This window comes from Rhodococcus indonesiensis, from assembly GCF_047782815.1.
Lineage (GTDB): Bacteria > Actinomycetota > Actinomycetes > Mycobacteriales > Mycobacteriaceae > Rhodococcus > Rhodococcus indonesiensis.
In genome coordinates, this window is the sequence record NZ_CP180630.1 from 3471855 (window position 1) to 3585895 (window position 114041).

The 114041-nt window shown below is 71.2% G+C and carries 113 protein-coding genes and 2 pseudogenes (2 of these 115 cut by a window edge); 49 read left to right on the forward strand and 66 right to left on the reverse strand.

Translation table 11 applies throughout. The features are described 5' to 3' along the window. On the reverse strand, positions 1–478 hold the start of the coding sequence (locus ACM26Y_RS16025) for an ATP-dependent DNA helicase UvrD2 (protein WP_416061356.1). Its footprint begins 1655 nt before the window's first position; the window shows 478 of its 2133 coding nt (coding positions 1–478); the start codon lies at positions 476–478; the stop codon falls past the left edge of the window. Positions 479–592: 114 nt separating this feature from the next. On the opposite strand from ACM26Y_RS16025, the gene ACM26Y_RS16030 reads away from it, so the two are divergent. Then, positions 593–847, forward strand: coding sequence for a mycoredoxin (locus ACM26Y_RS16030; protein ID WP_040782890.1), 255 nt, complete (start codon positions 593–595; stop codon positions 845–847). Positions 848–883: 36 nt separating this feature from the next. Here ACM26Y_RS16030 and ACM26Y_RS16035 read toward each other — a convergent pair whose 3' ends face one another. Next, positions 884–1726, reverse strand: a complete 843-nt coding sequence (locus ACM26Y_RS16035) for an SDR family NAD(P)-dependent oxidoreductase (RefSeq protein ID WP_371383626.1) — start codon at positions 1724–1726, stop codon at positions 884–886. 103 nt (positions 1727–1829) lie between these two features. Here ACM26Y_RS16035 and ACM26Y_RS16040 point away from each other — a divergent pair, with 103 nt between their 5' ends. Continuing rightward, entirely contained in the window at positions 1830–2441 is a 612-nt protein-coding gene (locus ACM26Y_RS16040) for a TetR/AcrR family transcriptional regulator (protein WP_416063691.1), read from the forward strand. Between the two features lie 5 nt (positions 2442–2446). Here the strand turns inward: ACM26Y_RS16040 and nudC are convergent, their stop codons facing one another. Then, positions 2447–3349, reverse strand: a complete 903-nt coding sequence (gene nudC, locus ACM26Y_RS16045; protein WP_416061357.1) for an NAD(+) diphosphatase — start codon at positions 3347–3349, stop codon at positions 2447–2449. A gap of 26 nt (positions 3350–3375) precedes the next feature. Further along, positions 3376–4443, reverse strand: a complete 1068-nt coding sequence (locus ACM26Y_RS16050; protein WP_040782879.1) for a potassium channel family protein — start codon at positions 4441–4443, stop codon at positions 3376–3378. A 103-nt stretch (positions 4444–4546) separates the two neighbouring features. Between ACM26Y_RS16050 and ACM26Y_RS16055 the strand changes: the two genes are divergently transcribed. Next, on the forward strand, positions 4547–4939 hold the full coding sequence (locus ACM26Y_RS16055; protein WP_003937340.1) for a MauE/DoxX family redox-associated membrane protein: 393 nt from the start codon (positions 4547–4549) through the stop codon (positions 4937–4939). A 9-nt stretch (positions 4940–4948) separates the two neighbouring features. Here ACM26Y_RS16055 and ACM26Y_RS16060 read toward each other — a convergent pair whose 3' ends face one another. From ACM26Y_RS16060 to ACM26Y_RS16070, 3 genes are all read right to left on the reverse strand, one after another. Then, on the reverse strand, positions 4949–8314 hold the full coding sequence (locus ACM26Y_RS16060) for an ATP-dependent helicase (RefSeq protein ID WP_416061358.1): 3366 nt from the start codon (positions 8312–8314) through the stop codon (positions 4949–4951). After that, positions 8311–11637: an ATP-dependent helicase gene (locus ACM26Y_RS16065; protein WP_416061359.1), complete on the reverse strand. Its 3327-nt coding sequence runs from the start codon at positions 11635–11637 to the stop codon at positions 8311–8313. Before ACM26Y_RS16065 ends, ACM26Y_RS16060 begins: the two co-directional genes overlap by 4 nt. Positions 11638–11730: 93 nt before the next feature. After that, positions 11731–12141, reverse strand: coding sequence for a PaaI family thioesterase (locus ACM26Y_RS16070; RefSeq protein WP_416061360.1), 411 nt, complete (start codon positions 12139–12141; stop codon positions 11731–11733). Between the two features lie 52 nt (positions 12142–12193). Between ACM26Y_RS16070 and ACM26Y_RS16075 the strand changes: the two genes are divergently transcribed. The 3 genes from ACM26Y_RS16075 to ACM26Y_RS16085 are packed head-to-tail and all read left to right on the forward strand — an operon-like array spanning position 12194 to position 13785. Further along, positions 12194–12745 carry a winged helix-turn-helix transcriptional regulator gene (locus ACM26Y_RS16075; RefSeq protein ID WP_289377647.1) on the forward strand — a complete coding sequence of 184 codons (552 nt, stop codon included), beginning with the start codon at positions 12194–12196 and terminating at the stop codon, positions 12743–12745. Next, a complete protein-coding gene (locus tag ACM26Y_RS16080) occupies positions 12742–13518 on the forward strand; it encodes an alpha/beta fold hydrolase (protein ID WP_416061361.1) in 777 nt (258 codons plus the stop codon). The genes ACM26Y_RS16075 and ACM26Y_RS16080 overlap by 4 nt, the downstream gene beginning before the upstream one ends. After that, positions 13519–13785 (forward strand): MGMT family protein, encoded by a 267-nt coding sequence (locus tag ACM26Y_RS16085; RefSeq protein ID WP_416061362.1) that lies wholly within the window; start codon positions 13519–13521, stop codon positions 13783–13785. Here ACM26Y_RS16085 and ACM26Y_RS16090 read toward each other — a convergent pair. After that, positions 13775–14644 carry an IS5 family transposase gene (locus ACM26Y_RS16090; protein WP_235431173.1) on the reverse strand — a complete coding sequence of 290 codons (870 nt, stop codon included), beginning with the start codon at positions 14642–14644 and terminating at the stop codon, positions 13775–13777. The two genes, ACM26Y_RS16085 and ACM26Y_RS16090, sit on opposite strands and share 11 nt — an antisense overlap. Before the next feature lie 88 nt (positions 14645–14732). Between ACM26Y_RS16090 and ACM26Y_RS16095 the strand changes: the two are divergent. After that, positions 14733–14801 (forward strand): annotated as a pseudogene (locus ACM26Y_RS16095) (DNA methyltransferase); the annotation flags it as partial. Positions 14802–14807: 6 nt separating this feature from the next. On the opposite strand, the gene ACM26Y_RS16100 reads toward ACM26Y_RS16095, so the two are convergent. Next, positions 14808–16244, reverse strand: coding sequence for a PLP-dependent aminotransferase family protein (locus tag ACM26Y_RS16100; protein ID WP_416061363.1), 1437 nt, complete (start codon positions 16242–16244; stop codon positions 14808–14810). Positions 16245–16305: 61 nt separating this feature from the next. Between ACM26Y_RS16100 and ACM26Y_RS16105 the strand changes: the two genes are divergently transcribed. After that, positions 16306–16434, forward strand: coding sequence for a hypothetical protein (locus ACM26Y_RS16105; protein ID WP_006942753.1), 129 nt, complete (start codon positions 16306–16308; stop codon positions 16432–16434). A 45-nt stretch (positions 16435–16479) separates the two neighbouring features. Next, positions 16480–18216 carry an NTP transferase domain-containing protein gene (locus ACM26Y_RS16110; RefSeq protein ID WP_416061364.1) on the forward strand — a complete coding sequence of 579 codons (1737 nt, stop codon included), beginning with the start codon at positions 16480–16482 and terminating at the stop codon, positions 18214–18216. Positions 18217–18226: 10 nt separating this feature from the next. Here the strand turns inward: ACM26Y_RS16110 and ACM26Y_RS16115 are convergent, their stop codons facing one another. The 7 genes from ACM26Y_RS16115 to ACM26Y_RS16145 all read right to left on the reverse strand — a co-directional run bounded on the left by ACM26Y_RS16115 (position 18227) and on the right by ACM26Y_RS16145 (position 27684). Then, positions 18227–19729: an FUSC family protein gene (locus ACM26Y_RS16115; RefSeq protein WP_416063692.1), complete on the reverse strand. Its 1503-nt coding sequence runs from the start codon at positions 19727–19729 to the stop codon at positions 18227–18229. 152 nt (positions 19730–19881) lie between these two features. Next, a complete protein-coding gene (locus ACM26Y_RS16120; RefSeq protein WP_416061365.1) occupies positions 19882–20586 on the reverse strand; it encodes a sirohydrochlorin chelatase in 705 nt (234 codons plus the stop codon). Between the two features lie 45 nt (positions 20587–20631). Beyond that, on the reverse strand, positions 20632–21789 hold the full coding sequence (locus tag ACM26Y_RS16125; protein ID WP_289377652.1) for a uroporphyrinogen-III synthase: 1158 nt from the start codon (positions 21787–21789) through the stop codon (positions 20632–20634). Further along, complete coding sequence (gene nirD / locus ACM26Y_RS16130) at positions 21786–22208, reverse strand: nitrite reductase small subunit NirD (RefSeq protein WP_289377653.1); 423 nt, start codon at positions 22206–22208, stop codon at positions 21786–21788. Before nirD ends, ACM26Y_RS16125 begins: the two co-directional genes overlap by 4 nt. 56 nt (positions 22209–22264) lie before the next feature. Further along, positions 22265–24778, reverse strand: a complete 2514-nt coding sequence (nirB, locus tag ACM26Y_RS16135; RefSeq protein WP_416061366.1) for a nitrite reductase large subunit NirB — start codon at positions 24776–24778, stop codon at positions 22265–22267. 44 nt (positions 24779–24822) lie between these two features. Beyond that, on the reverse strand, positions 24823–26286 hold the full coding sequence (locus ACM26Y_RS16140; RefSeq protein ID WP_416061367.1) for an MFS transporter: 1464 nt from the start codon (positions 26284–26286) through the stop codon (positions 24823–24825). A gap of 96 nt (positions 26287–26382) precedes the next feature. Continuing rightward, complete coding sequence (locus ACM26Y_RS16145; RefSeq protein ID WP_416061368.1) at positions 26383–27684, reverse strand: MFS transporter; 1302 nt, start codon at positions 27682–27684, stop codon at positions 26383–26385. A gap of 55 nt (positions 27685–27739) precedes the next feature. Here ACM26Y_RS16145 and ACM26Y_RS16150 point away from each other — a divergent pair, with 55 nt between their 5' ends. Further along, entirely contained in the window at positions 27740–28405 is a 666-nt protein-coding gene (locus ACM26Y_RS16150; RefSeq protein WP_416061369.1) for a FadR/GntR family transcriptional regulator, read from the forward strand. Between the two features lie 10 nt (positions 28406–28415). Here the strand turns inward: ACM26Y_RS16150 and ACM26Y_RS16155 are convergent, their stop codons facing one another. The 3 genes from ACM26Y_RS16155 to ACM26Y_RS16165 all read right to left on the reverse strand — a co-directional run bounded on the left by ACM26Y_RS16155 (position 28416) and on the right by ACM26Y_RS16165 (position 31661). After that, positions 28416–29270 (reverse strand): TIGR02569 family protein, encoded by an 855-nt coding sequence (locus ACM26Y_RS16155; protein WP_003939142.1) that lies wholly within the window; start codon positions 29268–29270, stop codon positions 28416–28418. Positions 29271–29363: 93 nt separating this feature from the next. Next, complete coding sequence (moeZ, locus tag ACM26Y_RS16160; protein WP_416063693.1) at positions 29364–30545, reverse strand: adenylyltransferase/sulfurtransferase MoeZ; 1182 nt, start codon at positions 30543–30545, stop codon at positions 29364–29366. 117 nt (positions 30546–30662) lie between these two features. Beyond that, positions 30663–31661 carry a DUF3152 domain-containing protein gene (locus ACM26Y_RS16165; protein WP_371383630.1) on the reverse strand — a complete coding sequence of 333 codons (999 nt, stop codon included), beginning with the start codon at positions 31659–31661 and terminating at the stop codon, positions 30663–30665. 273 nt (positions 31662–31934) lie between these two features. On the opposite strand from ACM26Y_RS16165, the gene ACM26Y_RS16170 reads away from it, so the two are divergent. Further along, a complete protein-coding gene (locus ACM26Y_RS16170) occupies positions 31935–32612 on the forward strand; it encodes a TetR/AcrR family transcriptional regulator (protein WP_003939139.1) in 678 nt (225 codons plus the stop codon). Between the two features lie 85 nt (positions 32613–32697). On the opposite strand, the gene ACM26Y_RS16175 is transcribed toward ACM26Y_RS16170, so the two are convergent. Together ACM26Y_RS16175 and ACM26Y_RS16180 are read right to left on the reverse strand one after the other, a co-directional pair. After that, the gene (locus ACM26Y_RS16175; RefSeq protein ID WP_003939138.1) at positions 32698–32928 is read right to left on the reverse strand and encodes a DUF3107 domain-containing protein; all 231 of its coding nucleotides are present in this window, start codon (positions 32926–32928) and stop codon (positions 32698–32700) included. A gap of 46 nt (positions 32929–32974) precedes the next feature. Next, positions 32975–33679, reverse strand: coding sequence for a ferritin-like fold-containing protein (locus ACM26Y_RS16180; RefSeq protein ID WP_416061370.1), 705 nt, complete (start codon positions 33677–33679; stop codon positions 32975–32977). A 213-nt stretch (positions 33680–33892) separates the two neighbouring features. On the opposite strand from ACM26Y_RS16180, the gene ACM26Y_RS16185 reads away from it, so the two are divergent. Continuing rightward, positions 33893–35509, forward strand: coding sequence for a DEAD/DEAH box helicase (locus tag ACM26Y_RS16185; RefSeq protein WP_289377658.1), 1617 nt, complete (start codon positions 33893–33895; stop codon positions 35507–35509). A gap of 9 nt (positions 35510–35518) precedes the next feature. Further along, entirely contained in the window at positions 35519–36736 is a 1218-nt protein-coding gene (locus tag ACM26Y_RS16190; protein ID WP_371383610.1) for a hypothetical protein, read from the forward strand. A gap of 15 nt (positions 36737–36751) precedes the next feature. Here the strand turns inward: ACM26Y_RS16190 and ACM26Y_RS16195 are convergent, their stop codons facing one another. Continuing rightward, positions 36752–37540 carry a ParA family protein gene (locus tag ACM26Y_RS16195; RefSeq protein ID WP_003939134.1) on the reverse strand — a complete coding sequence of 263 codons (789 nt, stop codon included), beginning with the start codon at positions 37538–37540 and terminating at the stop codon, positions 36752–36754. Between the two features lie 93 nt (positions 37541–37633). Between ACM26Y_RS16195 and ACM26Y_RS16200 the strand changes: the two genes are divergently transcribed. Further along, complete coding sequence (locus ACM26Y_RS16200; RefSeq protein ID WP_054374685.1) at positions 37634–38134, forward strand: GNAT family N-acetyltransferase; 501 nt, start codon at positions 37634–37636, stop codon at positions 38132–38134. On the opposite strand, the gene ACM26Y_RS16205 is transcribed toward ACM26Y_RS16200, so the two are convergent. Continuing rightward, a complete protein-coding gene (locus tag ACM26Y_RS16205; protein WP_289377661.1) occupies positions 38104–38532 on the reverse strand; it encodes a hypothetical protein in 429 nt (142 codons plus the stop codon). The two genes, ACM26Y_RS16200 and ACM26Y_RS16205, sit on opposite strands and share 31 nt — an antisense overlap. A 47-nt stretch (positions 38533–38579) precedes the next feature. Here ACM26Y_RS16205 and ACM26Y_RS16210 point away from each other — a divergent pair, with 47 nt between their 5' ends. Both ACM26Y_RS16210 and ACM26Y_RS16215 read left to right on the forward strand, forming a co-directional pair. After that, positions 38580–39530 carry a diacylglycerol/lipid kinase family protein gene (locus ACM26Y_RS16210; protein ID WP_371383608.1) on the forward strand — a complete coding sequence of 317 codons (951 nt, stop codon included), beginning with the start codon at positions 38580–38582 and terminating at the stop codon, positions 39528–39530. Between the two features lie 224 nt (positions 39531–39754). Further along, positions 39755–40009: a WhiB family transcriptional regulator gene (locus tag ACM26Y_RS16215; protein WP_003939130.1), complete on the forward strand. Its 255-nt coding sequence runs from the start codon at positions 39755–39757 to the stop codon at positions 40007–40009. Between the two features lie 103 nt (positions 40010–40112). Here the strand turns inward: ACM26Y_RS16215 and ACM26Y_RS16220 are convergent, their stop codons facing one another. Both ACM26Y_RS16220 and ACM26Y_RS16225 read right to left on the reverse strand, forming a co-directional pair. Further along, positions 40113–41591, reverse strand: a complete 1479-nt coding sequence (locus tag ACM26Y_RS16220) for a sensor histidine kinase (RefSeq protein WP_054374682.1) — start codon at positions 41589–41591, stop codon at positions 40113–40115. 17 nt (positions 41592–41608) lie between these two features. Next, complete coding sequence (locus tag ACM26Y_RS16225) at positions 41609–41824, reverse strand: biotin/lipoyl-binding carrier protein (protein WP_003939128.1); 216 nt, start codon at positions 41822–41824, stop codon at positions 41609–41611. 96 nt (positions 41825–41920) lie between these two features. Between ACM26Y_RS16225 and ACM26Y_RS16230 the strand changes: the two genes are divergently transcribed. Further along, positions 41921–41995 (forward strand): 50S ribosomal protein bL37, encoded by a 75-nt coding sequence (locus ACM26Y_RS16230; RefSeq protein WP_022597109.1) that lies wholly within the window; start codon positions 41921–41923, stop codon positions 41993–41995. 55 nt (positions 41996–42050) lie between these two features. Here ACM26Y_RS16230 and rsrA read toward each other — a convergent pair whose 3' ends face one another. Together rsrA and ACM26Y_RS16240 are read right to left on the reverse strand one after the other, a co-directional pair. Beyond that, positions 42051–42332, reverse strand: coding sequence for a mycothiol system anti-sigma-R factor (rsrA, locus tag ACM26Y_RS16235; RefSeq protein ID WP_003939127.1), 282 nt, complete (start codon positions 42330–42332; stop codon positions 42051–42053). Beyond that, a complete protein-coding gene (locus ACM26Y_RS16240; protein ID WP_003939126.1) occupies positions 42329–42958 on the reverse strand; it encodes a sigma-70 family RNA polymerase sigma factor in 630 nt (209 codons plus the stop codon). Before ACM26Y_RS16240 ends, rsrA begins: the two co-directional genes overlap by 4 nt. Before the next feature lie 160 nt (positions 42959–43118). On the opposite strand from ACM26Y_RS16240, the gene ybaK reads away from it, so the two are divergent. The 3 genes from ybaK to rsgA all read left to right on the forward strand — a co-directional run bounded on the left by ybaK (position 43119) and on the right by rsgA (position 45978). Beyond that, positions 43119–43616 (forward strand): Cys-tRNA(Pro) deacylase, encoded by a 498-nt coding sequence (gene ybaK, locus ACM26Y_RS16245; protein ID WP_416061371.1) that lies wholly within the window; start codon positions 43119–43121, stop codon positions 43614–43616. A gap of 107 nt (positions 43617–43723) precedes the next feature. Then, on the forward strand, positions 43724–44992 hold the full coding sequence (aroA, locus tag ACM26Y_RS16250) for a 3-phosphoshikimate 1-carboxyvinyltransferase (protein WP_416061372.1): 1269 nt from the start codon (positions 43724–43726) through the stop codon (positions 44990–44992). Further along, the gene (gene rsgA / locus ACM26Y_RS16255) at positions 44959–45978 is read left to right on the forward strand and encodes a ribosome small subunit-dependent GTPase A (RefSeq protein WP_416061373.1); all 1020 of its coding nucleotides are present in this window, start codon (positions 44959–44961) and stop codon (positions 45976–45978) included. Before aroA ends, rsgA begins: the two co-directional genes overlap by 34 nt. A 79-nt stretch (positions 45979–46057) precedes the next feature. On the opposite strand, the gene ACM26Y_RS16260 is transcribed toward rsgA, so the two are convergent. From ACM26Y_RS16260 to ACM26Y_RS16285, 6 genes are all read right to left on the reverse strand, one after another. Continuing rightward, positions 46058–47293 carry a fatty acid desaturase family protein gene (locus ACM26Y_RS16260; RefSeq protein WP_416061374.1) on the reverse strand — a complete coding sequence of 412 codons (1236 nt, stop codon included), beginning with the start codon at positions 47291–47293 and terminating at the stop codon, positions 46058–46060. A 61-nt stretch (positions 47294–47354) separates the two neighbouring features. Continuing rightward, positions 47355–48587: a fatty acid desaturase family protein gene (locus ACM26Y_RS16265; RefSeq protein ID WP_371383607.1), complete on the reverse strand. Its 1233-nt coding sequence runs from the start codon at positions 48585–48587 to the stop codon at positions 47355–47357. Positions 48588–48622: 35 nt separating this feature from the next. Then, positions 48623–49753, reverse strand: a complete 1131-nt coding sequence (locus tag ACM26Y_RS16270; protein ID WP_003939120.1) for a ferredoxin reductase — start codon at positions 49751–49753, stop codon at positions 48623–48625. A gap of 99 nt (positions 49754–49852) precedes the next feature. Beyond that, positions 49853–50365, reverse strand: coding sequence for a DUF6912 family protein (locus tag ACM26Y_RS16275; RefSeq protein ID WP_003939119.1), 513 nt, complete (start codon positions 50363–50365; stop codon positions 49853–49855). Positions 50366–50368: 3 nt separating this feature from the next. Beyond that, complete coding sequence (locus ACM26Y_RS16280) at positions 50369–51781, reverse strand: WS/DGAT/MGAT family O-acyltransferase (RefSeq protein ID WP_416061375.1); 1413 nt, start codon at positions 51779–51781, stop codon at positions 50369–50371. Continuing rightward, the gene (locus ACM26Y_RS16285) at positions 51778–52236 is read right to left on the reverse strand and encodes an HAD-IA family hydrolase (RefSeq protein WP_371383602.1); all 459 of its coding nucleotides are present in this window, start codon (positions 52234–52236) and stop codon (positions 51778–51780) included. Before ACM26Y_RS16285 ends, ACM26Y_RS16280 begins: the two co-directional genes overlap by 4 nt. A 171-nt stretch (positions 52237–52407) precedes the next feature. Here ACM26Y_RS16285 and ACM26Y_RS16290 point away from each other — a divergent pair, with 171 nt between their 5' ends. Further along, entirely contained in the window at positions 52408–52911 is a 504-nt protein-coding gene (locus tag ACM26Y_RS16290; RefSeq protein ID WP_289377666.1) for an Rv3235 family protein, read from the forward strand. A gap of 58 nt (positions 52912–52969) precedes the next feature. Here the strand turns inward: ACM26Y_RS16290 and secA are convergent, their stop codons facing one another. The 14 genes from secA to ACM26Y_RS16360 form a co-directional block, all read right to left on the reverse strand. Beyond that, complete coding sequence (gene secA, locus ACM26Y_RS16295) at positions 52970–55771, reverse strand: preprotein translocase subunit SecA (protein WP_416063694.1); 2802 nt, start codon at positions 55769–55771, stop codon at positions 52970–52972. A 209-nt stretch (positions 55772–55980) separates the two neighbouring features. Next, positions 55981–56655 carry a ribosome hibernation-promoting factor, HPF/YfiA family gene (hpf, locus tag ACM26Y_RS16300; protein ID WP_371383598.1) on the reverse strand — a complete coding sequence of 225 codons (675 nt, stop codon included), beginning with the start codon at positions 56653–56655 and terminating at the stop codon, positions 55981–55983. Positions 56656–56911: 256 nt separating this feature from the next. Further along, positions 56912–57556 (reverse strand): ComF family protein, encoded by a 645-nt coding sequence (locus tag ACM26Y_RS16305; RefSeq protein WP_416061376.1) that lies wholly within the window; start codon positions 57554–57556, stop codon positions 56912–56914. A 41-nt stretch (positions 57557–57597) separates the two neighbouring features. Further along, positions 57598–59364 carry an MtrAB system accessory lipoprotein LpqB gene (gene lpqB, locus ACM26Y_RS16310; protein ID WP_003939113.1) on the reverse strand — a complete coding sequence of 589 codons (1767 nt, stop codon included), beginning with the start codon at positions 59362–59364 and terminating at the stop codon, positions 57598–57600. Further along, the gene (mtrB, locus tag ACM26Y_RS16315) at positions 59361–61112 is read right to left on the reverse strand and encodes an MtrAB system histidine kinase MtrB (protein ID WP_081005307.1); all 1752 of its coding nucleotides are present in this window, start codon (positions 61110–61112) and stop codon (positions 59361–59363) included. Before mtrB ends, lpqB begins: the two co-directional genes overlap by 4 nt. Continuing rightward, positions 61109–61786: an MtrAB system response regulator MtrA gene (gene mtrA / locus ACM26Y_RS16320; RefSeq protein WP_003939111.1), complete on the reverse strand. Its 678-nt coding sequence runs from the start codon at positions 61784–61786 to the stop codon at positions 61109–61111. The genes mtrB and mtrA overlap by 4 nt, the downstream gene beginning before the upstream one ends. Before the next feature lie 5 nt (positions 61787–61791). Continuing rightward, positions 61792–62457, reverse strand: a complete 666-nt coding sequence (locus ACM26Y_RS16325) for a dTMP kinase (RefSeq protein WP_003939110.1) — start codon at positions 62455–62457, stop codon at positions 61792–61794. Positions 62458–62482: 25 nt separating this feature from the next. Beyond that, positions 62483–63970: an adenosylhomocysteinase gene (ahcY, locus tag ACM26Y_RS16330; RefSeq protein WP_003939109.1), complete on the reverse strand. Its 1488-nt coding sequence runs from the start codon at positions 63968–63970 to the stop codon at positions 62483–62485. A 58-nt stretch (positions 63971–64028) separates the two neighbouring features. Beyond that, a complete protein-coding gene (locus ACM26Y_RS16335) occupies positions 64029–64691 on the reverse strand; it encodes a TetR/AcrR family transcriptional regulator (protein ID WP_003939108.1) in 663 nt (220 codons plus the stop codon). 46 nt (positions 64692–64737) lie between these two features. After that, positions 64738–66222: an amino acid permease gene (locus ACM26Y_RS16340; protein ID WP_416061377.1), complete on the reverse strand. Its 1485-nt coding sequence runs from the start codon at positions 66220–66222 to the stop codon at positions 64738–64740. 230 nt (positions 66223–66452) lie between these two features. After that, positions 66453–67724, reverse strand: a complete 1272-nt coding sequence (manA, locus tag ACM26Y_RS16345; RefSeq protein ID WP_416061378.1) for a mannose-6-phosphate isomerase, class I — start codon at positions 67722–67724, stop codon at positions 66453–66455. Beyond that, on the reverse strand, positions 67724–68809 hold the full coding sequence (locus tag ACM26Y_RS16350; RefSeq protein WP_003939105.1) for an SIS domain-containing protein: 1086 nt from the start codon (positions 68807–68809) through the stop codon (positions 67724–67726). Before ACM26Y_RS16350 ends, manA begins: the two co-directional genes overlap by 1 nt. An 82-nt stretch (positions 68810–68891) precedes the next feature. Next, the gene (locus tag ACM26Y_RS16355) at positions 68892–70259 is read right to left on the reverse strand and encodes a phosphomannomutase/phosphoglucomutase (RefSeq protein ID WP_416061379.1); all 1368 of its coding nucleotides are present in this window, start codon (positions 70257–70259) and stop codon (positions 68892–68894) included. Between the two features lie 72 nt (positions 70260–70331). After that, positions 70332–70727 (reverse strand): DUF3499 domain-containing protein, encoded by a 396-nt coding sequence (locus ACM26Y_RS16360; RefSeq protein ID WP_193788811.1) that lies wholly within the window; start codon positions 70725–70727, stop codon positions 70332–70334. An 87-nt stretch (positions 70728–70814) separates the two neighbouring features. On the opposite strand from ACM26Y_RS16360, the gene ACM26Y_RS16365 reads away from it, so the two are divergent. Further along, positions 70815–71309, forward strand: coding sequence for a metallopeptidase family protein (locus ACM26Y_RS16365; RefSeq protein ID WP_040784265.1), 495 nt, complete (start codon positions 70815–70817; stop codon positions 71307–71309). A 4-nt stretch (positions 71310–71313) separates the two neighbouring features. Here ACM26Y_RS16365 and ACM26Y_RS16370 read toward each other — a convergent pair whose 3' ends face one another. Beyond that, positions 71314–71577, reverse strand: a complete 264-nt coding sequence (locus tag ACM26Y_RS16370) for a WhiB family transcriptional regulator (RefSeq protein ID WP_193788813.1) — start codon at positions 71575–71577, stop codon at positions 71314–71316. Positions 71578–71979: 402 nt separating this feature from the next. Here ACM26Y_RS16370 and cofD point away from each other — a divergent pair, with 402 nt between their 5' ends. The 3 genes from cofD to ACM26Y_RS16385 are packed head-to-tail and all read left to right on the forward strand — an operon-like array spanning position 71980 to position 74913. Further along, positions 71980–72969: a 2-phospho-L-lactate transferase gene (gene cofD, locus ACM26Y_RS16375; protein WP_054374213.1), complete on the forward strand. Its 990-nt coding sequence runs from the start codon at positions 71980–71982 to the stop codon at positions 72967–72969. Continuing rightward, a complete protein-coding gene (locus ACM26Y_RS16380) occupies positions 72966–74348 on the forward strand; it encodes a coenzyme F420-0:L-glutamate ligase (protein ID WP_289381649.1) in 1383 nt (460 codons plus the stop codon). The genes cofD and ACM26Y_RS16380 overlap by 4 nt, the downstream gene beginning before the upstream one ends. Before the next feature lies 1 nt (position 74349). Further along, positions 74350–74913, forward strand: coding sequence for an NUDIX hydrolase (locus ACM26Y_RS16385; protein WP_416061380.1), 564 nt, complete (start codon positions 74350–74352; stop codon positions 74911–74913). Here the strand turns inward: ACM26Y_RS16385 and ACM26Y_RS16390 are convergent. The 4 genes from ACM26Y_RS16390 to rfbD are packed head-to-tail and all read right to left on the reverse strand — an operon-like array spanning position 74910 to position 78566. After that, the gene (locus tag ACM26Y_RS16390; RefSeq protein WP_289381647.1) at positions 74910–75665 is read right to left on the reverse strand and encodes an SGNH/GDSL hydrolase family protein; all 756 of its coding nucleotides are present in this window, start codon (positions 75663–75665) and stop codon (positions 74910–74912) included. The two genes, ACM26Y_RS16385 and ACM26Y_RS16390, sit on opposite strands and share 4 nt — an antisense overlap. 16 nt (positions 75666–75681) lie before the next feature. Beyond that, positions 75682–76767 (reverse strand): sugar phosphate nucleotidyltransferase, encoded by a 1086-nt coding sequence (locus tag ACM26Y_RS16395; protein ID WP_010594761.1) that lies wholly within the window; start codon positions 76765–76767, stop codon positions 75682–75684. After that, entirely contained in the window at positions 76764–77669 is a 906-nt protein-coding gene (locus tag ACM26Y_RS16400) for a glycosyltransferase family 2 protein (protein ID WP_054374216.1), read from the reverse strand. The genes ACM26Y_RS16395 and ACM26Y_RS16400 overlap by 4 nt, the downstream gene beginning before the upstream one ends. A 36-nt stretch (positions 77670–77705) precedes the next feature. Then, positions 77706–78566 (reverse strand): dTDP-4-dehydrorhamnose reductase, encoded by an 861-nt coding sequence (gene rfbD / locus ACM26Y_RS16405; protein WP_416061381.1) that lies wholly within the window; start codon positions 78564–78566, stop codon positions 77706–77708. Positions 78567–78701: 135 nt separating this feature from the next. Between rfbD and ACM26Y_RS16410 the strand changes: the two genes are divergently transcribed. Together ACM26Y_RS16410 and ACM26Y_RS16415 are read left to right on the forward strand one after the other, a co-directional pair. Further along, the gene (locus ACM26Y_RS16410; RefSeq protein WP_416061382.1) at positions 78702–80231 is read left to right on the forward strand and encodes an LCP family protein; all 1530 of its coding nucleotides are present in this window, start codon (positions 78702–78704) and stop codon (positions 80229–80231) included. A 65-nt stretch (positions 80232–80296) separates the two neighbouring features. Beyond that, the gene (locus ACM26Y_RS16415) at positions 80297–81004 is read left to right on the forward strand and encodes a TIGR03089 family protein (RefSeq protein ID WP_416061383.1); all 708 of its coding nucleotides are present in this window, start codon (positions 80297–80299) and stop codon (positions 81002–81004) included. On the opposite strand, the gene ACM26Y_RS16420 is transcribed toward ACM26Y_RS16415, so the two are convergent. The 3 genes from ACM26Y_RS16420 to ACM26Y_RS16430 form a co-directional block, all read right to left on the reverse strand. After that, the gene (locus ACM26Y_RS16420) at positions 80982–81311 is read right to left on the reverse strand and encodes a hypothetical protein (protein WP_416063695.1); all 330 of its coding nucleotides are present in this window, start codon (positions 81309–81311) and stop codon (positions 80982–80984) included. The two genes, ACM26Y_RS16415 and ACM26Y_RS16420, sit on opposite strands and share 23 nt — an antisense overlap. Before the next feature lie 98 nt (positions 81312–81409). Continuing rightward, a complete protein-coding gene (gene purE, locus ACM26Y_RS16425; protein WP_274521200.1) occupies positions 81410–81913 on the reverse strand; it encodes a 5-(carboxyamino)imidazole ribonucleotide mutase in 504 nt (167 codons plus the stop codon). Further along, complete coding sequence (locus ACM26Y_RS16430) at positions 81906–83201, reverse strand: 5-(carboxyamino)imidazole ribonucleotide synthase (protein ID WP_416061384.1); 1296 nt, start codon at positions 83199–83201, stop codon at positions 81906–81908. The genes purE and ACM26Y_RS16430 overlap by 8 nt, the downstream gene beginning before the upstream one ends. A gap of 135 nt (positions 83202–83336) precedes the next feature. On the opposite strand from ACM26Y_RS16430, the gene ACM26Y_RS16435 reads away from it, so the two are divergent. Continuing rightward, the gene (locus ACM26Y_RS16435) at positions 83337–83885 is read left to right on the forward strand and encodes a GtrA family protein (RefSeq protein ID WP_054372189.1); all 549 of its coding nucleotides are present in this window, start codon (positions 83337–83339) and stop codon (positions 83883–83885) included. 46 nt (positions 83886–83931) lie between these two features. On the opposite strand, the gene ACM26Y_RS16440 is transcribed toward ACM26Y_RS16435, so the two are convergent. The 4 genes from ACM26Y_RS16440 to ACM26Y_RS16455 are packed head-to-tail and all read right to left on the reverse strand — an operon-like array spanning position 83932 to position 87427. Next, a complete protein-coding gene (locus ACM26Y_RS16440) occupies positions 83932–85236 on the reverse strand; it encodes a sensor histidine kinase (RefSeq protein WP_054372188.1) in 1305 nt (434 codons plus the stop codon). Positions 85237–85246: 10 nt separating this feature from the next. Next, positions 85247–85930, reverse strand: coding sequence for a response regulator transcription factor (locus ACM26Y_RS16445; protein ID WP_054372187.1), 684 nt, complete (start codon positions 85928–85930; stop codon positions 85247–85249). Between the two features lie 38 nt (positions 85931–85968). Further along, the gene (locus tag ACM26Y_RS16450; RefSeq protein ID WP_416061385.1) at positions 85969–86514 is read right to left on the reverse strand and encodes a PH domain-containing protein; all 546 of its coding nucleotides are present in this window, start codon (positions 86512–86514) and stop codon (positions 85969–85971) included. A 46-nt stretch (positions 86515–86560) separates the two neighbouring features. Next, positions 86561–87427, reverse strand: coding sequence for a biotin--[acetyl-CoA-carboxylase] ligase (locus ACM26Y_RS16455; RefSeq protein WP_054372185.1), 867 nt, complete (start codon positions 87425–87427; stop codon positions 86561–86563). A 117-nt stretch (positions 87428–87544) separates the two neighbouring features. Here ACM26Y_RS16455 and ACM26Y_RS16460 point away from each other — a divergent pair, with 117 nt between their 5' ends. The 5 genes from ACM26Y_RS16460 (at position 87545) to ACM26Y_RS16480 (ending at position 91589) form a co-directional block, all read left to right on the forward strand. Continuing rightward, positions 87545–89185: an acyl-CoA carboxylase subunit beta gene (locus tag ACM26Y_RS16460; RefSeq protein ID WP_054372184.1), complete on the forward strand. Its 1641-nt coding sequence runs from the start codon at positions 87545–87547 to the stop codon at positions 89183–89185. 151 nt (positions 89186–89336) lie between these two features. After that, the gene (locus tag ACM26Y_RS16465) at positions 89337–89654 is read left to right on the forward strand and encodes an acyl-CoA carboxylase subunit epsilon (protein ID WP_289382215.1); all 318 of its coding nucleotides are present in this window, start codon (positions 89337–89339) and stop codon (positions 89652–89654) included. Between the two features lie 2 nt (positions 89655–89656). Next, positions 89657–90313, forward strand: a complete 657-nt coding sequence (locus ACM26Y_RS16470; RefSeq protein WP_416061386.1) for a Maf family protein — start codon at positions 89657–89659, stop codon at positions 90311–90313. 25 nt (positions 90314–90338) lie between these two features. Then, the gene (locus tag ACM26Y_RS16475) at positions 90339–91136 is read left to right on the forward strand and encodes a methyltransferase domain-containing protein (protein ID WP_416061387.1); all 798 of its coding nucleotides are present in this window, start codon (positions 90339–90341) and stop codon (positions 91134–91136) included. Positions 91137–91229: 93 nt separating this feature from the next. Then, positions 91230–91589: a cupin domain-containing protein gene (locus tag ACM26Y_RS16480; RefSeq protein ID WP_054372180.1), complete on the forward strand. Its 360-nt coding sequence runs from the start codon at positions 91230–91232 to the stop codon at positions 91587–91589. Here the strand turns inward: ACM26Y_RS16480 and ACM26Y_RS16485 are convergent. Next, complete coding sequence (locus tag ACM26Y_RS16485; protein ID WP_289378720.1) at positions 91555–91956, reverse strand: group III truncated hemoglobin; 402 nt, start codon at positions 91954–91956, stop codon at positions 91555–91557. The genes ACM26Y_RS16480 and ACM26Y_RS16485 overlap by 35 nt on opposite strands. Before the next feature lie 90 nt (positions 91957–92046). On the opposite strand from ACM26Y_RS16485, the gene ACM26Y_RS16490 reads away from it, so the two are divergent. The 9 genes from ACM26Y_RS16490 to ACM26Y_RS16530 all read left to right on the forward strand — a co-directional run bounded on the left by ACM26Y_RS16490 (position 92047) and on the right by ACM26Y_RS16530 (position 98870). Beyond that, positions 92047–92940 (forward strand): sulfurtransferase, encoded by an 894-nt coding sequence (locus ACM26Y_RS16490; RefSeq protein ID WP_054372178.1) that lies wholly within the window; start codon positions 92047–92049, stop codon positions 92938–92940. After that, on the forward strand, positions 92937–93350 hold the full coding sequence (locus ACM26Y_RS16495) for a SufE family protein (protein WP_289378718.1): 414 nt from the start codon (positions 92937–92939) through the stop codon (positions 93348–93350). The genes ACM26Y_RS16490 and ACM26Y_RS16495 overlap by 4 nt, the downstream gene beginning before the upstream one ends. Positions 93351–93356: 6 nt before the next feature. Then, complete coding sequence (locus tag ACM26Y_RS16500; RefSeq protein ID WP_416061388.1) at positions 93357–94793, forward strand: condensation domain-containing protein; 1437 nt, start codon at positions 93357–93359, stop codon at positions 94791–94793. Between the two features lie 120 nt (positions 94794–94913). Further along, positions 94914–96710 carry an acetyl/propionyl/methylcrotonyl-CoA carboxylase subunit alpha gene (locus ACM26Y_RS16505; protein ID WP_371383581.1) on the forward strand — a complete coding sequence of 599 codons (1797 nt, stop codon included), beginning with the start codon at positions 94914–94916 and terminating at the stop codon, positions 96708–96710. A gap of 80 nt (positions 96711–96790) precedes the next feature. Beyond that, positions 96791–97381, forward strand: coding sequence for a DUF1707 SHOCT-like domain-containing protein (locus tag ACM26Y_RS16510; protein ID WP_416061389.1), 591 nt, complete (start codon positions 96791–96793; stop codon positions 97379–97381). Between the two features lie 20 nt (positions 97382–97401). Then, complete coding sequence (locus ACM26Y_RS16515; protein ID WP_416061390.1) at positions 97402–97782, forward strand: DUF1707 SHOCT-like domain-containing protein; 381 nt, start codon at positions 97402–97404, stop codon at positions 97780–97782. Further along, positions 97783–98043 carry a hypothetical protein gene (locus ACM26Y_RS16520; protein WP_289378713.1) on the forward strand — a complete coding sequence of 87 codons (261 nt, stop codon included), beginning with the start codon at positions 97783–97785 and terminating at the stop codon, positions 98041–98043. Continuing rightward, positions 98040–98381, forward strand: coding sequence for a VanZ family protein (locus tag ACM26Y_RS16525; RefSeq protein WP_416061391.1), 342 nt, complete (start codon positions 98040–98042; stop codon positions 98379–98381). Before ACM26Y_RS16520 ends, ACM26Y_RS16525 begins: the two co-directional genes overlap by 4 nt. A 93-nt stretch (positions 98382–98474) precedes the next feature. Beyond that, entirely contained in the window at positions 98475–98870 is a 396-nt protein-coding gene (locus ACM26Y_RS16530) for an MmcQ/YjbR family DNA-binding protein (RefSeq protein WP_416061392.1), read from the forward strand. A gap of 31 nt (positions 98871–98901) precedes the next feature. Here the strand turns inward: ACM26Y_RS16530 and ACM26Y_RS16535 are convergent, their stop codons facing one another. Beyond that, positions 98902–99726, reverse strand: coding sequence for a tyrosine-protein phosphatase (locus tag ACM26Y_RS16535; RefSeq protein ID WP_416061393.1), 825 nt, complete (start codon positions 99724–99726; stop codon positions 98902–98904). Positions 99727–100003: 277 nt separating this feature from the next. Here ACM26Y_RS16535 and ACM26Y_RS16540 point away from each other — a divergent pair, with 277 nt between their 5' ends. After that, complete coding sequence (locus ACM26Y_RS16540; protein ID WP_416061394.1) at positions 100004–101941, forward strand: sensor histidine kinase; 1938 nt, start codon at positions 100004–100006, stop codon at positions 101939–101941. A 71-nt stretch (positions 101942–102012) separates the two neighbouring features. On the opposite strand, the gene lat is transcribed toward ACM26Y_RS16540, so the two are convergent. Both lat and ACM26Y_RS16550 read right to left on the reverse strand, forming a co-directional pair. Then, positions 102013–103356, reverse strand: a complete 1344-nt coding sequence (gene lat, locus ACM26Y_RS16545; protein ID WP_416061395.1) for an L-lysine 6-transaminase — start codon at positions 103354–103356, stop codon at positions 102013–102015. A 66-nt stretch (positions 103357–103422) separates the two neighbouring features. Then, positions 103423–103872, reverse strand: coding sequence for an Lrp/AsnC family transcriptional regulator (locus ACM26Y_RS16550; protein WP_054372167.1), 450 nt, complete (start codon positions 103870–103872; stop codon positions 103423–103425). A 36-nt stretch (positions 103873–103908) separates the two neighbouring features. Here ACM26Y_RS16550 and ACM26Y_RS16555 point away from each other — a divergent pair, with 36 nt between their 5' ends. Beyond that, complete coding sequence (locus ACM26Y_RS16555; protein WP_054372166.1) at positions 103909–105414, forward strand: aldehyde dehydrogenase family protein; 1506 nt, start codon at positions 103909–103911, stop codon at positions 105412–105414. Beyond that, complete coding sequence (locus tag ACM26Y_RS16560; RefSeq protein ID WP_416061396.1) at positions 105411–106568, forward strand: hypothetical protein; 1158 nt, start codon at positions 105411–105413, stop codon at positions 106566–106568. The genes ACM26Y_RS16555 and ACM26Y_RS16560 overlap by 4 nt, the downstream gene beginning before the upstream one ends. Positions 106569–106694: 126 nt before the next feature. On the opposite strand, the gene ACM26Y_RS16565 is transcribed toward ACM26Y_RS16560, so the two are convergent. The 3 genes from ACM26Y_RS16565 to ACM26Y_RS16575 are packed head-to-tail and all read right to left on the reverse strand — an operon-like array spanning position 106695 to position 108494. After that, a complete protein-coding gene (locus ACM26Y_RS16565) occupies positions 106695–107129 on the reverse strand; it encodes a pyridoxamine 5'-phosphate oxidase family protein (RefSeq protein ID WP_003935692.1) in 435 nt (144 codons plus the stop codon). Further along, positions 107126–107503, reverse strand: coding sequence for a hypothetical protein (locus ACM26Y_RS16570; RefSeq protein WP_289378703.1), 378 nt, complete (start codon positions 107501–107503; stop codon positions 107126–107128). The genes ACM26Y_RS16565 and ACM26Y_RS16570 overlap by 4 nt, the downstream gene beginning before the upstream one ends. A 22-nt stretch (positions 107504–107525) precedes the next feature. Next, the gene (locus ACM26Y_RS16575; RefSeq protein WP_416061397.1) at positions 107526–108494 is read right to left on the reverse strand and encodes a hypothetical protein; all 969 of its coding nucleotides are present in this window, start codon (positions 108492–108494) and stop codon (positions 107526–107528) included. A gap of 133 nt (positions 108495–108627) precedes the next feature. Between ACM26Y_RS16575 and ACM26Y_RS16580 the strand changes: the two are divergent. The 4 genes and pseudogenes from ACM26Y_RS16580 to ACM26Y_RS16595 form a co-directional block, all read left to right on the forward strand. Continuing rightward, positions 108628–110171, forward strand: a pseudogene (locus ACM26Y_RS16580) (AMP-binding protein). Then, positions 110168–111538, forward strand: a complete 1371-nt coding sequence (locus ACM26Y_RS16585; RefSeq protein WP_416063696.1) for an FAD-binding oxidoreductase — start codon at positions 110168–110170, stop codon at positions 111536–111538. Before ACM26Y_RS16580 ends, ACM26Y_RS16585 begins: the two are co-directional and overlap by 4 nt. Before the next feature lie 44 nt (positions 111539–111582). After that, positions 111583–112146, forward strand: a complete 564-nt coding sequence (locus tag ACM26Y_RS16590) for a hypothetical protein (protein WP_289378700.1) — start codon at positions 111583–111585, stop codon at positions 112144–112146. A 68-nt stretch (positions 112147–112214) separates the two neighbouring features. Continuing rightward, positions 112215–114041, forward strand: partial view of an ATP-dependent helicase gene (locus ACM26Y_RS16595; protein WP_416061398.1) — the 5' end (the start) only. Its footprint extends 2691 nt past the window's final position; only the first 1827 of its 4518 coding nucleotides appear in the window; its start codon is at positions 112215–112217; the stop codon falls past the right edge of the window.

Sequence of the window (114041 nt, forward strand, 5' to 3'; positions counted from 1 at the left end):
CCGGATAGTCCTCCGGCGCGACGAGCGATCCTTTGGCCCACTCGATCTCCGAGAGCAGGTCGCGCACGGTGTCGGTGTCGGTGGCGAACCCGGCCCGGTGCGCGGCCTGGGAGACGACCGCGAACTTGCGGTCGAGCAGCTGCCACGGCGTGTCGCCGACCACCTGCGGCCAGAAGTAGCGCAGCTGCCGCAGAGCGGCGGCGTGGAAGGTGCGCGCCTGCACCTGCGGGCCCGTGCCGCCCACGCCGAGTTCGCGCAGACGACCGCGCATCTCTCCGGCGGCGCGCGCGGTGAACGTGACTGCGAGGACCTGGCCGGCCGCGACGTGCCCGTGGGACACCAGGTGCGCGATGCGGCGGGTGATCGTCCGGGTCTTCCCGGTACCTGCGCCTGCGAGGACACACACCGGGCCCCGCGGCGCGAGGACCGCCGCGGCCTGCTGGGGATCGAGCCCCTCCACCGATGTCTCTGCGCGCATGGGCTCCATCATGGCAGGACGTGGTGACAGGCATCCGGCCCACATCGCCTGTGGCGGAGAACACATTTCGCCGGGGGACGGAACAGCGCGCAGACGGTGGTTGTTGTGCGCACCGTGACTACGACCGACGCTCCTGCCCTGACGCTCTACACCACCGACTGGTGCGGCTACTGCCGTCGCCTCAAGCTCCAGCTCGACGAGCACGGCATCGGATACGCCGAGATCGACATCGAAGCCGACCCGGCGGCCGCCGAGTTCGTCGGCAGCGTCAACAACGGAAACCACGTCGTTCCCACCGTCCAGTACGCCGACGGCAGCACCGCGACCAATCCCCCGCTGTCCGCGGTCAAGCAGGCGCTCGGTCTCTAGCCGACGGCACCGCATCCGCCGGGAGCACCGAGGAGCTCAGGTGGTGTATCCCGGCGGGGCCGGCACGGCGTGTTCGGCTGCCCGGCTGACCTTCTCCCATGCCGCCCAGTCCCGGATGCGGTCCTGCGCGAGTCCGACCGCGGCGTCGTAGACGACGCTGCCGAGGATCAACCGTCTCGGCGGGGCGTCGCTGTCCACGGCTGCCCGGACCGCGGCCGCGGCGAGCGCCGGCTCGCTGTCGACGCCGCCGGCGGCCGACGTCGCTGCCATCTCGGCGCGCAGCGCCGCATAGTCGTCGAGCGGAGCAGTGGCGGGCATGTCCTTGTACAGGTCCGTCCAGTATCCGCCGGGTTCGACGATCGTCACGGCGACCCCGAAGTGTGCGGCCTCGGCAGCGACCGCCTCGCTCAGTCCTTCCAGTGCGAACTTGCTCGCGCTGTACAACCCGGTGGTGGGAAATGCCGCGATCCCCGCAATACTGGAGATCTGCAGCAGCCGGCCCCGGCGCCGGCGTAGCGCCGGCAACACCGCCTGCGTGACCCACAGCGCTCCGAAGAAGTTGGTCTCCATCTGAGCGCGTGCCTGCTCCTCGGTGAACTCCTCGACGAAGCCCGTCCACATCGTCCCGGCGTTGTTGACGACGACATCGAGGCGCCCGAAGTGGTCGACAACCCGATCGACCGCCGCGAACACCGCCGACCGGTCGGTCACGTCGACGTCGACGGTGAGCACCCGCTCGTCGTCCCGGAACTCGGGCACGGCGGTTGCGGTGCGAGCAAGGGCGGCCACCCGGTCTCCTGCGGTGAGCGCCTCCCGGGTGAACGCTCGGCCAAGCCCTCGGCTTGCCCCCGTGACCAGCCATATCCGCTGCTCGACCATGCCGGCGCCTCCTCAAATCTAGACGAGACGGATCGTCTCGTCATGTGAATATGCGACCCTCGTTCCCCCTAGTCAAGACGGTCCGTCTCGTCTCGTTATGGCTATGCTGTGTTCCATGCCGCCGAGAAGCACCCGCCGCAGCGACGCCGCCCGGACAGCGATCCTGACCGCCGCGGTGGAGTTGGTCGGTGAAGTGGGCTACAGCAAGTCGAGCATCGAGGCGATCGCTACCCGAGCCGGCGTCGGGAAACAGACCATCTACCGGTGGTGGTCGTCGAAAGGATCGGTGCTGCTCGACGCCTACCTCAACGCAAACGTGGGCGGCGAACCGGAGGACCCGCAGGGCCTACCGAACACGGGCGATCTCGTCGCCGACATGAGGGCGGTGCTGCGCGCCACCGTCGACGAACTGAACGATCCCCGGTTCGAACGGCCGTTGCGCGCGCTGACCGTCGCCGTACTCGAGGACGAGTCCCTGGCCGCCGAATACTCCCGTCGTCTCGACGAGCCGACGCGGCAGATGAAGAAGGAGCGGCTGCGCGCGGCGCAGCGACAGGGTCAGATGTCCCCCGATGTGGATCTCGACGCCGTCGTCGACACCCTCTTCGCCCCCGTCGCCCAGCGCTGGCTGCTGCGCTCCGGTCCGCTGACCTACGAATACACCGACCACCTCGTCGAGACCGTGCTCACCGGTCTGCCGAGGCCGGGGTCCTGACCGGTTCAGGTCCCCCGGACCCAACCCTCCAGCATGCCCCGGGCGATCGAGATCGATCCCGGCAGCAACAACGGGGCGTCGGCCGGGGAGGCCCAGTCGCCGAGCGCGAGCGCGGCCCCCACCTCGTCGCGGGTGAACCAGCGGGCCTCGGCGATCTCCCCGTCGAGGAAGGCCAGCGGATGCTCCGGATCGGCGACGGCGGAGAACCCGATCATCACCGACCGCGGGAACGGCCACGGCTGGCTGCCGAGGTATCGCACGTCTCGCACCTCGACGCCGACCTCCTCGCGGATCTCCCGCACGACGCAGGACTCGAGCGACTCCCCCGCCTCGACGAACCCGGCGAGCACGGAGAACCGCCGCTCCGGCCACACCGGCTGTCGCGCCAGCAGGACCCGGTCCACGCCGTCGTGCACGAGACAGATGATTGCCGGGTCGGTACGCGGGAACTCCTCGTGACCGGTGCTGGTGCTGATCCTCGACCAGCCGGACAGGGTCGGCTCGGTCGGCGCTCCGTCCAGTGAACTGAAGCCCGCGCTGTCGTGCCAGTTGAGCAGGGCCACCGCGGTCACCATCAGACCCGCGTCGGCGTCGTCGAGCCGCTCCCCGACCCGGCGCAGATCGGCGACCGTTCCGGTCTGCGCGAGCACCCGGACCGCCCACACGTGCCGGTCGCCGCGCACACCGAGGAACACCGCGCCGGGAACCGGCTCGGGTCCCAGCTCCACCGCCGCGGCGAACACCAAGGCGCCGCCGTCCACCGGCACCTGCCCGCGACGATCGACCCGAAGCAGTTGGGCCCGGGACCAACCGTCGTGCAGGGCCGCGGCGTCGCCCCGCAGCTCCTCGGCGCGGTCGACGACCGCACGGGAGAGCAAGGGGGTATCGGACAGCTGGAAACGGCTCACGACTGCACCCTAGCGGCGGCGCGGGCTCAGCCCGACACCCGCCGGATGTAGAGCAGCTTGTCGTCCGCCTCCACGGCGTCGACCTCGGGGGACCCCACGCGCAGCAGGCGGCCGTCGCGCACGACGCCGAGCACGATGTCGGACAGGTGGCGGGGCGAGCCGCCCACTTCGTTCGGTTCGACGTCGCGTTCGGCGATCGCGAATCCCGCCTCCGGGGTGAGCAGATCCTCGATCATCTCCACAACGCTCGGCGTCGTGGTGGCGATGCCGAGCAACCGGCCCGCAGTCTCCGACGAGATGACCACCGAGTCCGCGCCCGATTGACGCAGCAGATGCGTGTTCTCCGATTCGCGGATGGCCGCGACGATCTTCGCCCTCGGAGCGATCTCGCGCGCGCTGAGCGTGACGAGCACCGCGGTGTCGTCCCGGTTGGCGGCGACGATGATCGCTGCCGCATGCTGAACCCCGGCCAGGCGCAGCACATCCGACTTCGTCGCCGAACCCTGCACGGTCACCAGGCCTTGTCCCGCGGCGGTTTCGAGTACCACCGGATCCGTGTCGACGACGACGATCTCCGACGGCGGAACCCCGTCGCCCAACATCGCATCCACGGCGGTGCGGCCCTTGGTGCCGTATCCGACGACGACGGTGTGATTACGCACGCGGCGCCTCCAACGCTGAATCTTGAACGCCTGACGGGAACTCTCGGTCAGTGCCGAGAGCGTCGTACCGACCAGGACGATGAGGAAGAAAATCCGTAGCGGCGTGATGACCAGAACGTTGATCAGTCTCGCCTCGGGAGTGATCGGGGTGATGTCACCGTACCCGGTGGTCGACAGCGAGACGGTTGCATAGTAGATGCAGTCCAGCAGCGACAGCGCATCACCCTGGGCGTCGCGATAGCCGTCCCGGTCCAGATAGACCACCAGCACGGCGAACGCCAGTGCTGCCACCGCATATCCGACGCGGCGGGTGATGGCCCGGCTCGGACTCGTCTGCAACTGCGGCACCCGCAGGATGCCCACCAGTGCGAAGTCCGGGCGTTCGGTGAGCACGTCGGAACGGCTGAAGCGGCCCCGTAACCTACCCGGCATGGCGGCGCTCCCGCGGTGTTCTCGGCTCCGTCGATGCGGTCACCGACGTTCTCGTTGCTGACATCGGCTCGCAGCCTACGCGTCGGCCGCTAGTGTGGCGCGCATGTCCACACACCCGTCCCAGCGCGCGGCGCTGCGGCTGTCCGCGCTCCTCCTCGGCGCGGGCACCGCGCATTTCGCCTCCCCTCGACCCTTCGACCGGATCGTGCCGACAGCGCTGCCGGGTTCGCCGCGGACCTACACGTACGCATCCGGAGTCGCCGAGCTGACCGTGGGGACGGCACTTGCGATTCCGCGGACCCGCCGGCTCGGCGGGGCGTTGGCCGCGGCACTGCTGGTGGCGGTGTTCCCCGCCAACGTGCAGATGGCCGTGACATGGCTGCGGAGCGATCGGCTCTCCCCGGCCGCGAAGGCGATCGCGGTGGCCCGGCTGCCTCTGCAGCTGCCCCTGATCGCCCAGGCGTTCACGGCCCGGCGCAACGCGCCGCGCCGCTGACCCCGGCCGCTACCGTTCGCCGGCCGAGGGGCGGTCGGCACCGGCGCTGCGCACCAGCCGGTCCAGCCGCTCGGCTCCGGGCAGGTCCTCGGGTGCGATGGTCCGTCCCGAGCGCACGTAGTGGAAGGCGGCCCGGACCTTGCCGAGCGGCGGCTCGACCGCCCGGCCGGTCGCGCGGAACGTGCGGGCTGCCATCAGCTGCGCCCAGGCCAGGCGGTACGCGGCCAGCTGCATCGCCACCGCCTCGAGCCGGTCCTCGTCGGGTTCGGCGCCGGTCTTCCAGTCGATGACCGTCCAGCCGCCGTCCTGGTCCTCGAACACGGCGTCGATCCGGCCGCGGATCACCACCCCGGCCAGCGAGGTCTCGAACGGGACCTCCACCTCCACCGGGCTGCGCTGAGCCCACCGCGACCGCAGGAACGCCTCCTGGAGCCGGTCGAGTTCGGTTTCGTCGCCGCCGGCGTCGTCCGCGCCGGGCAGCTCGTCGAGATCGAGCAGGCGTGTGGCGCCGTACCGGCGTTCGAGCCAGGCATGGAAGGCGGTGCCGCGCCGCGCCAGCGGGTTCGGCCGGAACGGCAACGGGCGGCGCAGTCGCGCGGCCAGGGCGGCCGGGTCCGCAGCCAGATCCACCAACTGGCTGACCGACATCTGCGCGGGCAGCGTCACCTCGGCACGCTGCTCGGCACGCCGGGCCCGTTCGGCGAGCAGCGCGTCGACGTCCGCGGCCCAGTCGTCGGGGTCGTCGTCCGGGTTCGCCGGAGGCGCCGGTTCGGGCTCTTCGAGCGCCGCGAGGACCAGGGCCGCGCCCTGCTCGACGAAGGGACGCCGGAGCCCGAGAGGGTCGCGCGGCCACACGGCCGTGTGCGGATCCGCGGTCATCGGGTTCTCGGTGCCGGTTTCCGGCGTCGGAGCCCAGATCTCGATACTCCCGAGTCCGGTTCGCTCCGTTACCAGTTCGTGCAGTTCGGACAGGAACGGGGACGGTCCTTTCGGCTCCGTTCCGGACTCGGCCCAGTGGTGGCCGGAGACGAACAGGCTTCGTTCCGTGCGGGTGAGCGCGACGTAGAACAGACGCCGGTCCTCGTCCAGCTTCCGGTGCTTGAGGGCGTCCTTGTGGGTGTCGATGCGGTCCTCGAGCGACTTTCGGTCGTAGACGTCGTCGAGATCGAGGACGGGGACACCTTCGCTGTTCTCGTCCGGCAGTGCCCGGTCGCCGCGCAGCGACGGCGGCAGTTCGCCGAGGGCGCCGAGCCATGTGCTGCCCGCCGTCGACGACGGGAACACCCCCGCCGTCAGGTGCGGAACCGCCACCACCTCCCATTCGAGGCCCTTGGCCGAGTGCACGGTGAGCACCTGCACCCGCTCGGTGGCGACCTGCACCTCGCCCGGGGCGAGTCCGCCCTCGATCTCCTCCGCGGCGGAGAGATAGGCGAGCAGTCCGGTCAGCGTCGCCGAACCCCGGCTCGCGTACCCGGCGACCACGTCGGCGAAGGCATCGAGGTTCTCCCGGCCGACTCCGCCGTCGCTGCCGGCCCTGGCCTGCGCCTCGATGCCGATGCCCAGGACCCGTTCCACCTCCGCGACGAGTTCCGTCAACGGCTGGCCCAGCCGTTCCCGCAGGGACGCCAGTTCCTTGCCGAGCGCGACGATACGCGCGTATCCGAACTCCGAATAACGTTGCGGTGGTCCGGGATCGGAGAGTGCGTCGGCGATCCCGGCCTGCTCGGACTGCTCACCCGGCAGTGCGCTGTCGAGCGCCTCGGCGAGGGCGGCCGAGTCGGTGACCGAGCCGCCGACGCCGAAACGGCCACCGATGGCGAGTTCACCGGCCCGCCGCCAGAGCGCCTGCAGGTCGGCGGCGCCGAGCTGCCAGCGGGCCCCGGTCAACACCCGCACGGCCGCGCTGCCGGCCGCCGGGTCCGCGGCCAGCCGCAGCATCGCGATCACGTCGGCGACCTCGGGCGTGTGCAGCAGGCCGCCGAGACCGACGACCTCGACGGGCAGCCCGCGGGCGCGCAGCGCCTCGGCGATCGGCGCGGCGTCGGCGTTGCGGCGCACCAGTACCGCCGCGGTGGGCGGCGACGCCCCGGCCTCCCGGGCGGCCGCGTACTCGGCGGCGATCCGCTCCGCCACCCATTCCCGTTCCGCCTCGACGTCGGCGTGCAGGGCGAGCCGGACGTCACCGGTGACGGGTTCGGGCTTGGCCCGCAGCACGCTTACCTGGACTCCCTTGTGCCGCAACGGCTCCGATGCCAGGTTCGCCAGTTCCAGGGCCTCGGGAGGGTTGCGCCAGCTGGTGAGCAGCTCGAGGCGTGGTGCGGGGCTGCCGTCCGCCAGCGGGAAGTCCGTCGAGAACCGGGGCAGATTCGCCGCGGACGCGCCACGCCATCCGTAGATCGACTGCATCGGATCACCCACCGCGGTGACGGCGGGCATCGGATCCTCGACTCTGCCGGACGGCGAACCGCCGAACAGCGACGACAACAGGACGCGCTGGGCGTGGCCGGTGTCCTGGTACTCGTCGAGCAGCACCACGCGGAACCGGGCCCGTTCGGCACGGCCCACCTCCGGGTGGTCGCGCGCCATCCGGGCCGCGAGCGACATCTGGCTGCCGAAGTCCAGCGCGCCCTCGCGGCGCAGCGTCTGCGCCAATCGTTCGACCAGGGGCAGCAGTTCGATCCGCGACTGTTGCACCTCGAGGATGTTCAGCAGGGTCTTCGACGGCCCCCCGCGCTGCCTGGGACCGGCGGGCAGGGTGTGTACGAGCTTGTCCAGCTCGGTGTGCGCGACGCGCAGGTCGTCCGGCTCGACGAGGTGCTCGGCGAGCTGCCCCGCCAGCGCCAGCACGCACTCGGTGACCGAGGCGGGGTTGCGGTCGGTGTCGAGGTCGCCGTCCCAGGCGCTGACCACGCGGTACGCGAGTTGCCACAGTTCGGTCTCGGACAGCAGCGTCGCCGACGGTTCGATGGGCAAGAGCAGCCCGTGCTCACCGAGCAGTCGCCCGGCGTACGCGTGATAGGTGCCCACCTCCGGCTCGCCGGCGAGGATGCGGGCCCGTAGCCCGCCGGTGGGATCGAGATCGCGCACGAGCAGCGAACCGGCGAGCTTCGCCAGCCGCCGGCGGATCCGGGTGGTGAGCTGCTGGGCGGCCTTGCGGGTGAACGTCAGGCCCAACACCTGTTCCGGGTCGACGAAACCGTTCGCGACGAGCCAGACGACGCGCGCCGCCATCGTCTCGGTCTTGCCGGCCCCGGCACCGGCGACGACGAGCGTGGGCCGCAGCGGCGCCTCGATCACCGCGGCCTGCTCGTCGGTCGGCGGGAACTGCCCGAGCGCGGCGGCCAGCTCGGCCGCGGTCACCGTCGGTGCTGTCACTGTCCCGTCACCTGCCTGCCCTCGTCGTGCGCCGGGCAGCTCGACAGAACCGGGCAGTGCCGGCACCCGTCGTTGACCCGGGCCAGGAACTGCGGTCCCCGGGTGGCCGCGGCTGCTTCGTGGATCACGTCACGCCAACGGTCGAGTGTCTCGCCGTCCAGCGGAGGTTGCACCCGCTGGGTGGCGCCCTCCTTGTTGTGCGGTTTGGCGACGAACACCAGCCGTGCCCCGCCGGGGTCGGCGGCGGGCTGCCCGTCGATCGCGCCGGCCGCGGCGGCGACCTGGTAAGCCGCCAGCTGCGCGTGCTCCTGCGCCGCCTCCTTGGTGACGGGATGGCGCGCGGTCTTGACATCGATGATCACCGGCCGCCCGTCGGGGTCCCGCTCGAGCCGGTCGATCCGGCCGCGCAGCCGCACCCGCGGCTCGTCCTCGGTCCGGGGTTCGAGGATGCCGTCGACGGCGATCTCGACACCGACCTCGGTGAGCTCGCCACGGGTACCGCGCAGCCATGCCGAGAACGTGTCCAGCATGGCGCGGGTGCGCTCGAGTTCGCGGCGGGCGTACCACTGCGAGCCGAGATCGACCGAGTCCCAAGCCCGTTCGAGCGCCCGCTCCACCTGGTCGGGCGGGATCCGTCCGGCGAGTGCCTGCACCAGCGTGTGCACCAGGCTCCCCGCGACAGCGTGGGTGTTGTCGCCGTCGGAGCCGCCGTGCCGCTCGAACATCCATCGCAGCGGGCAGGTGGTGAGCTGTTCGACCGTCGACGGCGACAGCGGCACCGCGTCGGCTCCGGGGTCCCACAGTTCCTGCTGCGTGCTGGGCTCGGCGGTGCCGTACCACTGGTCCGGGTGCGCGCCCCGCACCCGGGCCCGGGCGAGCCGCGCGAGCTGCGCCGCCGCCCGGCGCTGCCGCTGCGGATCGTCGCGGGCCACCACGGGGTCGCACACGACGCTGCGCAGTTCGGCGACGAGGGTCGGCAGCGCGAGCACGCGGGTGCGGGTCTCCTCCGGCAGTACCGAGACGTCCTCCCCCGGCTCGTCGACCTCGTCGTCGGAGGCCGCACCCACCAGCTCGTCGACGAACCGGGACCGCACCATGTCGGTGTCGCCGCCGACCGATTCCACGGCGGTGACAAGGAGGGTGCGTCGCGCGCGGCTGCACGCCACGAGGAACAGACGGCGCTCGTCGGCCAGCAGCGGCGCGGTGCGCGAGAGCCGCGTCGCGCCGTCGCCGCCGTCGTCGGCCCCGGAGACCGCGTCGATCAGCGTCTCGATACCGAGCAGGGTGCCACGGGCCCGCAGGCTCGGCCAGAGTCCCTCCTGCACGCCCGCGACCGCCACGACGTCCCATTCCCGGCCGGCCGCCGAGTGCGCGCTGACGACGGTGACGGCCTCGGCCTGCGCGACGAGGCGGGCGCGGACGGAACCCGGGATCTCCTGCTCGGTGAGGTAGTCGACGAATCCGGCGAGCTGGGCGCGCGGCAGCCGGTCGACGTAGTCGGCGGCGGCGTCGAACAGTGCCACGATGCCGTCGAGGTCGCGGTCTGCCTGCGCGCCGACAGGCCCGCCGCGTTCGGATGCCGCGGACCACTTGCGTTCGAGACCGGTGGCCTGCCACGCCTCCCACAGCACGTCCTCGATCCCGCCGCCGCGGCGCGCGGCGTCCCGCGCCTTGCGCAGCACGGACTGCGCCTTCCTCAGCGGCGCCGCTTCGACATCGGTGAGGCCGCGCACCAGTCGTTCGGCGTCCTCGCTCTCGTCGTCGACGAGCAACAGCCGCAGCAGTTCGGCCGAGTCACGATCGCTGCCGGCGGCGAGTTCGACCCGGCGCAGGCCCCGGCGCAGGCGGCGCAGCGCGACCGGTTCCGCTCCGCCGACGGGACCGGACAGCAGGGCGAGCGCCTCCTCCCCGCCGAACGGCAGCCCGGACAGCGCCCGCAGCACGAGCAGCAGACCGGCGACTCCGTGCTGACGGGCCAGCGGCAGCTCGGATGCCGCTGTGGTCACCGGCACCCCGGCCGCCAGCAGGGCCCGCCGCAGCGGAGCGAGCGAACGCGGCACCGACCGCACCACGACGGCCATGCGGGACCACGGCACCCCGTCGACGAGATGGGCGCGGCGCAGCGTGTCTGCGACGAGCGCGGCCTCCTTCGCCGGCGTCGACAGCACCCGGACCCGCACGCTTCCCGGATCGTCCGTCGGGACGGCGGGTGCGCCGCGGTGGGGCGGCAGGCCGGAGAGCCGTCGGGTGATCCGCCCGACGAGTTCCGCCACTTCCGGGGCGGCGCGATGGTTGGTTCCCAGCACCACGCGGCGGCTCGGGTCGTCGTCGGCGAGCGAGGTGAGAAAGGCCGGGTCGGCACCGCGGAAGGTGAAGACGGCCTGGTCCGGGTCACCGGCAATGGTGGTGGTGCGGGTGCCGAGGCCCACGACGCGCACCAGCTGGGCGGCCTGCGGATCGAGGTGCTGCGCGTCGTCGACGAGCAGGTGCCGGATCCGGGCGCGTTCCCGCGCGAGCAGGTCCGGATCGGTGACGAATGCGGCGAGGGCGGCACCGACGAGTTCGGCAGCGTCGAGGGCGGGCGCGGTGGCCTCGGGTGCCTCGATGCCGACGGCACCGCGCAGCAGCATGATCTGCTCGTACCGGGCCGCGAACTCGCCGACGGCGACCCATTCCGGTCGGGACCGCTGCTGCCCGAGGTCGATCAGGTCCTCGGGGCCGAGACCGCGTTCGTTGGCGCGCAGCATCAGGTCCCGCAGTTCCACCGCGAAGCCGGTCATGCCGAGCGCGGGCCGCAGCCGCTCGGGCCACATTCCCGCGCCGTCGTCGAGGTCTCCGCGCAACAACTCGCGCAGGACCGCATCCTGCTCGGCGCCGGTGATCAGGCGCGGCGGCGGGTTGCCGTGTGTGGACGCCTGCAGCCGCAGCACCGCGAACGCGTACGAGTGGACGGTGCGCACCAGCGGTTCCCTCGTGGCACGGGGACCGCCGGCAGCCATCCCCGCGTGCAGCAACCCGGCGGTGATCGCTTCGCGGACCTCGGTCGCGGCGCGTCGCGAATGGGTGAGCACCAGCACCGATTCCGGGTCGGCGCCGGCGACGATGCGGGCCACGGCCAGGTCCACGAGCAGCGACGTCTTTCCCGTCCCGGGACCGCCCAGCACCTGCCACGGCCGCCACTGCGGCAGGGGCGGCGAGTCCGCGAACACCCGCTTCACGTCCTCGGGCCACTGTCGCTGCGGCGGCGCCTCGTCCGGCCTCGGCACCAAGCGCACTTCGACCTGCTGCGGCCGGGCGTCGGGACGGAGGTCGGCGTCGGTCATGTGGCCATTCCAGCAGACGGGACCGACACCGCCGCGGAGCGGCGACTCCTGCACCGCCGCGCAGCGGCGACTCCTGCACCGCCGCGCAGCGAGTCAGCCGGGCAACGGAACGTTCTGCAGCCGGACCTGACCGCGCGCCAGGGTCCTGCCGCTCTCGGTGGCGGTGACGGTGACGAGCCACAGCTGCTGGACGCGGCCCTGCTGGAGTGGCTCGGCGACGACGTCGACGCGCTCACCCGTGCTCGAGCGCAGGAAGTCGGTGCTGTTGTGCACCCCGACCGCGAACTGGCCGCGGTCCTGGACAGCGGCGCTGGCCCCGACGCTGGCCGCGGATTCGACGGCGGTGGTGTAGACACCGCCGTGCACGACGCCCCACGGAGTGTGATGGTCCCGGCTCAGATCGATGTGTCCGGTGACCCGGGTGCCGGAGACCTCGTCGAGCACGAGGCCCGCGGCCTGCAGGAAAGCGCTGCCGGTGGGGAGATCGGTAGAGGTGGTGTCCATCACGCCACGCTAACTTCTGAAATGACAGTCAGCAAGGGTCTAGCCTCGATGCATGCGCTGGTTGGAGACGGACACGGCGAACTGTTCCGTGCAGCGGACACTGGACGTGATCGGCGAGAAGTGGACCCTGCTCGTCCTGCGGGAGGCGTTCAACGGCGTGCGCCGGTTCGACGACATGCGGCGGCACGTCGGGATGTCCGAGCCGATCCTGGCCGACCGCCTGCGCAAACTGGTGGCTGCGGAAATCCTGCGTCCGGTGCCGTACCGAGAGGCCGGACACCGCACCCGCAACGAGTACCGGCTCACCGACAAGGGTATGGACCTCTTTCCCGTCCTTGTCGCCCTGCTCCAGTGGGGCGACCGCTACTGCGCCGACGAGGACGGACCCCCCGTGGTGGTTCGGGACCGGGTGAGCGGTCGGCCCGTCGCCGCGGTGGTCGTTCCCGCCGGCACGGCCGGACTGACCGCCCGCGAGACCGAATCGACCCCGGGTCCGGGAGCCCGGCCCGTCCCCGCCGACCGGCCGGCACGGCCGCACCGGTCCCGCGCGAGCGCATCGGCTGCCATCGGAACCGGCCGCGACCCTGACACAATCGACGGGTGAACGAACTGCACACCCACCTGTTCGGTCCGGTCGACGGTCCGCAGCTGCTCGCCCTGCACGGCCTCACCGGTCACGGCCGGCGCTGGGAGCACCTCGCGTCGGAGCACCTGCCCCAGGCCCGGGTCATCGCGCCGGACCTGCGGGGACACGGCCGCTCCCCGTGGACGCCGCCGTGGAACTTCGAGACGCACATGCGGGACCTGCTCGCCGTCCTCGATGCCCACGCCTCGGGTCCGGTGCTGGTGGTCGGGCATTCCTTCGGCGGTGCCCTCGCCGTGCATCTGGCGGCGGCTGCGCCCGAGCGGGTACGTGGACTGGTACTGCTGGATCCGGCGATCGGGCTGCCGCCGGAGCGCATGCTCGAGATCGCGGAGCTGACGGTGCAGCACCCCGACTACACCGACGCGGCCGAGGCCCGCGCCGACAAGACGAACGGTTCCTGGGGTGAGGTCGATCCCGCACGGCTCGACGCCGAACTCGCCGAGCACCTGATCACCCTCGATTCCGGCCGGGTCAACTGGCGGCTGTGCGTTCCCGCCCTCGTGGCGTCGTGGAGCGAGCTGGCCCGCGAGTTCGTCCTACCACCGGCGCACCTGCCCACGATCGTCGCGCGGGCCGCGAAGGTGCAGCCGCCGTATGTCACCGCCGAGTTCCGGGCCGCCCTCGCCGACCGGCTCGGCACGAACCTCACGACACTCGAGCTCGACTGCGACCACATGATCGAACAGGCGCGCCCGGAGGAGACCGCGACCCTCGTCCGGAAGCTCCTGTAGATGCCGGCGACGAGCGAGGCCGACGTCGAACGCGTCCGGGAGCTGGTGGCCTCCGTTCCCGAGGGCCGGGTGACCACCTACGGCGACGTCGCGGCGGCGGCCGGCCTGTCCAGCCCGCGCACCGTGGGCTGGATCATGCGGACCGACAGCGCGGACCTGCCGTGGCACCGGGTGGTCCCGGCGTCCGGGCGTCCGGCCGCGCACCTGGCCCGTCGGCAGCTCGCCCGGCTCAGAGAGTGTTGTGGAACCCGCGCTGTCAGTCGGTGAGGTCCTCTGCTAGCCGGCGTGCCGCTTCGGCTTCGATCGGACCGCGGGGCTCGATGTCTTCGCCGGCCAGGCGGGCCGCCATGAGCCTGATCATCGCGACCTGGATCATGGCCTCGGCATGTGCCGTCTTGCGTTCGTAGTCCCGTGCCAACCGTCTACACCTCGTCAACCATCCGAAGGTCCTCTCGACCACCCACCGCCGGGGCAGCACCTGGAAGCCTTTCACGTCCGCGTTGCGAGGTACCACCACGACCTCGAGATTCTCGGTGCGGGCCGCCCAGTCGACCAGGCCCGCATCGACCGAGTTGACGTACCCGCCGTCGACCCACACCAGCCCCAAGCCGGGGAACCGGGTCCGGGCCCCGGCCAGCACCAGCCGGGCCCCGGCCCGGTCCTGCACCGACGCCGAGTGCACCAGCCCGACCAACATCAACCCGAGGGTGTCGACCAGCAGATGACGCTTGCGGCCCCGGACGCGTTTGCCGGCGTCGTAGCCGATCTGCTCGCCGCCCTCGCTGCTGCGCACCGACTGCGAGTCCAGCACCGCCGCCGATGGCTGCGGATCACGTCCGTCGTTGGCACGCAACCGATCTCGCAGGGTGTCGTGGATGCGCGCCCAGGTGCCGTCCGCGCTCCAGGCGGCGAAGATCCGGTAGGCGGTGCTCCACGGGGCCAGATCGTGCGGGACCAGCCGCCAGGCGCAGCCGGTGGCCAGCACGTACAAGATCGTGTCGACGACCAGTCGGCGCGGGTGCACCGGCGGCCGGCCCCCGAGCCGCGGACTCGGTCGAGGCAGCAGCGGTTCGATCACCGCCCACTGCGCATCGGTCAGCGACGAGTCGTAGGCGGGCTTGCACACACACGGACACACGTACCGAGACGATCATCGATCACGTTCGGATACCACGGCCGACACGCCGCGTCCGCACAGGGTTCCACAACACTCTCTCAGCCGGGAGGGAGTGCCGATCCGCGACGGCCGGGTCGATCTCGCGGCGGCGCGACACCGCTTCTGAACCGGCTCACACCAGCGGTGGTGCCCCGCGCCGGGGCTCGAGGACGGCCGCGCCGAGCCCGGCCAGCATCTCGACCGCGGCGAGCAGTTCCGGGACCGGACGGGTGAACGGCAGGCGCTGATGGTCGTCGAATGCGTGGCCGGTGCCGAATCGGGTGCCCGGCAGCAGGACCAGTCCCTGCCGTTCCGCGGCGGCGACGAGGCGGGTGGAACCGATGCCGTCCGGCAGCCGGCACCACAGCGACAACCCACCCGTGGGCGGTACGAACCGCCACCCGGGCAGGCGTGCGGCGACGGCCGCGGCGAGCGCCTCCTGACGGGCGCGCAGCCCGGCGCGGCGCTCGTCGAGGATCCGTTCCCACCGCGCGAACAACTCCACGGCCGCAAGCTGATCGAGGATCGACACCCCGAGCTGGCGCCGCAGCAGCACTTCCCGCACGCGCGCGACGGTCGCCCGGTCGCCGCGCACCCAGCCGATCCGGATGCCGCCCCAGACCACCTTGCTCAACGAGCCGACGTGCACGGTGGCCGCGTCCGGGACCGGCGTCCCGAACGGCTCGATGTCATCGCCGGCGAACGACAGCTCCGCGGCGACCTCGTCGACGACGGTCAGGACGCGGTGCCGCCACAGGGTCGCGGAAAGGGACCGCCGCGCAGCGACACTCAGGCTCGCCCCGGTCGGATTGGCATGGTCGGGCATCAGGTACGCGACGGTGGGTGCGTGCTGACGCGCGGCGCGATCGGCTTCGACGACGATCATGTCGGGATCGTCGACGTCGACGGGCACGGCGACGGACTGGGCACCGGTCGCCGCGATCGTCTCGAGAGCGCCGGGGTGGCTGGGATGCTGGTGCAGCACCCGCCTGCCCGCGCCGACGACGGTGTGCAGGACGGCGTCCAGCCCGTCCGCCGCGGCGGCGGTGATCAGCACCTGCTCGGGGTCGGTGGGCAGTCCGCGGGCGTTGTACCGCGCCGCGACGGCGGCACGCAGCTCGGGCAGGCCGGTCGGTGCGTACCCGTGACCGGCCAGCAGGTCGGGCAGCCGACGCTGGGCGGCGGCGTAGGCCGCAGGCAGCAGGGACGACGCCTCCGGGGCGGCGTTGCCGAGGTCGAGTACGCCGGGCACAGGGGCCCCGAGCGCGGAGCCCCACGGCGTCCGGCCGTCGGGTGCGGCGACGAATGTCCCCGCCCCGTGCCGGGTGAGCGCCCAGCCGTCGTCGCGGAGGTCGCCGTAGGCGGCGGCCACCGTGACGCGGCTGACGCCGAGCGCGTCGGCCAGCGCCCGCTCGGCGGGCAGGCGCGTGCCGACCGGGAGCCGGCCGTCGGCGATGCGCCGGCGCAGCGCGGCGGCGACGGCCCGGTACAGCGGACCGCGGTCGGCTCCGAGCTCGCCGAGCAGCGCCGCGACCCGCGCCGCGGACGGGGTGGCGGACACGTCCTTCATGCAGTCCACTTTCGCACGGTGGACCGAACTTTCCGGTCCACCGAACCGAGAGAATAGGACCATGATCTTCCTGGTCGTTCTCCTCACCGCGCTCAGCCTGGCGGCGGCCACCTGGACAGTGCTGGACACCGCGCAGGGCGGCCGGTGCGGGATCGGCGGTCCGCCGCGCAGTCACCACACGCCCGACTGACCGCCCCGGCACATCGCGCCGACCGGCGTCGGGCAGCATGAGTTCATGAGTTCGCTGATCGACGTCGAGGCCGTCATCGTCGCGGGTGGGCGCGCGACCCGCATGGGCGGTGTCGACAAGCCCGCACTCGTCGTCGGGGGCCGGCGACTGCTCGACATCGCCCTGGCCGCGGTGGCCGGGTGCCGGCGGGTCACCGTCGTCGGACCACGACGCGACGATCTCGCCGACGCGGTGATCCAGGTGCAGGAGCGGCCCGCCGGTGCGGGGCCGGTTGCCGCGCTCGCCGCCGCGGGTGTCCACGAGTCGGTGGTGTTGACCCTCGCCGCCGACCTGCCGTTCCTCACCGCGGACACGGTCACCGCACTCGTCGAGGCCTTGCGCGGCAACACAGGATCCGACGCGGCGTTCGCGATCGACAACTCGGGGCGGATCCAGTTCCTGCTCGCCGCGTGGCGTGGTCCCGCGCTCGCCGGACACCTCGCCGCGCTGGGGTCGGATCCGGCCAATCAGCCGATGAAGGCCCTGCTGCCGGAGCGCTACGTCACGGTCCCGGTGGCGGGGACCGCGGACTGCGACACACCGCAGGAGCTCGCGCAGGCCCGCGCCGCCCGTTCCGGGCTGGTCGCGGCCGACCCCGACGCCGCGCGCGCGGAGATTCGGAAGTCGCTGCCGCGGTTGCCGGTCCGCACCCGCGCGCCGCAGGAGGCGGCGGGCGCGACCCTCGCCGCACCGCTCGTCGCCGCCGAGGCGCTGCCGCGCGCCGCGGTGTCGGCGATGGACGGATACGCCGTCGCCGGCGACGGACCGTGGCTGCTGCGCACCGAGGTCCATCGGGCCGGCGCGACGCAGCCGCTCGGTCTGCACGACGGCCAGGCCGCGCGGATCGCCACCGGCGCCTACCTGCCGCCCGGCGCGACGACGGTGGTGCGCGACGAACACGTCGAGGTGACCGACGGCACCGTCACCCGGATACCCGGTGCCCCGGTGCGCGACGACGCGCGCCGGCGCGGGGAGGACTGGGCGCCCGGCGTCGAACTCGCCGCGGCGGGTGTCGCTCTGGGCCCGGCGGTGATCTCCGCTGCGCTGAGCGGCGAGGTGACCGCCGTGCAGGTCCGCGGCCCGGTGCGGGTCCACGTGGTCGTCACCGGCGACGAGATCCGCCGCGACGGGCCGCTGCGCGAGGGTCAGACCCGAGATTCGCTCGGTCCCGTCCTGCCGGGGTTCGTGCAATGGTGCGGGGCTGCCGTCGCCGGGGAGGCCCACCTGCGCGACACCGGCGACGGGTTCGACCGGTTGCTCGGCGAGGCCACCGGCGTCGACGTGATCGTCGTGGCCGGGGCGACCGGCGGCGGGGCCGCGGATCAGTTGCGGTCTGCGCTGGCGCGGGCCGGCGCGTCGCTCGTCGTGGAGCGGGTCCGGTGCAAGCCGGGCGGCTCCCAGGTGACAGCCGTGCTGCCGGACGGCCGCGTGGTGCTCGGCCTGCCGGGCAATCCGGTCGCGGCCGTCGCGACGCTGCTGGTGATGCTGCCCGCCGTCGTCGACGGTCTGACCGGTCGCCGGCCGCAGCCACCGTGGACCGCGCCGCTGGCGAATGCCTCACAGGTGAGCGGCGACATCACCCGACTGCTCCCGGCGAGACAGACCGGCGACGGACTGTGGTTGTGCGACAACGCGATCCGCACCGCACACCTGGCGGGGCTGATCGGGCGGCGGGCTATCGCGCTTGTGCCACCCGGCGCGGCGGACGGCGATCCGGTGGAGCTGGTGCCGCTGCCGCAGTGACCGGCACCGGTCAGCCCGGATGTGTGAGGACCCGGTATCCGGTCTCGTGGAGCCGCCGGTGCTCCGGCCACCGGTCGCGGGTCCAGGCAGGTTCGGAGTGGGCCGCGACGATCGCCGCGGTCGTCGCGGCGTGCAGATCGAACTCCAGGTCGCGGCACAGTTCCGGCAGTGCCGTCCGCTCCCCCGCCGCGCGTGCGTGCACGATGGTGGCGACCGTCTCGGCGACCCGCGCGTCGGCGAAGCGAAGCACGCGGCGATGCGCGGACGGCAGCACGAACCACAGCACCGCGACAGCGACGAACACACCGATCACCGTCTCGAGCAACCGGTCGCGAGCCACCACGGTGAAGTTGTGCGGCACCCCACCGCTCCCGAGCAGCAGCGCGAGCGGCGTGATGAACACCATCGCCACGCCGTAGTTGCGGACGAGGTACTCCTCGGTTCCGGCCAGCAGCACCGCCACCACGACGACGACCCCCACGGCCGTCGGCGCGGCCCACACGACCGCGGCCAGCACGCCGAGGCCCACGACGGTGCCGGCGAACCGGTGCAGACCCCGGTAGCTGCCCAGCACCCGGTCGGGTCCCTGATGCAGCACCATCGCCGCCGTGATCACCGCCCAGTCCGGTCGTCCGACACCGCCGGCGAGCGCCAGTGCGCCCGCGACGGGACCGGCCACGGCAAGGCGCACGACGATGGTCCAGGATCGGCTGCCGGGCCGAGCTGCCCGCACGAGCCGGTATCGCACCGACGGGCGCGGCAGCGGCGGTTGCGGTCGCAGGTCGTCGGTCTCGGAGGCGGCGCCCTCGTCGGTGCCCGCGACGAGGGTCGCGAGCCGCAGGTGCGCCGCTCGGAGCGTCCGGGCCAGCGGATGGTCGCTCTCGCCGATCCGCCCGTCGTGCAGGCACATCCACGCGGCGTGCAGTGCCCGGACCGCTTCGTGCCGCGGGCCGAGCGCCGCCGGCGCGCGCAAGCAGGTGTCGACGGCCGACACCGCCGCCGCCACCGCGACACGCTCGGGCGTGCGGGGCCTGAGCACCACGCCGGACATCGACACGAGAACCGCGGTGCCCGCACCGACCGCGGTCCACGACACGACCGCGACGACCGGGACGCCGGCGCTCGGCAGCGCCGCCGCGATCTCCAGGGTGAGCAGCGGCAGGAACGCACCGGGGGCACCGAACCGCAACGCGTCGACCAGGAAGGCACCCACCGCGACGACGGCGGTCATGACCGCCACGAGCAGGAGCCACGTTTCCGGCGCACCCGTCTGCACGAGCACACCGACCCCGGCGCCCACACCGGCCAGCGCGACGAGTGCCGCCGCGACGAACAGCACCACCTTCCACCGCGCGCGGTAGGCGCGGCCCTCGCCGTACACGACGGCGAACGCCCCGAGGGCGACGGTCGCGGCGACGGGACCGTGCCCGAGAGCGAGACCCGCGAGGCCGGGTAGCGCCACCGCGGCGGCAGCGCGCAGGGCACCGGGCCACCGACGGCCCCGCCGCGGCACACCGAGGAGAAGGGTCCGGGCCGGTCCCGGCGCCGGGATCGGGGCACACACGGCACCCGTGCCGGACCCTGCTCCTGCCTCTGTCACTGCTTCGGACACGAGGATCGACGATACGGGGCGCAGCCCTCGTCGACGGCGCCGTGTCGGCAAGCTCACCCGCGCAGCGGCTCCTCGGAGAGCAATGCCGCGGCCGCGGACCGGTACCGCTGTACCACCAGGCGCACCACGGCCTCGTGTACCCCGAGCGGTGCCGCCACGCCGTCGGCACCCGCGTCGGCGAGGCGGGTATGGAACAGTCCGTCGGCGAGCAGGTACGACGCGACGAACACCCGCCGCGCACCCGCGGCGCGCAGTTCGGCGACGACGTCCGGCACACGCGGGGCTCCGGTGGCGACGTACCCGACGCGCACCGCGACGCCCGCGAGGGACGAGACCATCTCCGCGGCCCGGCGCACGTCCCGGCGGGCCCGGGGGTCGGAGGAGCCGGCCGCGGCGAGCACCACGGCGTCCCCGGGTCTCCAGCCGGCCGCGGCGAGCCGCTGCAGTTGCACGCGGGCGAGTACGGGGTCGGGTCCGAGTGCGCGGGTGACCGCCACGGCGGGATGTCCGCTCTCGGCGACCTCTCGGGGCACGTCGGCGTGCACGTGGTAGCCGGAGGCGAGGAAGGCGGGCACCAGCACGGTGGGTCGCCCCGAGCCGCGCAGCACCTCCGCGGGGGAAGGTCCGAGGACGTCGACGAAGGCGACGCGGGTGGTGCCCACCTCGCGGGAGACGGCGTCGGCGACGGCCGCGATCGTCTCGACGCCGCGCGGATTGCGTGTGCCGTGGGCGACGAGCAGCAGAGCCGGGTCGGTCATGGTCACAACTCCTGGTCGGGAACGGGTCGGCCGGAGACGAGGTCCCTAGCCGATCGGATATTCCTTGTCGGCGCAGCCGGCGGGATCCACCGCGAGCCGGTAGCCGCGCTTGACGACGGTCTGCACGATCGCGGGAGCGCCGAGCGCGGACCGCAGCCGCGCCACCGCGGTTTCCACCGCGTGGGTGTCGCCCCCGCCCCCGGGCAGCGCAGCGAGCAGTTCCTCGCGTGAGACGACCCGGCCGGGGCGGGCGGCCAGGGTCCGCATCAACGCCATCGCGGCGGGCGCCAGACAGCGGATCTCCCCGTCGACCACGACGCAGCGGCCGCGGACGCTGAGCACGTGCCCGCCCGCCTCGATGCGGTGGGCGCGCCGCGGCAACTCCTCGGCGAGGTGGCGGGCGAGGGATCCGAGCCGTGCCCGGCCCGGCGCCGAGACCGGTACCTCCAGCTCGACGAGGGGTGCGGCCGTCACGGGACCCACGCACACCGCGGTGACGCCGGTGCGCAGAGCGCGCAGCATGGCCTCGAGCATGCCGGTGGCCTTGGAACGCTGCAGCAACGATGCGACGGCAGGTGCGCTGGTGAAGCTCACCGCGTCGATGCTGTGGTCGGCGATCTGCTCGATGAGCCGGTCCATCGCCGTGGGATCGTCGGGCGGGGTCCACCGGTACACCGGCACCGCCACCACATCGGCACCGGCGTCGCGCAGCACCTCGCACAGATCCGCACCGGGCTCCCATTCGGTCCGGGCGCCGTGCAGCTGCACCGCGATCCGCACTCCCTCCACGCCCTCGGCCAGCAGGTGCTCAAGCACCTCGGCGGAGGACTCGGACGCCGGGGACCACTCCTCCCGCAGGTCGGCTGCGCGGATCGCGCCGGTGACCTTCGGACCGCGGGCGAGAATGCGGCTGCCGCCCAGGGCCTCGCCGAGCTCCTCGGCGAGGCCCCAGCCGTCCGCGGCCCCCATCCAGCCGCGGAAGCCGATCGCCGTGGTGGCCACGGTGATGTCCGGCGGGGTGCGAAGGATGTCGCGCGTCACCCGCTCGAGTTCGGTGTCGTCCGCCAGCGGGATGATGCGGATGGCGGGTGCATGGACGATCTCCGCCCCGCGCCGGGTGAGCAGGGTGGCGAACTCGTCGGCACGGCGGGCCGCGGTGATGCCGATTGTGAAGCCGTGCAGCGGCGCGGTGTCCTCGCTCACGAACGCTCGCCGTAACCGCGGTGCACGGGCACGAGGCTGTGGATCTGGACGACACCGGCCCACACCCGCACGTCGTACACGGGCAGGCGGACCGACGGGTCGTCGAGGCAGCGTCCGTCGTCCAGTGAGAAAACCTGCTTGAGCAGGGGCGAGGCGACGGTCGGCTCGCCGCTGCGGTCACCGACGATCCCGCGCGACATCACCGCGGCCCGGCCGAACGGGTCGAAATTGCCCACCGCCCGCAACGTGCCGTCGTCGAGCAGGAACAGCGCGACCTGCTCGCCGCCGCGCAGCAGCACGGCGACGCCGCGACCGGGGATGAGGTGACTGAGCGGGCAGGCCGACGTCCACTCCAGACGCCCGTCGTACACGGTGGCGCGCGACGCGCGTTCGGGGGTGTGCGTCTCGATGACGGTCATGAATGTCCTCCTTGGAACTACGGACGGAATTCTCCGGGGCCGGTGTTTCTCGGGGGTTAACCCGAGATTCCCTCGCGGTAAGAGGGCATTCCGACCAGTACCGGCACCTTCCGCTTGCCCGAGTCGTCGAACCGTACGGTCGGGTCGGCCACGTCCGGGGCGTTGACGAACGACACGAACCGGGACAGCTTCTCGGGGTCTTCCAGGACGCCGGCCCATTCGTCACGGTATCCGGCGACGTGCCTGGCCATCGCCGCCTCGAGCTCGTCCGCGATGCCGAGGCTGTCCTCGCACACCACCGCCTTCAGGTGCTCGAGACCGCCGTCGAGGGCCTCGAGCCAGGGCGCGGTGCGCTGCAGCCGGTCGGCGGTGCGCACGTAGAACATCAGGAACCGGTCGATGTACTTCACGAGCGTCTCGTCGTCGAGACCACCGGCGAGCAGCTGCGCATGCTTGGGCGACTGGCCACCGTTGCCGCACACGTACAGGTTCCAGCCACTCTCGGTCGCGATCACCCCGACGTCCTTGCCGCGGGCCTCGGCGCACTCGCGTGCACACCCGGAGACACCGAACTTGAGCTTGTGCGGGGAGCGCAAGCCGCGGTAGCGCAGCTCCAGGTCGACGGCCATGCCGACCGAGTCCTGCACGCCGTACCGGCACCACGTGGATCCCACACAGCTCTTCACGGTGCGCAACGACTTGCCGTAGGCCTGGCCGGACTCCATGCCGGCGTCGACGAGGCGCTTCCAGATGAGCGGCAACTGCTCGACCCGCGCGCCGAACAGGTCGATGCGCTGTCCTCCGGTCATCTTGACGTACAGCCCGAAGTCGCGGGCGACCTCGCCGATGACGATGAGCTGCTCGGGGGTGCACTCACCGCCGGGCATCCGCGGCACCACCGAGTAGGTGCCGTTCTTCTGGATGTTGGCCAGGAAGTGGTCGTTGGTGTCCTGCAGCGCCGCCTGCTGCCGGCCCAGGATGTGATCCGAATCGGTCGAGGCGAGGATCGAGGCGACGACGGGTTTGCAGATGTCGCAGCCGCTCCCCCGGCCGTACTTGGCGATCAGCGCCGAGAACGTGCGGGTGTCGGTGGCCTGCACGATCTGGAACAGCTCGGCCCGGGACTGATCGAAGTGCTCGCACAGTGCCTTCGACATGACCACACCGGACGCCGCGAGGAGCTGCTTGACGGTGGGCAGGCAGCCGCCACATGTGGTGCCGGCGCCCGTGCAGGCCTTGACCTGGGCGATGTCGCACGCGCCGTCCGCGATGGCGCCGCAGATCGCCCCCTTGGTGACTCCGTTGCACGAGCACACCTCGGCGTCGTCGGGCAGCGACCCGGCGCCCGGCTTCTCCCCCGCCGGCGAGATCAGCGCCGCCGGGTCGCCGGGCAGCTCCCGGCCGACGAGCGGCCGCAGCGACCCGTATGCGGAGGCGTCGCCGACGAGGATGCCGCCGAGCAGTGTCTTCGCGTCGTCCGAGACGACCAGCTTGGCGTAGGTGCCCTTGGCCGCGTCCGACAGCACGACCTCGAGGGCGCCCGGGGTTTCGGCGTGCGCGTCGCCGAAGCTCGCGACGTCGACCCCCAGCAGCTTCAGTTTGGTCGACAGGTCGGCTCCGGGGAACTCGGCGCCGCCGCCGAGGAGCCGGTCGGCCACCACCTCGGCCGTGCTGTAGCCGGGCGCGACGAGTCCGTAGCAGGTGCCGTCGACGGCGGCACACTCACCGACGGCGTAGATCGCGTCGTCGGTCGTGCTGCGGCAGCCGAGATCGGTGCGGACGCCGCCGCGGGGGCCCAGCTCGAGCCCCGCGTCGCGGGCCAGCTCGTCCCGGGGGCGCACTCCGGCGGAGAACACCAGCAGCGCGGCATCGATCACCGATCCGTCGGACAGTTCCACCCGCAACCCGTCGGGGCCCTCGGTGATCCCGGCGGTGCCGACGCCCGTGTGCACCGTCAGGCCGAGGTCGGTGACGAGGCGGGCGAGGAGCGCACCGCCGCCCTCGTCGACCTGCAGCGGCATGAGCCGTGGCGCGAACTCGACGACGTGCGGCGTCAGGCCGAGCATCCGCAGCGCGTTGGCCGCCTCGAGCCCGAGGAGCCCGCCCCCGACGACGACGCCGACCGCGCCCGGCGCGGCCCGGTGCGCGCCGGCCCGGATGCCGTCGAGGTCGTCGAGGGTGCGGTAGACGAAGCACCCGGCCAGGTCCTTGCCGGGAATCGGTGGGACGAAGGGGTACGAGCCGGTGGCCAGGACGAGTGCGTCGTACCCGATCACCTCGCCGGTGTCGGTGGTGACGGTGCGGCCGGCGCGGTCGACGGCCGCGGCCCGGGTGCCGATCCTCAGATCGACCAGGTCGTCGCCCTCGTACTCGTTGCCGGCGAGGGCGAGTTCCTTCGAATCCCACGAACCGACGTACGAGGACAGTCCCACACGGTCGTATGCGGGCAGCGGCTCCTCGCACAGGACCGTCACCGACCAGAGGTCGTCCTCGTCCCGGGTGCGCAGCGCCTCGACGAATCGGTGGCCCACCATGCCGTGCCCGACGACGACAACAGACTTGTGGCTCATACCGTTTCCTTCTTCCTTGGGGTGCAGGTGGGGCCGGGGCGCGCTCAGGCGCGGACGGCCACGGTGGTGACGTCGCGCTCGGCGGGCGTCGGCCCGGTGGGGGCACTGGGGCGGCGCAGGAACACGGCCCAGGTGACGACGATGCAGACCAGGTAGAAGGCGAGGAACACCCAGAACGCCATGGTCGCCGACTTGGCTTCGCTGCTGTAGGAGGCGCGAAGCACCAGGTTGATGCCGACACCACCGAGACCGCCGATGGCGCCGGCGAAACCGATCAGGGCACCGGACATGCTGCGCGCCCACGCAGCCTTCCCGGCCCTGTCGAGCGAGTCGAGGCTCTGTGCCTTGGCTTCGAAGACGGACGGGATCATCTTGTAGACGGAGCCGTTGCCGATGCCCGAGAGCAGGAACAGGGCGATGAATCCGAGGACGAAGGTCACCATGATGCCGCCGGTGGCGGCGCCGGCGGTGGCGTCGTCGAGGGTGCCGGCGGTGACGAGCAGTCCGGCCGCGAGGGCCATCGCCGCGAACGTGTACAGCGTGATCCGGCCTCCGCCGATGCGGTCGGCCAGCTTGCCGCCGAGCGGCCGGGCGATCGATCCGAGCAGCGGACCGACGAACGCGATCTGCGCTGCGTGCAGAGCGGCCTCGGCAGCGGTCGCGCCCCCGGCGAGGAAGTTGATCTGCAGCACCTGCCCGAACGCGAAGCTGAAACCGATGAAGGAGCCGAAGGTGCCGATGTAGAGGAAGCTCAGGATCCACGAGTCGCGGTACCGCAGGGATTCCCCCATCGCGCGCAGGTCGGCGCGCTGATCACCGAGGTTGTCCATGAACAGGGCCGCGCCGAGGGCGGCGAAGGCACACAGCACCAGGTAGACGGCGCACGCGATCCACGGTTCGGTGTTGCCCACGGTGGCGATGACGAGCAGTCCGACGAGCTGCACCACCGGCACGCCGATGTTGCCGCCGCCCGCGTTCAGGCCCAGCGCCCAGCCTTTGAGCCGTTGCGGATAGAAGGCGTTGATATTGGTCATCGACGACGCGAAGTTGCCGCCGCCGAGGCCGGCGATCGCGGCCACCACCAGGAAGGTGGTGTACGAGAAGCCGGGGTTGAGCATGAGGTACAGGGTCGCGACGGTGGGGATCAGCAGCACCAGCGCGCTGAACACCGTCCAGTTGCGACCGCCGAACCGGGCGGTGGCGACCGTGTAGGGGATGCGCAGCAGCGAACCGACCAGGGTCGGCACGGCGACGAGGAAGAACTTGCCGGCGGCATCGATGCCGTAGACGTCGGTCGGCATGAACAGCACCATCACGGACCAGATGGACCAGACGGAGAAGCCGACGTGCTCGGCCAGGACGGACCAGATCAGGTTCCGCTTCGCGATCTCCTTGCCGCCGGCGTCCCACGCCGCCGTGTCTTCGGCGTCCCAGTGTTCGATGCGGTGCTTGCGGGCGAACTTTGCACGCAGGCCTTCGGTCGGTGATATTCCGGTCGTTGCGGCCACCCCATGCCCCTTCCTCGGGTCGGTATCGATGGACCCAAGTTAGGAAACGGGTGTTGCCGCGGTGCTGCCCTCGGTGACTGCCGCGTCAAGAGATGCTCACCTGCGGCAGGAGGTCTCCGTGAGGTCGTCGCCACGGGTAGGCGCGGGGTACGGGTCGGCGCCGGAGCCGCCCCAGGAGTCCTCGACGTACCGGGGCCGGCAGGCCACCCGGCCGGCGATCAGGACCACGAGCGCGGCGCCGCCGAGGAACGCGAACGGAACCGTCCAGCCGCCGGTGGTCTCGCGCAGCACCCCCACCAGGACCGGTCCGGCGCAGGCGACGGTGTACCCGAGGCCCTGCGTGAACCCGGACAGCGCCGCCGACGCCGCATGGGTGCGGGTGCGCAGGTTGATCAGGGTCAGTGCCATGGGGAAGGTGGTCGGCCCGACGCCGATCGCCAGCACCCACAGGGCGGTGGCCGTGAGCGGTGCGAGCAGCAGACCGGTGAAACCCACCGCGTAGCTCACCACGCACACGAGGACCAGCGGGAACGGATCCCGCATGCGGGCGCATGCGGCGGGCGCGACGAACGAGGCCGCCAGACCGACGAAGGAGAACAGCGCGGTCATCGCGCCACCGAGTGCTTCACTGCCTCCGGCGTCGAGCAGTACGGCGGGAATCCAGGTGAACATCGAGTAGGTGATCAGCGAGGTCATGCCGAACATGCCGGCCATCCCCCACGCAACGGGCGAGCGCCACACCCGGCCGGGTGCAGGGTCGGAAGGGGCCGCATCGCGGGTGACCGGCTTCGGACCCCGGGCCCGGTGGAGGACGACGATCCACGGAACCGCCGCGGCGAACGCCCACACCGCCCACAGACCGATCGACCAGCGCCACCCCGCGGCTTCCGCGACGGGGACCGCGGCCAGGGCGGGTAGTGCGGTGCCGATCTGGACGCCCACGATGTAAACGGTGCTCACGACGGCGAGCCGATCGGAGAAGTACCGCTTGACCAGCGGCGGGATCACCACGTTGCCGACGCCCATCCCGGCGAGGGCGAGCGCGGAGAACGCGAGCAGTGTCCACGTCTCGTGGGTCAGCGCGCGGGCTGCCATGCCGACTCCGGCGGCCAGCATCGCGATCAGGGCCGTCGCCTCGAGTCCGACCCGCCGTGCGATGGCCGGGGTGAGGAGACCGAACGCCGCGAACATCGCGGTCGGCACCATGCCGAAGACGCCCACCACGGCGGGTGCGAAGCCGATTTCGGCGCGGATCTGTTCGGCGAGGGGACTGAACGAGGTCACGGCGAGGCGCAGCGTGAGCGCGGACATCACGATCGCGACGAAGACGAGGAGACGTCCCCGCAGCAGGGACGTTGACGAGGATCCGGCACCGGTGACAACCACGGGGCAAATCATAGGATGACCCGATGTATATCGTCGAAGGCGTTTTCCGGATGCAGGAAGGAGCCCCATGCGCACCGTGCGACGCACCGGTCTCGTCGCTCAGGTCACCGAGCAGCTACGCGACCACATCCGCACCGGCGCCTGGGCAGTTGGCTCCCGCATCCCGACCGAACCCACTCTGGCCGAGCTGACCGGCACGGGTCGCAACACCGTGCGCGAAGCCGTCCAGGCACTCGTGCATTCGGGCCTGCTCGAGCGACGGCAGGGGTCGGGTACCTACGTCGTCGCAACCTCGGAAGTGGGCAGCGCACTCGGCACCTACTTCGCCGACGCCCACGAACAGGACGTGCTCGAACTGCGGCAGGCGCTCGACGTCACCGCCGCGGCCCTCGCCGCGCAGCGCCGCTCCCAGGCGGACGCCGCGCACCTGACCGAACTGTTCGACGCGCGAATGCGCGCGTGGGCGGACCCGCGTTCGGCCGCCGCCCTCGCCGCCGACGTCGCCCTGCACCGCGCGATCGTCGCGGCCAGCCACAACGCCGTGTACCTGGAGTTCTACGACTCGCTGATACCCGTCATCGAGGAGACGATCCGCCGTCGCGTCGAAGAGACCGGTGCGGGCTTCCACGACGAGCACCGCGAACTGGTGCTCGCCGTCGTCGCAGGAGACCCGGGCCGCGCCACGGCCGCCGCCCTCGCGATGTTCGGGGAGTTGCGCGGCGGTGACGCCTAGGGAGGAAGGCTCAGAGGAGCAGGCGCACCAGATCCGACGTGTGCGCCAGTCCCGGGAACGCCTCCTCCGTCGAACGCGGATGCAGCGCGTGCACGGCGAGCCGGAACATCACCGCGCGTAGCAGCATCTGCGGCCACTCCGGCAGGTCCTCCCAGCGCCCGATGAGCTCGTCGTCGGCACCGCCCCACGACAGCGCATCGACGACGGCCACGCCGGCCGCCCAGGACGCGGGCCGCCAGTAGGGGGTGATGTCGGTCAGGCCGGGTGCGGCACTACCGGCGAAGAGCACGGTGCCGAACAGGTCGCCGTGCACGAGCTGATCGGGCAGGTGGACCGGCTTGCGCAACGTCGCGAGCTGGTTGATCAGATCGATGCTCTTGCGTCCGTCGGGGGTGACGGTTTCGGGGGCGCCGGCGGCGCGGGCGGTGCGCAGCGGTACCGCCTCCCATGCCGCACGGTCGGCGGCGACGAACACGTCCACGTCCTCCCACGGCGCCACGGGTGGCTGCATGAGGAAACGTGGTCGCTCGAGCTGCGCGGTGGCGGCGTGCAACCGGAGCGACAGCGCCACCACCTCGTCGTGCCGCGGTTCGGACGTGCCCACGATGTAGGTGTCGGCGCGCCAGCCGGAGACGACGTAGCGGCCGTCGGTGGAGCGGACGGGCCGCGCCAGTCGGACTCCGTCGACGTCGAGGTTCTCGCGCACCTTCGCCGACCACGCTGCCCGGGCGTGGTCGGCGACCGGCGAGAGCACGACGTCGCCACAGCGCCAGCCACCGTCCCAGTCCGCCCCGAGCGGGACCGGTTCGACGTCGCGGAGGCCGAAGGTCGAGCGCACGTGCTGCGGGGGTTCGAGGGGGCTCACGGGGCACACCGTACAGTCGGCGCCGCCGCGTTCAGGGAAGGCACTCCGTTACCTCGGGACAGCATTCCCGCATCGTTATCTCGCCGTGTTCCCTCAGTACACGGGCAGTGACGGGTCCACCTGCTGCGCCCACGCGAGCACGCCGCCCTGCAGGTGCGTGGCATCCGCGAAGCCGGCTTTCTTCAGCACGGCGAGCGCTTCGGCCGAGCGGATCCCGGTCTTGCAGTGCAGCACGATCGGCTTGTGCTGCGGCAGCTCCGCCAGCGCCTCGCCGGAGAGAATGCGGTCCTTCGGGATCAGCCGCGCCCCGTCGATGTGGACGATGTCCCACTCGACCGGCTCGCGCACGTCGATCAGTTCGATCTCCCGGTCCGACTCGAGCAGCCGGTGCAGTTCGGTCGGGGTGATCGTCGACTCGGCGACGGCATCGGCATCGTCCGGCACCACACCGCAGAAGGACTCGTAGTCGACCAACTCCGTCACCGGCACCCGTCCCGGATCGCGGCGCAACGTCACCGTCCGGTAACTCATCGCCAGCGCGTCGTAGATCATCAGACGTCCGAGCAGCGACTCGCCGATGCCGGTGATCAACTTGATCGCCTCGGTGGCCATGATCGAGCCGACGGACGCACAGAGCACCCCGAGGACGCCGCCCTCCGCACAGGAGGGGACCATTCCCGGCGGAGGCGCCTCCGGGTACAGGTCCCGGTAGTTCAGTCCCCGCCCGCCCGGCGCGGCCTCCCAGAACACCGACACCTGTCCCTCGAATCGGAAGATCGACCCCCATACGTACGGCTTGCCGGCGAGGATCGCCGCATCGTTGACGAGGTAGCGGGTCGCGAAGTTGTCGGTGCCGTCGAGAATCAGGTCGTACTGCTCGAACAGCTCGACGGCGTTGGTGCGGTCGAGCCGGACCGGGTGCAGCCGCACCGCCACGTTGTCGTTGATCCTCCGGATCGTGTCGCGGGCGCTCTCCCCTTTCGGCCGGCCCACGTCGGCGACCCCGTGGATCACCTGCCGCTGCAGGTTGGACGATTCGACGTCGTCGAACTCGACGATTCCGAGAGTGCCGACCCCGGCCGCGGCGAGGTAGAGCAGCACCGGCGAACCGAGGCCGCCGGCACCGATGCACAGCACCCTCGCGTTCTTCAGCCGCCGCTGCCCCGTGACGCCCACGTCGGGAATGATCAGGTGCCGGCTGTAGCGGGCCACCTCCTCGCGGGTGAGGTCCGCACCAGGTTCCACGAGAGGTGGCAGTGCAGCAGATTGCACCAGAGGTGGCAGTGCAGCAGATTCCACCAGAGGTGGCAGTGACGTCACGACAGCTCCTCGGCCGGCTCGATCGGGCGGTTCCCCGATTGTCCCATCCTCATGCTCACGGATGGCCCATCCTCACGCTCGCGGATACGGCCACGGATTGAACCTGCACGTCAGACCGTCGCGGGGGACGACGCCCTCGGGGTCGAGCCCGGCGATGTCGTCGTTGGCGGTGCCGAACGACTGCTGCATCATGATCGGTGCCAAGCCTCCGTCGCTACCGCACCCTTCGTGGGCGGCGAAGCCGATCGCATGCCCGATCTCGTGGTTGATCAGGTACTGCCGGTAGGAGCCGATGTCACCCTGGAAAGCGACGGCACCGCGCACCCAGCGGGGCTCGTTGAGCAGGACCCGGCCCAGACCGGGATTGAAGCACGAGACCTCCAGTTCGATGTCGTACCCGCAGCCCTGCCGGATCGTCATCTGGGAGGTCAGCGACACCCGGAAATCGGGTTCGCCCTGATCGACGCGCCGGAATGCGAACGCCGGGTCTTGGATCCAGCTCTTCGGGTTGGCCAGGGTCTCGTCGACCATCCGCGCGAATGCCGCGTCGCCGCCGTAGCCGGTGGTGTCGACGCCGTCCTCGATCTCCACCGTGTAGGTGTAGACGCGGCCGGTGCCGACCTGACCGCTGGTTCCCGGCACCACCCGCCAGGCGCCGGTTCCGGCCGCCGTGAACGGCCCCCCTTCCGGGAGCGCACCGGACGGCAGATCGGCGGGGAACGTGCCGTCGGCGACCGGTGCGGGCACGCCCACCACGGCGCCGGATTCGGCCACCGTGTCCCCGGTTGCCGCGGCCTCGGGCGGATCGCCGCCGGTGCGCAGGGCATCCACCACGACGATCACCGTGAGGATCGCGAGGACGGGAACGGCGTAGGCCCGCCACCCGTAGGTCGCGACGAATCGCCCGAGCCGGCTCTGCCGGCGCACCCCGCGATCCGGGCGCGGTGCGCGCGGGCGGGTGTCCTCCCCCGAGACGGGATCCCACTGGGCTCGCAGGGGCTGGTGGGAAGGGGCGCGGGTGCGGCGCCGGTCGGACGGCCGGTCCTCGGGTGTCCGGTGCGGCCTGCGCACCGGGCGGCGCGGTGTGTCCGCCACGTCGGCTCCTGCTCGCTCGGTCACGGGAGCCAGAATCTCACACGGCCGTCGCCGGGCGTGCCGAGTCGCGAAGCGCGGCGCACGACGCCGCCGCGCCGCTGTGACGCCGCGCACAATAGCGCCTCGGCTGGGATACTCGTGGGTAGGGGTGCGCGGCACCTCGGGGCCCCCCGGCCTGTAACGTGCAGAGACGATTGCACGTCGTAGTGGTAGGCATCACTTCGACGAATATCTCGGATTGGGAGCGACATGACCGAACTCGCAGCCCGGACATCGTCCGGCCGCGCCACCACCTCGGGCAACGGCACCGGCACTCGACGCGGCGCCCGGATGCCCCGAGACGAGCGCCGGGTCCAGCTCCTCGCTGCAGCCAGCGAAGTCTTCGTCACCCGCGGGTACCACGCGGCCGGCATGGACGAGATCGCCGAGTGTGCCGGGGTCAGCAAGCCGGTGCTGTATCAGCACTTCCCCGGCAAGCTCGAGCTGTACTGCGCGGTGCTGCAGAGCTATGTCGACAGCCTGATCTCCGGTGTCCGCCAGGCCCTCCGGTCGACCACCGACAACAGGCAGCGTGTCCGCGCTGCGGTGCAGGCGTTCTTCGACTTCGTCGACAACGACTCGCAGGGTTTCCGGCTCGTGTTCGAGTCGGACCTGATGGGCGAACCGCAGGTGGCGAACCGCGTGGAGCAGGCCACCGAGGCGTGCGTCGACGCGGTGTTCGACCTGGTGAGCCACGACTCCGGACTCGACCCGTACCGGGCGCGCATCCTGGCGGTCGGCCTCGTCGGCACCAGCCAGTTCACGGCCCGCTACTGGCTCGAGGCCGCCCGGCCGATCCCGAAGGAGGACGCCGTCGACACCACGGTCGCGCTCGCCTGGGGTGGTCTCTCACACGTGCCACTGCAGCCGGAGCTGCGCCGGCGATGATCGACGGCGCCGACCGAGGTCGCGCCCGCAGACGACGGAAGGGCCGGGGCAGTCGCCCCGGCCCTTCCGTCGTTGTGTCGTCGCTCTAGCTCGCCGCGAACCCGACCTTGCGGATGTCGGCGGGGCCGATCTCGACGTAGGTGACCCGCGATGCCTGCACGATGAGCTTGCGACCCTTCTCGTCGACGAGCGTCAGGACGCCGTCCTTGTCGCCGGCCAGGGCTTGCGTCACGAGCGACTCGACCTCGTCGGGCGTCTGCTCGCTGACCACGGTGAGCTCGCGGGGACTGTCCGCAACACCGATCTTGACCTCCACGGTCGACCTCCGAACTCTCAGGGCTCTACAGCTGTCCCCGCCCAGATTAGTGCAGTCCCAGCACTGCCATCCGGTCGGCGTGCGCGAGCTGCATCCGGTCGAACAACGCCGCGATGTCGGCGAGATCACCGGTAGCGGCAATCACCAGATCGGTGAGGTCCTCCCGCTGCGCCATCACGTACTGGGCCTGGGTGATGGCCTCACCCAGCAGCCGCCGCCCCCACAGCATCAGCCGGTCCTTGTCGGCGGCGCTGTGCCGTACCGCCTCGCGGACCTCGTGCACCACGAACTCCGAATGTCCGGTCTCGGCGAGCACCTCCCGTACGACTTCGGCGACTTCGGGCGCGAGGGTGCCGGCGATCTCCCGGTAGAAGTCGGCGGCGATGCCGTCGCCGACATACGCCTTGACCAGCGACTCGTGCCAGTTCGACGGGTTCGTGGACGCGTGGTAGGCGTCGAGGGCACGCCGGTAGGGCTCCATCGCCGCGTAGATTTCGACACCGCGCGCGGTCAGCGCGGCGTGCAGCGTCTCGAAGTGGCTCATCTCCGCGGCCGCCATGCTGGCGAACGCCACCCGCCCCTGCAGGCTCGGCGACATCCGCGCATCGTCGGCCAGGCGGTAGAAAGCCGAGATCTCGCCGTAGGCGAGCACCGCGAACAGCTCGGCGACGCCGGGATGGTCGGCCGGCACGCGCACCGGGGCGGCGGGTGGACGGGACTCTGCGGGTGACGGCGACGTTTCGGCTCCCATGACGACACAGCGTAGTACCCCGGCCGGCGACCGCGCGGCTCGCGGTACTCGCACCCGGTACAATGGTCCCGGAAGGCCGCGCCTCGAGGCGCCGACCACCGGCCCCGCGGACTTCACCGATGATGTGCGCGCACCCGATCGCAGATCGCTGCCGCGCCTCGCAGAGCCCTACCGGCCGCTGAGGCGCAGGCCCGGTCGCCTCTCCACTCGTGCGTGCGTGCCGAGACCAGGAAGGCCAGACCCCTGAGCAAGATCACTGTCGACCACGAAGACGACGCCACCGAAACCACGGTGTCGGCCCAACTCGACTCCACCCACACCCCGCCCACGTTCGCCGAACTGGGCGTTCGGGACGAGATCGTCCGCGCTCTCGCCGAGATCGGCATCGAGCGCACCTTCGCCATCCAGGAGCTGACGCTCCCCCTTGCTCTCGCCGGCGACGACCTGATCGGCCAGGCGCGCACCGGCATGGGCAAGACCTTCGGGTTCGGTGTCCCGCTGCTGCACCGCCTCACCACCGCCGAGTCCGGCACCACCGCCCTCGACGGCACGCCCCGCGCGCTGGTGATCGTGCCGACGCGTGAGCTGTGCCTGCAGGTCACGCAGGACCTGGAGAACGCCGCCAAGTACCTCCCCGGCTCCACGGGATCCCTGAAGATCCTGTCCGTCTACGGCGGACGCCCGTACGAAACGCAGGTCGACGTGCTGAAGAAGGGCGTCGACGTCGTCGTCGGCACCCCGGGCCGGCTGCTGGACCTCGCCAACCAGGGTCATCTGATCCTCGGCAAGATCGGCGTCCTGGTGATGGACGAGGCGGACGAGATGCTCGACCTCGGCTTCCTGCCCGACATCGAGCGCATTCTCGGCATGGTGCCCGACCGCCGCCAGACGATGCTGTTCTCGGCCACGATGCCCGGCCCGATCATCACGCTCGCCCGCACGTTCCTGAGCCGCCCGACGCACATCCGTGCCGAGGAACCCGAGTCCTCCGCGGTGCACGAGCGCACCAACCAGCTCGTCTACCGCGCACACGCGCTCGACAAGGCGGAACTGGTGGCGCGCGTGCTGCAGGCCGAGGGCCGTGGCGCCACCATGATCTTCACCCGTACCAAGCGCACCGCCCAGAAGGTCGCCGACGAACTCGCCGAGCGCGGCTTCGCCGTCGGCGCCGTGCACGGCGACCTGGGGCAGATCGCCCGGGAGAAGGCGCTCGACAAGTTCCGCAAGGGCAAGATCGACGTGCTGGTCGCCACGGACGTGGCCGCCCGCGGCATCGACATCGACGACGTCACGCACGTCGTGAACTACCAGTGCCCCGAGGACGAGAAGACCTACGTCCACCGCATCGGCCGCACCGGCCGGGCGGGGCGCACCGGCATCGCCGTCACCCTCGTCGACTGGGACGACATTCCGCGCTGGCAGCTCATCGACAAGGCTCTCGACCTGGGCATGCCCGATCCGGTCGAGACCTACTCGAGTTCGCCGCACCTGTTCGAGGAGCTGGGCATCCCCGAAGGCACGACCGGAACCGTCCGCAAGGCGCCGGCCGAGCGGCCCGCCCGCGAGGAGGGCTCCGAGGATGCGGCACGACCCAAGCGCACCCGGGTCCGCCGGCGCACGCGCGGCGGCCGGCCGGACACCGGCAGCTCCGAGAACTCGGGCACCGGCCCCGAGTCGACGGGCGGGAGTTCCGCATCGGCGCAGGCCGAGGAGTCCGGAAGCGGAACTGCGCCCGCACGGCGGCGCCGTCGCCGTCGCCGTGGCGGTTCCGCCGCGAACAGCGACACCGTCGCGAACAGCGAAACGGTCACGGCTTCGGCTGCCCAGTAGCCGCTCGCGATGATCGCACCGGAGCGCAGAACCCGGGCGGATCTGATCGCAGCCCTCGTGCTCGCCGTCGCGGTCGTCGCGGCGGCGAGCGTCGTCTGGCTGCGCTCGGATGCGCGCGGCACCGTGTCCGTCACGACCGACGCGGCGCCCGAGCCACCGCCGTCCGCGACCGTCGTCCCGTCGGCCCTGACGGAAGCGTGGCGCGCCCCCAGCGGCGCGACGTCCCGTCCGATCGCGGTCGGGGCCGTCGTGGTCACCGGGGACGGTGGCACCGTCACCGGCCGCGCCCTCGACTCGGGCGCCGAACTGTGGCGTTACGACCGCGACATGCCGTTGTGCGGCGTGGTCGAGGACTGGCGCACCGCCGTGGCGGTCTATCGCGACCAGCGGGGATGCAGCCAGGTCACCCAGCTCGTGCCCGACTCGGGAATGCGCGGCGCGCAACGATCGAGCGACGCCGACGACGCGGTGACCCTCACCGCTGCCGACACCCACGTGATCTCCCGGGGCGAGACCCGTCTCGAACTGTGGCGGTCCGATCTCGTGCGGACACTCGAGTACGGACGCGTGGACGCACCCGTCGTGCCGGGGGCGCAGCCCCGGAGCGGATGCACGCTGAATTCGGCCGCGGCGAGCAACAGCCGGCTTGCGGTCGTCGAGCGCTGCCCCGGTGAGGAGGCCGACCGCTTGACGCTGCTCGAGACGACCCCGGAGGCGGATTCGCAGCCGACGGAGATCGCCTCGTCGGTGCTACCGGAACTGGGCCCGGACGACGTCGGGACGCGGGTCGTCGCGGTGGCCGGTGAGCGCACGGTGCTGTATCTGCCCCCCACCGCGTCGTCCGGGCCCGTGCTCGCCGTGTACGACGCGGCCGGAACGGTCACCGCGCGACACCCGCTGGCGGCTGCGGCGACGCCGGAGGCGGTGTTCCCCGCGACGGTGCAGGGTTCGATCCTCACGTGGTGGTCGGGCACGCAGACCGTCGCCCTCGGCGGCGACGACCTGGTACCGCAGTGGACGGTGCCCGGAACGACGGGAACCGGCGGTGCCATGGCCGGAGCGCTGCTGCTTCCGGTGCGCGACGCCCTCGCCGTGGTCGATCCGGCCACCGGGACGGAGCGGCAGCGCATTCCGGTCGCGCGCGACGAGACCGGTGTCGTGAACGTCGCGGTCGCCGGGAGTGCGGTGCTCGAGCAGCGGGGGCCGCAGGTCGTGGTGCTGCGGTGAGCCCCGGCCGACACGTCACGACGTGAAGGTGGTCAATTCCTTGCCGTCGCGCCAGTGGGCGAGCAGGTTCTCGGCCAGCTCACGGTAGGCCTCGGCACCCTTGTTCTTCCGGCCGGCCAGCACCGAGGCCCCGGATGCCGACGCCTCCGCGAAGCGGACGGTGCGCGGGATCGGCGGCGCGAGTACCGGCATGTCGTACCGGTCGGCGACGTCGGCGAGCACGTCACGGCTGTGCGTCGTGCGGGCGTCGTAGAGGGTCGGTAGGGCACCGAGCAGCTCGAGGTCCGGGTTGGTGATCTGCTTGACCTCGGCGACGGTGCGCAGCAGCTGCCCGACGCCGCGGTGCGCGAGGGTCTCGCATTGCAGGGGCACGAGCACGGATTGCGCCGCGGTCAGGCCGTTGAGCGTGAGCACGCCCAGCGACGGCGGGCAGTCGATCACGACGACGTCGAAGCTGTCGAGGAGAGGCGCCAGCGCCCGGCGAAGGGTGAACTCGCGTCCCGGCCGCATCAGCAGCAGGGCCTCGGCGCCGGCGAGGTCGATCGTCGCGGGCAGCAACGTGAACCCCTCGTCGGTGTCGAGCAGGACCTCCTTGGCCTCCGCCGCCCCCACCAGCACGTCGTGCACCGACCGTTCGAGCCGGTCGGGATTGTGCCCGAGCGAGAACGTCAGGCATCCCTGTGGGTCCAGGTCGACGACGAGCACCCGTTGCCCCAGCCCGGCCAGGGCGGCTGCCAGAGACGCGACGGTGGTCGTCTTCGCGACGCCACCCTTCTGATTTGCCACCGCAAGTACCGTTGTCACGGGTCGATCCTCGCTGAAAACTCGCCCGAACGCGAGAATCGACCGCGACTTCCGCCCCTCGGCGGGTCGCCGAACCTCACGAAAGGCCCGATCGTGATCCGCCGCGCCCGTCCCGCCGACGTCGACGCCCTCACCGCCCTCGTCTACGAACTGGCCGAGTACGAGAAGGCCCGCCACGAGTGCACCGTCGTGCCCGAGCAGCTGCACACGGCGTTGTTCGGGGCCGATGCCGCCGCGTTCGCCCACGTGGCCGAGGACGCGCACGGAACGGTGGTGGGCATGGCGCTGTGGTTCCGCAACTTCTCGACCTGGGACGGGGTGCACGGCATCTATCTCGAGGACCTGTACGTCCGGCCCGAGCACCGGGGACAGGGACACGGCCGCGCCCTGCTCGCGGCGCTGGCCCGCGAGTGCGTCGACCGTGGCTACAGTCGCCTGAGCTGGTCGGTGCTGGACTGGAACACGCCGTCGATCGGGTTCTACCGTTCGCTCGGCGCGGTCCCGCAGGACGAGTGGACCACCTTCCGTCTCAGCGGGCCGGCACTCGCCGCGCTCGGCGGAGATCAGGCCGCGTCGTCGGCGTCCGGCGCGTAGTCCTGGGCCAGCCACCGCGTCGTCGGCGGGGCGAACAGCAGCACCAGCGCCGGCACCACGATCAGCGCCAGCAGAATGCCCAGCAGCACCTGGTGCGAGTCGGTCAGCAGCGACCAGACCACCGGTAGCAACAGCAGCTGCGCGACGATCGCCACGGCCCGTCCCCAGCGCTTTCCGCGCAGCAGCGCGATCCCGGCCGCGAGCACGGCACCGAACAGGATTCCCAGCCACAGCGCGAGGCCGTAGCCGTTTCCGACCGTCTGGTCGTGCCCGCCCGTCAGCGCCCGGACCACGGAGACCACAGCGAAACCGATGGCGATCACGCCTTCGAGGACGACGAGACCACCCGCCGCTCGAACGGTGGACGGAACGGTGCTGCGTGGCGACTCGGTGGACACCCGGCCAGCGTAGTGGACCCGTGCGAGACCACTTAGGCTGATGCTCCGTGCGCGCACTGTTGATCGTGAACCCCAACGCGACGACCACCACTCCGGCCGGTCGCGACCGATTGGCCCGCGCACTCGCCGACCGGGTCTCCCTCACCGTCGCCCACACCACTCATCGGGGGCACGCCGCCGAACTGGCCCGCTCGGCGCACGCCGACGGAATGGACGTCGTCGTCGCGCACGGCGGCGACGGCACCGTCAACGAGATCGTCAACGGCCTGCTCGGTACCCCGTCGGAGCGCGCGGCCGACCCCACGCTCCCGCTGCTCGCGGTGGTCCCCGGCGGATCGGCCAATGTTTTCGCCCGCTCACTGGGTGTGGACGCCGATCCGGTGAAGGCGACCGCGCAGTTGCTCGATCTGCTGACCCGGCGCACGACCCGCCGGATCGGTCTCGGCCACTGCGACGGCCGGTGGTTCGTCTTCAATGCGGGGCTCGGACTCGACGCACAGGTGTGCGAGGCCATCGACCTGAGCCGGCTGGGCGGGCGGAAGGTCACGACGGCGAGGTACGTCGTGCATTCGATCACGCAGTTCTTCAAGTCGAAGGGTGCCGAGCCCGCGCTGACGCTGACGCTGCCCGGCCGGCCGCCGATTCCGGGCGTGTACTACGCGTTCGTCTCCAACTCGAGCCCGTGGACCTATCTCGACAAGCGCCCGGTGCACACCAACCCGGGCACCTCGTTCGACACCGGGCTCGGTGTCTTCGCGATGACGACGACGGCAGTGTTCGCAAGCTTGCGGGTGGTCCGCCAGCTGCTCGCGCGCCACGGGAATCCGAATTCCCGCCGACTGGTGCGGGTCGACGACGTGACGCGCGTGCAGGCGGTGTCGAGCCGGCCGATCGGTCTGCAGGTGGACGGGGACTACCTCGGTCTTCGCACCGAGGTGGAGTTCGTGTCGGTCCCCGCCGTACTCGAGGTCGTGGCGCCCATCCCGTGCGTCGAGTGACTCGGGTTACATTTTCGTTTTCCGAGGTGTACAAAGGAAGTTCGAGTCCCGCAACGGGCCACAACCGGCGTGAGCTTCCCCACGGTCGTGTCGATTCCTATTGACTTCACGCTGGTTCGTGAAAGCATTCACAAGTAACCGCGCGGAAACACTTGCCGACGCACGCATGAACTTGCCACCACGATCAGCCGGTGCGACGAGCACTATCGAAGGAGAGTAGAAGCATGGACTGGCGCCACAAGGCCATCTGCCGCGACGAGGATCCCGAGCTGTTCTTCCCCGTCGGTAACAGCGGCCCGGCCCTCGCGCAGATCGCCGACGCCAAGCTCGTGTGCAACCGCTGCCCCGTCACCGCCGAGTGCCTCTCCTGGGCTCTCGAGTCCGGTCAGGACGCGGGTGTGTGGGGCGGCATGAGCGAGGACGAGCGTCGTGCCCTCAAGCGCCGCAACGCCCGCACCCGGGCGCGCTCCGCGGTCTGACGCGGCCGACCGCCACAGATCTCCGGGAAGGCCCGGCACCACTTCGGTGCCGGGCCTTCCTGCGTCCGGAGACCGGCTCCCCCGCCGTACACCTCACCGTGACTCAGCCGAGCGTCACCCGGCCCAGCGGAACCCGCAGCCGCGCATCCGTTCCCGTCGTCGCGCCCCGCTCGAGCCGCAACGTGCCGCCGAGTTCGGCGGCGACGAGCGTGCGGACGATCTGCAGACCCAACCGGTCCGAGCTCTCGAGGTCGAATCCCTCCGGCAGTCCCTTGCCCTCGTCGTGGACCACCACGTCGAGCCAGCGGGCCGACCGCTCGGCCCGCAGCGTCACGGTGCCGGCAGCACCCGGATCGAAGGCATGCTCCACGGAGTTCTGCACGAGTTCGGTGAGCACCATCACCAGCGGTGTCGCCCGCTCGGCGGGGAAGACACCGAGGCTGCCCTCCCGTCGCACCCGGACCTGGCTCCCCACGGCCGCGACGTCGACGACGATGGGGATCAGCCGGTCGACGACGTCGTCGAGATCGACCTCCTCGTCCACCGACATCGACAGCGCCTCGTGCACGAGCGCGATCGACGTCACCCGGCGTACCGCCTCGGCCAGTGCCTGCCGGGCCTCGGTGTTGCCCGTGCGCCGTGCCTGCAGCCGCAGCAGAGCCGCGACCGTCTGCAGGTTGTTCTTCACCCGGTGGTGGATCTCCCGGATCGTGGCGTCCTTGCTCAGCAGCGCCCGATCGCGCCGCTTGACCTCCGTGACGTCGCGGATGACCACCGCAGCACCCTCGAGCCGGCCGCCGGGCGCGAGCACCAGCGCACGCAGCAGCACGGTGGCCCCGCGTGCCTCGATCTCCATGGGCCGGCCCAGCTTGCCGCGCACCGCGCCCCGCAGGTAGCTCTCGACGTCCTCGCTCTCGAACGGATCGGTCACCAGCGCGCGTGTCGTCTCGATCAGGTTCTGGCCGAGCAGGTCGGAGTTCAGGCCCATCCGGTGGTAGGCGGACAGGGCATTCGGGCTCGCATACACCACCCGGCCGGACCGGTCGAGGCGGATGAAGCCGTCGCCCGCGCGGGGACTCGACTTGGTGTCCGAACGCGATTCCGTGGTCGGGAAGGCGCCCTCGCAGATCATCGTGAACAGGGCGTCCGCGCACTCGAGGTACGCGGTCTCGAGAGCGCTCTTGGTGCGCCTGGCCACGGTGGCCGCGTCGCGGCTCAGGACGGCGATGACCTGTCCGTCCCAGCGGACCGGCACCGCCTGCCGGCGCAGCGGTGCGACGTGGCTCGGCCGCGCGTCCGCAGAGACGACCACTCCGGTCTCGAGGGCCCGCAACACGTGTGGGTGCTCCCGCTCGGACACCACCGAACCCACCATGTCCTCGGGCAGCACGGTCGATGCTGTGGTGGGGCGGCACTGCGCCACGCACACCACCCCACCCGGCTCGGCGCTCACCCACAACAGGACGTCCGCGAAGGACAGGTCCGCGAGCAGCTGCCATTCCCCGACGACTCGCTGCAGGTGGTCGACCGCACCGCCCGGCAGGTCGGTGTGCTCGGCGAGAAGAGCGCTGAGGGTGGACACGGGCGGCACGTGCGGGCTCAGGAGATGACCGCGATGAGGTCGCCCTGCTGCACGACGTCGCCGACGACCACGTCCAGTGAGGTCACGGTGCCCGACGTCTCGGCGAGCACCGGAATCTCCATCTTCATGGACTCCAGGATCACCAGTGTGTCGCCCTCGGCGACGACGTCCCCTTCCTGCACCACCACCTCGAACACGGTGGAGACCATCTCGGCGCGCACGTCTTCGGCCATCGGGCACCTCATTCCACGAAGAAGACGGCGGCCCTGCTTTCAGGGCCACCGGACCACACGTGAAACACTGTAATGAACGAGAAAGGAGATCGGACCATGGGTAAGCGAGGCCGCAAGAAGCGCAGCCGCAAGGGTAACGCCGCCAACCACGGCAAGCGTCCCAACGCCTGAGGCGCGAACAGGGGGCCGGAAGCACTGCTTCCGGCCCCCTCGCGCGTCTCGGGGTTCAATCCCGGGCGTCGGTGCGCGTCACGACGACGGTCCGCCGGATCTCGACCAGCAGCCGCTCGCGCAGACCCTCCGGAGCGTGCTCGCCGCCGCACTTGCGACTGAGCAGGGACTTGAGCTGGGATTCGAGCCCATACGCCTCCAGGCAGGACCCGCAGTCGTCGAGATGGCGCTGCAGACGCTCACGCGACCGGTCGTCGCACTCGCTGTCGAGCAGCAGATAGACGTCCGCGATCACTGCGGAACAGTCGAGCTGATCGAAGTCGGCCGACTCGCTCACCTCGAGACCTCCTTCTCGTCCACACCGGGTCCGACAGCCGCGTCGACGGCCCCGCGCCGGTTGAATCCTCGTTCCCGCGCGACATCGGCCAGCAGGCCGCGCAGCTGCTTGCGGCCGCGGTGCAGCCGTGACATGACCGTGCCGATGGGGGTGCCCATGATCTCCGCGATCTCCTTGTACGGGAAACCCTCGACGTCGGCGTAGTACACCGCCATCCGGAACTCCTCGGGCAGCTCCTGCAGCGCGGCCTTGATGTCATCGTCGGGAAGCGCATCGAGCGCCTCGACCTCCGCCGACCGCAGACCGGTGGAGCTGTGCTCGGCCGTCGCCGCCAGCTGCCAGTCGGTGATCTCCTCGGTGGGGTACTGAGCGGGCTGGCGCTGCTTCTTGCGGTAGGAGTTGATGTAGGTGTTCGTCAGGATGCGGTACAGCCACGCCTTGAGGTTGGTCCCCTCCTTGAACGAGGAGAAGGCGGAGAACGCCTTGATATACGTCTCCTGAACCAGATCCTCGGCGTCCGCGGGGTTGCGGGTCATCCGCAGGGCCGCGCCGTAGAGCTGATCGAGCAAGGGCAGCGCATCCCGCTCGAACCGTTCGGCCAGTTCCGTACCAGACTCCTCGACCACACCGATCCCTTCACTTGCCGTATCCGTGAAGGCTACCGGCCGGGACGGGCACAGCACAGGCACGCGGTACTCCTCGCTCTCGGTCACCGGCCACGCCGATCGTGGCGGCCACCCGGAATCAACACGACAGGGTGGGTGCTTGTTCCCTACATTGACGCGCATGGCCTCGACCTCCACCCCCGCGACCACGCTGCTGACACGCGAGAAAGTCGCCCACCGCGTCCACGAGTACCCGCACGACCCGCGAGCCGGCTCGTTCGGTACCGAGGCCGTCGAGATCCTCGGGCAGCGGCTCGGGGTGGCCCCCGCCCAGATCTTCAAGACCCTCGTGATCAAGCTCTCCGACGGCAAGCTCGCGGTCGCCGTGATCCCGGTCCCGGCGACGCTGTCGCTCAAGGCGGCCGCGGCCGCCCTCGGAGGCGGCAAGGCGGTCATGGCCGAGCGTAGCGACGCCGAGCGCGCCACCGGGTACGTCCTCGGGGGCATCTCACCGCTGGGTCAGCGCAGCCGGCTGCGCACCGCCGTCGACGCCTCCGCGCACCAGTGGGATCGGGTCCTGTGCAGCGCCGGCCGCCGCGGTCTCGAGATCGAACTCGCCCCGGCGGACCTGGTGCGGCTCACAGAAGCAGTGGTTGCGCCGATCACCGCCGGGGCCTGATGCGGGGCCGCCCGGCAGGTGGCGTGCCGACCGTGCCCCGCGCGGACCCCACCCGGCTGCGGGGTGTGGCGGGTGGCCGCCGGCGCCGGATAGGCGAAGATGGACGGGTGAATCCGTGGAGTGCACCCCGAGCCGAGTCACCCGTCGACAGTTCAGTCGTGCTGCCCGGGTCCAAGTCGATCACCAACCGCGCCCTGATCCTCGCTGCCCTCGCGGACGGCCCTTCCACCGTGACCGGCGCGCTGCGCAGCCGCGACACCGACCTGATGATCGAGGCTCTGCGCGGACTGGGTGCGACGATCGACGAGCGGGACGACGGCACCACGCTGCACGTGACCCCTGGCCGGCTGCACGGCGCCCGGGTGGACTGCGGCCTGGCGGGAACGGTGATGCGATTCGTGCCGCCCCTCGCGGCGCTGGCCGACGGCGACGTCTTCTTCGACGGTGACGAGCAGGCGCGTACCCGCCCGATGGGCACCGTCCTCGAGGCCCTGCGCTCGCTCGGCGCCGACATCGACGGCGACACCCTGCCCTTCACCGTGCACGGGCGCGGCTCCCTGCGCGGCGGCACCGTCACCATCGACGCGTCGGGGTCGTCGCAGTTCGTCTCGGGTCTGCTGCTGTCCGCCGCCGCGTTCGACGAGGGCGTCACGGTGCGGCACGCCGGGGCGACGGTGCCGTCCATGCCGCACATCGACATGACCGTCGAGATGCTGCGTGAGGCCGGAGTGACGGTGGACACGTCCGTGCCCGACACCTGGCGGGTCGCACCGGGCCCGGTCCGCGCCGTGGACCGGATCGTCGAGCCCGACCTGTCCAACGCGACCCCGTTCCTGGCGGCCGCGGCCGTCACGGGAGGCACGGTGTCGGTGCCGCGGTGGCCGCAGCGCACCACCCAGGCCGGCGACGCGATCCGCGGCATCCTCGAACAGATGGGCGCCGACGTCGCGCTGTCCGACGGAACGCTCACCGTGCGAGGTCCGGAGCAGCTGCGCGGCCTCGACGTCGATCTGCACGACGTCGGCGAGCTCGCCCCCACGGTCGCCGCACTCGCAGCGCTGGCGACCACCCCGTCCACACTGCGGGGCATCGCCCATCTGCGCGGGCACGAGACGGACCGCCTGGCCGCCCTGGCCACGGAGCTCGGCAAGCTCGGCGGTTCCGCCACCGAACTCGCCGACGGCCTGCACATCGTGCCCGCGCCGCTGCACGGCGGACGCTGGCATTCGTATGCGGACCACCGGATGGCCACGGCGGGCGCGATCGTGGGGCTCGTGGTCGACGGCGTCGAGGTCGAGGACATCGGCACGACGGCCAAGACCCTGCCCGGCTTCCCCGAGCTGTGGGCCGGGATGCTGAGGGGAGCGCGCTCCTGAGCCGGCGGACCTACGACGAGTCAGACGTCCGGATCCGTCCGGGCAAGGGCTCGCGGCCGCGCACGAAGGACCGGCCGGCCCATCGGGACGCCGTCGAAGCGATGGTCGTCTCCGTCGACCGTGGTCGGTGGGGCTGCGTGCTGGAGGGTGATCCCGCGCGGCCGGTCGTCGCGATGCGGGCCCGGGAGCTCGGGCGTACCCCCGTCGTCGTCGGGGACCGGGTCGGCGTGGTCGGGGACCTGTCGGGGCGGCCCGACACGCTGGCGCGCATCGTGCGGGTACAGGAACGCACCACGGTGTTGCGCCGCACCGCCGACGACACCGACCCGTTCGAGCGGATCGTCGTGGCCAACGCGGAGCAGTTGCTGATCGTCGTCGCACTGGCCGATCCGCCGCCGCGGACCGGGCTGGTCGAACGGTCCATGGTCGCCGCGTACGCGGGCGGGCTGGAACCGGTGCTGTGCCTGACGAAGAGCGATCTGGCCGATCCCGGAGAGTTCACGGCGCAGTTCGCGGATCTGGACGTACCTGTGGTGCTGGCGGGCCGTGAGCAGGACCTGTCGGAGCTGAAGGCGATGCTGGCGGGCAGGTCGACCGCGCTGATCGGTCATTCCGGCGTGGGAAAGTCCACTCTGGTCAACCGGCTCGTCCCGGATGCCGACCGGGCCACCGGCGAGGTCTCGGGAGTCGGGAAGGGCCGGCACACCTCCACGCAGTCGGTGGCGCTCCCGCTGCCGGGCGGCGGGTGGGTGATCGACACGCCGGGGATCAGGTCGTTCGGACTCGCCCACATCGATGCCGACGACGTGATCGCCGCGTTCTCGGATCTCGCCGACGCGGTGGAGGACTGTCCCCGTGGCTGCACCCACCTGGGTCCGCCCGCGGACCCCGAGTGCGCACTCGACGCCCTCGAGGGCAAGTCCGGGCGCCGCGCGATGGCGGTGCGCACACTGTTGACCGCGATCGCCGGCAACGAAACCTGGTGACCCCCCGGGCGCCCGGTGTCACAGGGACGCCGAGCGCCCGGTGTCACAGGGACGCCGGGCGCTCGGTGCGGATTCGGGATCAGCGCATGCCGAGGAGCCGGCGCACGCCGCGGACCCGGCGGTTCTCGCGGATCGCCGTGGCCAGACCGCGTCGCCGCCCGGTCGCGGGGTCCACGACGGCGGTGCCGCCGAAGCCGCGCTCGGACGCGGTCTCCGGCGCGGCGTCCGGGGTGTCCGCGAGGTACTTGTTCGGCAGCGACAGTTTGGCGATGGTGCGCCAGGACTTGAAGTACTGCACGGCGAGCGGGCCGGTGGTGTACGGCAGGTCGTACTTGTCGCACAGCTCGCGCACCCGCACCGCGATCTCGGCGTACCGGTTCGACGGCAGGTCCGGGAACAGGTGGTGTTCGATCTGGTAGCTCAGGTTGCCCGTCATGAAGTCCATGACCGGGCCGCCGGAGATGTTGGCGCTGCCGAGCATCTGGCGCAGGTACCACTGCGCCTGCGTCTCGTTGTCGACGTCGGCCTTGGTGAACTTCTCGGCGCCGTCGGGGAAGTGTCCGCAGAAGATGACCGCGTTGGTCCACAGATTGCGGATTACATTGGCCGTCATGTTAGCGGTGAGCGTGGACTTCCATGCCTTGCCCGTCAGCGCCGGGTAGACCATGTAGTCCTTGGCGATCTGGCGACCGATCTTGTCCCCGACCTCGCGCAGCTTGCGCTTGGTCTCGGCGCGGTCGTCCCGGCCCTTGGCGACCTTGCCGAGTTCGAGGTGCTGGATCGCGACGCCGTACTGGAACAGCAGGGCAAGCAGGGCGTTGTAGACGATGTTGCCGTAGTTGAACGGCTGCCAGCGCTGGTCGCGCGTGACCCGCAGCAGGCCGTATCCCACGTCGTCGTCCATGCCGAGGATGTTGGTGTACTTGTGATGCAGGTAGTTGTGGGTCTGCTTCCAGTGCGCCGACGGGTCGGCGTTGTCCCACTCCCAGTGGACGGAGTGGACCTCGGGATCGTTCATCCAGTCCCACTGCCCGTGCATCACGTTGTGCCCGAGCTCCATGTTCTCGATGATCTTCGAGAGGCCGAGCAAGCCCGCACCGAGCAGCCACAGCGGCCGGCGGCGGCTGCCGAACAGCACCGCACGCCCGCTCAGCTCCAGGCCGCGCTGCAGCCGGATCGTGTTGCGGATGTAGCGGGCGTCGCGCTCGCCGCGGGAGTCCTCGATGTCCCGTCGGATGGCGTCGAGCTCCCGGCCGAGGGCCTCGACGTCTGCCTCGGTGAGGTGCGCGTACTCCTTGATGTCCGAAATGGCCATGCGCCTACCGTACCGTAAGTTACGAGTCCGTAGGTTACGGGAATATAGCTTGTGCGGCAGATCACTTCCGCCGGGCGGCGCGCTTGGTGGCACGCAAGGTCCGCAGCGCAGTCGCGAGCCCTTCGCGACGCTCACCCAACGACCGCGCCCGCGGCAGATCGGGACGCTGGAACTTTCGCTCGGAGGAGGTCTCCGGGGCATCGTCCGACGTCGCCCGCAGCCAGGAGTCCGGCAGTGCCAGCTTGTGGATCGTGCGCAGGGCGAGCAGGTACTGCTTACCGAGCGGACCGCTGGTGTACGGCAGGTCGTACTTCGCACACAGCACCCGTACCCGCTCCGCGATCTCCGGGTAGCGGTTGCTGGGCAGGTCCGGGAACAGGTGGTGCTCGATCTGGTAGCTCAGGTTGCCCGTCATGAAGGCCATCACCGGACCGGCATCGATGTTGGCACTACCGAGCAGCTGCCGCAGGTACCACTGCCCCTGCGTCTCGTTCTCGTACTGCGCCACGGTGAACTTCTCGGCGCCGTCGGGAAAGTGGCCGCAGAAGATGACCACGTACGCCCACAGGTTCCGCACCAGATTCGCCGTCAGGTTCGCGGTGATCGTGCTGCGCCACGCGCGACCGGTCATGGCCGGGAACAGCACCAGGTCCTTGCCCAGCTGGCGCGCAATCTTGCGAGCAAAATCCTTGGTGGGCTGGGAGTTCCACTGGCCGTCCGGCACGCCGGCAGCCTTCTTCTCGGCATCGAGGTCGTGCAGTGCGATACCCCACTCGAACGTGGCTGCGAGAATCAGGTTGGCCAGCGGCTGCAGCAGGTTGATCGGCCGCCACTTCTCGTCGCGCGTCATCCGCAGGATGCCGAATCCCACGTCTTCGTCCATCCCGACGATGTTCGTGTAGGTGTGGTGCGCGTAGTTGTGGGCGCGCTTCCAGTGCTGCGACGGCCCCGTCTGGTCCCATTCCCACGAGGTCGAGTGGATCTCCGGATCGTTCATCCAGTCCCACTGCCCGTGCATCACGTTGTGCCCGAGCTCCATGTTCTCGATGATCTTCGACAGCGAGAGCAGGCCCGTGCCGAGGAGCCACAGCGGACGTCGGCGGCTGCCGAACAGCGCCGCACGGCCGCCGATCTCGAGGACGCGTTGCAGACGAATGGTGTTGCGGATGTAGCGGGCGTCGCGCAGTCCTCGCGCGTCCTCGATATCGCGACGGATCGCATCGAACTCGCGGCCGAGCTCCTCGATGTCCGCGTCGGTGAGATGGGCGAACTCGGTGATGTCGGTGATTGCCACCGGGGTCCTTCCCCCTGGAACGGGTGGGTAGTGCGTCAGGCGCCGAGCGTGCAGTCTCCGGCAGCCGCGGAGATGCAGGTCTGCACCCGCTCCCCCTCGGCGTGTTCCTTGCCGGACCGAAGGTCGACGACATGCCCCTTCTCCAGGGGCACCACACAAGTCTGACAGATTCCCATCCGGCAGCCGAACGGCATCAGCGCGCCGGCGCTCTCACCGGCCTCGAGCAGGGTCGTCGCACCGTCGACGGTGACGACCTTTCCGGACTTGGCGAAGGTCACCGTGCCGCCGGCGCCGGAGGTGTCCGCGCGGGAGACGGCGAAGCGTTCCAGATGCAGCCGCTCCGGCAGGCCCGCGGAATCCCAGAACCGCTCGATGTCGTCGAGCATCGCCTGCGGTCCGCACGCCCACACCTGGCGGTCCCGCCAGTCGGGGCACACCGTGTCGAGCTCGGGGAGGGCGAACTTGCCCTGCTCCCGAGTCAGGCGCACGTACGGGTGGTACTGCTCGTGGTCCGCCCCGAATCGGGCGATCTCGTCGGCGAACATCACCTCGGGGGCGGTGGGTGCCGAGTGGATGTGCACCACGTCGGGCAGCTGGGCATGTGCCTGCTCGGAGCGGCGGTCGAGGGTGCGCAGCATCGAGATGATCGGGGTGATGCCGCTGCCCGCGGTGAGGAACAGGATCTTCGGCGGCGGGGGGTCGGACAGGACGAACTCGCCCTTGGGTTCGGCGAGCCGCACGATCGTGCCGGCGGGCACGCCGCTGACGAGGTGGGTCGAGAGGAACCCGTCCGTCATGGCCTTGACGGTGATCGAGATGAGCTTGCGGTCCCAGGTGGGCGAGGAGGTGAGCGAGTACGAACGCCAGTGCCAGCGGCCGTCGACGTGCAGTCCGATGCCGATGTACTGACCCGGTGCGTACCCGAAGTCGAAGCCCCAGCCGGGCTTGATGACGAGCGTCGCGGAGTCCGCGGTCTCGCGGCGGACCTCGACGATGCGTCCACGCAGCTCGCGCGCCGACCACAGCGGGTTGGCGAGATGCAGGTAGTCGTCGGGAAGGAGGGGTGTCGTCAGCCGCGCGGCCGCGCCACGCAGGATGTTCGACACGGATCGGTCCTTCGTCGCGACGTGCGCCGCCGGCCGCTCGATCCAGTCCTTCAGACCCATCCGATCACTTCTCCTCGTCCACGGGCTACGCCTCCGTAGGTTACCAGTTCCCTACGGAGGCGTAGGTTGAGTCGAGACGGCGATCACACTCGGAGCCGATCAGAGCAGCTCCAGTAGGAACTGCAGCTCCTGCGTGGCATACCAGGCGAGTTCGTGGTCCTCGGCGTCGCCCAGCACGAACTCCGCCTCCTCGTCGCCGAGATCGGCGGCATCGACGACCGGCAGGGCCCGGGCGATGTCCGGCTCCGCAGCGGCGAGGTCCACGTGCACCGACGCCACCGCGGACAGCGGCACCGGACCGGGCAGCCGGACCACCGCGTCGTCGAGGTCGGGACGCAGGGTCACTTCGTCGACGTCCGCGGCCACCACCACCCGGCGCAGACCGAACTCGGGCGGCGGGTCGTCGTCGGCCCGGCCGGCCAGCAGCCGCAGCGAGGCGCGAGCGGCCTCGGCCATCGCGACCTCGGCGAGTTCCTCGTCGTCGCCGGAGGTGTACGCCTCGCGCAGCGCCGGGGTGACAGCGAACGCGGTACGGCTCACCGCCTCGAACTCACCGTCGGCGACCAGCCGCTTCAACGTCTCGATGGTCGCCGGTACGTACACCCGCGTCACAACTCACCTACTGGCATCCAACAACTCCTCGAGCGACTCGTGCAGCAGCGACGTCAGCACCTCCACATCGGGCATGGCGTCGCGGTCCGCATTGAGACCGTAGTAGACGTTGCCGTCGTACGACGTCAACGCGACGCTCAGCGCCTGATTCTTCAGCAGGGGCGAGATCGGATACATCTCGAGGACCCGGGCCCCGGCGAGATAGAGGGGATGCTGCGGGCCCGGCGCGTTCGTGATCATCAGGTTGAACACGCGCTGGGAGAATCCGCTCGCGACCCGAGCCCCCACCGCATGCATGGTCGCGGGCGCGAATCCGGACAGTCGCATCATCGACCGCGCCGGTACCCGCCGGCCCTGCCGCGAGTAGGCCTCCCCGGCGTGCGAGATGTGGGACAGACGGACGACCGCGTTCGGTTCCCCGACCGGAAGGTCCACCAGGAACGTCGAGACCTCCCCGCGCGGACCCGTCTCGGACTCCTCCCGGCCCGCCTCCGGCGCGTCCGGGTCCTGTGCGTACACGGACATGGGCACCATCGCCCGGACCACCGTCGCCTCCGTCAGCGGCTCCCCGCGGGAGAGCAGCCAGTACCGCAGCGCCCCCGCGATCACCGCCAGCACGACATCGTTGACGGTGCAGCCGTACCGCGCCCGAATCTTGCGGTACAACTCTAGATCCGCCTTGACCACCGCGAACCGGCGGTTACGGGAGATCGGGGCGTTCAACGGGCTGTCGGGCGCGGACTGGGCGGCGGTGCGCGCCAACCGGCCCACCACGTCCAGCGCCTCCCCGGCCGTCGCGGCCAGATCGCCGACCGCCGCCCGCACTCCCGACACCGCCTCACCGGGCCGGGCCACCAGCTCGGCGAGCGCGCCGAGCAGCAGCGCCGAGTCGCTCGGCTCCGGCTCCGGCATCCACAACTCCTCCGGATCCACCCGGGGCGTCTCGGTGGGCTCGAAGAGGACCTGTCCGATCTCGAGTGCCTGATCGCCGTCCACCAGCGCCGAGTGGGTCTTGGTGAACAGGGCGCACCGGTCGCCGGCGAGGCCTTCGACGAGATACATCTCCCACAGCGGGCGGGAGCGGTCGAGGGGACGGGAGATCAACCGGGCCAACAGGTCGTGCAGCTGCGTTTCGGAGCCGGGCCGCGGAAGTGCCGATCGCCGCACGTGATAGGTGATGTCGAAGTCGCGGTCGTCGACCCACACCGGACGCGCCAGGCCGAGCGCGACCTCGCGCGCCTTCTGCCGGTACCGCGGCACCGCGGCCAGACGGCGCTCCACGAGCCGCAGCACGTCCTCGTAGTCGAGCCCGCCGCTCGGCTGCTCCAGGATGGCGAGCGACCCGATGTGCATGGGGGTGTTGCTCGTCTCCAGAAAGTAGAACGACGCGTCCTGAGCCGACATCCGGTGGGTCATCGCCCCGCATCCCTCTCGTCTTCGTCCCGTCGCGCCGCTCCGGCCTGCGACGGGACGTCGAGACCGAACAGCACCGTCAGTTCCGCCACCACCTCGGCGGCATCGGCGTGGTGCACGCCGACCATTCCCGCGGCGACCGCACCGTCCACGTTCACCCGCAGGTCGTCGACGAACACGCACACCGACGGCTCGAGCCCGAGACGCCGGGCCACCGCCAGGTAGCTACGCGGATCCGGTTTCGCGGTGCCCACGTCTGCGGACAGCACCACCTCGTCCACCAGCCGGCCCCGCCCCAGATCACGCAGGGGTGCGGCCGCGGCACCACCCGGATCGTTGCTGAGGATCGCGGTGCGCACGCCGCGCCGGCGCACCTCGGCGAGGATCCCGCCGAGCGCGGCCGCGTCCGTGCCGGGGCCCGCGAGCACCCCACCGAAATCGAGAACCAGTCCACGCATCGCCTCACCCTAGTTCGCGCGCACCGGTCAGGCGATGCAACGACCCGAACGACACGGCGACACCGTCGCGCGGATGTGGCACCATGACCGGCGACTCCGTCCTCTCCCGGGGTCTGTGCACCGCTGTCGGCTGTTCCGCGCCGACGTCGTCCCTCGGAACCGGGAGAATCGATGACCCCTCAGCACGACGCCCGCTACGTCCGGCGCATCGTTCCGTTCGAGCCGCCGGTGCAGCGTTGCTGCCCGGCCGGACCGCACCGCCGGCACGCGAAGCGGCGCCTCACCCCGCACGACGGCCGTTCGATGCGGGTGAAGGCCGTGCCGCCGACCGGGCGACCACTGCCGGAGGTGGATCCGGCGGCACGACGGTTCGCCGACCTCGCGGCCCGGTTGATCCTCGAAGTAGCCGACCGCCGCCGCCCGGAGCCCCAGCTCGCCGCCGTGCTCCATCCGTCGCTGCATGCGTCCGTAGCTGTCGGCGCGAGGACGAACGATGCGGGGACGGCGGTGCTCCTGCGGACCCGGCTGCGTGCGGTGGACGCCGACACCGCCGAGTTGTTCGGCTCCTACGGCCGCGGCCATCGCGTGTTCGCGCTGGCCGGCCGGATCTCGCGCCACCCCGTGTCACGCCGGACGCCGCACGGATGGCTGCTCACCACGGTGTGGCTGGGCTGACCATGCGTCCGGGCTGACCATGCGTCCGGACCGGCCACCTCCCGGCCCGGACGCACCGTCAGCGGCGGCGCTGCGCCTTGGCCTGTTTGCGTGCCGCCTCCCGGCGTTGCCGACGAGTGCCCGTCGTCCCGGGTGCGGACGCGGCCGGCGACGAGGTCGCGGAACTGCGCCGAACCTGGGCACTGCCGTCCTCGGCCGGCCCGGTGTAGGTGAGATTGCGATCGTCGTCCTCGTCGAGTCCCTTCGCGCGCAGCGTCGCCGGGGCGGGCGTGGGTGCCGGAGTCGGCGCGGGGGCGGCCGGGGTCGGAGCCGGCTTCGTCAGGGTGGGGGCGGCCTGCGCGGTGGCCGCGGCGGACGCGGCGGTGACACCGACCCCCGGGGCCGGCTGCGGCCGCGCGGCCTCGACCTGCAGGTTGAACAGGAATCCGACGGACTCCTCCTTCAGGCCCTCGAGCATCCCGACGAACATGTCGTAGCCCTCGCGCTGGTACTCCACGAGGGGATCGCGCTGGGCCATCGCCCGCAGGCCGATGCCCTCCTTGAGGTAGTCCATCTCGTAGAGGTGTTCGCGCCACTTGCGGTCGAGCACCGAGAGCAGGACCCGACGCTCGAGCTCGCGCATGCCGCCCTCCCCGGCGATGGCGTCGATCTCCGCCTCACGGCGGGCGTACGCGGCGTGCGCGTCCTTCAGCAACGCCTCGCGCAGTTCCTCCCGGCTGAGATCCGCGGGTTCGCCGTCCGGGGAGGTGGCGAGCTCCTTGTGATCGAGGCCCACCGGGTAGAGGGTCCGCAGGGCCGTCCACAGCTGCTCGAGGTCCCAGTCCTCGACGTAGCCGTCCGCGGTGGCGCCGTCGACGTAGGCGGTGACCACGTCCGTGATCATGTGCTCGACCTGGCCTTCGAGATCCTCCCCGCGCAGGATGCGGCGACGCTCGTCGTAGATGACGGTGCGCTGCTGGTTCATCACCTCGTCGTACTTCAGGACGTTCTTGCGGATCTCGAAGTTCTGCTGCTCGACCTGTGTCTGGGCGCTCTTGATGGCCTTCGAGACCATCTTCGCCTCGATCGGCACGTCGTCGGGCAGGTTCAAGCGGGTCATGATCGATTCGAGCGCCGCACCGTTGAACCGGCGCATCAACTCGTCACCGAGCGAGAGGTAGAAGCGCGACTCGCCCGGGTCTCCCTGCCGACCGGAGCGGCCGCGCAGCTGGTTGTCGATCCGGCGGGACTCGTGCCGCTCGGTGCCGAGGACGTACAGGCCGCCGGCGTCCCTGACCTTGTCGGCGTCGGCCTTGACCTCGGCGTTGATCCGATCGACCGCCTCGTCCCAGGCCGCCTCGTACTCCTCGGGCGTGTGGACCGGGTCGAGACCCCGCTTGCGCAGCTCCACGTCGGCGAGGATGTCGGGGTTGCCGCCGAGCACGATGTCGGTACCGCGGCCGGCCATGTTGGTCGCGACGGTCACCGCACCGGACCGCCCGGCCTCGGCGATGATGGTCGCCTCCTGCTCGTGGAACTTGGCGTTGAGCACGTTGTGCGGAATGCCGCGCTTGGTGAACTGCGCGGACAGGTACTCGGAGCGTTCGACGCTGGTGGTGCCGATCAGGACCGGCTGCCCCTTGGCATGCCGTTCGGCGACGTCGTCGACGACCGCCGCGAACTTCGCCGTCTCCGTCTTGTAGATCAGGTCGCCCTGGTCCACGCGGACCATCGGCTTGTTGGTCGGGATCGGGATCACCCCGAGCTCGTAGATCTGGTGCAGCTCCGCGGCCTCGGTCTCGGCGGTGCCCGTCATGCCGGAGAGCTTGTCGTAGAGGCGGAAGTAGTTCTGCAGCGTGATCGTGGCGAGCGTCTGGTTCTCCGCCTTGATCTCGACGCGTTCCTTGGCCTCGATGGCCTGGTGCATGCCCTCGTTGTAGCGACGTCCGACGAGGATGCGGCCGGTGAACTCGTCGACGATGATCACCTCGCCGTCCCGGACGATGTAGTCCTTGTCGCGCTGGTACAGCTCCTTGGCCTTGATCGCGTTGTTGAGGTAGCTCACCAGCGGCGAGTTCGCCGCCTCGTACAGGTTGTCGATGCCGAGCTGGTCCTCGACGAGCTCGACCCCCGCTTCGTGCACGCCGATGGTGCGCTTCTTGATGTCCACCTCGTAGTGGACGTCCTTCTTCAGCAGCGGCGCGATCCGCGCGAACTCGGCGTACCACTTGCTCGACGCGTCGGCCGGGCCGGAGATGATCAGCGGCGTCCGGGCCTCGTCGATGAGGATCGAGTCGACCTCGTCGACGATCGCGAAGTTGTGGCCGCGCTGCACGAGATCGTCGAGCGAGTGCGTCATGTTGTCGCGCAGGTAGTCGAAGCCGAACTCGTTGTTGGTGCCGTAGGTGATGTCGGCGGCGTATGCGGTGCGCCGCTCGGCGGGCGTCAGACCGGACAGGATCACCGCGGTCTCGAGACCGAGGGACCGGTGCACCCGGCCCATCCACTCGGAGTCGCGCTTGGCGAGGTAGTCGTTGACCGTCACCACGTGCACGCCCTCGTCGGCGATGGCATTGAGGTATGCGGGCAGCACACAGGTCAGGGTCTTGCCCTCACCGGTCTTCATCTCGGCGATGTTGCCGAAGTGCAGGGCCGCGCCGCCCATGATCTGAACCGGGTAGTGCTTCTGCCCCAGCACTCGCCACGACGCCTCGCGGGCCGTGGCGAACGCCTCGGGCAGCAACTCGTCGAGGGACTCACCCTCCTGGTAGCGACGACGGAACTCGTCCGTCTTGGCCCGCAACTGCTCGTCGGTGAGGGACTCGAACTCGGGTGAGAGGGAATCGACGTGGTCGGCGATGTGCTTGAGCCGCTTGACCATGCGACCTTCACCGACTCGGAGCAGCTTCGACAGCGACAGCACGGGCGTGTTCGTCCTCAATCTCGGGTACAGCACGGACAACGAAAATCCGGCCGAGGCCTGTATCGACCCCGGCCGGATTCCATGGTAGGCGGTCTATCGACGAGGTGACCACGGGCGACCGCTCGGCGGGGTGGCACGCACGGCGCCGCCGCTGGACGGCGCAGTGGTCACACGAGCCGGATCAACCCGTAGTCGAACGCATGCCGGCGGTAGACGACGGACGGACTGTCGGTCTCCTTGTCGTGGAACAGGTAGAAGTCGTGACCGACCAGCTCCATCTCGTACAGCGCGTCGTCGACGGTCATCGGCTCGGCTGTGTGTTCCTTCGTTCGCACGATCCGGCCGGGACCCGAGGGCTCGGGCTCGTACTGCTCCAGCGAGATCTCCGGTGAGATTCCGAGCGAGTCGTCCCGGGCGAGCTCGGCAGTGGCCTCGGCCACCGAGACGGGGGTCTTTTCCCCGTGGTGTACCTTGCGGCGGTCCTTCGTGCGGCGCAGCCGCGCCTCGAGCTTGTCCGTCACGGACTCGAAGGCAGCGTAGAAACTGTCCGCGGATGCCTCTGCGCGCACCACCGGCCCCTTGGCACGAGCGGTGATCTCGACGCGCTGGCAACTCTTCAGCTGCCGGCGATTGCGCTCGTGCTGCAACTCGACGTCGAACAGGAAGATCGTCGGGTCGAAACGTTCGAGCCGAGCGAGCTTCTCGGACACGTAGACCCGGAAGTGATCCGGGACCTCGACGTTGCGCCCCTTGACGACGACGTCGGCGCGGGGACCGTTGGACTCCGCAGTACCGGCTTCGGTCTCAGCAGCGGGAACCTTGGACTTCGAAGGGATCGTCACTCGTACCTCCCGAGTACGGCCGACGCAGCTCGCGCGCCGGCATGATCGACGAGCGCGAAATGCGCTCCGCCCGACACGACGGCTGAGGGGCGTTTTGCGCCCGCTACCTGTGTTTTCGGGTCTGAGGGCGACGGTAGTACGGAACGGCGGGGAGTGCCACCGTTCCGCTCAATTTCACGCCGTCGTCACCTGACGGTGGGACCGATGTCCCCGACGTGCCCGGCCCCTCGGCCTGCGGCTCGGGGTCCTCCGGCTCTCATGCGGCGGCGATCACCAGCACCCCGCACGGGCGATGTCCCGCTGCCCGCAGGACCCGCACCGATTCCGTAGCGGTGGCGCCGGTGGTGACGACGTCGTCGACGAGCAGCACGTCCGCTCCCGCCGGTGGCCCGGCCCTCCGCAGCCGCACCCGCCCGGCCAGATTGCGCTGCCGCTGCGCAGCCGACAATCCCACCGAATCCCGGACAGCACGTCCGGTGACGAGAAGGCCGCAGACGTCGAGACGCCGGTCGTAACCGGCGGCCGCCCGCACCGCACGCAGCACCGGATCGCCGCCGCGAGCGCGCGCCGCGTGGGCCCTCGTCGGGGCGGGCACCGCGACGAGAGGCCCGGCGGGCAGCTCCCCCCAGCGCCGCAGCCGTGACACCGCGGTCGCCAGCGCGAGGCCGAGCGGACCGGCCAGGTCGCGCCGGCCGTGTTCCTTGGCCGCGATCACCGCGCGGCGGCGCGCACCGCCGTACGGCCCCAGGGCCCACACCGGAACGCCGGGATCGACTCGGGGCCGGACCCGGGCCGGCACGTCCGCCAGGTCCCGGGCGCAGCGCCGGCACCAGCCGACGCCGGGGCGGCCGCAACCGCCGCACTCGACGGGCAGCACCAGATCCAGCAGCGACGTCAGCACCGCGACAGTGTGACCGCCGGCCCCGACATCTCCCCGAGCCGTCAGCCCGGCAGGACGGGGACAGCCTGCAGCCCGGTCAGGCCGGGCACCTCCCGCCAGTACCGATCGCCGGCCGGATCGGCGTTGTTCAGCTGGAACACCGCCCGCGAGTCGGCCACGAACTCCGAGGTCGTCGACGCCTCGACGGCGACGACCGGCGGGGTGAGGTTGCGGCTCGGCAGGGCGTCCATTCGTGAGCCGTCGACCGCGACCTGCACGACCGGGACGTCGGAGGCGGCCCGTGCCACGACCACGGTGTCCGGGGTGCTCCAGTCCAGGGACAAGGCCGGGCTGCCGAGACCGACGGCGATCTCACGGGGTGACGTGAGCGAGAATTCCCCGTTCGATCTCTGCACGACCACCGCGACGTAGACGCGTCCGTCCACGATCATCGCCGCGCGCACGCCGTCGCGGGAGAGGCGCAGATCGCTGATCGTGTTGCCCACCGCCCGCACAGCCCCGGCATCGACGGGCAGGACCGTGATCCGGCCGGTGCCCGGCTCACGCACCGCACGCACCACGTTCGTGCCGTTGACCACGGACCACACGGAATTGTCGTCGAGTGCCCACGTAGGCCGCGTGATCGAGTCGGCCTGGAGTGCGCGCGCCGCCGGGCCGTCGCGGTACGGGCCGATCAGCAACTCGGCGGTGGCTTCCGGACGTCCGGTGTCGGCGACGGCGGCCGCCAGTTCACCGTCGTGCGACAACGCCACCGAGCGCAGGTTCGTGGCGGTGCCGAAGGTCCCGGGCACCGGAGTGACCCCGGTCTCGGCGACGCTGACCAGCCCGCCACCGCGCAGCGCGTGGAGACCGATGGTGGCGCTCGAGGTGGCCAGCGGGTTCATCGATGCGACGTCCGCGGTGGTCCAGCCGTTCGGAAACCGCTCGTCGAGGGGCTGACCGTCCGCGAGCAGGACGTACGGGCCGGTGATCTCGGCGTTGGCCAGCGTCCAGATCACCTGGGCGGCGAGCAACTCGCGGCTCTCCTTGCTCAGGGGCCGCAACCCCAGGAAGTCGATCCGGACACCCCCGAGACCGACACCGACCTGAGTGGTGCGGCCGTCGGCCTTGGTGATCGGCCCCCGCACGGACACCCCCGAGCCGAGTTCCGTGCGCACGGCCGGTGCCAGGGCTGCTTTCGGGCCCTCGATGAGCAGGTCGATCAGCTGGGCCGCGGTCTGCTCCTGAGTAGCGGCGATCCAGCGGGGGTCGGGGACGACCGTGCGCCCGGACGGGTCGACGAAGTACAGCGAACGCCGCTGGTAGCCGTTGAGGAACTGCGGGCGGTCCATGACCACGCCCGGCCCCATCTCGTCGATGCGCCACTCGCCGCCGCTGAGCACGAGGGTGATCTTGGTTTCGAACGGTCCTTCGTCGGGGCGGTAGACCCCGCCCTCCTCCAGGTGGCCGACCCGGTTGGCGCGGATGACGTACGTCGCGCGGTCGGCGCTGCGCGACTCCGGGAGCACGTCGACCTTGTCGACGATCGTCGCGCTGGCGGCGTCGTCCCACTCGGCCGACATGTCGGCGGTGAGGAACTGCCGGGCGGCGAGGTGACGATTGGCCGGGTCCGTGCTGGCGCGCAGGAAGTCCCGCAGGAGCAGGTCCGGTTCCCGCCCCGGCGCCGGAGCCGGAACCGACGTGGTGGTGGGCTCGCGAGCGATGGTGCCCACCGCCTGGGGCGACGACGAGTCCGGCAGGCTGGCACAGCCGGACACGGCGACGGTCAGGCCCGTGAGCACCGCGAGCAGCGTCTTCGTGCCCCTCATGGGGTGGCCCCCTCGGGCGGGACCGGTACCGCCGCCGGGTTCGCAGCGGTCGCGGTGTCCTCGCCGGCCTCGGCGTCCACGGACGCGTCCTCGTCCGCCGCGGGCGCACCCGGCAGCGGACGGCCCTGGACCGCGCGGACCGTGCTGGGAACGAGTGGCAGCGGGCTGCGGCCGACCTTGCGTCCCCGTTGTCGCGGGAGGGTGAGCCGGAAGCAGGACCCCAGGCCGGGTTCACCCCAGGCCTCGAGCTTGCCGTTGTGGAGGTTGGCGTCCTCGACGCTGATCGCCAGCCCGAGCCCGGTTCCGCCGGAGCGCCGCACCCGGGACGGGTCCGACCGCCAGAACCGGTTGAAGACGAGTTTCTCCTCGCCGGGCCGCAGACCGACGCCCTGGTCCCGGACGATGAACGCGGCGGCGGTGTCGTCGGCGCGCAGGCGCAGCAGGATGGGTTTGCCCTCTCCGTGGTCGATGGCGTTGGCGAGCAGATTGCGCAGGATGCGCTCGACGCGGCGCGGATCGACCTCGGCGTCGACGGGTTCACCCGGCAGGTCGACGATCAGCTCGGTGCCGCTCTCGCGGGCGAGATGCCGGACGGTGGACACCGCGGCGCGGGCACACATGCGCAGGTCGAGTTGCTCGGCGGCGAGTTCGGCGACGCCGGCGTCGTGGCGGCTGATCTCGAGCAGGTCGCCCAGCAGACTCTCGAAGCGGTCGAGCTCGGTGACGAGCAGCTCCGAGGCGCGCTTGAGGGACGGGTCGAGTTCGTCGCTGCCGTCGTGGATGAGATCGGCGGCCATCCGCACCGTCGTCAGCGGGGTACGCAGCTCGTGGCTGACGTCCGAGGTGAACCGCTTCTGCAGGTTGCCGAACTCCTCGAGCTGGGTGATCTGCCGCGACAGGCTCTCGGCCATCTCGTTGAAGGACATGGCCAGGCGCGCCATGTCGTCCTCGCCGCGTACCGGCATGCGTTCCTTGAGCCGACCGTCGGCGAACCGGACCGCGATACGCGATGCCGAGCGGATCGGCAGGACCACCTGGCGGGCGACGATCATCGAGATCGCGGCGAGCAGCACGAGCAGCACCCCGGCACCGACGAGGAGCGTGCCCCGCACCAGCGACAGTGTGTTCTCCTCGCCCGCCAGCGGGAACACCAGGTACAGCTCGAGGGTGGAGATGTCCGATGCCGTCGGCGTGCCCACGATCAGCGCCGGACCGGAGTAGCCGTCGGGATCCGACACCGTCGCGAACTGGTAGGCGATCTGGCCCTTCTGCACGAAGGCACGCAGGTTCTCGGGGATCTGGTCGGCGGGCCCGCTCGACGTCGGTGCGCGCGGACCGTCGCCCGGCACGATCAGCACCGGGTCGAAGGTGCCCGCGACGCCGGTGTCCTCGCCCGCGTCGCTGCCGCGATTGGTCAGCGCCGCAACGGCTCCGTCGAGCCGGACCTGCAGCGAGCCGGAGTCGTCGGCGCCGGCGAGTTGACCCTCGACGAGGGCGCGGGACCGCTCGACCTCCTCGGTGGCGGCGTTGATCTTCACCTCGAGCAGTCGTTCGGTGATCTGGCTGGTGAGGACGACACCGAGGACGAGCATCACGATCAGCGACAACGACAGGGTCGAGACCACGACCCGCAGTTGCAGCGATCGCCGCCACGTGTGGGCGAGCCGGTTGCTCACCGCACGTGACCACCTCAGCAGCGGCAGAGTCCTCCGGGTGATCCGCCGCCGCAGTCGGTACCCACCGATCACGGCGGTCCGGCCTTGTAGCCGACGCCCCGCACCGTCAGCACCACCTCGGGGTTCTCGGGATCCTTCTCGACCTTCGCCCGCAGCCGCTGCACGTGGACGTTCACCAGACGGGTGTCGGCCGCGTGCCGGTAGCCCCACACCTGCTCGAGCAGCACCTCACGAGTGAACACCTGCCGCGGCTTGCGCGCGAGCGCCACCAGCAGGTCGAACTCGAGCGGGGTGAGGGAGATCAGTTCGTCCCCGCGGGTGACCTTGTGAGCGGGAACGTCGATGGCGATGTCGCCGATGGAGAGCACCTCGGCCGGTTCCTGCTCGGTGCGACGGAGCCGCGCGCGGACCCGGGCCACGAGTTCCTTCGGCTTGAACGGCTTGACGATGTAGTCGTCGGCGCCGGATTCGAGTCCGAGCACCACGTCGACGGTGTCCGACTTGGCGGTGAGCATGACGATCGGCACGCCCGAGTCGGCGCGCAGCACCCGGCAGACGTCGATACCGTTCATGCCCGGGAGCATGAGGTCGAGCAGGACGAGGTCGGGCCGGATCTCCCGGACCGCGTTCAGCGCCTGCGAACCGTCCCCCACCACGTAGGGCTCGAATCCCTCGCCCCGCAGGACGATCGTAAGCATCTCGGCGAGCGCGGTGTCGTCGTCGACAACCAGAATCCTCGGCTTCATGGCTTCTATCGTGTCACTCCTCGACCGTGGTGAAGCTGATTTGAGATCTCGGCGGCGAGTTGTCGCGGATCGGCATCGGGTCCGGCAACCCGCCACGGCGACATCCACTGTCGGCGTGCGAGGTCGTCGTACACCTGTCCGGTGCGGGCCTGCAGACCCGAGTCCCGTTCGTAGGCGTCCCGGTCGCGGGCCGTGTCGGACGCGGCGCGGCTGCGGGCCCGGCGAGCCGCCAGCTCGACCGGCACCCGCAGCAGCAGCTGCAGATCCGGCACGGGCAGCGCGAACCGCTCGAACTCGAGCTCACGCACCCACTCCACCGCCGGTCCCGAACCGCCCTCGTGGTGCCGGGCGGCGGTGTAGGCGGCATTGGACGCGACGTACCGATCGAGCAGGACGATGTCGTTGTCCGCCAGGAGCTTCCGCAACCCGTCGGCGGCGTCACGGCGATCGAGGGCCCACAGCAACGCCATCGCCTCGATGCTCGAGGCGGTGTCACCGTGCCGGCCCCGCAACGCCTCGGCACCGAGGTCGGCGTGCACCGACGTCCCGTACCGCGGGAACGCAAGCGTCGAGACGACGAATCCGGCTGCGCGCCAAGCCTCGACGAGGCCGGCGGAGAGTGTCCGCTTGCCGGCCCCGTCGAGCCCCTCCACGACGATCAACGCACCCATCGGTGGTGTCCTGCGATTCCCGCGCTCAGTACCGGTAGTGCTCGGGCTTGTACGGGCCTTCGACGTCGACCCCGATGTACTCGGCCTGATCCTTGGACAGCTTGGTCAGTTCACCGCCGAGCGCCTCGACGTGGATGCGGGCGACCTTCTCGTCCAGGTGCTTGGGCAGACGGTAGACCTCGTTGTCGTACTCGTCCGGCTTGGTCCACAGCTCGATCTGGGCGATCACCTGATTGGCGAACGAGTTGCTCATCACGAACGACGGGTGGCCCGTGGCGTTGCCGAGGTTCAGCAGCCGGCCCTCGGACAGCACGAGGATGGAATGCCCGTCTGCGAAACGGAACTCGTCGACCTGCGCCTTGATGTTGATCCGGGTGACATCCGTCGCCCGCTCGAGGCCGGCCATGTCGATCTCGTTGTCGAAGTGGCCGATGTTGCCCAGGATGGCCTGGTGCTTCATGCGACGCATGTGATCGAAGGTGATGATGTCCTTGTTGCCGGTCGCGGTGATCACGATGTCGGCCTGCTCGATGAAGCCCTCGACGGTGACGACGTCGAAGCCGTCCATCAGCGCCTGCAGCGCGTTGATGGGGTCGATCTCGGTGACCGACACCCGCGCGCCCTGCCCGCGCAGCGCCTCCGCGCAGCCCTTGCCGACGTCGCCGTAGCCGCACACCAGGGCGGCCTTGCCGCCGATGAGGACGTCAGTGCCGCGGTTGATCCCGTCGAGCAGCGAGTGCCGGGTGCCGTACTTGTTGTCGAACTTGCTCTTGGTGACCGAGTCGTTGACGTTGATCGCGGGGAACGCCAGATCGCCGCCGGCCGAGAGCTGGTACAACCGCAGCACGCCGGTGGTCGTCTCCTCGGTGACGCCGCGCACCGACTCGGCGACCGCGGTCCACTTCTTGGGGTCCTGTGCGAGGGATTCGCGCAGCAGCGCCAGGAAGACCCGGTACTCGGCGGAGTCCTGGTCCTCGTCCACCGGGGGCACCACGCCTGCCTTCTCGAACTGCGCGCCCTTGAGCACCAGCATGGTGGCGTCGCCGCCGTCGTCGAGGATCATGTTGGCCGGGCGCGGGGTGCCGTCGGAGGCGGCGGGCCAGGTCAGCATCTGCTCGGCCGCCCACCAGTACTCCTCGAGCGTCTCACCCTTCCACGCGAACACCGGCACGCCCTTGGGCTCCTCCGGGGTTCCGTGCGGGCCGACGACGACCGCCGCGGCGGCGTGGTCCTGGGTCGAGAAGATATTGCACGAGGCCCAGCGCACCTCGGCGCCGAGAGCGACGAGGGTCTCGATCAGCACGGCCGTCTGGACCGTCATGTGCAGCGAGCCGGAGATCCGCGCGCCCTTCAACGGCAGCACCTCCGCGTACTCGCGGCGCAGCGCCATCAGGCCGGGCATCTCATGCTCGGCCAGCCTGATCTCCTTGCGGCCGAATTCGGCGAGGGACAGATCGGCGACCTTGAAGTCGATGCCGTTGCGCTGGTCGGCCACGAGCTTGTTGTCGGACACGTGAGGATGCCTCTCCTGTTGGCAGTCGGTTCTGCCAACAGGCTATACAACTCGCTGTTCAGTCGCGCCGGGCGGAGCGATCGATGAACGGGCCGAGCAGCTCGGCCAGGTCCGCGGCGACGTCCCGGTCGGACTCGGGCGGCATCGAGATGTAGCTCATCGCGACGCGCACGATCGCCCGCCCCAGAATGCCCGCGTCCGCCGCGGACGCCTGTACCCAACTGCGCTGGAAGGTTTCCGAGAGCCGGGCGGAGGCTCGTTCGATGAGCGGCGCCGAGTCCGTGGTGATCAGGCGCAGCAGATCCGGCTTGGCGTCGCCGCGCAGCAGCGACTGGATCAGCGGGTCGGCACTGCTCTCGACGAAGAACGAGGTGAACCCCTCGACGAGGGCGGCGCGCGCCTGTCCCACGTGGGTGTAGATCGCGTCGTCGACGGCGTCGACGAACTGATCCACCAGGCGCAGCGCGTACGCCTGAGCGAGTCCCTGCCGCGACGAGAACTCGTTGTACAGGGTCTGTCTGCTCACACCCGCGCCCCGCGCGACGTCCGTCATGGTGACCGCGGACCAGTCACGGGCGGTGAGCAGGTCCCGCATGGCGTCGAGCACCGAATTGCGCAGCAGCATCCGGCTGGCCTCGTGGAACGGTACGCGCTGCCGGTCTCCGGGTTCCCCGGCTCGCGGAGGCTCCCCGGCGGTGGCGGATTCGTGCACGATCGACATGCCGCGACGGTTTCACGCGAGGCCGATCCCGTCAACACGAACAGAGCTACCGGCGCGGTACCGCCGGTTCGGCGAGCACGGAGTGCCTGCGGCTGTAGGAGAAGTAGACGACCACACCGATCACCATCCACACCACGAACCGCAACCACGTCTCCACCGACAGGTTGGCCATGAGCCACAGGCAGGACAGCACCGCGAGGACCGGCACCAGCGGCACCGCGGGCACCCGGAAGCCGCGCTCGAGGTCCGGCCGGGTGCGCCGCAGCACGACCACTCCGATCGACACCAGAACGAATGCGAACAGCGTCCCGATGTTGACCATCTCCTCCAGGGCACCGAGCGGGATGAACCCGGCGAGCGCCGCCACCACGACCGTCACCAGCACGGTCGTCCGCACCGGAGTGCCGTGACGGCCCGTGTGCGAGAGACGGCGCGGAACGAGGCCGTCGCGGGCCATCGCGAACAGCACGCGGGTCTGGCCGAGCATGAGGACCATCACCACCGTGGTCAGGCCGGCGAGGGCGCCGATCGAGATGAGATTCTTGGCCCAGTCCATCCCGTTGAGAGCGAACGCCGTCGCGAGTGTCGACTCGTCCCCGGCCAGCTCCCTGTAGTTCACCATCCCGGTGAGGACGAGGCTCACCGCCACGTAGAGCACGGTGACGATCGCGAGGGACCCCAGGATCCCGATGGGCACCGCCCGCTGGGGATGCCGTGTCTCCTCCGCCGTGGTGGCGACCACGTCGAACCCGATGAAGGCGAAGAACACCAGGCTCGCCGCGGCGAGCAATCCGTACCACCCGAATGTGCTGCCCCCGGCACCGGTGAGGAACGAGAACAGCGACTGATGCAGCCCCTCCCCGGTCGACGCGGACTCCGACGGCGGTACGTACGGGGTGTAATTGTCGGTGTCGATGAAGAAGACGCCGAGCGCGACCACGAACAGGACGACGGCGATCTTGACGGAGGTGATCACCAGCGACACGCGCGAGGACAGCTTCGTTCCGGTAGCGATGAGAATTCCGATCACCACGACGATCAAGATCGCGCCCCAGTCCACCTTCACGGGTCCGACGGTGGCCACCGGGGACAGCCCGCCGAGCACCTCACCCAGATACAGCGACCAGCCCTTGCCGACCACGGCCGCAGCGAGGGCGAACTCGAGGATGAGGTCCCAGCCGATGATCCACGCGACGAACTCGCCGAACGTCGCGAAGGAGAATGTGTAGGCGCTCCCGGCCACGGGCACCGTCGACGCGAACTCGGCGTAGCACAGTGCCGCGAGCGCGCAGGCCACGGCCGCCAGCACGAACGCGAGCGACACGGACGGGCCGGCGACGTTGCCGGCCGTCCGGGCCGTCAAGGTGAAGATGCCGGCGCCGATGACGACGGCCACGCCGAACACGATCAGGTCCCACGCCGTGAGATCCTTGCGCAGCCGGGAATCCGGTTCGTCGGTGTCGAGGATCGACCGCTCCACTGACTTGGTCCGGAACAACCCGCTGCGGGACACGCCCCTGTTGTCGGTCATCGGGCACTCCCCTCGGTTTCGAGGTCGGGAGTACCCCGCGCCGCGGCAATCCATGCCACGGCGTGCGGAACCGTTCGCGCCCGAGGTGGGTCAGCCGTACCGCAGCGCAGTCGTGTCCCGGTGTCCTCGATCGCGGCGGCGTACGCTCCCGGCGTCCCGTCGATGGCCTTCGTGCACCGCGAGCCGACACCGGCTGCCTGTCGTCCGCTCGGGAACCGAGCGGCGCCACGCTAGTCGATCCGGGCGTCGACGTCCGCCAACCGGGCGCGGAACAGCTGCGCCGGCTCGCCGGCGGCACACACGGTGACGGCCGGGTCGGATGCCGACAGCCAGACCGCCTGTCCGGCCGCCAGCTGCAGGGTCCGCCCCGCGCATTCCACGCCGGCGGACCCGGAGGTGCACAACAGGATCTGCGGACCGCACGGCGGCAGTGCGACGTCGTCCGGTGCCGCACCGGAGCCGGGGGCGAGATCGATCCGCGACAGGGCGAACTCCGGGGCCGGAGTCCGGTAGCGCACTTCCCCCGGACCGGCCGGCTCGGGTTCGAGGATCGGCACGTCCACGGGCCGGAAATCTAGCACCCGCAGCAACTCCGGCACGTCGACGTGTTTCGGCGTGAGTCCGCCGCGCAGCACGTTGTCCGAGTTGGCCATGATCTCCACAGCCATGCCGTGCAGGTACGCGTGCAGGTTTCCCGCTGCGAGGAACAGGCCCTGTCCCGGCTCGAGAGTGATCCGGTTGAGCAGTACGGCGGCGAGCACGCCCGCGTCGCCGGGGTAGAACTCGGCGAGCTGCAGCACCGTCCGGACCTCCTCGGCGAACGGGGCCGTGCCGTTGCCGTTGTGCGTCGCCAGGTAGGTCACGCAGCCGTCGAGTACCCGCGGCAACAGAGCCGACAGCACCGACTGCGGAAGGGTGATCCAGATGGTGAACAGCGCGCGCAGGCCGTCGGAGTCGGGTTGCCCGGCGAGCAGCCCGACGTAGGGATCGAGTTCGGGTACCTCGAGGGCGGCGAGCAGCTCGACGGTGCGATGCGGATCCCGGAAACCGGCGAGTGCCTCGAAGCGGGTGAGCGCGACGACGAGCTCGGGCTTGTGGCTCGCATCGCGATAGTTCCGCACCGGCGACTCCAGGGGCAGGCCCGCGGCCTCCTCGCGGGCGAAGCCCTCGGCAGCCTGTTCGGCACTCGGATGCGCTTGCAGCGACAGTGGTTCCTCGGCGGCCAGCAACTTGAGCAGGAACGGCAGCCGCGGCCCGAACCGGCTCAGTGTCGCCGGCCCGAGATGTCCGCCCGGATCGGCCTCGAGGACGTCGAGCAGGGAGGTGTCCTCACCCGGCCCGTCACCGTTGGTGCTCACCACCCGCGCCGGGTCCGCGGGGTGCGCACCCAGCCACAGTTCCGCTTCCGGATGCGCGGACGGCACCGTCCGGCCGCACAGCGCCGCGATCGCGGTGCGCGAACCCCAGGCATACGAACGCAGCGCACCTTCGAGTCGGAGCACTAGCGACCACCGACCAACCGCAGATAGGCAGCGGCCATCTCGAATCGCACGGCCAGCACCGCCACCTGCTCCGGCACCGACGGCACCGCCTTCGCCTCGAACTCCCCCACCACCGATACCAACTCCATGTCCGGCAGCGCTGCCGCGCGCCGCTCCGCCTGCCGCCGATCTTCCTCCACACTCAACACCAAGACCCGCACCGGGGGTGCGGGCACCGGCCCGTCGAGCTGTTCGTCGTGGAAGAACGGATCGTACGACTCCCCACCCGCCGGGGGTATCGCGACCAGTCGGTCCCGCGCGGCGAGAACGTCCGGCAGCGCCGACGCCGAGGCGATCACCCCGGCCACCTGCAGCAGGGACTCCCCCGCGTGCCGGGCGAGCGCAGCCGTCACCGCCGAGTCGCCCGCCAGGGCCACCCGTCGGGACTGGATCCGGGAGGCCAGCGCCTTCGCCGGATTCCGGAACACCTCGCTGCCCGGCTGGTCGCGGCCGGCTTCGCCGTCCGCCGAGTCGGCGAGATCGGCCAGCGGGGGAACCACGCCTGCCGTGCGGGTGGCCTCCATTGCCACCACCACCGCGAGGAACACCGCCAGGTGCCGCAGGAGGGAGTACGCCACCGGCACTCGGATCCGCGGGGGCAACAGCATCGCCCGGCCCGCCGCCGCCCCACGGATCGGTCCCTCGTCCGGGGCGTCGACAACCACCTCGGCGCCGCGCCGCAGGGCCGCGGCGACCGATTCGGCGAGCTGGGGGTCGCCGGCGTCGTCGCCCGCGACGACGACGACGTCGAGCGGGCCGACCCAGGGCGGGGTGACGGGGGCCGTGACCAGCGGCACGGCCGAACGCGCCGCGAGCATCGCGACGACGAGTTCGCCCGCGCGAGCAGCGCGCGCATCGCCACACACGAGCACCACGCTGCGCGGATGCAGGCCGTGCAGGCGGTCGAGGATCTGCTCGTCGACGGCCGCGGCGGTGGCGCGGATCTGTGCCCCGCCGAGCGCGGCGAACCGCAGAATCCCGTCGACGTCGGCGTCGATCAGGGCACCGGTGTCGTCCAAGTCGAGGATCGAAGAGGGAGCCGTCATGGCTGCGCCACCGTCCTTCCGACTCGCACCGTCCCGGGACCGAGCCCCGGGAACTCGATTATCCCCGCCACGGATACTTCCGTCACGCGCGCACGATCGCCAGGATTTCCCTCACCAGCGCGTCGACCTGCTCCGCCGTGCGGGCCTCGACGTTGAGTCGCAGCAGGGGCTCGGTGTTGGAGGCCCGCAGGTTGAACCAGGCACCGTCGGCGAGATCGACGGTGACGCCGTCGAGCCGGTCGACTGCTTCGGCGCGGTCGCCGAAGGCCTCGAGCACTGCGGCGGTGCGCTCCGTGGCGTCGTCGACGGTGGAGTTGATCTCCCCGGACGCGGCGTACCGGTCGTATTCGCGCATCAGCTCGGACAGGGGCCGGTCCTGGCCGGCGAGCGCGGCGAGCACGTGCAGGGCCGCGAGCATGCCCGAGTCCGCGCCCCAGAAGTCGCGGAAGTAGTAGTGCGCCGAATGCTCGCCGCCGAACACGGCCCCCGTCTCGGCCATCTGCTGCTTGATGAACGAGTGCCCGACGCGGGTGCGGACGGGCTTGCCCCCGAGTTCGGTGACGAGCTCGGGCACCGCGCGGGAGGTGATGAGGTTGTGGATGATCGTCGATCCGGGTTCCTTCGCGAGCTCGCGCGAGGCCACCAGCGCGGTGACCGCCGACGGCGTGACCGGCTCACCGCGCTCGTCGACGACGAAGCAGCGGTCGGCGTCACCGTCGAACGCGAGGCCGAGGTCGGCACCCGAGTCGCGCACCAGCTTCTGCAGGTCCACCAGGTTGGCGGGATCGAGCGGATTGGCCTCGTGGTTGGGGAAGGTTCCGTCGAGTTCGAAGTACAGCGGCACCAGGTCGATCGGGAGCGCACCGAACACCGCGGGCACCGTGTGCCCGCCCATACCGTTGCCGGCGTCGACGGCAACCCGGAGCGGGCGCATCGCGGACAGGTCCACCAGCGAGCGGACGAACGCGGCGTAGTCGGCGAGCACGTCCCGCTCGGTGACGGTGCCGGGGGCACCGTCGAAGTCCGGGACGCCGGCGACGAGTTCGGCCGCGACGGTGGCGAGCCCGGTCTCCTGTCCGACCGGCTTGGCCCCGGCCCGGCACAGCTTGATCCCGTTGTAGCGCGCCGGGTTGTGGCTCGCGGTGAACATGGCGCCGGGAGCCTCGAGGATCCCGGACGCGAAGTACAGCTGATCGGTGGAGGCCAAGCCGATGTGGACGACGTCGACTCCCTGGGCGGTGACGCCGGCGGCGAAGGCCTCGGCCAGCTCCGGGGACGATGCGCGCATGTCGTGGCCGATCACGACGCGGGTGGCGCCGGTGTCCCGCATCAGGCGAGCGAAGGAGGCACCGACGTCCCGGACGAATCCGGCGTCGAGCTGTTCTCCCACCAGGCCACGCACGTCGTACGCCTTGACCACGGCGGACACGGACTCGGCAGTTCTCGCCACTGTTGCTGCTCCTGATCGTCGACTGGCGCCGCCGCCTCCGCGGCGGGGCACGGTCAGCCTAGTGCGCGGCGATCAGGACGTGGGATCGGGCAACACGCGCAGATGGCCACGACGGCCGGTGCGGGCGGTGGGGGGTGCGGCCAGGGTGGTGGGGACACCGGAATCGGTGTCGTCGGAGTCGGTGCGGCCCCGCTCGCCGAGGCCGGCTTCGCGCACCGCCTCGGCCAGTGCGGTCAGGTCGTCCTCGTCCGGAGTCCCGGCGGTGAAGGCGCCCTCGTACCGGACCAGCTCCCACCCCTTCGGGGCGGTGATCCGCGAGCCGTGCGATTCGCACAGATCCCACGAGTGGGGCTCGGCGACCGTTGCCAGGGGACCGACGACCGCGGTGGAGTCCGAGTACACGTAGGTCAGCGTCGCAACAGCAGGGTTCTTGCACCCAGGCCGGCAGCATCGACGCAGTGATCTCACAGTCGGAGAGTAGCGCGCCGTGCGCTCCGGGACTATCCGGACACACCGGAGAAGCGGGTTCGGTTTTGCGTGTCGTACTGTCCAGGCATGCCCCGATCGCGCCGTCCCAGACCCGTGACGTCCCGCTCGGTCGCCCGTCGCGGCCGCGGTGTGCGCGGCCCGCTGTTCCCGCACGAGGTGCCGGCGTGGCGCTCGCGCGCGGAGAAGTTCGATCTGCTCGTGCTGGGGGCCTTCGCGCCGATCGACGCACAGTGGCACGACCGGCTGACCAAGCTCGACATCGCCGTCGACGAGGTGCCCAAGATCCGCGCCCTCGACCCGGACTCGGTGAACTGGCCGTCGGAGGTGGTCGCGGACGGCCCGGTGCCGCTGTCGCGGCTCGTCCCCGCAGGGATCGACCGGCGCGGCGCGGCGACGCGGGCCCGGATCGTGCTCTTCCGCCGCCCGCTGGAACTGCGGGCGAAGGATCCCGAGGATCTCACCGACCTGGTGCACGACGTGCTCGTACACCAGGTCGCGACGTACCTCGGCGTCGAGCCCGAGGTCGTCGACCCCGAACTCGGCGGTTTCGACGAGGACTGACGCCTCAGACGATGCCGCGCTTGAGGCGCCGGCGCTCCCGCTCCGACAGACCACCCCAGATGCCGAAGCGTTCGTCGTTGGCCAGCGCGTACTCGAGACATTCGTCCCGCACCTCGCACCCCAAGCAGATCCGCTTCGCCTCCCGGGTCGATCCCCCTTTCTCAGGGAAGAACGCCTCGGGATCCGTCTGCGCGCACAAGGCGCGTTCCTGCCACTGTTCGTCGGCACCGTCGGACGGGTCGCCGAAACCATCGATCAGACTGAGCACGGGCCGCGCAGGCGCGTCCCCCCCGATGCCGTCGATGTCGTCCCGGACGTCCTCGCCTGCAGTGTCGATGCCTGCAGTGTCGATCCGAGAGCTCTCGAACCATTCGCGCTCGTCGGCCATCGTTCGCCTCCTCACCTGCAGCGCTGCAACTCTCGTCGAAACCGGCCCACTCCGCGCCACCCCCATCGAACATGCGTTCGAATGCAGTTCGCCACAACCGATCTCGGTTCCGGTTCACTGGAAATGACACTTATGTGATTAGACACGTGGGGCGTGTCGCGGTCAAGCCGAGCGGCGCCGCTGTCTTACCATCCGGGGTTCTCCTCCGCGCCGCTGCGCACCTGCCGCCCGGGTGCGCAGGCACCCCGGCAGCCCTCGCGGCGCACCGCCTACGCTTGCCCTGTGAACGTGACTGTATTGGTCGGCGGCGTCGGAGGTGCGCGTTTTCTCACCGGCGTGCGCCGGCTCCTCGGCATCGAACCCGGCCGCGACCTCGACCCCGACGCCGCGCACCGGGTGACCGCGATCGTCAACATCGGCGACGACGTCTGGATGCACGGGCTGCGCATCTGCCCCGACCTGGACACGTGCATGTACACCCTCGGCGGCGGGATCGACACCGAACGCGGATGGGGCCGGGCCGACGAGACCTGGCACGCGAAGGAGGAGCTGGCGGCGTACGGAGCGACACCGGACTGGTTCGGCCTCGGGGACCGCGACATCGCGACCCACCTGCTGCGCACCCAGTTGCTGAACGCCGGGTACCCGCTCTCGGCCGTGACCGAGGCGCTGTGCGACCGCTGGAAACCCGGCGTCGCCCTCCTCCCGGTCTCCGACGACCGCAGCGAGACCCACGTCGTCATCACCGATCCGGCCGACGGCGAGCAACGCGCCGTGCACTTCGAGGAATGGTGGGTCCGGCACCGCGCCCAGGTGCCCACGCACAGCTTCGCGCACATCGGCGCCGAGAAGGCCGCCCCCGCACCGGGTGTGCTCGAGGCGATCGACTCGGCGGACGTGGTGATCCTCGCCCCCTCCAACCCGGTAGTGAGCATCGGCGCGATCCTCGCGATCCCCGGACTGCGCGGCGCGCTGCGCACCACGTCCGCGAGGATCGTCGGACTGTCGCCGGTGATCGACGGAAAACCGCTGCGCGGCATGGCCGACGCGTGCCTCGGCGTGATCGGCGTCGAGACCACCGCCCAGGGCGTGGGACGGCACTACGGCGCCCGCAGCGGCGCAGGCCTGCTCGACGGCTGGCTGATCCACTCCACCGACGCCGCCGACGTGCCCGGCGTCGAGGTGCGCAGCGTGCCGCTGCTCATGACCGATCCCGACGCGACAGCCGAAATGGCTCGCGCCGCACTCGAACTGGCAGGAGTGACGCTGTGACCACGCCCTCCGACACGGCCGTCGGTACCGCCGCCGGGGTGCGCGACCACTCCCCCGGACGGCCGATCGAGATCCTCCCGGTGCCCGGCCTGCCCGAGTTCCGACCCGGCGACGACCTCGCCACCGCGCTCGCCGCCGCGGCGCCCTGGCTCGCCGACGGAGACGTCCTCGTCGTCACGAGCAAGATCTTCTCCAAGGTCGAGGGCCGCATCGTGGACTCCCCCACCGACCCCGAGGCCCGCGATGCGCTCCGCCGCCGCCTGGTCGACCAGGAGGCGGTGCGCGTGCTCGCGCGCAAGGGACGCACGCTCATCACCGAGAACCGGCTCGGGATCGTGCAGGCCGCCTCCGGGATCGACGGCTCGAATGTCGCCGCCTCGGAACTCGCCCTGCTGCCCGAGGATCCCGATGCGAGCGCCGCGGCTCTGCGCGAGCGTCTGCAGGCGCTGCTCGGTGTGAGCGTCGCCGTGGTCGTCACCGACACGATGGGCCGGGCCTGGCGCGTCGGCCAGACCGATGCCGCGATCGGAGCGGCCGGAATTCCGGTCCTGCACGAGTACGCGGGATCCCGTGACGGACAGGGCAACGAACTGTTCGTCACCTCCGTCGCCGTCGCCGACGAGATCGCGGCCGCGGGCGACCTCGTCAAGGGGAAGCTGGGCGGTGTCCCGGTCGCGGTGATCCGTGGCCTCGACCTGCCCGACAACGGTTCCACCGCCCGGCAACTCGTCCGTCGCGGCGAGGACGACCTGTTCTGGCTCGGCACCGCCGAGGCACTCGAGCGAGGCCGCCGCGAGGCGCTGTTGCTGCGGCGGTCGGTGCGGGAATTCTCCTCGGAACCGGTCGATCCCGAAGATCTGCGCGACGCCGTCGCCGAGGCTCTCACCGCTCCCGCGCCGCACCACACCCACCCGGTGCGGTTCGTCTGGGTCCGCACCGAGCAGGTGCGCCGCCGGCTGCTCGACCGCATGCGCGAACGTTGGGCCGCCGACCTCGCCGGTGACGGGCTCGCACCGGCGGCGATCGACCGACGGGTGGGCCGCGGCGCGATCCTCTACGACGCGCCCGAAGTGGTGATCCCGTTCTGGGTTCCCGACGGCGCCCACCGTTACCCCGACGCCCGGCGTACCGCCGCCGAGGCCACGATGTTCACCGTCGCCGCCGGCGCCGCCGTCCAGGGGCTGCTGGTCTCGCTCGCCGTCCGCGGGCTCGGCAGCTGCTGGATCGGGTCGACGATCTTCGCCCCGGACGTCGTGCGGCGTGAACTCGACCTGCCGGCGGACTGGTCGCCGCTCGGCGCGATCGCGGTCGGACACCCCCTCGAGCCGGCGACGCCGCGCATCGCCCCCGCGGCCGGCGACCTGCTGCTGGAGCTGTGAGATGACCGCGTCCACGCTGCACGCCTCGGCCGTCGACCGGCTGCAGACCTGGCGGACCGATTCGGCGGACGCGGAGTCGCTGCGGCACACCATGCTCGCATTTCTCGACGCCGCCCCCGAGGGATGTCTGCGCCGGCACGTCCCGGGACACGTCACGGCGTCGTCGCTCGTGCTCGATGCCGACCGGCGGCACGTGCTGCTGACCCTGCATCCCCGGGTGGGACGATGGATCCAGCTCGGTGGGCACTGCGAGGAATCCGACGAGACGGTCGTCGACGCGGCGCTGCGGGAGGCGACCGAGGAGTCCGGAATCGCGGCTCTGACCATCGACCCGGAACTGCTCTCGGCGCACACCCACCCGATCACCTGCTCGCTCGGCCACCCGACCCGGCACCTCGACCTGCGGTTCCTCGTCGTCGCGCCACCGGGAGCCGTACCCGTCCGGAGCACGGAATCGACGGACCTGCGGTGGTGGCCCGTCGACGCGCTGCCGCCCGAGGCCGAGCACGACACCCTCGGGCACCTGCTCGCTCTCGCGGGCGCACGCTTCCGGGCGGCCGGTTAGACCGGTTGCAGCGTGGGGCGTTTCGGCGCGACACCGTCCCCGGAGGACGTGCCGCGCACGCGCCGCCCGAGCCAGGGAACCAGGAATTCCCGCGCCCACCGGCGGTCCTCGGCCCGTTTCGCCGCGGACACCACCGGCGCGGCCTCGAACTCGGCCGGAGTGAGCGTGTGTGCCGCACCGAGGAGATCGAGCACGCGGATCGCCATGTTCCGGTGCCCGGCCGACGACATGTGGAGCCGGTCGAAATCCCACATCCGCAAGTCGCGGTACTCCGCGAAACGCCAGAAGTCGACGATCGTCGCACCGTGCCGGTCGGCGATCTCGCGGACGAGCTCGTTGTAGACGGCCCAGCGCCCGCGCAGGATCCGGAACACCGGCGCCCAGCTGCCGTCGTAGGCCGTCCACACGAGCACCCGGGCACCCGTCGCAGCGAGCTTGCCGACCGCCTCGTCGTACTCGGCGGCCAGCGCGTCGAGATCGAGCTTCGGGCGCATCAGGTTGTTGCCGCCGGCATAGATCGTCACCAGGTCGGGCCGCATCGCCACGGCCGCGTCGAGCTGCTCGTCGAGGATCGGGCGCAGCAGTCGTCCGCGCACGGCGAGATTGGCGTATCCGAATCCCGGGTTGTCGCGGGCGAGTTCCTCGGCGACGAGATCCGCCCAGCCCCGCAACCCGTTGGGCCGGGCCGGATCCGGGTCCCCGACGCCTTCGGTGAACGAATCCCCCAGTGCCACATACCGTTCGAACTTCACTGTGGATCCCCCCGTGCTATACGTCGGTGCTGAAACGGATCCCGCCGTCGGGGATCTGCACCCCGGGCCAGACCCGGGCGCCACGCAGCAGCTCGCAGCGCGCCCCGATGTCGGCACCGTCGCCGATGACGCCGTCGCGGATCAGGGCGCGGGGGCCGACGCGGACCCCGAATCCGATGATGGACCGCTCGATCACTGCACCGGCCTCGACCCGCGCGCCGTCGAAGATCACCGCACCGTCCAGACGCGCGCCGGCACCGATCTCGGCACCGCGGCCGACGACCGTGCCACCGATCAGCAGGGCGCCGGGCGCGACGGAGGCACCGGGATGGACGAGGGATTCGCCCCGCTGCCCACCGAGGGCCGGCGACGGCGCGATACCCCGCACCAGATCGGCCGAGCCCCGCACGAAGTCCTCCGGTGTGCCCATATCCCGCCAGTAGGCCGCGTCGACGTGCCCGTACACCCGCCTGCCCTCCGCCAGCAGAGACGGAAAGACCTCACGTTCGACGGACACCGGACGACCCTCGGGGATCGACTCGATGATCTCGCGCTTGAAGACGTAGCAGCCTGCGTTGATCTGGTCCGTCGGCGGATCCTGCGTCTTCTCCAGGAACGCGGTGACCCGGCCTTCCTCGTCGGTGGGCACACACCCGAACGCGCGCGGGTCGCCCACGCGCACCAGATGCAGCGTCACGTCGGCGTCGGTGCGCAGGTGGGTGTCGAGCACCGCGCCGAGATCCGTTCCACCGAGAACGTCACCGTTGAAGACCATGACGTTGTCGGCCCGCAACCTGGGCAGGACATTGCGGATGCCGCCGCCGGTGCCCAGCGGCTCGGCCTCGGTGACGTACTCGATCTCGAGTCCCAGTTCCGAGCCGTCACCGAAGTAGTCCTCGAAGACCTCCGCCTTGAACGAGGTACCGAGCACCACGTGCTTGATGCCGGCCGCACGGATGCGGGTGAGCAGATGCGTCAGGAACGGCACGCCGGCGGTGGGCAGCATCGGCTTCGGCGCGGACAGCGTCAGCGGCCGCAGCCGGGTTCCCTGTCCGCCCACCAGGATCACCGCATCGGTGTGCGGCGCAGCATCGTTCGTCATCGTGTCCCCTGTTCCGTGGTGTTACCCGCCTCGGCTGTCCGCGCCCGTTCGCGCGCCGCCGCGGCCACCGACATCCTCGACCGGGCGGCGAGCCCGGCCCGCAGCGTCCATCGCAGCGGTGCCTGCCACCGATGCGGGTGCCGGTCCGCCTGGAACCGGTAGGCGCTCTCGTGGTGGGCCGGAAGCATGAGTTCGGGATGCCGGCCGGCGGCGTGCCCTTTCGCGTGCGTGACCTCCGCCGAGGGCACGTACACGTTGAGCCAGCCCGCCCGGCCGAACCGGTCGCCGAGATCGACGTCCTCCATGTACATGAAATAGCGCGAGTCGAAGCCGTCGACCGCGTCGAAAGCCGCCCGCCGCACCAGCAGGCACGAGCCGGACAGCCATCCCACCGGCCGCTCCGACACGGATTCGTTCTCCTGCCGGTACCGCTGCGTCCACGGGTTCTTCGGCCACACCGTGCCGAGCAGCGCGTGCCCCGCGCCGGAGACCAGCCCGGGCACCGATCGCGCCGACGGATAGACGGTGCCGTCGGGCTCGTGGATCAACGGGCCCAGGGACGCGGCACGCGGCCAGCGACGCGCCCCCTCGAGCAGCCGGTCCAGCGACCCGGGCCCCCAGCGCACGTCGGGATTGGCGACGACGACGAACTCCTCCGCCGGGTCGACCTCTGCGACGGCCCGGTTCACGGCCCCGCCGTAGCCGATGTTGCCGCCGGTGTGCAGCAGCCGCACGTTCGGGTGCCGCGCGGCGGCCTCTTCCGGAGCGCCGTCGGTGGACCCGTTGTCCGCCAGGATCACCCGGGTGGGCAGGTTCGTCGCGCCGGTCAGCGAGGTCAGGAAGTGCTCCAGATGCTCACCGGGCGAGTAGGTCACCGTCACCACGGTCAGCGTCGAACTCACGCCGTCACCTTAGCCGCCGGCCGCGGCCGCGCCGAATCACGCCCGGGCCCGTAGGGCGCCGATCGCGGCATGCAGGGCCGGCCGCCACGGCCGCAGCGGCGTCAGCCCGGTGGCGGCCCATGCGCTGCCGTCGAGGACGGAGTACGCCGGACGGGGTGCGGGCCGCACGAACTCGTCGCTGCCGCACGGCTGCACACGGCTCGGGTCGGCGCCCGCCTCGGCGAACACTGCCCGGGCGAGATCGAACCAGCTCGCCTCCCCGGAGTTCGTCGCGTGCAGGATCCCGCCGGGCACCGTGCCCGCGCGGGCGGCGAGTTCGAGGATCCCGTCGGCGAGATCGGCGGCGTAGGTGGGGCAGCCCACCTGGTCGTCGACGACGCGCACCGTGTCGCGTTCGCGTTCGAGCCGGAGCATAGTGGCGACGAAGTCGTTGCCGTCGCCGGTGTAGAGCCACGCGGTGCGCACCACGTGGGCGCCCGGTAGCCGGTCGAGCACCGCCCGCTCCCCGGCGAGCTTGGTCCGGCCGTAGACGGTGCGGGGCCCCGTCGGATCGTCGACCCGGTACGGGCGGTTCCCGTCGCCGGCGAACACGTAGTCGGTGGACACGTGGATCAGGTGCGCGCCGGCGGCGGCGCATGCGGCGGCCAGGTTGGCAGGGCCGTGCTCGTTGACCGCGGCGGCGTCCTCGGGATGCGTCTCGGCCGCGTCCACCGCGGTGTAGGCGGCGCAGTTGAGCACGACGGCGCCGGGTTCGACGAGCGCGGCCACGGCGCCGGGATCGGTGATGTCCGCCTCCTCCGACCCGACGCCCCGGATCCGGAGGCCGCCCGCGGCGCCGCGGGCGAGCAGGTGACGGCCCAGTTGTCCGCGGGCCCCGGTGACGAGAACGGTCTGCACGGGCACGAGTGTGGCATGCCCCGGCGGCTGTCACCCGGTACGAGCCGGGCACGCCGCCGCGACGGGTGCCACAACGGCCGCCGTCTCGGCAGTAGCCTGGGTGCGACCGCCGACGCCCGACGAGAGGACCGCCAGGTGCCGCCAGAACCGCCCACACGCCGAGCTCCGGCGCGCGACGCGGGGGGAGGATCGGGGGTCCTGCGCGGTCGGCCGCTGCGGATCGCCGTCGCCGTCGCCGCGGCGCTCACCCTGGTCGCCACCGGCGTCGCGTGGCGCGGTGTCGATTCGCTGCGGTCCTCCCTCGCCACCGTGGGTGGGCTCACCCTGGGGGACGGCCGGGACGGCGCCCTCGACATCCTGCTGGTGGGCACCGACAGCCGCACCGACGCCCACGGCAATCCACTGTCCCAGCGCGAACTCGACGCGCTGCGGGCCGGCGAGGAAGTGGCCAACAACACCGACACGATCATCCTGATCCGGGTACCGCTCGACGGCACCTCGGCGACCGCCGTCTCGATCCCCCGCGACACCTACGTCGAGGTGCCCGACATCGGCATGTCGAAGATCAACGCCGCGTTCGGTGCCACCAAGGAGACCGAGCGGCTGCGACTCGTCGAGGCGGGTGAGTCCGACGCGGCTGCCGAGAAGGCGGCCACGCAGGCGGGCCGGGAGGCGCTGGTCGAGTCGGTGGCCGACCTGACCGGCATCACCGTCGACCACTATGCCGAGGTCGGCCTGCTCGGGTTCGTGCTGCTCACCGATGCCGTCGGCGGCGTCGACGTCTGCCTGAACAACGCGGTCGACGAGCCGCTGTCCGGGGCGAACTTCCCCGCAGGTGAGCAGACCCTCGACGGTGCGGACGCCCTGAGCTTCGTCCGGCAGCGCCACGACCTGCCGCGCGGCGACCTGGACCGGATCGTGCGGCAGCAGGTGTTCATGGCGTCGCTCGTGCAGAAGGTGCTCAGCGCGAAGACGCTGAGCAACCCGTCCAAGCTGAACCAGCTCAGCGCCGCTGTGCAGCGGTCGGTGGTCCTCGATTCCGACTGGGACATCCTCGACCTGGCCACCCGGATGCAGGACCTGGCCGGCGGCGCCGTGCAGTTCTCGACGATCCCCGTCCAGGACCTCAACGCGATGACCGACTACGGCGAATCCGTGGTGCAGGTGGACCCGGAGGAGGTGCGCAGCTTCGTCGCCGACCTCGTCGATCCGGACGACGACGGGTCGCAGTCCACGACCGACCCGGCGCCGGACGTCGAGGCCGGCACGATCACGGTGGACGTCGCGAACGCCGGCGGTGTCGCCGGTCTGGCCTCCCGCGTTGCGGCCGCACTCGTCGGTGACGGCTTCGTCGAGGGCGGTGTGGGCAACCACACCGGCCGCGCGGTGGACGAGTCGACGGTCTTCGCCGCCGACCCCCGGTCCGACCAGGCGCGTGCCGTCGCCGAGGCACTCGGCGGCCTGGTCACCGCCGCCGACCCGTCGCTCGACGCCGGCACGGTGCGGGTGGTGCTCACCGAGGACTACGCGGGTCCGGGCGCGGACGCGAGCGTCACCTCCGTGGCCTCCGGATCGGAACTCGTGAGCGCCGGGGCCGCCCCCACATCGGTTCCACCCGGCCCGCCGATCGATGCCGGCTCCACGGGCCCCCGCTGTGTGAACTGACGGACCGTGCGAACTGACGGACCGTGTGAACCGAAGGACCGTGTGAACCGAAGGATGAGGACGCCGTGACCACGCTGACCGACACCCTGCTCGATCCGATCCTGGCCGCCGACCCGGCCGGCCCCCGCATCACGTGGTACGACGATGTGTCCGGCGCCCGCATCGAGCTGTCCGCGGTCACCCTCGCGAACTGGGCCGCCAAGACGGCGAACATGGTGCGCGACGAGTTCGGCCTGCTGCCCGGCGGGCGGGTGGCCGTCCTGCTCCCGGCCCACTGGCAGAGTGCCGCGGTCCTGCTCGGCGCGTGGTGGGCCGGTGCCGAGGTGGTGCTCGAACCCGACGACGCGGACCTCGCGCTGGTCACCGTGGACCGTCTCGACGAAGTCGCGGACGCTGCCGAGGTCGCGGTCCTCTCGCTCGACGCCTTCGGCCGGCCCGTACCGGACCTGCCGGTGGGGGTCACCGACTATGCGACGCACGTGCGCGTGCACGGTGACCAGTTCCGCCCCGCCGGGGACGGCGGGCCGGTGCTCGACGGCCGGACGGCCGACGAGGTCGTGGCGGCAGCCCGGGACGCCGCCGCGGCCGCAGGCATCACGGGTGCGGACCGGGTGCTCTCGAGCCGCGACTGGAGCACCCCGCAGGCACTGATCGAGGGCCTGCTCGCCGTCCTCGCCGTCGGCGCATCGCTGGTGCAGGTGAGCAATCCGGATCCGGCAGCCACGGACCGGCGAGCCGAGAGCGAGAAGATCACCGCCCGTCTGGACGGTTGACCCCGCCGGTGTAGCCACCGTCGGCGAGGCCGGCCTCGATCTCGAACCGGTTGCGGGCACCGGGACGGCGCAACTCCTCCCGGAGATACCGGATCGCGAACCCGACGCCGTACCGCGCCCACTGATCGGCGTGGACCGCCTCGTGCCGCAGGATCCGCCGCGACGGTGACCGGCCGGTGAGGAACGCCCCGCCGATCGTCGTACCCGAGCGGGCGTAGCCGCCGCGCATCCCGCTGCAGACGTAGAGACCGAACTCGTCGTCGAAGTCGATGCGGCCGCCCCACGCGCGCGCCCACAGCAGAGCCATGGCCGTCACCGCGCGCACAGCACGATCCGCGCGGCGCGCGGTCGTCCGCGCGCGATTTCGAGCGCGGACGACCGAAAAGCGCGCGTACGTACACGAAGTCAGCCGAGCAGCTTCTGCCGCAACGCGTCGTCCTTCTCGAGCACCATCTGCTCGAGGCCCGCCTGGAACTGTTCCATCCGTTCCCGCAGCGCGGGGTCGGCCGCGCCGAGGATGCGGGCGGCGAGCAGCCCGGCGTTGCGGGCTCCGCCGATGGAGACGGTCGCGACGGGCACCCCGGCGGGCATCTGCACGATCGACAGCAGCGAGTCCATGCCGTCGAGGTACTTCAGCGGCACCGGCACGCCGATCACCGGAAGGGGCGTCGCGGAGGCGACCATGCCCGGCAGGTGCGCGGCGCCGCCCGCACCGGCGATGATCACCTTGATGCCACGTCCGGCGGCGTCACGGGCGTAGTCGAGCATGCGCTGCGGGGTGCGGTGGGCCGAGACGACCCCCACCTCGAAGCGGATGCCGAACTCGACGAGCGCCTCGGCCGCAGCCTCCATCGTCGGCCAGTCCGAGTCGCTGCCCATGATCAGGCCGACCTGTGCTCCGTCAGTCACCGTGAGAATCCCATCCGTCGGTCCACACTCCGTGCGAGAGCCAGTGCGCCGCGCGCTCCGCGCGTTCGCGCACCGCCGCCACGTACTGCGGGTCGTCGATCGACCCGGTCGCGTCCCCGAGCACGTTGACGTGCCCGATCTTGCGGTCCTTGCGCTCACCCTTGCCGTAGAGGTGCACATGCACGTCGGGCATCCGGGCGAACAGGTGGTGCAGCCGCTCGTCCATGCTCATCTCGGGCGCTTCGGGGGCGCCGAGCACGTTCGCCATCACCGTCACCGGCGCGATCGGCGACGTGTCGCCGAGCGGGTAGTCCAGCACCGCACGCAGGTGCTGCTCGAACTGGCCGGTGCGGGCGCCGTCCATGCCCCAGTGGCCGGAGTTGTGCGGCCGCATCGCGAGTTCGTTGACGATCAGCTCGCCGGTCTCGGTCTCGAAGAGCTCGACGGCCATGACCCCGACCACACCGAGCTCGGCGGCGATGCGCAGGGCCAGCTGTTCGGCGGCGGCTTCGACGTCGGCCCGCAGGTTCGGGGCGGGCGCGATGACGACGGCGCATTGCCCGTTCAGCTGCACGGTCTCGACCACGGGCCAGCTCGCGCCCTGCCCGAACGGCGATCGCGCGACCATCGCGGACAGCTCCCGCCGCCACGAGACCTTCTCTTCGGCGATGAGGGGCACCCCGGCGGCGAGTTGCTCCGCGACGATCCGCTGCGCCTCGTCCGCGTCGCCGGTGATCCACACCCCGCGACCGTCGTAGCCGCCGCGGGCCGCCTTGATCACGACGGGCCAGCCGTGTTCGTCGCCGAAGGCCGTGAGGTCCTCGACCGAGGTGAGCTCCGCGAACGGCGGCACCGGAGCGCCGAGCTCCGCGAGGCGCCGGCGCATCGCGAGCTTGTCCTGCGCATAGATCAGGGCCTGCGGCGGCGGCTGCACACTGACGCCTTCGCGCTGCAGCACCTCGAGGTGCTCGGTGGGCACATGCTCGTGGTCGAACGTCAAGGCGTGGGCGCCGGTCGCGGCACTGCGCAACGCGTCGAGGTCGGTGTGGCTGCCGATCACTACGTCGGGGCTGACCCGTGCGGCCGGATCGTCCGGGCTCGCGGCCAGCACCCGCAGGGTCTGGCCGAGCGCGATCGCGGCCTGATGGGTCATGCGGGCGAGCTGACCGCCGCCGACCATCGCGACGACCGGCATACCGGCGGGCAGCGTGCGGGGAGTGTGCGAGGGGGTGTCACCGGCCGCGGGGGCGGGAGTCGCGGCGGCCGAGTCCGGGGGTGTAGCGGTCACGGCTCACCATGGTGTCACAGCGGGCGCCGGGGGTGGCGCCGCGCTCCCACGCGACACCCCCGCGTTCCTGTGGTAAAGCTGATAATCCACCGGCGGGTTCGTGCCTTCGGGCCACGGTTTCGTAGACTCGTCCGGGTGTCTTTCGTCGATGCGGCCGTGAACCGAGTCCCCGAGCCTCTCCGGGGGCTGTTGCTGCGGCACCACGAGTTGATCAAGTTCGCGATCGTCGGTGGCACCACCTTCGTCGTCGACTCGGTCATCTTCTACACCCTCAAGCTCACGGTGCTCGAGGAGAAGCCGGTGACCGCCAAGGTCATCGCCGGGGTGATCGCGGTGATCTGCTCGTACGTCCTCAACCGGGAGTGGTCGTTCAAGAACCGGGGCGGCCGGGAACGGCACCACGAGGCACTGCTGTTCTTCGCCGTCAGCGGCATCGGCGTGGTCCTCAGCTTCATCCCGCTGTGGATCTCGAGCTACGTGTTCGACCTGCGGGTGCCGGACGTCAGTCTCACCGTCGAGAACATCGCCGACTTCGTCAGCGCGTACATCATCGGCAATCTGCTGCAGATGGTGTTCCGGTTCTGGTGCTTCCGCCGCTTCGTGTTCCCCGAGGAGATGAATCCGGACGGGGACGAGGTTCCCGGGCACGAGGAGTTCGCCGAGGAAGGCCTGGGACACTCCTGACCGGGTCCCGCCCTGCCCCCATTGCAGGTCAGGAGCCACTTCCGGTTCAGCGCGGTTCCCGGATCCCCGGGTGGGTGGACTCGTCGCGGGTGGAACCGAGGAACAGTGCGAACAGGGCGGGCCGGCGGCGCTGCAGTTCCAGGCGCCCGCCGTCGGCCTCGGTAAGAGCCCGGGCGAGGGCCAGTCCCACTCCGGTCGAGCCGGTACCGGAGAAGCCGCGGTCGAAGATGTGCGGCGCCAGCTCGTCGCTGACACCGTCCCCCTCGTCGGTGACCTCCACGCACACGGTCGATCCGCCGCCGAGGGTCGAGACCCGCCGCACGGACACCGTGCACGTCCCGTCGCCGTGCATGAGCGCGTTGTCGACCAGCACCGCGACGGCCTCGCGGAGCCGGGATCCGGTCACCCGGCTGCGCAGCGACGGATCTCCGCTCAGGTGCAGTTCCCGCCCCGCCTCCTTGTAGGGGCCGCGCCAGTCCGCGATCACCCCGGTCAGCTCCCCGACGACGGACACCTCGGTGCGCAGCTCGGAACCGCTGTTGCGGGACGCGCGGACCAGTTCGTCGATGGCGGTGGTGAGCCGGTCCACCTGGCGCATCGCTTCCTCGGCTTCCTCGACGACGGCCGGGTCGGTGTGGGTGGACAGCTCGTCGAGACGCAGCCGCACCGCGGTCAGCCGGGACCGCAACTGGTGCGAGACGTCGCCGACGAGGGCGTGCTCCCGCTGCAGGCGGCCGGCGATCTCGACGGTGGCGGCATCGAGGACGTCCGAGACGCGATCGAGTTCGGGGATGCCGTGCCGGCGCGGATCGGGCCGGAAGTCGCCTTCGCCCAGCCGGCGCGCCCGCGCTGCGACGTCGCGCAAGGGATCGGCCAGCCGGCGCGCGGTGACGACGGCGACGACGGCACCGACGGCCACGGACAGCAGCACGAGCAGCGTCACCCCCACGAGGACCTGCCGCTGCAGCAGACGCATGTCCTCGGCCGGCGCCTCGAGCCGCAGGGATCCCGATGTTCCCATCGACAGGGACTCGACGAGGGGGTCGGGCACCGTGGCGGCACCGATGTCGAGCCGGGCCGCGGCGTCCTCGGGGGTCGGGTAGACGACGAGGAGGCGTCCGCCGTCGGGCACGACGAGCCGCAGGGAACTGGTGTCGAGTCCGCCGACGACCAGTCCGTCGGCGCCCTCCTGGGCGATGACCTCCGCGGACATGCGCTCGAGCCGGCCCTGCAGGTCGCGGCGTGCGGTGTCCTCGACGAACAGCCAGGCGGTGTAGGCGAGCGGGACTCCGAGCAGCAGGGCCACGAGCAGCGAGCCCGCGAGGACCGCGAACAGGATTCGGCTGCGCACCCCGGCCCCGTCAGTCGGTGTTCAGCCGGAAGCCGACACCGCGGACGGTAGCGATGCGTCGTTCCCCGGCCGGGCCCTCGTCGCCGATCTTGCGGCGCAGCCAGGACATGTGCATGTCGAGGGTCTTGGAACCTCGCAGGTCGGCGTCGCCCCAGACCTCCTGCAGGATGGCATCCCGGGAAACCACCTGGCCGGCATGCTCGAGCAGCACCCGCAGCAGTTCGTATTCCTTGTTGGCGAGGGTGACCTCGGAGCCGTCGACGAGCACGCGCCGGGCCGCCCGTTCGAGCCGGATCCCGGAGACCTCGACGACGTCCTCGGACTCGCCACCCCCGCGGCGGCGCAGCAGCGCCCGGACGCGGGCCATGAGCTCGGCGAGCCGGAAGGGCTTGCCGACGTAGTCGTCGGCGCCGGCGTCGAGACCGACGACGAAGTCGACCTCGTCGGTGCGGGCGGTGAGCATCAGGACGGCGAGGTCGGAGCGGTGGGCACGGATCTGCCGGCACACTTCGAGACCGTCGATGCCGGGCAGGCCGAGATCGAGGATGAGCAGTTCGTACGCACCGGACAGCGCCCGTTCGAGCGCGTCGGGGCCGGTCTGTTCGACGGTGACGTCGTACCCCTCCCGGCCCAGCGCGCGGGACAGGGGCGCGGCGATGGCTTCGTCGTCTTCGGCGAGCAGGACTGCGGTCACGGATCCAGGGTACGGATCGGGGCCGGGCGCACGGCGCGTTACCAGGCTTTGCGGCCCGGCCCGTCGGGTCTTTCCTCCCGGCCCAGCACCGGGTCGGCGTGGAACGCCTGCTGATACAGCAGGGCATGCACGCGCTGCACGTCGGGGATGTCGTCGAATTCGAGCGGATCGTCGGCCGCGGAGACGATGACGAGGGTGCCGGTGCGCAGGATCCGGTCCAGCAGTCCGTGCCGGAACTGCACGTTGCTGATGCGTCCCATCGGGATGTCGATGCCGGAGTGGGTGAGCACGCCCTGCCGGACGAGAACCCGCCGATCGGTGACGATGAAGTGGGTCGACAACCAGCCGACGAGCGGCGCCAGGCACTGCCAGGCGACGATCGCCGCCCACGCCACCGCGAGCACGATCGTCAGGGTGCTCGCGGTGGAGCCGTCGAGCCGGGCCTGGCTCAGGCCGAGCAGGAATCCGGCGAGTGCGGTGGCGAGCACGAAGATCGCCGCCGGGACGATGAGCATTTTCCAGTGCGGGTGCCGGTGCAGCAGCAGCCGTTCCTCGGCGGCGAGGGCGTCCTCCGGGTATCCCATGCCGGACACGATGGCACAGCCGGGATGCGGGGTGCTCGAGTGCGGGTCAGGGCACCGGGCGCAGGTGGGTGATGTCCCCGGCCGACACCGCGATCGGCTCGCCGCCGTCGTCCGGGGTGATGACGATGCGGCCCTGCTCGTCGATGTCGGCCGCCACGCCGTGCAGCTCCGTGTCTCCGGGCAGCACCGCTCGCACCCGACGGCCGAGCGTGCCGCACCGTTCGCGGTAGGCGGCGGCCGGCCCGGTGACGTCCCAGCCCGCGACGTACCACTGCTGCCAGCGGCGGGCGAGCTCGCGCAGCAGCGCCTCGGCGAGTGCGGTGCGATCGAGATCGGTCGCCCCGGCGAGCGCGAGCGACGTCGCGGTGGGGACCGGCAGCTCGTCCTCGGTGAGCGAGACGTTGAGCCCGATCCCGACCACCACGACAGGCTCGGGATGGGTTCCCGCGACCTCGGCGAGGATTCCGGCCACTTTCCGGCCCCCGACGAGCACGTCGTTGGGCCATTTCAGCTCGGCATCCACCCCGGTGACCGAGCGGATCGCGTCGACGGTCGCGGTGCCGGCCAGCAGTGGCAGCCAGCCCAGATCGGCGAGGTCGATGCCGGGCATGCGCAGCAGCACCGAGACGATCACCTGGGCGCGGGGAACGCCGGCCCATCCCCGCGAGTGCCGGCCCCGGCCGCCGTGCTGGAACTCGGCGAGCAGCACGCGGCGGTCGGTGCCGGGGTCGCGGGCGGCCGCGAGCAGGTCGGCGTTGGTGGAGGCGGTCTCGGTGACCACGTCGAGGCGCCGGTAGAACGCGTCGGGATCGGCGCCGCGCACGAGGGCGGCGCGCAACCGCTCGGCGTCGAGTTCGTGTCGCGCCGGCGCGGGGCCGACGGGCGGACGCTGCGGTTCGGGTTCGGTGGGCATCCGCACAGCCTAGGATGGGCGGCGAAACGTACTGGCCGGTAGCTTCAGTTCAATGATTCAACACAAGCGGGGCCTCGGTGCGCGCTCGCTCACTGACGCTCGCTAAGCTCATGGCTCATGACCACTGTCCAGGAGCCGTCCGCGCCCGAGGCGGCGAGCACGCCCGATATCCACACGACCGCCGGCAAGCTGGCGGACCTGCGCAATCGCCAGGCTCAGGCGCAGGCCCCGAGCGGTGCGGCCGCCGTCGAGAAGGTGCACGCGAAGGGCAAGCTCACGGCCCGTGAGCGCATCGAAGCGCTGCTCGACGAAGGCTCGTTCGTCGAGCTCGACCAGCTTGCCCGCCATCGCAGCACCAACTTCGGCCTGGCCGAGAACCGGCCGGTCGGCGACGGCGTCGTCACCGGCTACGGCACCGTCGACGGCCGCGACGTGTGCGTGTTCTCGCAGGACGCGACCGTGTTCGGCGGCAGCCTCGGCGAGGTCTACGGCGAGAAGATCGTCAAGGTCATGGACCTCGCGCTGCGGACCGGTCGTCCGCTGATCGGCATCAACGAGGGCGCCGGTGCGCGCATCCAGGAAGGTGTCGTCTCCCTCGGCCTCTACGGCGAGATCTTCCACCGCAACGTGCAGGCCTCCGGCGTCATCCCGCAGATCTCGCTGATCATGGGCCCGGCCGCCGGCGGACACGTCTACTCCCCCGCCCTGACCGACTTCGTGGTGATGGTCGACCAGACCAGCCAGATGTTCGTCACCGGACCCGACGTCATCAAGACCGTCACCGGTGAGGACGTCACCATGGAGGATCTCGGCGGCGCCCACACGCACATGGTCAAGTCCGGGGTCGCGCACTACGTCGCCGAGGGCGAGCAGGACGCCCTGGACTACGTCAAGGATCTGCTGTCGTACCTGCCGAGCAACAATCAGGCCGCAGCGCCTCGCACGGCACCGACCGACCCGATCGTCGGCTCGATCGAGGACTCGCTCACCGAGGAGGATCTCGAGCTCGACACCCTGATCCCGGACTCGCCGAACCAGCCCTACGACATGCACGAGGTGATCCGTCGCCTGCTCGACGACGACGAGTTCCTCGAGGTGCAGGCCGAGCGCGCCCAGAACATCATCGTCGGCTTCGGCCGCGTCGACGGCCGCAGCGTCGGCATCGTCGCCAACCAGCCCACCCAATTCGCGGGCTGCCTGGACATCGACGCCTCGGAGAAGGCCGCGCGTTTCGTGCGCACCTGCGACGCGTTCAACGTCCCGATCGTCACCCTCGTCGACGTGCCGGGCTTCCTGCCGGGCACCGAGCAGGAGTACAACGGCATCATCCGCCGCGGCGCGAAGCTGCTGTACGCGTACGGCGAGGCCACCGTGGGCAAGATCACCGTCATCACGCGCAAGGCCTACGGCGGCGCGTACGACGTGATGGGCTCGAAGCACATGGGTGCGGATGTCAACCTGGCCTGGCCGACCGCGCAGATCGCCGTGATGGGCGCCTCCGGTGCCGTCGGATTCGTCTACCGCAAGCGCCTTCTCGAAGCGGCCAAGAACGGCGAGGACGTCGACGCGCTGCGCCTCGAGCTGCAGAACGAGTACGAGGACACCCTGGTGAACCCGTACGTCGCCGCCGAGCGCGGGTACGTCGACGCGGTCATCCCGCCGTCGCACACGCGCGGACAGATCGTGGCGGCCCTGCGGCTGCTCGAGCGCAAGATGGTCACGCTTCCGCCGAAGAAGCACGGGAACATCCCCCTCTGACGGCCACACGGCCGAGACCATCCCGGCCGGTTCGGTTCCACCGAGCCGGCCGGGCCACGACCCACGAGAGGGACGACATGACTTCGAACGCGCAGCGCGCCCGCTCCCGCGCCCTGCCCGCCGCCTCCGGTAGCCTCCCGGGAGGTGTGTTGTGACTGCGGTAGCTGAGGAGAAGACCATCATCGACACCGAGGTGACCGAGGTCGCAGCGACCGAGTCGGCAGAGGCGGCCGAGTCGACGGCTCCGGCGGCCGAGACCGCCGCCCCCGAGACGTCCGCCGCGATCCGGATCGTCAAGGGCAACCCCTCGGACGTCGAGATCGCCGCGCTGGTCGCGGTGCTCGCCGCGGCCGCCGGGTCCGCCGCCCCGGCAGCGGACGACCGCCCGCGCGAGACCTGGGGCGATCCCACCCGGATGCACCGCCGGACGGCGCCGTTCTCGCCGTACTCGTACCCGAACCTGGGCTGATCGTGGCCAGGCTGGTGCTCGCGTCGGCGTCCCCGGCCCGGCTGTCCGTGCTGCGCTCGGCCGGCGTCGACCCGATCGTGCGGGTCTCGGCGGTGGACGAGGATGCGCTGATCGCCGAGCTCGGTCCCGGCGCGGCCCCCGACGTGGTGGTCACCGAACTCGCGAGGGCCAAGGCGGCGGACGTCGTGCCGACCCTCGTGCGCGACGGTCTCGGTGACGACACCCTCGTCGTGGGCTGCGACTCGATGCTGCTGGTCGACGGGCAGCTCCAGGGCAAGCCGGGCACGGTGGAGGTCGCACGCGAGCGCTGGCGGACGATGGCGGGCCGCAGCGCCGACCTGCTCACCGGCCACAGCGTCCTGCGTCTGCGTGACGGTGAGGTCGTCGCCCGCGCCGCCGGGCACAGCAGCACCACCGTCCACTTCGGCCGCCCCACCGACGCCGACCTCGAGGCGTACCTGGCCAGCGGCGAGCCCCTGCAGGTGGCGGGGGCGTTCACGCTCGACAGCCTCGGCGGGTGGTTCGTCGAGCGCGTCGAGGGCGACCCCTCGTCGGTGATCGGGATCGGCCTGCCGCTGGTGCGACAGCTGCTGGCCGAGGTGGGCGTGTCGGTGGCGCAGCTGTGGGCGTCGAACACCGCCGACACCCCTTCTATTTAGGTTTGCCTTCCCTTAACATCGGGACATGAGCGATTCCTCTGCCCTGCCCATGTCCGAACGCGACTCCGCCCACCTCCCCGGCCACTGGCTGCTCGCTCGCCTCGGCAAACGCGTGCTGCGTCCCGGCGGCGCGGGCACGACCACGCGGCTGCTCGCCGATGCGGGCATCGCGGGCAGCGACGTCGTCGAACTCGCTCCCGGCCTCGGGCGGACCGCGCGGGAGATCCTGGCTTCGGCGCCGCGCTCGTACACCGGTGTCGAGCACGACGAGACCGCCGCGGAGCTGACCCGCGACGCGATCGGCGACCGCGGCCGCTGCGTCGTCGCGGACGCCGCGGCCACGGGCCTTCCCGATGCGGGCGCCGACGTCGTCGTCGGCGAAGCGATGCTCACCATGCAGACCGACGCCGCCAAGGCACGCATCGTCGCCGAGGCCGCGCGCACGCTGCGCCCCGGAGGCCGGTACGCGATCCACGAGCTCGCCCTCGTGCCCGACGAGCTCGACGACGCGGTGAAGACCGAGATCCGGCAGGGTCTGGCCCGTTCCATCAAGGTCAACGCCCGTCCGCTCACCGTCGCCGAGTGGCGGACCCTGCTCACCGACGCCGGTCTGAGCGTCGACGTCGTGCGGCTCGCCCCGATGGCGTTGCTCCGGCCGGCCCGGTTCGTCGCCGACGAGGGCGTCCTCGGCACCCTGCGCTTCGTACGCAACGTGCTGCGCGACGGCGACGCCCGCAAGCGGGTGCTGAGCATGCGTGCGACGTTCACGACGTACCGAAAGTCGATCGCGGCCGTGGCAATCGTCGCGACCAAGCCGCGGTAGGGCAATCGTCGCGACCAAGCCGCGGTAGGGCAATCGTCGCGACCAAGCCGCGGTAGGGCAATCGTCGCGACCAAGCCGCGGTAGCCTGCGCTCGTGAGCCCCGCCGCGCCGCAGCCCGAACCCGCCACCCCCGCCCTGTCGCATCTCGACGACGTCCGCGACGCCGTCGAGCCCTACCCGGACCGGCCGCGCCCGCAGCGTGTCCTCGTCGCCGAGGGGGCCCGCGTGGTGGTCTTCGCCTTCGACGCCGGGCAGGAACTGCGCGAGCACAGCGCCGCGTTTCCGGTGCTGCTGCAGGCCCTCACGGGTCACCTGCAGGTGACCGCCGACGGGCGCACCGTGGACCTCGAGCCGGGCGGGGTGGTGCACATGACCACCCGGCTGCCGCACGCGGTACGAGCCGTCGTGCCGTCGCGGCTCATGCTGACGATGCTCGATCCAGCCGCGCGCTGAGCGCCGCCGCGATCGACGCCGCCTTCGCCTTGGCGCGGTCGGCGTTCGTCCCGGCGAACAACTCGTCGACGGCCTCGTCCCACAGCCGCACCCAGCGGTCGAATCGCGCCGCGTCGAGCCCGTACTGCCGGTGCAGCGCGGCGTGCACCGGCACGAGGGCGCCGCGGTACCGGCCGGTGCGCAGCAGCACCTGCTCCCAGAAGTCCCCGATCGTCGGCAGATGGTCGTCGAGACCCACCACGGCCAGGGTCGAGAACGGCGCCTCGAGTACGGGATCGACGAGCGCGCGCTCGTAGAACCGGCGCAGCAGCCGATCGATGTCGGCGCGGGTCGCGAGGTCGGTCGGGGCGGACGGGGAGCGCAGCACGTTGCCCGACGGTACCGCCTAGAATCGACGGCGCACGTCGTCACGGATTGTCGATCACCGAACTGTCCATCACTGCCTCAGGAGCCACTTGTGCCCGTCGCGCCCGACGCCAACCCGTCCTTCGCCGCCTACGCCGATCCGACCCGCCTGGTGTCGACGGAGTGGCTGTCCGCCCACCTGGGTGCACCCGAGGTGAAGGTCGTCGAATCGGACGAGGATGTGCTGCTCTACGACGTCGGCCACATCCCCGGCGCCGTGAAGATCGACTGGCACCTCGACCTCAACGACCCGGTCACCCGCGACTACATCGACGGCGCCCAGTTCGCCGCCCTGATGGACCGCAAGGGCATCCGTCGCACCGACACGGTCGTCATCTACGGCGACAAGTCGAACTGGTGGGCCGCCTACGCGCTGTGGGTGTTCACGCTGTTCGGCCACGAGGACGTGCGCCTGCTCGACGGCGGCCGCGACGCCTGGATCGCCGAGAACCGCGACACCACCCTCGACATCCCGGTGAGCACCACCAGCGGCTACCCGGTGGTCGAGCGGGACGACGCCGCGATCCGCGCGTTCAAGGACGACGTCCTGGACCATCTCGGCAAGGGACCGCTCGTGGACGTGCGCTCGCCGCAGGAGTACACGGGCGAGCGCACCCACATGCCGGACTACCCCGAGGAAGGCGCGCTGCGCGGCGGGCACATCCCCACCGCGGTGTCCATTCCGTGGGCGCGGGCAGCGGCACCGGACAGCCGGTTCCGGTCGCGCGCCGAACTCGAGGAGATCTACGCCGACATCGCGCGGGACGCCGACGTCATCGCGTACTGCCGCATCGGCGAACGGTCGAGCCACACGTGGTTCGTGCTGACGCACCTGCTCGGCTACGAGCACGTCCGCAACTACGACGGATCGTGGACCGAGTGGGGCAATGCGGTACGGGTGCCGATCGTCAAGGGCGAGGAGCCCGGAGAGGTGCCGGCCCGGTGACTCTGCCCGCACCTCTCGCCGAGATCGTCGACGACTTCGCCGCGGTCGAAGGTCAGGACAAGCTGCAGCTGCTGCTCGAGTTCAGCCGGGAACTTCCGCCGATTCCCACCGAACTCGAGGAAGCGGCCATGGAGCCGGTGCCCGAGTGCCAGTCACCGCTGTTCCTGTCCGTCGACACGGCCGACCGTGAGCATGTGCGGCTGCACTTCAGCGCGCCCCCCGAGGCCCCGACCACCCGCGGCTTCGCGTCCATCCTGCATCAGGGGCTCGACGGTCTCAGTGCCGAACAGATCCTCGGGGTCCCCGACGATTTCTACTCGGCCCTCGGCCTGGCCGACGCCGTCAGCCCGCTGCGCCTGCGGGGGATGAGCGCAATGCTCGCGCGCATCAAGCGGCACCTGCGCGCCTGAGAAGTCATGGAGTTCACCGAGCTGGCGGACTACCCGATCCCGGCGGGTGTACTGACCGAATGGCTGCCGTGCGCTGCGGAGGATGCCTGGAGGACCGATCCGCGGCCGGTGTCGCACGTCCACGAGGCGCATCTGCGCCGCACCGCGGGCAGCCGTTACGGCGACGTTCCGGATGCGTGGCTGGGTACCGCCTTCGAGGTCCGGGGGCATCTCGAGCCGGAGCCGTTCCGGCGCGCCCTCGAGCGCTGGATCGACCGCCACGAACCGCTGCGCAGCCACGTCACCCTGAGCGGCGACGCAGCCGCCGGCGGCGCGATCCGGCGCACCACACCCGCCGGTGCGGTGTCGGTCCGGTTCATCCGGCACCTGCCCTCCGCTCCGGACGACATCTGCGAGCACCTCGAGCAGCTGCTGGCCGACTGCACCGAGCCGCACACGTGGCCGGCGTACGTCTTCGCCACCCTCGAACCCGAGGACGTGGACGCGTCCGGCCCGTCGTTCACGGTGTTCTTCGCCGCGGACCATGCCGTGGCCGACGCCTACTCGGTCGTCCTGGTCGCCCACGAGATCACCGCCCTGTACGAGCAGGAGCGGACCGGCCGGCCGGCCGGGTTGTTTCCCGTGGGCAGCTACATCGACTTCGGTGCCACGGAACGGGCCGACGCCGCGGATCTGGCCGGCGACCACGAGGCCGTGCGGATCTGGCGAGACGCCCTGACCGCCGGCGGCGGTGGGATGCCCGAGTTCCCGTTGCCCCTCGGCCCCCGGCCGGCCGGTGCGTCGCCGCAGCGTCGACTGTCCGTGCGGATGCTCGACGACGACCGGGCCAACCGGTTCGCCGCCCGCTGCCGGGAGGCCGGGCACGGGTTCCTCGCCGGCACGCTCGCGTGCCTCGCCCGTGCCGCGGTCGAACTCGCGGGTGTCGAACAGTTCCGGACGATCGCGCCCGCCCACACCCGCAGCGGCCCGATGTGGGCCGGGGCCCTCGGCTGGTTCGTGGGATTGCGTCCGGTCGGGATCGACACGACCGGCACCGCGGACTTCGCGACGCTCGCGGCGCGCGCCGGCGCCGAACTGCGCCGCACCCGGGCGAGCGCCCGGGTGCCGTTCGACCTGGTCGGCGAACTGCTGGGGATACCCATGCGACCTCGATTCCTGGTGTCGTACATGGACATTCGCTTCGTCCCCATGGCCGCGCAGTGGCCGCAGTGGAACGCGCGGACGTTGCGCAGCCGCAGCTACACACACGACGTGTTCCTGTGGTTCAACCGCAGCCCGAAGGGAGTGAACCTGGCGGGCCGGTTCCCCGACACGCCGACCGCCGCGGCCAACGTGCCGCCGTTCGTCGAACGGGTCCGGACCTTGATGCACGAGGTGAGCGAGGACCGCGAGTGGGACACGCCGGAACGCGGGAACCGGGGCGATCCGACTACCGGCCGGTAACGTTCCCGGGTTCCGGGCGCCCCGTAAGGTGGAGTGGCTATCCGGTTACATCGTCTATCGGATTGGCGCATACACTCCCAGAGACGGCAATAACCTAACGATCGATCAACAGGAGGCTCCGTGCCCAGTCATGCCAGCGCGCACATCACGAAGGTGCTCGTCGCCAACCGCGGCGAGATCGCTGTGCGGGTCATCCGAGCCGCCAAGGACGCCGGTTACGGGAGCGTGGCCGTCTACGCAGAACCCGACGCCGACGCCCAGTTCGTGAAGCTCGCCGACGAGGCATTCGCACTCGGCGGCCAGACCTCCGCCGAGTCCTACCTGGTGTTCGACAAGATCCTCGACGCCGCCCGCAAGTCCGGCGCCGACGCGATCCACCCCGGCTACGGCTTCCTGTCCGAGAACGCCGACTTCGCCCAGGCCGTGCTCGACGCCGGCCTGATCTGGATCGGCCCCTCCCCGCAGTCCATCCGCGACCTCGGCGACAAGGTCACCGCACGGCACATCGCCGAGCGCGCCCAGGCGCCGATGGCCGCCGGCACCAAGGATCCCGTTAAGAACGCCGACGAGGTCGTGGAGTTCGCGAAGCAGTACGGCGTACCGGTCGCGATCAAGGCGGCCTTCGGTGGTGGCGGCCGCGGCATGAAGGTCGCGCACTCCATCGAGGAGATCCCCGAGCTGTTCGAGTCCGCGACCCGTGAGGCCGTCGCCGCCTTCGGCCGCGGCGAGTGCTTCGTCGAGCAGTACCTCGACAAGGCCCGCCACGTCGAGGCGCAGGTCATCGCCGACCAGCACGGCAACGTCATCGTCGCCGGCACCCGCGACTGCTCGCTGCAGCGCCGCTTCCAGAAGCTCGTCGAGGAGGCCCCCGCGCCGTTCCTGACCGACGAGCAGCGCCGGCGCATCCACGAGTCCGCCAAGGCCATCTGCCGCGAGGCCGGCTACTACGGCGCCGGCACGGTCGAGTACCTCGTCCAGGGCGACACCGTCTCCTTCCTCGAGGTCAACACCCGTCTGCAGGTCGAGCACCCGGTCACCGAGGAGACCGCCGGCATCGACCTGGTGCGCCAGCAGTTCCGCATCGCCAACGGCGAGAAGCTCGAGATCACCGAGGACCCGACCCCGCGCGGGCACTCGTTCGAGTTCCGCATCAACGGCGAGGACGCCGGCCGCGGCTTCCTGCCCGCCCCCGGCCCGATCAGCGTGTACAAGGAACCCACGGGCCCCGGCGTGCGCGTCGACTCCGGTGTCGTCGCCGGCGACGTCATCGGTGGCCAGTTCGACTCGATGCTCGCCAAGCTGATCGTCACGGGTGAGACCCGGCAGCAGGCGCTCGAGCGCGCCCGTCGCGCCCTGGCCGAGTTCGAGGTCGACGGCCTGGCCACCGTGATCCCGTTCCACCGGCACATCGTCGAGCACCCCGCGTTCGTCGGGGACGGCGAGAAGTTCGACGTGTACACCAAATGGATCGAAACCGAGTGGGAGAACACCGTCGAGCCGTACACCGGCGGTGCGGCAGCAACCGAGGACGAGGACGAGGCCCTGCCGCGGCAGAACGTCGTCGTCGAGGTCGGCGGTCGTCGCGTCGAGGTGTCGCTGCCCGGCCAGTTCACCCTCGGCGCCGGTGGCGCTGCCGCCGGTGGCGCGCTCCGCAAGAAGCCGAAGCCGCGCAAGCGCGGGGGTGCCCACGGAGGCAAGGCCTCGGGTGACGCGGTCACCGCGCCGATGCAGGGCACCGTCGTCAAGGTCGCGGTCTCCGAGGGCCAGGAGGTCGCCGAGGGCGACCTGATCGTGGTGCTCGAGGCCATGAAGATGGAGAACCCGGTCAACGCGCACAAGGCCGGTGTCGTCACGGGCCTGGCGGTCGAGCCGGGCGCCGCCATCACCCAGGGCACGGTGCTCGCCGAGCTCAAGTAGTCCCGCGTGCGACGGCGCGCCCCGGGAATCCGAGGATTCCGGGGGCGCGCCGTCGCACGTCCCGGGTCTAGGGTGGTGACATGGCCGATTCACCGGAGATCCGTGTCGGCACGGTCGAGCGCGAGCAGGCTCAGCGCCTGCTCGGCGAGCACTTCGGTGCCGGCCGCCTCACCCTCGCCGAGTTCGAGGACCGCAGCGGTCGCATTGCCGCCGCCACCACCCGCCGCGACCTCGCACTGCTGTTCACCGACCTGCCTCCCGTGACCGGCCGGACCGACGCGCGCCGGCGCGGGTGGTGGCTTCTGGTCCCGGTCGTGGTGCTCGCACTGTTCGCGCTCCACGAACTCCTGGAACCGGGCGTGTGGATCATGACAGGTGCGGGCGCCGCCGCCACCGTCGCCGTCCTCGCCGTCCGCGCCCGCACCGGGCGGCCCCGCCCGGCCGAGCCGGCCTTCCTGCGCGACAGCCCTCCGGTCCCCGCCCCCCGGGAACCGCAACCGCCCGCCCCCCGCGACGTCCCCGACGCGGTGTGGCTGCTGGCGATGAGCATGTTCGCCGTCGCCCCGGCGCTGGTCCTGCGGCATCCGGTGGCGCTGCTGATCTCCGCGGTCGCGCTGATCCTGATCATCTCCAGAGCATTTCGGACCGGCACCGGCGGGTCGGGCGGCTGACGACCCACTACTGTGGACCCATGGCCGACTCCCCCGAGGTCCGTATCGGCACCGTCGAACGCGAGCAGGCACTGAACCTGCTCGGCGAGCACTTCGGTGCCGGCCGGCTCACCCTCACCGAATTCGACGAGCGCAGCGCCAAGGCGGCGGCCGCCACCACCCGTGCCGAACTCGACGCCCTGTTCACCGATCTTCCCCCCGCCACCCCGAACACGCCTGCGCCGGTGAAGGACACCGCGAAGGCCGAGCAGTGGGAGAAGTGGCGCACCACCGCCATGGCGCTGGTCCCGTTCGTCGCGCTGGTGCTGTTCTTCGTCTTCGACAACTGGCTGTGGTTCCTGCTGATCCCGGTCGCGGGAATCCTGTTCTCCGCGACCAAGGGCACGAAGGGTGGCTGCTGAGTGGAGCCCGTCGAGATCAACGCGGGCAACTGGTATCTGCTCGCCGAGGACCCCGAGGCGTGGGCCGCAGACACCGGCTACCGCTGGTCGGTGCGGGAGGCCACGACCGCCGCCGTCGAAGCCACCGTCGAACTGCGTCCCGACGGGACACTGACCGGCACGGCCGAACCCGGCTGCTCCGACGCCCTGGCCGCGGGTTCGGCCGCGGTGCGACGGTTCGCCGAGGGCGCTTTGGGCATGACGGTCACCGAAGGTCCATGACCACCCGGTTCGCGCCGGTGACGCTCACGCTCGTGGTCGTCACCGTGCTGCTCATGCTGCCGGGCGATGCGACCCCGTCCGGCATCCCGCACGCCGACAAGATCACGCACGCGCTGATGTTCGCTGTACTCGCGTACGCCTCCCGCTTCGCCCGCATCCCGCCCGCCGCGACCGTCCTCTGGCTCGCGGTGTACGCGGCGCTCACCGAGGTCCTCCAGGCCGCCGTCGCGGTGCGCCGGTCGGGGTCGGTGTGGGACTGGTGCGCGGACCTGGCCGGGGCGCTGCTCGGCATCGCGCTGTATGCCGCGGTGCGTCGTCGTTCCCGAGCACGGGCGTAGCTGCCCGCGTCCGCCGGGACGACTTCCCCGCTGCCGCGAGCACCGAGAACGGACGCCGGCCGTGGTGTCGCCTCCGGGCGGTACGCTGCGCGCATGCCGCATCCCGTCATGTTCGACGAGTCCGATCCGCTGCTGGCACGGGTACGTGGGCTGGCACTGACCTTCCCGGGCGCCGCCGAGAAGATCTCGCACGGCAGGCCGTTCTTCTACACGAAGACTGCGTTCGCCGTGTACGGCGGGTCGGTGAAGGCCACGGGCGCGCAATTCCCGCGGTCTCTGCTCGTCAAACCGGACACCGCCGAGCACGACGCTCTGCTCGGGCAGCGGCACACCTTCACTCCGGCGTATCTGGGTCCGTCGGGGTGGATCGGGTTCGATCTGGAGCGGGCCGACGTCGACTGGGACGAGGTCGCCGAGTTGCTCGACATGTCGTTCCGGGTCACGGCACCGGCGCGGCTGGTGCGCGAGTTGGACGGCCGCGTCGGATGATCCGGGCCGCGCGGTACCGCCGGTCCGGATCTCACCCCAGTAGAGCCTGCCCGAGGCGGTCCCGATCGGTGTTCGTGAGCCCCAGGCCCTCGTCGAGGTACCGGTCGAACGACCCGAATGTGTCCTGCGCCGTCGCGAATGCCACCTCGAGGTACTCGGCGCGGACGCCGAGAACGGATTCGAGGTCCGCACGGTCCACCCCCTTCTCGGTGAGCGCCGCAAGGATCGGTTCGAACACCGGCAGCAGCAACTCGTTGGTCAGGAGGTAGTCCTCGAACACCGAGTCGAGCTCGACACCGACCGCCCGCAGGAGCACCGCTGCGGCCCAGCCGGTGCGGTCCTTGCCGGTGGTGCAGTGCACGAGAACCGGGGCACCGTCGTCGGCGAGCAGCGAGTGCAGCAGCGTCCGATACGCTGCCCGGGCGCTCGGCAGCAGCACGAAGTCGCGGTAACTGCCCCGCAGGTAGTCGGCTCCGCGGCCGTCCCCGAGAATCTCCCGGGCGAACGCGGCGTCGGTCAGCAACTCCTTCATGTGCGCGGCAATCGAACCGTGCTCACGATCGGCGAGCACGTCGAGGGGTAGATGCCGGGCGCCGGCCGGCATCCGGTCGGGCGCCGCCTCCCGTTCCGCGGCCGTGCGCAGATCCACGACCGCCGTCAGGCCGAGGCCTTCGAGTACGGGTGCATCCGCGTCGGTGACCCGGCTCAGGTCGGTCGAGCGGTACACCACGCCCCGTCGCACCGACGCACCGTCCCGGGTGGCCCACCCGCCGATGTCGCGCAGGTTCGGGATCGACTTCGGTTCGAGCCCGGGCCCGGACGTTCGGGCAGGGCTACCGGCGGCGGAGTCCGACATGGGCCCACCCTAGCCGGGTCGATTCAGGCTGTCGTGCCCGCTTCCTCGGCGGACTCGCCCGCTACCGCGTGAGAGCGCGGAGGTCGTACTCGACGGTCACGTCGCTGGGGAGCACCAGTGCCGGCAGGTTGACGAGGGCATTGACGATGACGGCGAACAGCATGGGATTTCTCCTTCGGTTTTCGCGAGGCGCACTCGCTTCTGCTTTCCGGGGTGTTCCGGCGAGTTCCGCACACGTCACGACTGTGGCTGTCGCTGCCCGTTCGGCGGATCCGTGGTGACACCGGATTCCGGCACCGTGGTGACACCGGAGGCGATCCGTGCCAGCACGGTGGTGCCCGCGTCGACGTGGGAGGAGACTGAGACGGTCCGGGAGGAGGCCGGGGTGCGGCAACGGGTGATTCAGCTGCTCGTCGTGGTCACCGTGGTGCTCGTCGCGTCGATCGCCGCGGCAGTGGACCGCTCGCCGACGGGACTGCGGGATCCGGCGCGCACGCTCCTGCTCGGACCGCGCGAGTCCTTCGCTGCCGCCGAGGGCCCGTTCCTGCCGGTGTTCGGCCCAACCGAACTCGGGTTGTTCCTCGTCGCCGGTGTGGCGTTCGTCGTGGCCGGAGCGATCGCGTGGAACACCCGCCCGCACGACCTGACCGGTCCCCTCGTCCTCATCGCCGGCCTGCTGTGGTTCCTCGGTGGTCTGCGCCGCTCCGGCGAGCCCGTGGCCTTCACCGTCGGCGTGGTGGCGACGAACCTGTACCTGCCCGTCCTGCTCCAGGCTCTCGTGGGGTTCCCGACCGGTCGGCTGGAACGACCGTGGCAGCGCGTGTTCGTCGGTGCCGCCTGGATTCTCGCCACGGTCGGCATCGTGGCCGAGTGGCTGTTCTTCGATCCGCGGACCGCACCCGCGGCGTCCCCGTCGACGTCGACGAATTTGCTTCTCCTGCGCGATGACCCGGCCCTTGCACGGATCGTGCAGCTCGTCGTCGGGTTCTGCGCGTTCCTGATCGTGGTGACACTCGTGGTGGTGGTGGTCGCGCGCTGGCGGTCGGGGTCGCCGGCGTACCGGTCCGGGTTCGCGCCCCTCGGCATCGCATACGGTCTCTCGGCGGTGATCACGCTCGCCGTGCTCTCCAGCGCGGTGAACCTGCCGTGGTCGCCCCCGCCCTGGGTGCTCAACCTGCGCTACCCGGCCACGGCGTTGTTCCCGCTCGCGGTCGCGGTCGGCCTCGTCCGGTATCGGCTCGCACGAGCTGCGGTCAGCGACGCGATGGTCGAGATCGGCACCGCGCCGCTCGGTCTGGGGTTCGTCGACGCGCTCCGACGCGCCGTGCACGATCCCAGCCTGGTGCTGTGGACGTACGTCCCGGAGCGGGCGACGTACGTCGATCCGGACGGTGCGGTGCGTGCTCTGCCCCGCCGGTCGGACTCCCGGGCGGCGACCGTCCTCGAGCGCGCCGGCACACCGGTGGGCGCGCTCGTGTACGACCCGTCGCTCGAGACGCAGCCCGAGCTGCTCGCCGCGGTCCGCAGCGCCACCGCGCTGGCTCTCGAGCACGAGCGACTGCACGCCGACCTGCAGCTGCGGCTCGACGAGGTGCGGCGCTCCCGCGAACGGATCGTCACGGCCGGCGACGTCCAGCGCCGGCGTCTCGAGCGCGACCTGCACGACGGTGCGCAGCAGCGTCTCGTCGCCGCGTCGCTGCTGCTGCGCCGTGCGCAGCGTGCCGGGGACGAGCCGACCCTGCGGCGGCTGCTCGCGGACGGTGCTGCCGAACTCGACGTCGCGCTGCGGGAACTGCGCGAGCTCGCCAGAGGCGTGTACCCGGCGGTGCTCACCGAGCGCGGGCTCGCGGCGGCGCTGCGATCGCTGGCCGAGCGGGCACCCGTGCCCGTGGACATCGACGACACACTCGACGAACGGCCCTCGGCCCCGGTCGAACTCGCCGCGTACCTCATCGGCGCGGAGGCGGTCACCAACGCCGGTAAGCACTCCGGGGCCTCCGTCGTCCGGATCGGCCTGCACCGGGCGGGCGACATGCTGCGCATGACGATCCGGGACAACGGGCACGGCGGTGCGCGAGCCACACCCGGTGGCGGCCTGGACGGGCTGCGCGATCGGACCGCGGCGCTCGGCGGCGAGTTCGTCCTCGACAGCCCCGAGGGCGGAGGCACGACCGTCGACGTCACCCTGCCGTTCCGCGTCGACGCCGGGTCCTGACCGGGAACCCGATGGACGGTTCTGTGATCGCGCAACGAGCGGGCCACCTCCGCCGCCCCCGGGCGACCCCGTCAGGTCCGCGCGATCGCCCCCAAGACCCGGTCCAGGGCGTCGAGTGCCTCGTCCAGTTCGGCGGTGGTGACCGTCAGCGGCGGCCGGAACCGGATGCCGCGCTGCCCGGTGCCGATCATCAGCACGTGCTCGTCGACCCGCAGGTGGGTGAGCACGGCGTCGCGCACGGCCGGCGTGGGCAGGGTGAACGCACACATCAGGCCGCGCCCTCGGGGCTCGCCGACCAGCCGGTGGCGGACGGCGAGCTGCTTCAGCCCGGACAGCAGGTGCGCCCCCGTCATCCGTGCGCGGTCGACGAGGCGGTCCCGCTCGATCACCTCGAGAATCCGCCGCGCACGGACCATGTCGGTCAGGTTGCCGCCCCACGTGGAGTTCAGCCGCGACGACACGGCGAAGACGTTGTCGGGGATCTCGTCGAGGCGGCCGCCGGCCATGATGCCGCAGACCTGGGTCTTCTTGCCGAAGGCGACGATGTCGGGGGCGACGCCGAACTGCTGGTACGCCCACGTGGTTCCGGTCAGCCCGACGCCGGTCTGTACCTCGTCGAAGATCAGCAGCGCATCGTGCCGGCGGCACAGTTCGGCCATGGCCTGGAAGAACTCGGGCCGGAAGTGATGGTCACCACCCTCGCCCTGAACGGGTTCGGCGATGAAACACGCGATGTCGTGCGGATTCTCGGCGAACGCCCGGTGCGCCTGCTGCAGTGCGTGCGCCTCGGCGGCCTCGACGTCGCGATCGTCGGCCAGATAGGGCGCGTCGATGCGCGGCCAGCGGAACTTGGGATACCGGGCCGTCTTCACCGGGTCCGTGTTGGTGAGGGACATCGTGTAACCGGTGCGGCCGTGGAACGCCTCGGTGAGGTGGAGAACGCTGCCCCCGAGGTCGGAGCCGAGTCCGCGCGCCTCGTTGAGCCGGCTCTTCCAGTCGAAGGCCGCCTTGAGTGCGTTCTCCACCGCGAGTCCGCCGCCGTCGACGAAGAACAGGTGCGGCAGGGCCGGGTCGCCGAGCACCCGGGCGAAGGTGTCGACGAACCGGGCCATCGCCACGGTGTAGATGTCGGAGTTGCTCGGCTTGTTCGCGGCGGCCGCGGTGAGTTCGGCGGTGAACGCCGGGTCGTCGACGATGTCGGGGTGGTTCATCCCGAGTGCGGAGGACGCGAAGAACCCGAACATGTCGAGGTAGGTCGTGCCGTCCCGTTGGTCGACGAGCCGCACCCCCCGCGACCGGTCGAGGTCGAGGACGAGATCGAACCCGTCCACCAGCAGATGTTCGCGCAGAACGGCGTGTACCCGGCTCGGGGGCAGCTCGCGGGCACCGTCCGGGTGTCGGAATGCAGTGCTCATGCCACGAGAGTACGTTAGTTTTCCCCCTATATCGGGTGCATACCGGAAGATCGATCCACAGACACGCTATCGTTCGTAAAATGTTTGGAGAATGACTGTGCTGCGGGTGGCCACGTTCGCCGTCGCGCGGATCTCCTGCAGGAGTTGTTCGAGCGCCCGCGGCGAGGCGACGCGCACGAGCAGGATGTAGCTCTCGTCCCCTGCCACGGAGTGGCAGGATTCGATGGCGTCGATGTGCCGCAACCGTGCCGGCGCATCGTCCGGCTGGGACGGGTCGAGAGGGGTGATCGCGACGAACGCCGACAGCATCAGCCCGAGTGCCTCGGGATCGACCTTGGCCGTGTACCCGCGGATCACCTGCCGGGCTTCGAGACGGCGGACCCGGGACTGCACCGCGGAGATCGACAATCCGGCCTTCTCGGCGAGTGTGGCCAGCGTCGCCCGGCCGTCCACCACCAATTCGCGCATGAGCAGCCGGTCGATCTCGTCCAGGGACTCCTTGGAGTTTTCCGCCATCAGCGCAGGCTAACCGACCCGGAAAGGACATCGACGATGAATCCGACTGGCAATCTCCACGATCGCGCCGCGGCCGCGCTGCGCCGCTGCGGGGCGGGCGCGCCCGCGCTCGACGGCCCCCACCCGGTCACCAGTCCGATCGACGGTTCGGAGCTCGCGCGGCTGCACCCGGCGAGCGCGGGGGATGTCGATGCCGCGGTCACCGCGGCGAGCGCGGCCTTCGAGCGCTGGCGGCAGGTCCCTGCGCCGGTGCGGGGGCGGCTGGTCCGCAGGCTCGGGGAGCTGCTCGGCGAGCACAAGTCCGACCTTGCCGAACTCGTCACGCTCGAGGCCGGGAAGATCCCCTCCGAGGCCCTCGGCGAGGTGCAGGAGATGATCGACATCTGTGAATTCGCGGTGGGCCTCGCGCGCCAGCTCTACGGCCGCACCATGCCGTCGGAGCGCCCCGGCCACCGGCTGATGGAAACCTGGCATCCACTGGGCGTCGTCGCGGTGATCTCGGCGTTCAACTTCCCCGTCGCCGTGTGGTCCTGGAACACCGCGATCGCGCTGGTGTGCGGCGATCCGGTGGTGTGGAAGCCGTCGGAGAAGACCCCGCTCACGGCGCTGGCCTGCCACGCCCTGCTCGAGCGGGCCACCCGCGATGTGGGTGCCCCCGGCGGCCTGCACCACGTCCTGGTCGGCGATGCAGCCGTCGGGGAGGCGCTGGTCGACGACCCCCGCGTCGCACTGGTCAGTGCGACGGGCTCGATCAGGATGGGTCGCATCGTCGCGCCCCGGGTGGCGGCGCGGTTCGGGCGCTGCCTGCTCGAACTCGGCGGCAACAACGGCGCGATCGTCGGCCCCTCCGCCGACCTCGATCTCGCCGTGCGAGCCGTGGTGTTCGCCGCGGCCGGCACCACCGGTCAGCGTTGCACCTCCCTGCGACGGCTCATTGCCCATCGCTCGGTCGTCGACGAAGTGACCGAGCGGATCGCCAAGGCCTACTCGGGGCTGCGGGTGGGTGATCCGTTCGGCGAGGGGGTGCTCGTCGGCCCGCTGATCGACGGCCGTGCGCACGCCGCGATGCGGGCCGCACTCGAACGCGCCGAACTCGACGGCGGCATCGTCGTCACGGGCGGGGACCCGGTCGAGGTCCCCGGCGACGGGGTGTACGTCCGGCCTGCGATCGTGCGAATGCCGGCCCAGACGGAGGTGGTCCGCGAGGAGACGTTCGCACCGATCCTCTACGTGCTGACCTACGACGACTTCGACGAGGCGATCGCCCTGCACAACGGAGTGCCCCAGGGGCTTTCGTCGTCGATCTTCACCACCGACCAACGTGAGGCCGAGCGTTTCCTCGCCGCCTCGGACTGCGGCATCGCCAATGTCAACATCGGCACCTCCGGCGCCGAGATCGGAGGTGCGTTCGGCGGGGAGAAGGAGACCGGCGGCGGACGCGAGTCGGGTTCGGACTCGTGGAAGGCGTACATGCGCCGCGCCACCAACACGATCAACTTCTCCGACGATCTCCCCCTGGCGCAGGGTGTGGAGTTCGGTTGAGCGACACGTTGGTTCCGTACCGGCTGTGGGGGTGCCGACCGGATCGGTTCGACACCGAGATCGAGGGCGAGTTCGCGTGGACCGACCACATCGTGCGGACCCTCGGCGCGGCGTTCGATCCGGCCGGTGCCGAGATCCGGAGGGACGTGTCCCTGCTGCCGGAGACGCACGGCGTCAGCGTGCGCGCCGACGGGCTGACGCTCGGGATCCTCGGCGACGGCGACGCGCTGCGCTACGGGCCGGTGCTGCGCCGCGTCGTCGCGGGCGGGTACCTGCCGACGGTACCGGGCCGCATCTGGGCCGCGGACGCGGGCACCTACAACGACGACCCCGCCCGCAGCGGGCGCATCATCGCGCGCGTCACGGTCAGCCTCGGCGCCCCGGCCCGGCTGGTGCCCCGCAACGATCCGCCGGACGTGCCCTACACCCTGCTGCCCGCGGGTCGCACCCTGCAGGTCACCGGGGAGGAACAGCACTTCGACCTGCTGCACCCCTATGCCGACCCGCCCGGCAAGTACGCCCTGCTCGTCACCCTGCACGACGCGGACGGCACGCTGGTGGAGGTGCGGGTGGACGACCGCCCGTGCGGGCATCTCGGCCGGCGGTCCAGCGCGCGTCTGCTGCCGATCGTGACCCACCTGTCCGCGCGGGGGCTGCGTACCGCCGCCCGTGCCGCGGTGAGCGGATCCCGGCTGGCCGCCGAGGTGACGGTGTCGGTGACCCCGGCCGACGAGATCGACGGGCGCACCCTCGACGGGCCACCGGTGACCGTGCCGCGGCTGGCGCCCGGACCGGTCGCCGACCCACCCGACCCGGTGCTGCCGATGCACCGGTACCACGGGTGGGGCGGCCAGATCGTCGTGCAGGGAGACCGGCTGTGGATCCTGCGGGAGGGCCCCGTGGCGCGAGCTCTGGGACCGGTTCCGCTGACGCCCAAGAGGATCCGCTTGCGGGACGTGAGGGACGTGCAGTTCCGCCCGGCGCTGCCGCAGACCGACGGCATGCTCCGGATCGTGACGGGCAACGGGGACGGTGCGCCGGCGCCGACGGATCCCGACACCGTGGTGTTCCACCACCCCGATCGGCAGCGGTTCCAGGCGCTCGCCGACTGGCTGCGGCACGTCGCCGCCGTGAACGCCGGACCACCACCATGAGCCGGGGACGAGCGGGCACACAGGACGCCGGATCGAGGCGCGCGCGAAAGTCCCATCTGCGCAGGAACTTTCCCGCGCGGACGGCACCGGAGCACGCGACACGACGAGCCTCGGCGCTGCGGCGGGCTACGGCCGCCGCAGCAGCTCGGCCTCTCCCGGCTCGACGACGATCGTGGCCGGCGCGCTCTGCCCGTAGTACCGGGTACGCAACCGCCAGAGCCGCGCGTGCCCGAGTTCGTTGCGCCAGCCCCCCAGGTAGTACTTCCGGCCGATCCTGGCCATGACGGCAGGCGGCGGGGTGCTCGGCTGCACCGTGGCCCGGCCGTGCAGCCGCAGGACCGGCCCCCGCTCGCCGTCGTCGAGCAGCACGACGACGTCGGGATTCGCGGCGGCGTTGCGCGCAGCCACGGTGTCGCGCCCGGTAGCGAAGTACAACCGGCCGTCGACGTGCACGAACCACAGCGGCGCCAGGGCCGCCGCGCCCTTCGGCGACCGGGTCGCCAGGCGCGCGACGCGGGCGCGGGTAAGGAAGTCGCGCACGACGGCGTCGTCGGCCTTCACGGCTCCGGCTCCTCGTGCAGGGTCGCGTAGTCCCACGCGGTGGCCCGGTGCGGCGTGAAGACGAACCAGGCGAGGTCCGCACGTCCGTCGGGGGCGGGAGCGTCCGCTGCCGTCAGGCGGCCGCGCCAGTTCACCGCCCGCAGCTCGAACCAGAACTCGCCGTCGTCGAGCAGGACCGTGACCCGCTCGAGTCCGGCCGTGGGCGGCACCGATTCCCGCGGCACACCGACCCACAATCGGCCGTCGTACCGTCGGATCCGCGCGGGCAGCGCGGTGACCGACCCGGCCTCGTCGAAGGCGATCGCCGCGCGACCGTGCCCGATCAGCCTGTCGGCAAGCGGTTCCGGTTCGACGCGCTGGGTGATCCGCCCCATGTCGACAGACGATACCGCCGGATCATCCGCGACGGCCAGGCTCGCGCGGGGCCGGCCGGATCCGGACGGGTTCGGGCACGGTGACGGTCTCGTTGTCGGGCAACGACTCTTCCCGCCGGCGCCCGACGTCGGCGACCGTGTCGACGTCCGCGAGTGGCGCCGCCCCCTGCCGCGCGACGGTCTCGTCGTAGAGCTCGAACCACGGGAAGCCGCGCGCCGTGTAGTCGCTCGCGGCCAGCGGCCGGGTCGGTGGGTCCTCGTCCGTGAGCGCGCGCCACTGCTCGCTGTTCACCAGGCGTACCTCGACCACGGACCGGTGGTCGAGATCCCACGCGTCGTGCGACTCGACCGGGGTGGCGACGCCCTGGTCGACGGATCCGCCGGCGCCGAGTCCCATGGCCGGGGCCGGCGCGAAGGCGTACAGTGGGCGCCGGGAGTCGAACTCGGCGCGCTCCTCCCATCGTTGCGCCCGCATGGGACAGACCGCGACGCGGATCCTGCCCCGCGCCCGCCCGGACCGCAGTTGCTCCTCGACGCTGTAGCCGGACCCGAGCGGCATCGCGACGAACTGGCGCACCCGGCCCTGCGCCACGACGTAGCCGTCGAGCCACGGTTGTGCCGGCACCTCGAGGTAGTCCTCGCGTTCGAAGTCCGGCTCCGGCGACCAGGGTTCGCCGGTGAGCGCATCGACATCCCCGGCGCCGACCTTCACCAGGAACGGGTACCGGGACTCGAACCCGAGCCAGCACGCCTCCGACTGCCACATCGGCATCACGAGGCCGCCGTGGGATCGCCACGAAGGCGGCAGCGCGGCTTCGTCGAGCTCGGCGACGGCCCGCAGCGGGAACCGTCCCAGGCCGGGCGGCAACGGATAGGTGTTGCCGTCGTCGGGCACCCGCAGGGTGCGGTGGAAAGAGACGGCCATGCGGGCGGCGGCGTGCACCTCCGGGAACTCGAACACCAGGCGGTCCTTCTCGAGAGCGAGCGCCACGTCGTCCTCCCGTCCGCGGGTTGCCGTGCACGTGCGGGTGAGGGTACGCCGCGGCGAGGGTCCGGTCGAGGGCCGGCACCGCGCGGCGCGCGACTCACGTGACGCGGGCCACAGCTGTGGTAGACCAGGGAACATGTTTCCTGGGAACTTCGTCGCCACGACACCCGACAAGCCCGCCATCGTGCGGGCCGCCACCGGGGAGTCGCTCACCTACCGGCAGCTCGACGAGAACTCCGTCCGCCTCGCGAAGTACCTGCGCGCCGCGGGCCTCGAGCCGGGCGATCACATCGCGCTGATCTCCGACAACGATCTGCGGGTCATGGAGGTCTACTGGGCGGCGCTGCGGTCCGGCCTGTACGTCACGGTGGTGAACTGGCATCTGACCCCGGCCGAGGCCGCGTACGTGGTGAACGACTGCGGCGCGAAGGTGCTCGTCGCCTCGGCCGGTGCGGCCACCGCGGTCGACACCGGCGCCGGGGCCTACCGAACGTGGTCCGCCGACTCGTGTACGGCGGTGCGCTGCCCGGCTTCGACGACTACTCCGAGGCGCTCGCCGCGTTCGACGCCTCGCCCCTCGAGTCGCAGCCGCGCGGTCAGGACATGCTGTACTCGTCCGGAACGACCGGGCGGCCCAAGGGCATCGAGCCGAAGTTGCCCGAGGGTCAGGTGCAGGACGTTCCGGATCCCTACACGGCGGTGTTCGCGCCGATGTACGGGTTCGACGCCGACACCGTCTACCTGTGCCCCGCGCCCCTCTATCATGCTGCTCCTCTTCGCTTCTGCGGCACCATCCAGTCGGTCGGGGGAACTGTGATCCTCATGGACCGGTTCGAGCCCGAGGAGGCACTCGCCCTGATCGACCGGTACCGGGTCACGCACAGCCAGTGGGTCCCGACGATGTTCGTGCGGATGCTCAAGCTTCCCGACGAGGTGCGCGGCAAGTACGACGTGTCGAGCCTGAAGGTCGCCATCCATGCGGCGGCACCGTGCCCGCCGGAGATCAAGCGCGCGATGATCGAGTGGTGGGGCCCGGTCGTGTACGAGTACTACGCCTCCACCGAGGGTGCCGGCGCCACGTTCATCGATTCGGCGCAGGCGCTGGCGCATCCCGGGTCGGTCGGACGCGACGGGGTCATGGGGATCGTCCACATCTGCGACGACGAGGGACGCGAACTTCCCACCGGTGCGGTCGGCACCGTGTGGTGGGAGCGGGACGAGCATCCGTTCCAGTACCACAACGATCCCGAGAAGACCCGTGAGGCCACGCATCCCGACCATCCGACGTGGACCACGAGCGGCGACATCGGGTACCTCGACGAGGAGCGCTACCTGTACCTCACCGACCGGGCTGCGTTCACCATCATCTCCGGCGGTGTGAACATCTACCCCCAGGAGTCGGAGAACGTGCTCACCCTGCATCCCAAGGTGTACGACGTCGCCGTGATCGGGGTTCCGAACGAGGAGATGGGCGAGGAGGTCAAGGCCGTCGTCCAGCTCGTCGACGGGGTCGAGCCCGGTCCCGAGGTCGAGCGTGAGCTCCTCGACTTCGTCCGGGAACGCGTTTCCCACTTCAAGGCACCGCGCAGCATCGACTTCTCCGACGACCTGCCGCGTACTCCCACCGGCAAACTCGTCAAGCACAAGCTGCGCGCCCGCTACCTCACCCCGGCGGGCTGACCGTGCCCGCCGATCTCGCCGAGCTCGCCGGTCTGCTCCCGGACGGCGCGCTGATCACCGACCCGGATCTGCTCGCCGGATACCGGCAGGACTGGGCCCGCGATCCGGACGCCGCCGTCCCCCGCGCGGTGGTGCGGGCCACGCGCACGGCGGACGTGCAGGCCACGTTGCGCTGGGCGAGCACACACCGGGTGCCCGTGGTGCCGCGCGGTGCGGGCACCAGCCTGTCCGGCGGCGCGGGCGGCCTCGCGGGTGGGATCGTGCTGAGCACCGAGCGGATGCGCGCGATCACCGTGGACCCGGTCACCCGCACGGCGGTCGTCCAGCCGGGACTGCTCAACGCCGAGGTCAAGCGCGCCGCGGCCGAGCACGGGTTGTGGTATCCACCCGACCCGTCGTCGTTCGAGATGTGCACCATCGGGGGCAACGCGGCGACCAACGCCGGTGGACTGTGCTGCGTGAAGTACGGCGTCACCACGGACTACGTGCTCGGTCTGGAGGTGGTCCTCGCCGACGGCACCGCGGTGCGGCTCGGTGGACCGCGCGTCAAGGACGTGGCGGGCCTGCCGCTGACCAAGCTGTTCGTCGGCAGCGAGGGCACCCTCGGCGTCATCACCGAGGTGACGCTGCGGCTCCTCCCGCCGCAGCCGCCGGCCTCGACGATGGTCGCCACGTTCGGCTCGGTGCAGGCCGCGGCGGACGCGGTGCTGGCCGTCACGGCGACATTGCGGCCCGCGATGCTCGAGTTCATGGACCGCGCCTCGATCAACGCCGTCGAGGACACACTGCACATGGGGCTGGACCGCACCACCGAGGCGATGCTCATCGCCCGGTCCGACGCGCCCGGCACGGCGTCCGCGCAGGAGATCGCGACGATGGTGAAGGCGTGCGAGGACGCCGGTGCCGACGAGGTGTTCTCGACCGACGACCCCGAGGAGGGCGAGGCGTTCGCGGCGGCGCGGCGGATGGCCATCCCGGCGGTCGAACGGACCGGCAGCCTGCTGCTCGAGGATGTCGGCGTCCCCCTGCCGGCCCTGCCGGCACTCGTCGGGGGCGTCGCCGAGATCGCCGAACGCAACGCGGTGACGGTCGCGGTCATCGCGCACGCCGGTGACGGCAACACCCATCCGCTGATCGTGTACGACCCCGCCGACGCCGACCAGACGGCCCGGGCGCACCTGGCGTTCGGGCAGATCATGGACCTGGCGATCGCGCTGGGCGGCACCATCACCGGCGAGCACGGGGTGGGCCGGTTGAAGAAGGCGTGGCTGCCGGACCAGGTGGGTCCCGACGTGATGGACCTGACCCGGCGGATCAAGGCGGCACTCGACCCGGACTCGATCCTCAATCCGGGCGTCATCCTCTGAAGCAAGATCGAGTACGGTGGCCGCGTGCGTGAGGACCGAATCGAGTGAACGCCCGTACGCCCTTGTCACCGGCGGGTCTGCCGCTGCGCGACACGCGCTACCGGACCTTCGAGCAGTACCCGGAGTTCGCCGCGGCGACGACGTGGCTGCGCGACTACGTGCGCGCCGCAATACCCAACCCGCGGATGAGTGAACGCGAGTACTGGTCGGTGGTGTGCCTGCCGCCGCACGACGGCAGCCACCCCAGCGAGCCGCTCGTGAGCGTGCACGTCGGCGCGATCGAGGCCGCCGCGTTGTTCGTCGAGGCTCCGGCCGGACAGGCACGCCGGCTCGGCGGACGGGTCACCGTCGCCGTCGACGACCTCGAGACCGCCGCCGGCGCGAACGTGGACGTGCTCGCCGCAACCCATCCGGAGCTGAGGTTCCGGCTCGACGGGCCCATCGTGTCGATCGGCTGGTCCGGCGAGCCGGCCGGCCGCGCGCAGTTCGCCGCCGTGCCGTGGGAGCCGGCCGCTGCCGCACTCGTCGGCCGCGTGATGCGCACCGGCAGGTGCCGCTGGGCGGCGCACCACTGCGCCCAGCTGGCGCGGTTCGCGCTGGCCGACTGACACCGGGAAGCGGGGCGCGGAATCCGCGAGGTGCCCGCGGTGTCGTACCGGCGGTGCACCATGGAACGGTGACCGATGTCCTGAGCCGTTTCTCCGAGCCCACCCGGCAGTGGTTCGCGGGCGCTTTCGAAGCCCCGACCGCCGCGCAGCTCGGGGCCTGGGAGTCGATCTCGTCGGGCGCGCACACCCTGGTGGTGGCCCCGACCGGGTCGGGTAAGACGCTCTCGGCGTTCCTGTGGTCGCTCGACCGCCTGGCAGCCACCCCGGCCGAGCACACCGGCACCCGCGTGCTCTACGTCTCCCCGCTCAAGGCCCTCGCGGTGGACGTGGAACGGAACCTGCGCTCACCGCTGGTCGGCATCACCCAGACCGCGCGGCGACTCGGCCTCGAGCCGCCGGAGATCACAGTCGGGGTGCGGTCGGGCGACACGTCGGCCGCCGACCGGCGCACCCTCGTCCGCACGCCGCCGGACATCCTCATCACCACCCCCGAATCCCTGTTCCTCATGCTCACCTCCGCAGCGCGCGAGACACTCGCCGGGGTGGACACCGTCATCGTCGACGAGGTGCACGCCGTCGCCGGCACGAAACGCGGTGCCCACCTTGCCCTTTCCCTGGAACGGCTCGATCTGCTGCTCGGGCGACCCGCGCAGCGGATCGGACTCTCCGCGACGGTGCGGCCGCACGAGGAGGTGGGCCGGTTCCTCGCCGGGTCGGCGCCGATCCGCATCGTCGCCCCGCCGTCGGCCAAGACGTGGGATCTGACGGTGCGGGTGCCCGTCGAGGACATGACCGAACTCGGCGTGCAATCCGAGACGGCGGACGACGGGATGCCGGCGGTTCCGCAGGCGGGGTCGATCTGGCCGCACGTCGAGGAGCAGATCGTCGACCTCATCGTCGCGCACCGGTCCACCATCGTGTTCGCCAACTCCCGCCGACTCGCCGAGCGGTTGACGGCCCGGCTCAACGAGATCCACGCCGAACGCGAGGGCGAGGCGGTCGACCCCCGGCCGCGCCCGCCGGCGCAGCTCGGGGCACCCACCGAGGTCTCCCTCGGCGCACAGCCGCTGCTGGCGCGGGCTCACCACGGCTCGGTGAGCAAGGACCAGCGGGCCCTGATCGAGGACGACCTCAAATCCGGGCGGCTGCGCTGCGTCGTCGCGACCTCGAGCCTCGAACTCGGCATCGACATGGGCGCGGTCGACCTGGTGATCCAGGTCTCGGCGCCGCCGTCGGTGGCGAGCGGCCTGCAGCGCGTCGGACGGGCGGGGCATCAGGTCGGCGAGGTCTCTCGCGGGGTGCTGTTCCCCAAGCACCGTACCGACCTGGTGCACTGCGCGGTCACGGTCGAACGGATGGTGGGCGGGCACATCGAGGCTCTACAGGTGCCGGCCAACCCGCTGGACGTGCTCGCGCAGCAGACCGTCGCCGCGGTCGCCCTCGAGCCGGTCGACGTGGACGAGTGGTTCGACACGGTGCGGCGCAGCGGGTCCTTCTCGACGCTGCCGCGCTCGGCGTACGAGTCGACGCTGGACCTGCTGGCCGGACGGTACCCGTCGGACGAGTTCGCCGAACTGCGCCCCCGGGTGGTGTGGGATCGCACCGCCGGCACGCTCACCGGCCGGCCCGGCGCGCAGCGACTGGCCGTCACGTCGGGTGGCACGATCCCCGACCGCGGCCTGTTCACCGTGTACATGGTCGGCGAGAAGGCCACGCGCGTCGGGGAACTCGACGAGGAGATGGTGTACGAGTCCCGGGTGGGCGACGTGTTCGCGCTCGGCGCGACGAGCTGGCGCATCGAGGAGATCACCTTCGACCGGGTGCTGGTCTCCCCCGCCTACGGACAGCCCGGCCGGCTGCCGTTCTGGCACGGCGACGGGGTCGGCCGCCCGGCC

Excerpts from the sequence above, each read along its gene's own strand:
- nirB (WP_416061366.1), bottom strand. The coding sequence starts at position 24,778 with ATGAGCCACAAGTCTGTTGTCGTCGTCGGGCACGGCATGGTGGGCCAC.
- ACM26Y_RS16365 (WP_040784265.1), top strand. The coding sequence starts at position 70,815 with ATGCCCCGATCGCGCCGTCCCAGACCCGTGACGTCCCGCTCGGTCGCC.
- ACM26Y_RS16270 (WP_003939120.1), bottom strand. The coding sequence starts at position 49,753 with ATGGGTCTGAAGGACTGGATCGAGCGGCCGGCGGCGCACGTCGCGACG.
- ACM26Y_RS16040 (WP_416063691.1), top strand. The coding sequence starts at position 1,830 with ATGCTGTGTTCCATGCCGCCGAGAAGCACCCGCCGCAGCGACGCCGCC.
- ACM26Y_RS16120 (WP_416061365.1), bottom strand. The coding sequence starts at position 20,586 with ATGACCGACCCGGCTCTGCTGCTCGTCGCCCACGGCACACGCAATCCG.
- ACM26Y_RS16100 (WP_416061363.1), bottom strand. The coding sequence starts at position 16,244 with ATGAAGGACGTGTCCGCCACCCCGTCCGCGGCGCGGGTCGCGGCGCTG.
- ACM26Y_RS16285 (WP_371383602.1), bottom strand. The coding sequence starts at position 52,236 with ATGCGTGGACTGGTTCTCGATTTCGGTGGGGTGCTCGCGGGCCCCGGC.
- ACM26Y_RS16515 (WP_416061390.1), top strand. The coding sequence starts at position 97,402 with ATGGCCGACTCCCCCGAGGTCCGTATCGGCACCGTCGAACGCGAGCAG.
- ACM26Y_RS16530 (WP_416061392.1), top strand. The coding sequence starts at position 98,475 with ATGCCGCATCCCGTCATGTTCGACGAGTCCGATCCGCTGCTGGCACGG.
- ACM26Y_RS16550 (WP_054372167.1), bottom strand. The coding sequence starts at position 103,872 with ATGGCGGAAAACTCCAAGGAGTCCCTGGACGAGATCGACCGGCTGCTC.
- ACM26Y_RS16050 (WP_040782879.1), bottom strand. The coding sequence starts at position 4,443 with ATGCCGGGTAGGTTACGGGGCCGCTTCAGCCGTTCCGACGTGCTCACC.
- ACM26Y_RS16170 (WP_003939139.1), top strand. The coding sequence starts at position 31,935 with ATGACCGAACTCGCAGCCCGGACATCGTCCGGCCGCGCCACCACCTCG.
- ACM26Y_RS16225 (WP_003939128.1), bottom strand. The coding sequence starts at position 41,824 with ATGGCCGAAGACGTGCGCGCCGAGATGGTCTCCACCGTGTTCGAGGTG.
- ACM26Y_RS16070 (WP_416061360.1), bottom strand. The coding sequence starts at position 12,141 with ATGGACACCACCTCTACCGATCTCCCCACCGGCAGCGCTTTCCTGCAG.
- ACM26Y_RS16525 (WP_416061391.1), top strand. The coding sequence starts at position 98,040 with ATGACCACCCGGTTCGCGCCGGTGACGCTCACGCTCGTGGTCGTCACC.
- ACM26Y_RS16110 (WP_416061364.1), top strand. The coding sequence starts at position 16,480 with ATGAGTTCGCTGATCGACGTCGAGGCCGTCATCGTCGCGGGTGGGCGC.
- ACM26Y_RS16460 (WP_054372184.1), top strand. The coding sequence starts at position 87,545 with ATGACCACTGTCCAGGAGCCGTCCGCGCCCGAGGCGGCGAGCACGCCC.
- ACM26Y_RS16395 (WP_010594761.1), bottom strand. The coding sequence starts at position 76,767 with ATGACGAACGATGCTGCGCCGCACACCGATGCGGTGATCCTGGTGGGC.
- ACM26Y_RS16535 (WP_416061393.1), bottom strand. The coding sequence starts at position 99,726 with ATGTCGGACTCCGCCGCCGGTAGCCCTGCCCGAACGTCCGGGCCCGGG.
- ACM26Y_RS16055 (WP_003937340.1), top strand. The coding sequence starts at position 4,547 with ATGTCCACACACCCGTCCCAGCGCGCGGCGCTGCGGCTGTCCGCGCTC.
- lat (WP_416061395.1), bottom strand. The coding sequence starts at position 103,356 with ATGAGCACTGCATTCCGACACCCGGACGGTGCCCGCGAGCTGCCCCCG.
- ACM26Y_RS16570 (WP_289378703.1), bottom strand. The coding sequence starts at position 107,503 with ATGGGGCGGATCACCCAGCGCGTCGAACCGGAACCGCTTGCCGACAGG.
- ACM26Y_RS16385 (WP_416061380.1), top strand. The coding sequence starts at position 74,350 with ATGACCGCGTCCACGCTGCACGCCTCGGCCGTCGACCGGCTGCAGACC.
- ACM26Y_RS16475 (WP_416061387.1), top strand. The coding sequence starts at position 90,339 with ATGAGCGATTCCTCTGCCCTGCCCATGTCCGAACGCGACTCCGCCCAC.
- secA (WP_416063694.1), bottom strand. The coding sequence starts at position 55,771 with ATGGTCAAGCGGCTCAAGCACATCGCCGACCACGTCGATTCCCTCTCA.
- ACM26Y_RS16325 (WP_003939110.1), bottom strand. The coding sequence starts at position 62,457 with ATGGGTGCGTTGATCGTCGTGGAGGGGCTCGACGGGGCCGGCAAGCGG.
- ACM26Y_RS16035 (WP_371383626.1), bottom strand. The coding sequence starts at position 1,726 with ATGGTCGAGCAGCGGATATGGCTGGTCACGGGGGCAAGCCGAGGGCTT.
- ACM26Y_RS16290 (WP_289377666.1), top strand. The coding sequence starts at position 52,408 with ATGACCCCTCAGCACGACGCCCGCTACGTCCGGCGCATCGTTCCGTTC.
- ACM26Y_RS16335 (WP_003939108.1), bottom strand. The coding sequence starts at position 64,691 with ATGTCGATCGTGCACGAATCCGCCACCGCCGGGGAGCCTCCGCGAGCC.
- lpqB (WP_003939113.1), bottom strand. The coding sequence starts at position 59,364 with ATGAGGGGCACGAAGACGCTGCTCGCGGTGCTCACGGGCCTGACCGTC.
- mtrA (WP_003939111.1), bottom strand. The coding sequence starts at position 61,786 with ATGAAGCCGAGGATTCTGGTTGTCGACGACGACACCGCGCTCGCCGAG.
- ACM26Y_RS16065 (WP_416061359.1), bottom strand. The coding sequence starts at position 11,637 with ATGACCGACGCCGACCTCCGTCCCGACGCCCGGCCGCAGCAGGTCGAA.
- ACM26Y_RS16085 (WP_416061362.1), top strand. The coding sequence starts at position 13,519 with ATGCCGGCGACGAGCGAGGCCGACGTCGAACGCGTCCGGGAGCTGGTG.
- ACM26Y_RS16105 (WP_006942753.1), top strand. The coding sequence starts at position 16,306 with ATGATCTTCCTGGTCGTTCTCCTCACCGCGCTCAGCCTGGCGGCGGCC.
- ACM26Y_RS16150 (WP_416061369.1), top strand. The coding sequence starts at position 27,740 with ATGCGCACCGTGCGACGCACCGGTCTCGTCGCTCAGGTCACCGAGCAG.
- ACM26Y_RS16555 (WP_054372166.1), top strand. The coding sequence starts at position 103,909 with ATGAATCCGACTGGCAATCTCCACGATCGCGCCGCGGCCGCGCTGCGC.
- ybaK (WP_416061371.1), top strand. The coding sequence starts at position 43,119 with ATGGCCTCGACCTCCACCCCCGCGACCACGCTGCTGACACGCGAGAAA.
- ACM26Y_RS16420 (WP_416063695.1), bottom strand. The coding sequence starts at position 81,311 with ATGGCTCTGCTGTGGGCGCGCGCGTGGGGCGGCCGCATCGACTTCGAC.
- ACM26Y_RS16190 (WP_371383610.1), top strand. The coding sequence starts at position 35,519 with ATGATCGCACCGGAGCGCAGAACCCGGGCGGATCTGATCGCAGCCCTC.
- ACM26Y_RS16510 (WP_416061389.1), top strand. The coding sequence starts at position 96,791 with ATGGCCGATTCACCGGAGATCCGTGTCGGCACGGTCGAGCGCGAGCAG.
- ACM26Y_RS16340 (WP_416061377.1), bottom strand. The coding sequence starts at position 66,222 with ATGACCGACAACAGGGGCGTGTCCCGCAGCGGGTTGTTCCGGACCAAG.
- ACM26Y_RS16455 (WP_054372185.1), bottom strand. The coding sequence starts at position 87,427 with ATGCCCACCGAACCCGAACCGCAGCGTCCGCCCGTCGGCCCCGCGCCG.
- ACM26Y_RS16215 (WP_003939130.1), top strand. The coding sequence starts at position 39,755 with ATGGACTGGCGCCACAAGGCCATCTGCCGCGACGAGGATCCCGAGCTG.
- ACM26Y_RS16260 (WP_416061374.1), bottom strand. The coding sequence starts at position 47,293 with ATGGCCATTTCGGACATCAAGGAGTACGCGCACCTCACCGAGGCAGAC.
- ACM26Y_RS16500 (WP_416061388.1), top strand. The coding sequence starts at position 93,357 with ATGGAGTTCACCGAGCTGGCGGACTACCCGATCCCGGCGGGTGTACTG.
- ACM26Y_RS16350 (WP_003939105.1), bottom strand. The coding sequence starts at position 68,809 with ATGACGGCTCCCTCTTCGATCCTCGACTTGGACGACACCGGTGCCCTG.
- ACM26Y_RS16450 (WP_416061385.1), bottom strand. The coding sequence starts at position 86,514 with ATGGGATACCCGGAGGACGCCCTCGCCGCCGAGGAACGGCTGCTGCTG.
- ACM26Y_RS16280 (WP_416061375.1), bottom strand. The coding sequence starts at position 51,781 with ATGACCCACCGGATGTCGGCTCAGGACGCGTCGTTCTACTTTCTGGAG.
- ACM26Y_RS16180 (WP_416061370.1), bottom strand. The coding sequence starts at position 33,679 with ATGGGAGCCGAAACGTCGCCGTCACCCGCAGAGTCCCGTCCACCCGCC.
- ACM26Y_RS16145 (WP_416061368.1), bottom strand. The coding sequence starts at position 27,684 with ATGATTTGCCCCGTGGTTGTCACCGGTGCCGGATCCTCGTCAACGTCC.
- nirD (WP_289377653.1), bottom strand. The coding sequence starts at position 22,208 with ATGACCGTCATCGAGACGCACACCCCCGAACGCGCGTCGCGCGCCACC.
- ACM26Y_RS16075 (WP_289377647.1), top strand. The coding sequence starts at position 12,194 with ATGCGCTGGTTGGAGACGGACACGGCGAACTGTTCCGTGCAGCGGACA.